Source organism: Microbacterium sp. KNMS, assembly GCF_053851835.1.
The window spans coordinates 1-113,354 of the sequence record NZ_JBSQBP010000001.1 but is presented as its reverse complement, the minus strand read 5'-3'; the positions used below and the strand labels follow the sequence as shown (position 1 = coordinate 113,354).

The window sequence follows — 113,354 nt, the reverse complement described above, 5'->3', positions numbered from 1 at the left end:
CGGGCGTCGCGGGGTCGGCGGGGTCGAGCCGGCGCAGGTACTCGCCGTAGTCCACGGCGTCGTCCCAGGGGCGACCGAGGAGCGCGGCGCGCCGCCGGAACTCCGCGAGCGACTCCTCGTCGGCCGGCGGCATGGTCCGCAGGATGCCGCGGCCCTCCCGCTGCATGATCGCGGCCGCGGCCATCCCCGTCATGAGGGAGATCTGCGCGTTCCAGTCCTCGACGGGAAGGGGCCTGCGCATCCGCAGCGTGTAGCCGTCCGGCCCGTCGACGATCTCCTCCTCGGGGGCGTTGAGACTCGCTCCGCCGCGCGCGGCCTCCTGCGCGATCCGCAGGGGGCCGACCTCTGCAAGATGCCGGAGCGTCTCCGGGGCCGAGCCGTCGTCGATCGCCCGCTGGGCCTCCTCGTACGTCCACTGGCGCCGTGATCGCACCCACGCGCGCTCGAGCGTCACGTCCTCGGGGCCGTGCGCTCCCTCGGCATCGAGCGCGAAGCGCCACACATAGGCGCGGCGGTCCTCGTCGGGCAGGAGCGACGCGGCCCCGTGCGACAGGGCCTCGGGATGGAGCCGTCGGGCGCGTAGAGGGTCTGCCCGCGGCGCCGTGCCTCCGCGTCGATCGCCCCGCCGGGGCGCACGAACGCCGCGAGGTCGGCGATCGCGTAGTGGACGACGAAGCCGTCACCCGCGCGGGCGATGTGCATCGCCTGATCGAGATCGCGCGATCCCTCGGGATCGATCGTCAGGAACGCGAGGTCGCGCAGATCCGCGCGCTCGGCGTCCGAGCCGTCGACGGCGGCATCGCTCGCGGCGACCTCCTCCGCCTCGGCGACGACCTCGGGCGGGAACGAATCGGGCAGCTCGAGGGATCGCCGCAGCTCGGCGAGCGCCTCTCCGAGCGCGCTCTGGACGGCGGACGGCGACAGGCGGGTGTGACGTGCCGGCATGCCGTCAGCCTAGGCGCGCGCCCGCCGCGCGGGAGTCAGGCGAGCACGCGCGTGAGCTTCTCGGTGTTCGACACCCGGCGGATGCCGCGGATGGCGCCGCTCGCGTCGAACTCGAACGCGATGACGTCGATCTCCGCCCCGATCGCGAGCGACAGCCCGGGCTCCCCGTTGACCTCCGTGTGCGCGACGCGGGGCCGCACGCCCGCCGCGATCGCCTTGCCGAGGATGCCCGCGAGGAAGCGGGCGATGCGACGCGGGCCGAAGACGGGGTTGAGAGCGCTGCGGACGCGTCCTCCGCCGTCCGCCCACAGGATGGCGTCGTCGGCGAGCCACGCCACCACGGCCGCGATGTCGCCGCCCTCGATGGCCTCGACGACGCGGGCGAGCGCCTCACGCGAGGGAGGGGGCGGCGACGCGGCGCGATCTCCGTCGAGCTGGAGCCGGCGCTCGCCGCGGGAGATGAGCTGACGCACGGCCGCCGGCGAGCGCTCGAGCACGCGTCCGATCTCGACCGCGCTCATGCCGAACGCCCGATGGAGCACGACGGCCGCGCGCGCCTCGGGCGAGAGCTGCTCGGCGAGGTGCAGCACCGTGAGCGAGAGCATCTCGCGATCGGCGACGACGTCCTCGGGCAGGCGGTCGACCGCGACCGGCTCGGGGAGCCACGGGCCGGGGTACTCCTCCCGCTCCGCCGCGAGCTGCCGCAGTCGGTCGATCGAGCGCCGCACGCACGTCGTGGTGAGCCATGCGGGCCACGACCGCACGGACGCGCCCCGCTCGGCGCGGACGGCCTCGAGCGCCACCTCGGAGACCACGTCCTCCGCGTGGCCGAAGTCCCCGAGCATCCGATAGGCGATGCCGACGAGGCGGTCGCGCTCCTCGCGCCAGGCGAGAGCGGCCGCCGAGCGCGACGACAGGGCCTCCACGATGCTCAGGCTACGGGGTGGGCGGCGTCCACCGGCGGCTCCATCTCGGTCGCGATCGCGATCCGGTTCCAGACGTTGATCGTCGCGATCGCCAGCACGATGGCACCGAGCTGCCCGTCGTCGAAGTGCCGCGCCGCGGCATCCCAGACCTCGTCGTCGACCCCGTCGGGCCCGAGGCGGGTGACGGCGTCGGTGAGGGCGAGCACCGCCGTCTCGCGCTCGTCGAACAGGGAGCGCGCATGACGCCACGCGGCGACCGCGTGCAGCCTGCGCTGCGGGATCCCGCGCCGGGCTCCGTCGGTCGCGTGCATGTCCACGCAGAATCCGCATCCGTTCAGGACGGATGCCCGCAGCTTGATGAGCTCGTAGAGCTCGGCGTCCACGGTCGAGCGCACATAGCCCTCGAGGCCGATCACCGCGGCATAGCCGAGCTTGTTGGTCTTCGCGATCGCGATGCGCGTCATGGGCGTCCTCCTCCGGTCGGTGTCGACGGCGGATGGCCGTCCACCCATACCGTCGGAGCGCGTGCGCGAAGTGTGACAGGGGCGCCGCCGGCGTGTCGGAGCGGCGAGGGCGCGGGCCTAGACTTGTCGCTCGTGGTCACCCGTCTGTCGCAACTCTTCGTCCGCACGCTCCGAGAAGACCCTGCCGAGGCAGAGGTCGCGAGCCACCGCCTGCTCGTCAGGGCCGGTTACATCCGCCGTCAGGCGGCCGGCATCTTCGCGTGGCTCCCGCTCGGCCTGCGGGTGAAGGCGCGGATCGAGCAGATCATCCGCGAGGAGATGACGGCGGCCGGTGCGCAGGAGGTGCACTTCCCGGCGCTCATGCCGCGTGAGCCCTATCAGGCCACGGGCCGCTGGGACGAGTACGGCGACCTCCTCTTCCGTCTGCAGGACCGCAAGGGCGGCGACTACCTCCTCGCGCCGACGCACGAGGAGGCGTTCACGCTCCTCGTCAAGGACCTCTACTCGTCGTACAAGGACCTTCCGCTCACGATCTACCAGATCCAGGACAAGTACCGCGACGAGGCTCGGCCGCGCGCCGGCCTCCTGCGCGGACGCGAGTTCACGATGAAGGACGCGTACTCGTTCGACCACACCGACGAGGGCCTCGACCGCTCGTACCAGGCGCAGCGCGACGCGTACGAGCGCATCTTCCAGCGCCTCGGACTGGAGTACGCGATCGTGCAGGCCGACGCCGGGGCGATGGGCGGGTCGCGCTCCGAGGAGTTCCTCCACCCGACGCCCGTCGGCGAGGACACCTTCGTCCGCAGCGAGGGCGGCTACGCGGCCAACGTCGAGGCGTACACGACGACGGCGCCCGAGCCCGTCCCGTTCGACGGCCTCCCCGAGCCCGTCGTCTTCGACTCGCCCGGCACCACGACCATCCAGACCCTCGTCGCGCACGCGAACGACGTGCTCGAGGGGGAGTGGACCGCGGCCGACACGCTCAAGAACGTCGTGCTCGCGCTCACCCATCTGGACGGCACGCGCGAGCTCGTCGTCGTGGGCATCCCCGGCGACCGCGACATCGACGACAAGCGCGTCGAGGTCGCCTTCGCGCCCGCCGAGGTCGAGCCAGCGACGGACGCCGACTTCGAGGCGAACCCGCTTCTCGTCCGCGGGTTCATCGGGCCCTGGAGCGCGACCGGGCCCATCCTCGGCGAGGAGTCGGCCACGGGCATCCGCTACCTCCTCGACCCCCGAGTCGTCGACGGCACGCGCTGGATCACGGGCGCGAACCAGGCCGACCGCCACGTGCACGGGCTCGTCGCCGGGCGCGACTTCACGGCCGACGGCTTCGTCGAGGCCGCGACCGTGCGCGACGGAGACCCCGCTCCGGATGGCTCGGGCCCCGTGACGCTCGCGCGCGGCATGGAGATCGGCCACGTCTTCCAGCTCGGCCGGAAGTACGCGGAGGCGCTCGGCCTCAAGGTGCTCGACGAGAACGGCAAGCTCGTGACTGTCACGATGGGCTCGTACGGCATCGGCGTCACGCGCATCCTCGCGATCATCGCCGAGCTCTCGCACGACGACCGGGGCCTCATCTGGCCCGAGTCGGTCGCGCCGTTCGACGTGCACGTCGTGGCCACGGGCAAGGGAGACGAGGCGTTCGCGCTCGCCGAGCGGCTCGTCGCCGACCTCGAGTCGGCCCGCCTCGACGTGCTCTACGATGACCGCCCGAAGGTGTCGCCGGGGGTCAAGTTCGGCGACGCCGAGCTCATCGGCGTGCCGAAGCTCGTCGTCGTCGGGCGCGGTGCGGCCGACGGGATGGTCGAGCTGTGGGACCGTCGGACGGGCGACCGCGAGGTGGTCCCGTTCGCCGACGCCGTGGCGCGCCTGACAGCCTGACGCGCCGCACGGCGTTTGGCCGCGGCCCTCCGAGGCGACATACTGACGCGCATGGAAGACCTCGAAGCGTTCATCGGCTGGTTCGGCAACGAAGTTCTCTGGACCTGGATCGTGCTGCCGATCGTGGCGCTCCTCGGCGTGTACATCACGGTGCGCTCGGGCGCGGTGCAGATCCGCATGCTGCCGGAGATGATCCGGACTCTTGCGGACAAGACCCCGCTCGACGACGACGGCCGCCCGCAGTCGGTGTCCTCGTTCCAGGCGTTCACCATCTCGGCGGCCTCGCGCGTCGGCACGGGGAACATCGCGGGCGTCGCGACCGCGATCGCGGTCGGCGGGCCCGGCGCGGTCTTCTGGATGTGGCTCATGGCGACGATCGGCGCCGCCTCCGCCTTCGCCGAGTCGACGCTCGCCCAGCTGTTCAAGGTGCGCGACAAGGACGGCTTCCGCGGCGGCCCCGCGTACTACATGGCAAAGGGACTGCGTGCCCGCTGGATGGGCGTCGCGTTCGCGGTCATCCTCATCTTCTGCTTCCCGTTCGCCTTCTCGGCTCTGCAGGCGAACACGATCGCGCTCACGATGTCGTCCGCCATCACGCAGCTCTCCGGGGCCGAGGGCACCTGGCTGCTCTGGGTCGTCGGGATCCTCACGGCGGCGCTGACGGGCGTCATCGTGTTCGGCGGCGTGCGCCGGATCGCGAGCGTGACGCAGGGGCTCGTCCCCGTCATGGCGCTCGCCTACCTGCTCCTGGGCCTCGCGGTCGTCATCGTGCACATCGACCAGCTCCCGGCGGCGTTCGCGTCGATCTTCACGCAGGCGTTCGGGTTCAACCAGATCCTCGGCGCGACGCTGGGCCAGATCATCCTCACGGGCGTCAAGCGCGGCATGTTCTCGAACGAGGCCGGCCTCGGATCGGCGCCCAACGCGGGTGCCGCCGCCGCCGTCACGCACCCCGCGAAGCAGGGCTTCGTGCAGTCGCTCGGCGTCTACTTCGACACCATGATCGTGTGCTCGATCACCGCGTTCACGGTCCTCGTCGCGGTCCCGATCGAGAAGGGCGGGATGTCCGGCATCGAGCTCACCGAGCACGCGCTGACCTCGTCGCTCGGGGGCTGGGCCACGATCGCCCTGGCGGTCGTCGTGTTCATGCTCGCGTTCAGCTCGATCATCGGGAACTACTACTACGGCGAGGCGAGCATGGAGTTCATCTCGACGAAGCCCGCGGTGCTCACGACGTTCCGGGCGCTCGTCGTGCTCGCGGTGCTCGCGGGGTCGGTCGCCGCCGCGAGCTTCGTCTGGACGCTCGCGGACGCGATCATGGGCGTCATGGCCGTGATCAACCTCGTCGCGGTCGCGCTGCTGTCGGGTCTCGTCTTCCGACTGCTCAAGGACTACTCGCAGCAGCGCCGAGCAGGTGCCGATCCGGTGTTCACGCGCGACCTCATGCCCGACGTGCAGGGCATCGAGTGCTGGGAGAACGCGGAGAGCGTGACCGGCCCGATCCGGGTGGTCGGCCGCAGGCGCTGAGGCCCGCGCCCGCGGCCCGCTCCCAGCGTGGGCGCGGCTCGATCCGGTATCGTTGCGGAGATGTCGGCGAGACGTGTGCCGATGAGAGCTGAATACGGAGGACGCTGTGGATATCGATCTCGGATTGCTGCGAACGGTCGAGCGCGAGAAGGAGATCCCGTTCGACGAACTCGTTCGGATCATCGAGCAGGCCGTCCTCACGGCATACGGCAAGCACGTCTCCCAGAGCGGCGAGATCCCCGAGGGCGCACGCGCGCACCTCGACCGCAAGACCGGCCACGTCGCGATCCTCGTCCCCGTGCGGGATGAGGAGGGCGCGGTCATCGGCGAGGAGGAGACGACTCCCGAGGACTTCGGCCGCATCGCCGCCTACGCGGCCAAGCAGGTCATCAGCCAGCGCCTGCGCGACCTGGCCGACGACGCCGTGCTCGGCGAGTTCCGCGGCAAGGAGGGCGACATCGTCGCGGGCGTCGTGCAGCAGGGGCCCAACCCGCGCATGATCCACGTCGACCTCGGCACGGTCGAGGCCATCCTGCCGCCCGAGGAGCAGGTGCCCGGCGAGGAGTACTCGCACGGATCCCGCCTGCGCGTCTACGTCACGAGCGTCGCGAAGGGCCTCAAGGGCCCGCAGATCACCGTGTCGCGCACGCACCCCGGTCTCGTCCGCAAGCTCTTCGCGCTCGAGGTCCCCGAGATCGCGAACGGGCTCGTCGAGATCACCTCGCTCGCCCGCGAGGCGGGGCACCGCACGAAGATCGCCGTGCGCGCCAACGACCCGTCGATCAACGCGAAGGGCGCCTGCATCGGCGAGCTGGGCCGCCGCGTCCGCGCCGTCACCGAGGAGCTCAGCGGGGAGAAGATCGACATCGTCGACCACGATGACGATCTCCCGAAGTTCGTCGCGAACGCGCTGTCTCCCGCCAAGGTGACGAGCAGCTTCGTGCTCGACGCGACGACGAAGGCCGTTCGCGCACTCGTGCCCGACTACCAGCTGTCGCTCGCGATCGGCAAGGAGGGGCAGAACGCCCGTCTCGCCGCCAAGCTCACGGGCGCCAAGATCGACATCCAGCCCGACAGCATCCTCGAGCAGGGCTGAGCCGGCCCGATCGAAAGGGCCGTCGCGACACGCGCGACGGCCATCCGCGATGCCGAGGTGTAGGATGGAACCCGTACGGACGTGCGTCGCCTGTCGCATGCGCGCTCCCCGAGCCGCCCTTCTCAGGGTGGTCGTCATCGATTCCGAGCTCGTCCCCGATGAGCGCGCTGTCATGCCGGGCCGGGGGGCGTGGGTCCATCCGACGCCCGAGTGCATCGGAACCGCACTCACACGCCGCGCCTTCGTACGAGCACTGCGCGTGCCGGGCCCGCTCGACACGCAGACCTTCGAGAAATGGCTGAGCAGCTATGGAAATCAAGTGAACGGCTCGAAATGAGACCCGTCCGCCTTTAGAGGTCTGCCCTGTCCGGGGCAGGCCGCCCCAGACAGGAGAATTGTGGCAAAACCACGCGTACATGAGATCGCCGCGGAGCTGGGCGTCGACAGCAAGGTCGCGCTCGCGAAGCTCAAGGAGCTCGGCGAGTTCGTGAAGAGCCCGTCGTCGACGGTCGAACCGCCCGTCGCGCGCAAGCTGCGCGCCGCGCTCGAGTCGGAGGCCGCCGCGAAGCCCGCGGACGCCCCCGCCGACGCGAAGCCCGCGGCCCGCAAGCCCGCACCCGCGCGCCCCGGCGCACCCAAGCCCGGTCCCGCGCGTCCGGCCGAGAAGCCGGCCGCCGAGGCGCCCGCTGCACCGAAGCCCGCACCCGCGAAGCCCGCTGCCAAGCCGGCTCCCGCGGCCCCGCAGGCCGAGAAGCCGGCCGCTGGCGAGGCGCCCGCCGCGCCGAAGCCCGAGGCCGCCGCTCCCGCGGCGCCCGGCGCGCCGACCCCCGGGCCCCGTCCCGGCGGCCCGCGTCCCGGCAACAACCCGTTCGCGTCGCAGCAGGGCATGGGCAAGCGCCCGGGCGGACCGCGTCCCGGCAACAACCCGTTCGCGTCGGCGCAGGGCATGGGCCAGCGCCCGACGCCCGGCAACATCCCCCGTCCGCCGAAGCCGCAGGCTCCGCGCCCGGGTGCACCGCGCCCCGGCGCGCCGCGCCCCGGTCGTCCCGGTGGCGGCGCCGGTCGTCCCGGTGCTCCGTTCCAGCAGCGTCCGGGCGGCGCGGGTCGTCCCGGCGGCCCCGGTGCCGGCGGCGGCTTCCGTCCCGGCGGCGCACCCGGCGGCGGCGGCTTCGCCGGCCGTCCCGGTCCCGGCGGCCGCGGTCGCGGCGGCACGGCCGGCGCGTTCGGCAAGGGCGGCGGCAAGTCCAAGCAGCGCAAGTCGCGTCGGGCGAAGCGTCAAGAGTTCGAGATGCGGGAGGCGCCGATCGTCGGCGGCGTCAAGGTCCCGCGCGGCGACGGCAACACCGTCATCCGGATGCGCCGCGGCGCATCGATCTCCGACTTCGCCGACAAGATCGAGTCGATCACCGGCATGAGCGTCCAGCCGGGCAACCTCGTCACGGTGCTGTTCCACCTCGGTGAGATGGCGACCGCGACCGAGTCGCTCGACGAGGCCACGTTCGAGGTGCTGGGCTCCGAGCTCGGCTACAAGATCCAGATCGTCTCGCCCGAGGACGAGGACAAGGAGCTCCTCGAGGGCTTCGGCCTCGACCTCGAGAAGGAGGAGCTCGAGGAGGACGACGCCGACCTCGAGATCCGTCCCCCGGTGGTCACGGTCATGGGTCACGTCGACCACGGAAAGACGCGACTGCTCGACGCCATCCGCAAGACGAACGTCGTCGCGGGCGAGGCCGGCGGCATCACCCAGCACATCGGCGCGTACCAGGTGTGGACCGAGCACGAGGGCTTCGAGCGCGCGATCACCTTCATCGACACCCCGGGTCACGAGGCCTTCACGGCCATGCGCGCCCGCGGTGCCGAGGTGACCGACATCGCGATCCTCGTGGTCGCGGCCGACGACGGCATCATGCCGCAGACGGTCGAGGCCCTGAACCACGCGCAGGCGGCCGGCGTGCCGATCGTCGTCGCGGTCAACAAGGTCGACAAGCCCGAGGCGAACCCGGCCAAGGTGCGCCAGCAGCTGACCGAGTACGGTCTCGTGGCTGAGGAGTACGGCGGCGACGTCATGTTCGTCGACGTCTCCGCGCGTCAGAACATCGGCATCCAGGACCTCCTGGACGCCGTCCTCCTCACGGCGGACGCGGGTCTCGACCTGCGTGCGAACCCGAACAAGGCGGCGCGCGGTGTCGCGATCGAGGCGAAGCTCGACAAGGGCCGCGGCTCGGTGGCGACCGTGCTCGTCCAGGCGGGGACGCTGCGCGTCGGCGACCCGATCGTCGCCGGCACGGCGTACGGCCGCGTCCGCGCGATGATCGACGAGAACGGCGACGCCGTCACCGAGGCCGCTCCCTCGCGGCCCGTGCAGGTGCAGGGTCTCAGCTCGGTTCCCCGGGCCGGCGACACCTTCATCGTCACGGACGACGACCGCACGGCGCGTCAGATCGCCGAGAAGCGCGAGGCCGTCGAGCGCAACGCCCAGCTGGCCAAGGCCCGCAAGCGCATGTCGCTCGAGGAGTTCACGCGTGCGCTCGAAGAGGGCAAGGTCGAGTCGCTCAACCTCATCATCAAGGGCGACGTCGCCGGTGCCGTCGAGGCGCTGGAGGAGTCGCTGCTCAAGATCGAGGTCGACGAGAGCGTCCAGCTGCGGATCATCCACCGCGGTGTCGGCGCGATCACGGAGTCCGACGTCAACCTGGCCACGATCGACAACGCGATCGTGATCGGCTTCAACGTCCGCCCCGACGCCAAGGCCCGCGAGGCCGCGGCTCGCGAGGGCGTGGACGTCCGGTTCTACTCGGTCATCTACAACGCGATCGACGATGTCGAGCAGTCGCTCAAGGGCATGCTCAAGCCGGAGTACGAGGAGGTCCAGTCGGGCGTCGCGGAGATCCGCGAGGTCTTCCGCTCCTCCAAGTTCGGCAACATCGCGGGTGTCATCGTCCGCTCCGGCACGATCACGCGCAACGCCAAGGCGCGCGTCATCCGCGAGGGCGTGGTCATCGCGGACGGCCTGGCGATCGAGTCGCTGCGCCGCTTCAAGGACGACGTCACCGAGGTCCGCACGGACTTCGAGGCGGGCATCGGCCTCGGCAAGTACAACGACATCCAGGTCGGCGACGAGATCGAGACGACCGAGATGGTCGAGAAGCCGCGCGGCTGACGCGGATCTCACCCACCGGCCCTGTCGGGCGGCTCCGGCCGCTCGGCAGGGCCGTCTCATCCAAGGAGGACAACATGGCCGGACAGGAACGTCAGGCGCGGCTCGCGGATCGCATCCGCGTCATCCTCGCCGAGCGCCTCGAGAAGGGCCTGCGCGATCCGCGGCTCGGCTTCGTGACGATCACGGACGTGCGCGTGTCGGGTGACCTGCAGCACGCGTCGGTCTTCTACACGGTGTACGGCTCCGACGAGGAGCGCGTCGCGAGCGGCGCGGCCCTCAAGGCCGCCACCGGCATGCTCCGCCGCGAGGTCGGGAAGCAGCTCAACACGCGGCTCACGCCGTCGCTGGAGTTCATCCCCGACGCGCTGCCGGAGACGGCCGACCACCTCACCGCGCTCCTGCGCGAGGCGCGCGAGCGCGACGAGGCGGTCGCCGGGCTCGCCGCTGGCGCGCAGTGGGCGGCGGGGGAGGACCCCTACGTCAAGCCGCGCGAGACGGCGGACGAAGACGACGCCTGAGCCTCACCGAGGCAGGCGCAGCAGCTCTCCGTCGGTCTCGACGAGTCCGTCGGACAGCAGCGAGAGGATGGCCCGGTCGCGCTGAGCGCGGTCGGGCCATTCCGCGATCACAGCGTCCTGCGCGGCGCCATCCGGGCCGGCCTCGCGGAGCCGGCGCAGCACGGCGCCGCGGGCCTGACGGTCGCTGCCCTCGTACCGGGCCTGCCGTCGCCGCGTGTCCGGCGTCTCGGGCCGCCCCGCCGCCAGCCACGCGCACGACAGGCGGACCGGGCACTCGTCGCATCGCGGGGCGCGCGCCGTGCACACGACCTGACCGAGCTCCATCGCCGCGGCGTTCATCGCCGCGGCCTCGGTCGGGGTCTCCGGCAGGAGCGCGGTCATCGCCTCGAGGTCGCGGCGGTGGGGAGGACCCGGCTGCGCGCGGCCGTCCACGGCGCGCGCGATGACGCGCCGGGTGTTCGTGTCGACGACGGGATGGCGGTCGCCGTACGCGAAGACCGCGACGGCCCGCGCCGTGTAGTCCCCGATGCCCGTGAGCGCGAGGAGCGCGTCCACGTCACGCGGGACGACGCCCTCGTGGCGGTCGCGGATCTCGACCGCGGCGCGGTGCAGCCAGAGTGCGCGGCGCGGATAGCCGAGGTTCGCCCACTGCCGCACCGCCTCGGCCGGAGCGTCGTCGGCGAGCGCGGTCGGCGTCGGCCAGCGCTCGAGCCATGCCTCGAGGTGCGGGATCACGCGCGCGACCGGGGTCTGCTGGAGCATGAACTCGCTCACGAGCGTGCCCCAGGCCCCGTATCCCGGGCGGCGCCACGGCAGATCGCGCGCGTGCGCGCGGAACCACGGCACGAGCCTGTCGGCGAGGTCGAGGGTGGGCATCGTCTCAGCCTATGACGCGCTCATCCGCGCTCCGTGCGCACCCGTTCAGGTGCTTCGCATCGGGGCGCGACCGAAGCGTTATCGGACGGCGTCCTAACCGTTACCGACCCCGCCGATCCGGGCACTACCGTCGAAGAGGGGCAGCTGAGAGGAGATCATCATGATGCGCATCCGAGCGGGAATCGCTCTGACCGGGGTGCTGGCGCTCGCGATGGCCGGCTGCGCTTCCGAGGGAGATCCGGCCGACACCGCGGAGCCGACGTCGCCCTCGCCGAGCGAGAGCGCGTCGCCCTCGCAGACGCCGAGCACGCCGCCGCCCACCCCCACGACGCCCGGGCAGGACGCCGAGGACCCGGCCGACCCCGCCACGTGGGAGATCGAGGACGGCGAGCTCGGCCCGATCGAGCTCGGCGACGACTTCGACGAGGTCGTGGCGTCGCTCCCCGGCGACTGGGTGAACGACGACAGCTGCGCGTGGGTCGCGTACTGGAGCGCACCCGACGGCACGTACCTCGTGTCGTTCCAGCGCGACGCCGAGGGCGCAGGCCCCGTCATCGCCGCGACCGTCGAGTCGCTGAGCGACCGGTCGGGGATCGGCCCGCGGACCGAGGACGGCCTCGGTGTGGGCGCGACGCGCGACGACGTCCTCGCGGTGCACCCCGACGCCGTCGAGGTCGACTCGCCGATCGAGGGCATCTCGTTCCTGCGGATCGACGACGACGACGCGTCGGACGGATCGGTGTTCTTCCAGTACGCGGACGGACAGGACGGCGCGACCCGGGTGGCGGTCACGACGCTCGAGACCCCTGCGTACGAGGCCTGCGCCTGACCCGTCCGCGGGGCACTCGGCAGACGCAATACGCTGGAGGGATGGCGTCACGCGTTCCCCAGGCCGGAGGCATCCTGCTCGTCGACAAACCGGGAGGCCTGACGAGTCATGACGTGGTCGCGCGCTCACGGCGCGCCTTCGGAACCCGGAGGATCGGCCACGCCGGGACGCTCGACCCGATGGCGACGGGACTCCTCCTCCTCGGGATCGAGGGGTCGACGCGCCTGCTGACGTATCTCGTGGGCCTCGACAAGACCTACACCGCGACCATCCGGCTCGGGCAGTCCACGACGACGGACGACGCCGAGGGCGACGTCATCGCATCCGTCTCGCCGGAGACCCTCGCTGCCGTCGCGGACGCCGACATCGCCCGCGGCGTCGCCGCGCTGAGCGGCCCGATCTCGCAGGTGCCGAGCGCGGTGTCCGCGATCAAGGTCGACGGACGCCGAGCGTACGACCGGGTGCGGGCGGGCGAGGAGGTCGAGCTCGCGGCGCGCGAGGTCACGATCTCGCGCTTCGAGATCGACGCCGTGCGCCGATCCGAAGGGGCGATCGATCTCGACGTCGCCGTGGACTGCTCATCGGGAACGTACATCCGTGCCCTCGCGCGGGACCTCGGCGCCGCGCTGGGGGTCGGCGGGCACCTCACCGCGCTGCGTCGCACGCACGTCGGGCCGTTCGACGTCGCAGACGCGGCCGCCGTCGACGACCAGCTCGCCGACGCGCCCCTCCTTCCGCCCGCCGACGTGGCCGCCAGGGTCCTCGGCCGCTTCGACGCGACCGTCGACGAGGCGCGAGACCTGCGCCACGGCAAGCGGCTCGCCGGCGCGGCCGCACGCGTCCCCGGCGCTCTCGCTGCCGCCATCGATCCGGATGGCGCGCTCATCGGGATCGTCGAGAAGCGCGGATCCGCCCTCAAGAGCGCCATGAACATGCCGGAGCCTCAGGGAGGCGCCGCATGATCGCGTGGTTCACGATCGCGCAGGTCGCCGTCGCGAGCCTCGCGGGCGCGCTGTGCGTCATCCTCGGACTCGCCGGACGGCGCCCGAGCGACCTCTCCGTGGGCGCCATGGCTCTCGTGCAGGTGCTCCTCGTCGTGCAGATCGTCATCGCGATCATCGCGCCGCTCGCAGGCAACCCGCCCACGGGCGACCTGCTCGAGTTCTGGACCTACCTCGTGTCGGCCGCGCTCCTTCCCGTCGCTGGCGTCGTGTGGGCCTTCATCGACCGCACCCGATGGAGCGTCGTCGTCATGGGGGTGCTCGGGCTCGCCGTTGCGGTGATGGTGTACCGCATGCACGTGATCTGGACGATCCAGGTGGCCTGACCGCGCTCTCGCGCGGCCCGCGCGCAGGTGCGCCGCCTAAAATGGAGCCGTTATGACAGAGCCAGCGCGCACCCGCCGGATGACCGGCGTGGGCATCGTCCTCGTGTTCGTGTACGGCGTGATGGCGCTGGCCGCCACCGGGCGGTCGTTCGTGCAGATCGTGCGCGCGTTCGACGAGGCGCCGGTGGCCTACACCCTGTCGGCGGCGTCCGCCGTCGTGTACATCCTCGCGACTCTCGCGCTGATGTTCTCGAAGAGCGACGCGTGGTACCGCGTCGCGTGGGTGTCGGTGATCTTCGAGCTCGCGGGCGTCATCATCGTGGGCTCCCTGAGCATCGCGCTCCCCGCCCTGTTCCAGCACCCGACTGTGTGGTCGCTCTACGGAAGCGGATACGTCTGGATCCCGCTCGTGCTGCCGTTCTTCGGCATCTGGTGGCTCGCGACGCACCGCCCCGCCCGCTCGCGGCAGGCCGCGGAGGTCGCCCGATGATGCTCTTCCGCGACGCCGGCGAGGTGCCGGAGGGGTTCGGGCCCTCGGTCGTCGCGATCGGCAAGTTCGACGGCGTGCACGCGGGGCATCGCGCGCTCATCGAGCGGATGCTCGTCGATGCCGCGGGCACGGACGCCCGCACGGTGGCCGTCACGTTCGATCGGAACCCCCTCGCGCTCATCGCGCCCGCCCGCTGCCCGCAGCCGCTCGTGAGCGTGCAGCAGAAGGTCGACCTCCTCGAGCGCACGGGCGTCGACGCGACGCTGCTCCTCGCGTTCGACGAGCAGCTCGCGGCGGAGCCCGCGGAGAGCTTCGTCGAGCGCGTGCTCGTCGGCGCCCTGCGCGCGCAGCGGGTCCTCGTGGGGAGCGACTTCCGCTTCGGGCGCGGGGGAGCGGGCGACGCCGCGCTGCTCGAGCGGATGGGGGCCGAGCACGGGTTCTCGGTCGAGATCATGCCCGACATCGCCAGCTCGGGCGACGGGCGCCGCGTGTCGTCGTCGTGGATCCGCGAGCTCCTCGACGCGGGCGACGTCGAGCGCGCCGCGAAGCTGCTCGGTCGCCGGCACGCCGTGCGCGGCGAGATCGTGCACGGGCTGAAGCGCGGGCGCGAGCTGGGCTTCCCGACGGCGAACCTCGCGCAGGACGCCGAGGGGTTCATCCCCGCCGACGGCGTGTACGCGGGATGGCTCGTCGTCCCGCGCGGAGAGCTCGGCTCGGTCGTGCGGTACCCCGCGGCGATCTCGGTCGGCACGAACCCGACCTTCGACGACGTCGCGCAGCGCCAGGTCGAGGCGTACGTGCTCGACGAGGACGACCTCGACCTCTACGGGCTGAGGGTCGAGGTGCAGTTCGCGGCGCGCATCCGAGGGATGGTCGCGTTCGAGGGCATCGAGAAGCTCATCATCCAGATGACCGACGACGTCGCGCGCGTGCGCGAGGTCCTCGCGGGCGGCTGACGCTCAGTACGAGGTGGAGTCCTCGGCGCCCGTGGCGACGCCTCCCGCGGCGCGCGCCCGCAGCTCGCCGAGGATCGTCGCGCTCGCGCTCGTCCCGAGGCGGGTCGCGCCGGCCTCGAGCATCGCGATCGCGGCGTCCAGCCCGCGGACGCCGCCGGACGCCTTCACCTGGACGGCGGAGGAGACGCTGCGGCGCATGAGCTCGACGTGCGGCACCGTGGCGCCGCCGCCGGCGAAGCCCGTCGACGTCTTGACGAACGTCGCGCCGCCGGCCTCCGTGAGCCGGCTGCCGCGCGCGATCTGCTCCTCGTCGAGGAGGCTCGTCTCCAGGATGACCTTCGTGACGAGGCCGTCTGCGGCGTCGACGACGGCGCGGATGTCCGCCTCGACCCGCTCGTCCTCGCCGCCGCGCAGGGCGCCGATGTGCACGACCATGTCGAACTCGGTGGCCCCGTCCTCGCGCGCCTGACGCAGCTCGGCGACCTTGGCGGCGGTCGACGTCGTGCCGTGCGGGAAGCCGATCACGGTGCCGACGGCGACGCCGGAGCCCTCGAGCCGGCGCACGGCGTACGCGACGTCGGACGGGCGCACGCACACGCTGAACACCTTCCACTCGGCCGCGATGTCGAGTTCGCGATCGACGTCGGCGCGCGTGAAGTCGGGCTTGAGGATCGCGTGGTCGATGGCGGCGGCGACAGCCGCCTCGGTGAGCTCGATGGCCATGCGCCCAGCCTACCTTCGCCTGCCGGGCCGCCGCCCGAGGCCGGTGCGGCGCGATTGCATCACGATCGGCGTGCGTCGTCGCCCGCGCGCCATCCGCTCGGATAGCGTCGAGAGCATGATGCGCCGTGCACTCGCCCCTGTCCTCGCAGCGGGCGTCCTCCTCTCTCTCGCAGGATGCGCGAGCAGCGTCGGCACGGGCCAGGGCGCGGAGCCCGATCCGACGCCCTCCGCGACCTCCACTCCGACGACCGCGCCGACGACATCCGTGCCCACGACCGCGCCCGGCGTGTTCACGATGCCCGCCTCGTGCGAGCAGGCGTGGTCGCGCGAGGCGCTCTCGATCCTCAGCGAGGAGGCCGGCGCGCTGAACGACCCGGGTCTCACGATGCTCTCGACCGAGGTGGTCCCCGCCCTCGAGGTGCTCGACGCCGTCGAGCCGCTGCGGTGCACGTGGGGGCTCGCGAGCGAGGTCGGCATCGCGACGACCCTCGCCGCCGTCGACGAGGCCCAGACCGAGACCATCCGCGCCGCGCTGCTCGCCGAGGGCTTCACGTGCGAGGAGCGCGAGGTCGTGACTCGCTGCGAGCTCGAGACGGAGCTGACCGGGGAGGTGCCCGGTGCGACCGGCGAGGTGCACGTGCTCGGCGGCGGCGGGTGGGCCGCGACGCACTGGCTGAACGCCGACTTCGAGCCCCAGTACACCGACGACCTCATCGCGACGCTCTGGATGTGACCGCGCCTGGTGGGATCCGGCGCGCTATGGCGTAGAATGCCCGTGAGGCTTCCGCTCATCCGTTCGACGCGACAGCGCCGGAGGAGCGGGCCGCGTCACCGGACGCCGGAGTGCGCGCGCTGTTCGGTCGCCGTCCGTCGATCCAGGCGGTCGGCGCCGCCGCAGTTCGGCAGGGCGTGACGCACGCACGACTTCGACCGGCCAGGCACCAGCGGCCGCCGGCAGCGACGCTCAGGAGGAGCATGCCGACCACGGCACCCGCGCGACAGCGCAAGAAGTCCTCGTCCGCACGACGCGACGACGAGGCCCCGATCATCCCGATCCTCGCGCGCAAGGTGCGCGAGATCGAGGCCAAGGCGCAGCGCAACAAGCTCGGCCCGACCAACCGGGTCAAGTTCCAGGTCATCGCGTTCCTCGTGCGCGAGGAGCGCGCCCGCGTCAAGGCCGACGACGCGCTCTCCGACGCCGCGCGCGCCGAGCTGCTCAAGCGGCTCGACGGCGTCGCGACCATCCTCGCGAAGACCGCGGCACGCGACACCTCCCTCATCCAGCTCCTCGAGGCCGACCACGCGACGTCGCCCGTCGCGCGCCGGATGCGCCGCGACTGGCTGCTCGAGTCGGGTGCGGAGCTGCCGCCCGAGGAGCTCGTCATCACCGACGAGAAGCCCGCGCTGCCCGCGACCGTCGTCGCGCCCGTCGTCTCCGAGCGCGCCGTGACGCCGCCGCAGATCGAGGCGCGCCGCGAGGCGAACCCCTTCCTCGCACCCGACCTCTCGCGCGTGCCCGCCGGCCCGACGCCGCGTCGACGGCTCGACGGCTGGGAGCTCATGGGGCCGCTCTACAAGGCGTTCGAGCTGGGCGCCGGCGGCGGGGCCGCAACGATGCCCCTCCCGCCCGTGCCCGAGTTCGACCGGCTCTCGCCCAAGGGGCTCGAGATCATGCCGCATCAGTCCCGGTTCCTCGAGGCGGTGCGCGCGGGTCACCGCGAGTTTCTCCTCGCCGACGAGCCCGGTCTCGGGAAGACGGCCGAGTCGGTGCTCGCGGCGTCGGTCGCCGAGGCGTACCCGCTCGTGGTGGTCGTGCCCAACGTCGTCAAGATGAACTGGGCGCGCGAGGTGGAGCGCTGGACGCCGCAGCGCCGCGCGACGGTCATCAACGGCGACGGGCAGGACGTCGACGCCTTCGCCGACGTCTTCATCGTGAACTACGAGATCCTCGACCGGCACATCGGATGGCTCGCGACGCTCGGGCTGCGGGGGATGGTCGTCGACGAGGCCCACTTCATCAAGAACCTGTCGTCGCAGCGCTCGCAGAACGTGCTCGCGCTGTCGCAGAGCATCCGCGAGTCGACGCCCGGCGGCAAGCCGCTCCTCCTCGCCCTCACCGGCACGCCGCTCATCAACGACGTCGAGGACTTCGACGCGATCTGGCGCTTCCTCGGGTGGACGAACGGCGAGAAGCCCGGCCCGGAGCTCATGGAGAAGCTCGACGCGACGGGGCTCACCCCGGCCGACAAGGCGTTCTACCCCGAGGCGCGCGAGGCCGTCATCTCGATGGGCATCGTGCGACGTCGCAAGAAGGATGTCGCGGCCGACCTGCCCGACAAGCTCATCGCCGATCTGCCCGTGCAGCTCGACGACGAGTTCGGGCGCAGCATCCGCGCCGCCGAGCGCGAGCTCGGGGAGCGTCTCGCCGCTCGCTACCGCCGGATGATCGAGGCGCGCGGCGAGCGCGGGCTCGAGGCGGGCGAGATCGACGACGACATCGTGCGCCTCGTCGCGCAGGGCGAGCTCGACGAGTCGAAGGCCGCGGGCACAAGCGGCGACAACGTGTTCGCGATGGTGCGGCGGATCGGCCAGGCGAAGGCCCTTCTCGCGGCGGACTACGCCGCGCAGCTGCAGCGCTCGGTCGGCAAGGTCGTCTTCTTCGCCAAGCACATCGACGTCATGGACCAGGCGGAGGCGCACTTCGCCGCGGCAGGCATCAAGGCGGTCTCGGTGCGCGGAGAGCAGACCGGCGCCGTGCGCCAGGCGGCGATCGACGCGTTCAACAACGATCCCGAGGTCGGCATCGCGGTCTGCTCGCTGACGGCTGCGGGCGTGGGCGTGAACATGCAGGTCTCGTCGAACGTCGTGCTCGCGGAGCTGAGCTGGACGGCCGCCGAGCAGACGCAGGCGATCGACCGCGTCCACCGCATCGGGCAGGACGAGCCGGTCACCGCGTGGCGGATCATCGCCGCGCACACGATCGACACGAAGATCGCCGAGCTCATCGACCGCAAGCAGGGTCTGGCGGGCCGCGCGCTCGACGGCGAGGCCTTCGACGAGACGTCGAGCGACTCGGTCCAGCTGGCCGCGCTCATGCACCTGCTCCGCCAGGCTCTGGGCGACGACTAGGCTTTCACCGCATGCGGCGCCCGGGAGGGGAAAGGACACCCTCCCGGATGCCCTAGCGTTGTTGTCATGAAGATCGGCGTTCTGACGAGTGGTGGCGACTGCCCCGGCCTCAATGCAGTCATCCGTGGTGCGGTGCTCAAGGGCACCGAGGCGTACGACATGGAGTTCGTCGGCATCCGCGACGGCTGGAAGGGGCTCGTGGAGGCGGACTTCTTTCCCCTCACGCGGCGCGACGTCAAGGGCCTCTCGAAGGTCGGCGGGACGATCCTCGGGACGAGCCGCACGAACCCCTACGAGGGCGACCGCGGCGGTGCCGAGAACATCGCGAAGACGCTCTACGGGCACAAGCTCGACGGCATCATCGCGATCGGCGGCGAGGGCACTCTCGCGGCTGCACAGCGCCTCAACAACGACGGGATCCCCGTCCTCGGCGTCCCCAAGACCATCGACAACGACCTGCGCGCGACCGACTACTCGTTCGGCTTCGACACGGCCGTGAACATCGCGACGGACGCGATGGACCGCCTCCGCACGACGGGCGACTCGCACCAGCGCTGCATGGTGGCTGAGGTCATGGGCCGTCACGTGGGCTGGATCGCCCTGCACTCGGGCATGGCCGCCGGCGCGCACATCATCTGCATCCCCGAGGTGCCGCTGTCGCTCGAGGAGATCACCGAGCACGTGCTCGCCGCCGCGGAGCGCGGTCGCGCCCCGCTCGTCGTGGTCGCCGAGGGCTTCAAGCTGAAGGGCCAGGACGAGGCGTACAGCGACAAGGGCCTCGACGCGTTCAACCGCCCCCGCCTCGGCGGCATCAGCGAGGTGCTGGCACCGCTCATCGAGCAGGCGACCGGGATCGAGACCCGCTCGACCGTGCTCGGCCACATCCAGCGCGGCGGCGCCCCCTCGGGCTTCGATCGCGTGCTCGCGACGCGCCTCGGGCTGCACGCCGCCGACGCGGTCGTGGATGGCGCGTGGGGCCAGATGGTCGCGATGCAGGGCACCGACATCGTGCGCGTTCCGTTCACGGAGGCGCTCGGCGAGCTGCACACCGTGCCGCTCGCCCGCTACGAGGAGGCCGCAGCCCTCTTCGGCTGATCCTCCCTCCTCCCGTGTCTCACTCTCGGCGGGAATCGCTGCCGCGTTCCCGCCGAGAATGAGACACGCGTCACGCGGGGGCACCGGGGCGCCATCCGCGTTCCCGCAGCGCGGCCGCGACGAGCCCGGCCGCAGCCGGGCTCGGTCCGGCGAGGTGATGCCGCAGGATCCGCACCATGAGCCATCCGCGTCTGCGCACGGCCTCCCAGCGGTCCGCGTCGCGCTCGAACTGCCGTGCGTCTTGCGCGTGCACGCGTCCGTCGTACTCGACGCACACCCGCCGCCGCAGGTAGGCCACGTCGAACCGCGCGACGTGCGTGCCGTCGGCGTCGTGGAGATCCCAGTTCAGCTCCGGCTCGGGTAGGCCGCCCCGCCAGATCGCGAGCCTCGTCCGCGTCTCGCCGGGGGACTCCGCTCCCGGCCGGGTGAGGGCGAGCGCCTTCGCCAGGCGGCGGCCGCGCACGTCGCCCATGATCTCGACCTCCGCCGCGAGATCCGGGAGGGTGAGCACCCCGTGGCGGCGACCGGCGAGGTGATCGGCCGCGACGACGAGCTCGTCCAGCGTCCAGAGCCCGCCGACCTGGCGCCAGGCGCGGGCGGGCGACTCCAGCGGGAGCTCGGCATCTGGGTACAGGAGAGCCTCGCGTCGCTGCAGTCGATGGCCGCGGATCCCCGCGATGCGGGGCGGATGGGATGGCCGGTGCACCGACACGTGCAACTGCGCGTTCGCCCGAGCCGGCACCGGCACTCCGATGAGGCCGAGCGCGGTGTCGTGGCTGTAGAACTCGCCGGGCTTCAGCCGCGGCGCATACTCGAGGCATCTCTCGCGGAGGCTCTCGGGGGCGAGGGCGCGCGGCGTCCGCACCCCGGGATAGGGGCGGTCGAGGTCGAGGGCCCGGAGCCGTGCGGTCGAGATGCCGCGATCGAGCGCGTCACGCACGTGGAACGGCGCAGTGGCCAAGTCGAGGGGGAGAGGCTCAGGATGACGCGACATAGCGGCAGGATGGCCCGACGGAGCCGACCGGAGCGGCGCCTGCGCGCGGATCGGCGCCGATCCGGCGCGCCCCCGCCCTGTGCACGCGGTGTCGCCGTCGTTGCGCGGGTGTCCGGGGTCGTCCGGCGCTCGCCCGGGGTCGTCCGGCGTGCCATCCCATGTCTCATCTCTTGCGGCTTTCGCCGTGCGATTCCCGCGCGAAGTGAGACACGGGGCGGGACCGGGCCGTGCATGTCTCGATTGCTGCGGTCATGGGAGCCGAATTCCCGCGCGAAGTGAGACACGGGTGCGGTAGCGGGCGGTGCATGTCTCGATTCCTGCGGTCATGGGACGCGAATTCCCGCGCGAAGTGAGACACGGGTGCGGTGCGGGCCGTGCATGTCTCGATTGCTGCGGGCATGGGACGCGAATTCCCGCGCGAAGTGAGACATGCGGCCCTCGCGTCAGGCGAGGGGGTCCTCGCGTCAGGAGACGGGCTCGTTGCGCCGCCGTCCGGGGCGGCCCCTAGGCTGGCGGCATGGAGCAGTTCGGCAGGCGTGCGCCCGCGCGGCGCACGATCGTCCACCTGAGCGACACGCACCTGCTCGCGGGCGGGCGCCTGCTCAATGGCGCGATCGACACCGACGCCAACCTCGTGCAGACCCTGGAGCGCGTCGAGCGCCTCGCGGGCGGCGTCGACGCGCTCGTCTTCACCGGCGACCTCGCCGACCTCGGCGAGCCCGAGGTCTACACCCGCCTGCGCGCCCTCGTCGACCCCGTGGCCGAGCGTCTGGGCGCTCCCGTCGTCTGGGTCGCGGGCAACCACGACGAGCGCCCCGAGCTGCGCCGCGACCTGCTCGGCCTGCCCGCGACGCAGGAGGCGGTGACCGGCGCATGGGATGTCGGCGGGCTGCGCCTCATCGCGCTCGACTCATCGGTCCCCGGATGGCACCACGGCGATCTCGACGACGGCCAGCTCGAGTGGCTCGCGGAGCAGCTCGCGACACCCGCGCCGCTCGGCACCGTCCTCGCGCTCCACCATCCGCCGCTACCCAGCCACATCCCGTTGTTCGACATCCTCGAGCTGCGCCGCCAGGATGAGCTCGCGCGCGTCCTGCGCGGGTCGGACGTCCGCGCCATCCTCGCGGGGCATCTGCACTACTCGACGAGCGGCACCTTCGCGGGCATCCCCGTGAGCGTCGCATCGGCCTCCTGCTACACGATGGACATCGCGCTCCCGGCGCAGAGCGTGAACGGGATGGACGCGGGCCAGGCGTTCCACCTCGTGCACGTCTACGACGACACGATCACCCACTCGGTCGTGCCGGTCGCGTCAGCCGACCCGGGCGACTACTTCACGCCCGCGTGGTACGCCGAGATGGCCGCGCTCACCCCGCAGGAGCGGCTCGAGCGCTTCTCACGCAAGCCGGTCTGAGGCCTCGTCGGCGATCCCCAGGACGTCGAACATCCACGCGAGCTGGAAGGCGCGCTCGCGCCACGCGTTGTAGCGGCCGCTCACGCCGCCGTGCCCTGCGGTCATCTCGCATCGCAGGAGCGCGTCCGCGTCGACCTCGCGCAGGCGCGCGACCCACTTCGCTGGCTCGACGTACAGCACGCGCGTGTCGTTGAGCGACGTCATCGCGAGGATGCGCGGGTAGCGTACGCCCTCGCGGACGTTCTCGTACGGCGTGTACGACTTCATGTACGCGTAGACCTCGGGGTCGTGCAGCGGGTCGCCCCACTCCTCCCACTCGATCACGGTGAGCGGGAGGGACGGGTCGAGGATGGTCGTGAGCGCGTCCACGAAGGGGACATCGGCGAGGATGCCCGCGAACAGCTCGGGAGCGAGATTCGCGACCGCGCCCATCAGCAGACCGCCGGCGGACCCGCCCTCGGCGACCATCCGGTCCGGCGAGGTGTACCCGCCGTCCACGAGGAAGCGCGCGACGTCGACGAAGTCGGTGAACGAGTTGCGCTTGTTCGCGAGCTTGCCGTCCTCATACCACGCGCGGCCCATCTCGCCGCCGCCACGCACGTGGGCGACGGCGAAGACGACGCCCCGGTCGAGCTCCGACAGGCGCGCGTACGAGAAGCCGGGGTCGATCGAGTGCTCGTACGAGCCGTAGCCGTACAGGTGCAGCGGGCGGGGTGCGGCGCCCGGGTCGCCGAAGGAGCGCTTCCACACGACGGAGACGGGGATGAGCGTGCCGTCGACCGCCGGCGCCCACAGTCGCTCCTGGCCGTAGTCGGCGGGGTCGTAGCCGCCGAGCACCTCGACGTGCTTGAGCTCGCGCAGCTCTCCGGTCTCGACCACGTAGTCGAACACCGTGCCGGGGGTCGTGAACGAGCCGTAGCTCAGTCGGACGACGGGCTGCGCCCACTCGGGGTTGCCTCCGGACCCCGCGTTGTACAGCGGCTCGTCGAACGCGATCTCGCGCACGGCGTGGGTCCGGTAGTCGAGGATGCCGACCCGCGGGATGCCGCCGGACCGGTACTCCACGATCGCGAAGTCGCGCAGGCAGTCGACGCTCTCGAGGCGCGTGCCGGGGGAGTGGGGGATGACGACCTCGGGCTCCGCGTCGGGGGCGTCGGCGGGCACGCGCACGAGCTCGAAGTCGAGCGCGCCGCGGTTGTGGAGCACGTAGAGCCAGTCCGCACCGTCGACGACGGCGTGGTCGACGGAGTACTCGATGCGCTCCGAGCGGCTCCAGATGGTCGTGCGGGGGACGGCTGCCGGATCCTCGGCGAGGCGGGGCAGGTCGGCGACGGGCAGCACCTGGATCTCGCTCGTCGTGTTCGACGCCGACTCGATCACGAGGTACTGCCGGCTGCGGGTGAAGCCCGCTCCGATCCAGAACGCGTCGTCGTCCTCGTGCGCGATCTCGACGTCGTGCTCGCGGGTCGGCTCGCCCACGCGGTGGAGCCAGACGCCGTCGGGGCGCCATGCATCGTCCACGGTCGAGTAGAGGATGAAGCGCCCGTCGGGGGTGAAGCGCGCCCCGCCGCCGAGCCCCTCGAGCACGTCGGGCAGGAGCTCGCCGGTCGCGATGTCCTTCACGCGGACGGTGTACCGCTCGTCGCCCTGCGTGTCGACGCCCCACAGCATGCGCGAGCCGTCGGTCGTCACACTGAACGCTCCGAGTGCGAAGTACTCGTATCCCTCCGCCTCGACGTTGCCGTCCAGCAGCACCTGCTCGCCCGGCACCTCGACGTCGACGTCGAGCTTCGGGGGAGTCCAATCGTCCTCGCTCGCGAGCGGCGCGCGGCACTGGAGGCCGTACTGCCGGCCCTCGAGCGAGCGGCCGTAGTACCACCATCCGCCCTGGCGCACGGGGACGGTCAGGTCCGTCTCGCGCACGCGGCCCTTGATCTCCTGGAAGATCGTCTCGCGCAGCGGCTCGAGGTGGGCGAGACGGGCGTCGGTGTACGCGTTCTCCGCCTCGAGGTGCGCCCTCACCTCGGCGTCGTCCTTCGCGCGCAGCCACTCGTAGCCGTCCTCGACCACGTCGCCGTGATGCGTGCGGACGACAGGGCGTCGCGGGGCGGTCGGGGCGATGGGGGGCGCGGTCTGCGCATCGGGGATCACGGGTCCACGCTAATGCGGACGAGCGCTCTCGCGGGGGAGGACATGGCACTTGTACGCGCTGTACATCGGACGCGAATGCCCTGTACGCGATGTCGAGAACCGAGAGCACCTGCCCTGAGTAGGATCGTGCACATCCCGCTCACATCGACGTGAAGACCCACGAGGAAGACGCACATGGTTCAGGACGCAACCCCCACCCGCACCGAGACCGACTCCCTGGGGTCCATGGAGATCCCCCGCGAGGCGTACTGGGGCATCCACACCGCGCGGGCGATGGAGAACTTCGACATCACGAAGCGCCCGATCTCGGTCTACCCCGAGCTCGTCGTCGCGCTGGCCATGGTGAAGCAGGCGGCTGCCCGCGCGAACGCCGAGATCGGCGTGCTCGACGCGCACCGGGCCGACCTCATCGATCGCGCCGCGCAGCTGGTGATCGACGGGCAGTTCCACGACGAGTTCCGCGTCGGCGTCATCCAGGGCGGCGCGGGGACCTCGACGAACATGAACGCGAACGAGGTCATCACCAACATCGCCCTCGAGCTCGCGGGACGCGAGCGCGGCGACTACGCGTACCTCTCGCCGATCGACCACACCAACCGCAGCCAGTCGACGAACGACGTGTACCCGACGTCGATCAAGATCGGGCTCTCGCTGTCGCTGCGCTCGCTCCTCGAGGAGCTCGACCTCCTGCGGCGGTCGTTCCTCGGCAAGGCCGTCGAGTTCCACGATGTGCTCAAGGTCGGACGCACGCAGCTGCAGGACGCCGTCCCCATGACGCTCGGGCAGGAGTTCCACGGCTTCGCGACGACGCTCGAGGCCGACTACCAGCGGCTCAACGAGAACGCCGTGCTCCTGCACGAGATCAACATGGGCGCGACGGCGATCGGCACCGGCATCACGACGCACCCCGGGTACGCGAAGGCCGTCGAGCGGCATCTCCGCGACATCACGGGGCTCGACCTCGAGACGGCGAGCGACCTCGTCGAGTCCACGAGCGACACCGGCTCGTTCATGTCGTTCTCCGCGTCGCTCAAGCGCAACGCGATCAAGCTGTCGAAGATCTGCAACGACCTGCGCCTGCTCTCCTCGGGCCCGCAGGCCGGGTTCGGCGAGATCAACCTTCCGGCGCGCCAGGCGGGATCCAGCATCATGCCCGGCAAGGTGAACCCCGTGATCCCCGAGGTCGTGAACCAGGTCGCGTTCGCGGTCGCGGGAGCGGATGTCACGGTCACGATGGCGGTCGAGGCCGGTCAGCTGCAGCTCAACGCGTTCGAGCCGGTGATCGCGCACTCGATCTTCCAGTCGATCATCTGGATGCGCCAGGCGATGCGCACGCTGCGCGTCAACTGCGTCGACGGGATCACGGCGAACCGCGCCCGACTGGGTGCGATGGTGGGCTCGAGCGTGGGCGTCATCACGGCGCTCACGCCGTTCATCGGCTACTCGGCCGCGGCGGCCCTCGCGAAGACCGCGCTGCTGACGAACCGCAATGTCGCCGACCTCGTCGTCGAGGCCGGTCTCATGGACCGCGATGAGGTCGAGAAGCAGCTCAGCCCGTCGCGCCTGTCCGGCCTCGAGCCGGTGACGTCGGTCATGCCCGTGATCGCGCCGGAGGACGTGCCGACCCAGGCGTAGCGCGCCGCATGCGAAGGCCCCCGCTCCGGAACCGGAGCGGGGGCCTTCGCATCAAGCGATCAGTCCGTCATGCGGCAGTGCGTCGTGAGCTCGCCGATGCCGTCGATCCCCACGGTCACGGTCGAGCGGTCGCGCAGGAGCACCTGCGGCGTCCGCGAGAACCCCGAGCCGCCGGGGCTGCCGGTCGAGATGAGCGTGCCCGGCAGGAGCGTGATCCCCTGCGACAGGTGCGAGATGAGCTTGGCGACCGTGCGCACCATCTGCCCGGTCGAGGCGTCCTGCATCATGTGCCCGTCCACGCGCGTCCAGATGTGCAGGTCCTGCGGGTCGGCGATCTCGTCGGCCGTGACGATGTACGGCCCGACGGGGGTGAAGCCGTCGAGCGACTTGCAGCGGCACCACTGCGCCTCGGAGTACTGGATGTTCCGCGCCGAGATGTCGTTGACGACCGTGTACCCGAACACGTAGTCGAGGGCGTCCTCCTCGGAGACGTCCTTCGCCGGGCGGCCGATCACGACGCCGAGCTCGGCCTCGTAGTCCACGGCCTCGCTCATGCGACGCGACCACGTGGTGGTCTGCCCGTGGCCCTGGAGCGAGTTGGGCCAGAACGTGAACACCGTCGGGGTGTCGTCGGTCTTGAGGTTGAGCTCGCCCGAGTGCGCGGCGTAGTTGAGTCCGACGGCGAGCATGGTCGGCGGGGTGAGCAGGGCCGGTGCGAAGTCGAGCTCCGACACCGGGGTACGCTGCCCCGCGCCCGCCGCGGCCCTGACCCGCTCCAGAAGCTCCGGTCCGCCCGCGATGAGCTGCTCGATCGTGTCGGGACCGCCCTCGACGAGCTCGGCGACCGCGACGGCGCCGTCGTCGTCGACGAGCGCGAGGGAAGGGGCGACGCCCCCGGGGAAGGTCACGTGGGCGAAGCGCATGGAATCCAGGCTATCCGCCGCCCGTGCACGATCCTGGGACGGATCTGCACAAAAGCGGAGCCATAGGCTGTGTGACATGACCTACGGCACCGGGCTCACGCCGCCGTCGCAGCAGCCGTTCTCGACGCCCTTCGACCAGCCGGAGCGCGCGCCGGGCGCGGCCATCCCGGTCGGCGGCCACACGCAGCCGCACCTTCCCCGCCTCCCCGTGCCCACGCGCCGAGGGCGCGGTGCGTGGATCTGGCTGTGGGCCGTCCTCGCGGTGCTGCTGTTCGGCCTCGCGTCGTACTTCACGAGCGCGCTCGGAACGGCCGCGTCGATCGTGGGCCTCGTGCTCGCCCTCGTGCCGTTCGCGCTCGTCGTATCGGCGATGCTGTGGGTCGACCGCTGGGAGCCCGAGCCGCGGAGCCTCGTCGTGTTCGCGCTCGCGTGGGGAGCGATCGCGTCCGTGGGCTTCGCTCTGCTCTTCGACCTGGGGGTGCAGATGACGCTCCCGCGGTCGCCCGCGCTCGACCTCCTCGGCACGGTCGTGCAGGCGCCGATCGTCGAGGAGCTCGCGAAGGGGGCGGGGCTGCTCCTCATCCTCGTCATGGGGCGCCGCGCGTTCGACGGCCCTGTGGATGGCGTGGTGTACGGCGCGCTCGTGGGGGCGGGGTTCGCATTCACCGAGAACATCCAGTACTTCGCGGTGTCAGTGATCGAGGGCGGCGCCGCGTCGCTCACCTGGACGTTCGTGCTGCGCGGGCTCCTCTCGCCCTTCGCGCACGCGATGTTCACGGCGGTCACCGGCTACGCGCTCGGGCGCGCGGTGCGCCGCGGTGCGTCGTTCGGGGCCGCGCTCGGCCCGTGGCTCGGAGGACTGCTCGGCGCGATGGCCCTGCACGCGCTCTGGAACGGCTCGGCCACGTTCACCGACCTCGAGGGCTTCCTCCACCTCTACGTCGTCCTGCAGGTGCCGCTGTTCGTCATCTTCACGCTCGTGCTGGTGCGACTCCGACGCGAGGAGGAGCGCCTCACGAAGCAGCGGCTGGGCGAGTACGCGGCGGCCGGATGGTTCACGCCGCAGGAGGTCGAGATGCTCGCGACCCCGGCCGGCCGGCGCGCGGGGATGTCGTGGGCGCGGACCCTGCGCGGCGACCGATCCGATCTCATGCGCGCGTTCATCCGGGACGCGACCGCGCTCGCCGCGACCCGCCAGCGCGCGGTGTCGGGGCGCGACCCGCACGCGGCGTCGGATGAGTGGGCGCTCCTCGCGCGGGCCGCGCACGCCCGCAGGGAGCTGCTGTCGTACTGATCGGGAATCGGCTCTTGACACGGCCGGAGCGCCCGGAGCATCCTTGAGTCAGATCCACTCAGCGCTCGGAAGTCTCGCAGGCATCGCCGCGGCCCGGGCGCTGAGTTCTGTTCCGGGTCCTCACAGCAGCCCCCGCCGCCCTGCCTCCTCAAGCGCCGACGTGCGGTCGGTCGCCCCGAGCCGCCGGTACGCGGCCTGGAGATGCGTCTTGACGGTGTTCGGGCTGAGGCCCAGGGCGGAGGCCGCCTGGGCGACCTGCTCGTGGTCGACGAGAGCGCGGACGACCGCCAGCTGCTGAGGCGAGAGCCGCTCGTAGCGGTACGAGGGCGACGGCGTGAGGACGTCGCGTGCGGCGACGAGCTCTGCCGCGGGCGGCAGCCCGGCCGCCGCTCCCAGAGCGCCGAGGTCGGTCGCGGGCACGACGGAGAGCGATGCCCGCAGCCCGTGCTCCTCGCTCAGCTCGCACGCGAGGCGGAACGACGTGACAGCCGACGCGTGGTTCCCGAGGCGCAGCAGGGCCGCCGCGCGGACGACGAGAGCCTCCGTGCGGGCGCGCGGGGCGACGCTCGACGTCTCGCGGGACGCCTCGCGCACGGCCGCGTCGAGCTCGCCGAGGCCGAGGAGCGCGACGGCCCGCCGGGTGCGCAGCACCCCCGTCGCCGGGCGGGGGAGTGCGGGGCAGGCGTCCAGTGCGAGGATCGCCGCTTCGTGGAGGCCCTGGTACGACAGCAGCGTCGCGCGGCCGATCGTGACGAACGCGGCGTTGAGGCCGCTCGCCGTCCGGGGCGCGGGGCTGTTCTCGACCTCGACCTCGAGCCGGCTCAGCATGTCGACCGGGTCGGCGGAACGGGCCCTCGCCCCGAGGATGCCGCGCAGCGACGCCGCGATGATCCCCAGCTCCTCGAACGACTCCTCATGGCCATCCAGCAGCGCGATCGCGCGCTCGACGTCGAGCGCGTCGCTCGCGCGGTAGGCCTTCGCGAGCGCGAGTCCTCCCCGGATGCGCTGCACGTCCGGGTGCCGGCGCCGCAGCGCGTCCGCGCGGGCGATGCACCGGTCGGCATGCGCCCCCTCCCCGGCGGCCGCGTTGATCCACGCGAGCTCGCCCAGCGCCTCCATCTCGGCGCGGAGCGAGCCGGTGCGCTCCGCGAGGGACGCGGCCCCGAGGAGCACGTCGATCGCGGCGGGCAGCTCGCCCGCCGCCGCGAAGGTCGCTCCCCACTGGGTCATGAGCGTCGGCAGGAACGGCTCGAGCTCGGCGCGGTCCGCATCGTCGAGACGCTGCAGCGCGTCGCGCGCATCCTCCGCGGCAGCGGCGGCCTCCGCGAACATCCCGCGCGTGCGCAGCGCGGCCGCACGGCCGGTGAGCAGCCCGACGCGGTCGCCCGCCTCGAGATGATCGAGCGCGCGCGGGTCCGCCTCGGGGAACACGGGCGGCTTCGAGGGCGACGTGAGCAGATGGTGGACGTACTGCCGCAGGCCGATCCAGCGCGGACGACGGTGCAGCTCCGCCTCCGGGAGCGCATCCGCGACCGTCCGGATGATCGCCGGCTCGAACGCGAGCAGCGCGCCGAACCCGCGCTCGACGAGCAGCATGGCATCGCGCCACCGCTCGTCGGCGAGTGCCTCGAACACGGCCGAGCGGAGCCCGTCCCTCTCCTCGTCCTCTTCCATCGTCCCTCCCCAGGGTGTCGGTCAGAGCAGGCCGTGCTCCTGCGCCGCGAGCAGCATCTGCCGGCGATCCGAGACGCCGAGCTTCGCGTAGATCCGCCGCGCGAGCGTCTTGACCGTGTTCGGGCTCACCCCGAGCACGGCGGCCGCCTGCGCGATGCTCCGGTCGCCGGCGAGGAGGTGGAGCACCGCGAGCTCCTGCTCGGTCGCGCGCACGCCGCTCAGCGGGGGCACGCTCGGACGCCGGACGGGCGCGCGCTCGAGGACGCTCATGCTCGGGCTCCCCGATGGCGCGAACGGCGCGAGTGCGGCGAAGTCGCCCGCCGGCAGGTTGGCGAGCGCGAGCGGCAGGCGATGCGTGTCGGCGAGCGTGACGGCGCGCCGGAAGGCGGCCGCCGTCTCGCCGTCGCGGCGGCGCAGGTGCACGGCCGCGATCACCGCCGCAGCCTCGACGACCCCGCGCGGCCGACCCAGCTCATGCAGCGACGCGTGCGCGTCGCGGAGGGCGCGATCGAGGTCTCCCTGCACGAGATGCGCGGATGCGCGCAGGGCGCGGATGGAGGGCAGGACGGGCACGGCCACCTCCTCGAGCAGCCGTCGGGCCTGCTCGCCGTGACCCGTGTGCAGAAGCGCGCACGCTCTCGCCGCGTCGAGCCGGCCCCGCCGGTCGTCGATGAGGTGCGCGAGCGATGCGGACTCGAGACGGGCCACATGCGCGAACGGATCCGCTGCCGGGTCCTTCGCGTCGACGAACGCCTGGAGCGTCGAGATCTCCACGGCGCGCTCGCCGCGGTCGTCCCACGCCGCCTCGAGCAGGCGGTGCGCGGCGGGGAGGTCGTTCGCGTCGTATGCCGCGATCGCGTGCGCGAGCAGGAGCGCGACGGGCGCGTGCGGCTGCATCTCGCCCGCCGGGAGGAGCAGGCGCGCCGCCGCCATCCAGTCGTCGCGCGCATCCGACCGGCCCTCCATCGCGTGCTGCCACGCGAGCTCGGATGCCGCGGCCAGCGCGATGCGCGGCGCACCGGTGGATCGGGCGGTCGAGTAGGCGCGGACGAGATGGTCGACCGCGGCGCCGCCGTCGCCGCCGAGGGCCTCGGTGAGCCCCCACGTGAGGAGGAGCTGCGGCAGGTCGTCCGCGAGTGCCCCCCTGCGGTGCGCAGAGGCGGACTCGTACGCGTCGCGGGCCGCGCGGACCAGGCGCAGGGCCTCGGCGTGGTCCTCGGCGGTCCGGGCGCCGCGTGCGGCCGACGTGAGCCGCAGCACCTCGTCGACGCGCTCGCCACCGAGGCCCACGCGCGGGGGAGCGCTCTTCGTCGGGATGGTCAGGAGGTAGGCCCGTGCACGAGGCCACCGCGGGTCGGCTTCGAGCCGCTCGACCGGCACGGTCTCGACGACCGCGCGGATCGCCGACACGTCCTCGGCGATGAGCCGCGTCCAGTTCTCCTCGACCAGGCGCAGCGCTGTATCCCAGGACCTGGTGCCGAGAGCTCGATAGATGCGCGCTGAAACGCTCGGTGCTCGCGGAGCCTCCCCGGGTACGGAAGCATCCGAACTACCCCTCACGAGCCACATTGTGCTCCTCTCGGGCCCTCCGCGGGGGTCGTGTTCTCGACGACGCTCCTGCGGACGGGTGACGAGCCGGGTGAACCCGCGGAATTCCGCGCTCCCCGTCGCCTCGTGCGGGGCGGGTGACGGGCCGGGTGAATTGCGACGGTGACAGCTCTCGGCAACCTCCCAGGTCGCGAAGTTGTCCTCAGCGGTCTCGCGACCGCTGCACCCGCGCAGCCGTGACTCGGCGGCTCTTTCCCGTGCGTGGGCGCAGGTACGGGGGCAGAAGTGCCCGGACAGGAGTGAACCATGTCCAGGATCCGGATGGTCGGACGCCCGACTTCAAGGGGCACCGTGCGCCGCCGCGTGAGGGCGCTCCTCGCGGGCGCGACCGCTCTGGTGCTCGCGTCGTTCGGCGCCTTCGTCGCCGTCCCCGCGCAGGCCGCGACCGTGGGCATCGTGAACACCTCGTTCGCGATCGACGGGGATAAGGCGGGGCCGACGGACTGGGGAGCCTTCTACGGCCCCGGCCTCACGCCGGATGGGCGCCCGACGACGGGCATCCTGGACAGCTACGACCTCGCCGAGGCCTGCGAGGGCGACGGCACGAGCGCGAGCGACCCGACGGTCAGCGGCACGAACAGCCAGAACATCAACGACGACCCCTGGGCGATGAGCCCCGGCCCGTTCCCGAACAAGAAGAGCGACCTGTGCAAGGCCGGCGCCGCGTACGAGATCGTCGACATCGACGGACAGCAGCACGTCATCCTGTACCAGTACTGGTCGCGCGCGCCCCAGGGCACGGGCGACCTGTCGATCAACTACTCCTTCCAGGGGGGACCGGCCGGGCGCGACGGAGACGTGCTCGTGCAGTTCAACGTGAACCCCAACGGATCCACCGACGCGCTCGGGATGGCGTGGGACGGCGACTCCTGGGCGCCAACCGGGTCGATCGTGTTCCAGGCCGCCCTCGGCCCGAACCCCGACTTCGGCGGAGCCATCGGCGACACGTTCGGCGAGTTCGCCATCGACCTGACGGCGGCCGGCATCCTCCCGGCTGACGGGTGCGTCACGTTCACCACCGGCGACATCGTCACCAAGACCGGCAACGCGGGGACGCAGGGCCAGCTCCAGGACTTCATGGTCGCGAGCGACCCCCTCACGATCGGCACGTGCGGCGACCTCATCGTCGAGAAGGTCGTCGACGGCGCGGTGCCCGACGGGCTCCTGTTCGACTACGTGATCGACCAGGCCGACGGCATGCCGTCGCACGGGGCGGGGGGAGCCACGGGCACGGTCGCCGATCAGGACGGCTCGACCGCGTCGGTGACGGCAGAGATCGCGGCGAACACCTCGCACACCTGGAGCGGACTCATCGCGCAGCCCGACTACCGCGTCGGGGAGCTCGTTGATGGGCTTCCCGCCGGCGTCACCGGCCTGTCCGTCGTCTGCACCTACCAGGATCCCTTCCAGGTCGGATCGCCCACCGTGGAGACCACGGTGTGGCAGGGCGGGGCGTACACGGGGCAGGACTTCGTGCTGTCGGCGGCGACGCTCGGGCTCATGACCCCGCACTGCGTCATCACGAACGAGGTGACCTCGCTGACCCTCGACAAGGTGGTCGTCAACGACGACGGCGGCACCGCGGCCGCCGCCGACTTCCCGCTCACGGCGGTGAACGGCGACACCGTGATCACCGGCGCCGACACGATCGACGGCGAGGGCAGCGACTTCACCTCGCTCGTCACCCCCGGCGCCTACACCCTGTCGGAGGAGGAGCTGCCCGGCTACACCGCGAGCGCCTGGTCGTGCGCGGGGGCGGCCCTCGTCGGCGATGTCGTGACGATCGCGCCGGGCGAATCGGCTGTCTGCACGATCGTCAACGACGACCAGCCCGCGCATCTCACGCTCGTGAAGGACGTCGTGAACGACGACGGCGGCACCGCGCTCGAGACCGACTTCACGCTCACCGCGGACGGCCCCGCGTCGATCTCGGGCACGGAGGGCTCGCCCGAGGTGACGGACGCCGAGGTGCCGGCCGGCGCGTACACGATCGGCGAGCAGCCTCTCGCCGGCTATGAGCTCACGGGGGTGTCCTGCTGGACCGACGACACGCGCCAGACGGAGATCGCGCTCGAGCAGGGTCAGCTCACGCTGGCCAACGGCGGCACGGCGCTCTGCGAGCTGACGAACGACGATCTGCCGGGCACGCTCCAGCTCGTGAAGCGCGTCGACAACGGCGACGGCGGCACGGCGGAGCCGACGGACTGGACGCTCTCGGCCGACGGGCCCACCCCGATCTCGGGCCCGGGAGGCACGGATGTCGAGGAGGTCTCGGCGGGCGAGTACACGCTCTCGGAGACCGGCGGCCCCGCGGGGTACACGCCCGGCGCATGGACCTGCTCGGGCGCGGAGGCGAACGGCGACACGGTCGTCGTCCCGAACGGCGGCGACGTCGTCTGCACGATCGTGAACGACGACGTGGCACCGCGGCTCACGCTGCGGAAGCAGGTCGTCAACGACGACGGCGGCACGGCCGCGGCGACGGAGTGGACGCTCACGGCGTCCGGCCCCGTTGAGATCTCCGGCGCCACGGAGTCGGGAGCGGTCACGGATGTCGCGGTGCCGGCGGGGTCCTACGATCTGTCCGAGGCCGGCCCCGGCGGATACGCCGCGAGCGACTGGACCTGCACGGGCGGCGGATCGCTGCAGGGGTCGACGGTCACGCTCGACCTGGCCGAGAACGTCACGTGCACGATCGTGAACGACGACATCGCGCCGACCCTGACCCTCGTGAAGGACGTCGTGAACGACGACGGCGGCACGTCGGTCGCCACGGACTGGACGCTGAGCGCCGAGGGCCCGACCCCGATCTCGGGAGCGGGCGGCGTCGGGCCGGAGACCGTCTCGGCCGGCGACTATACGCTCGCCGAGGTCGGACCCTCCGGATACGCGGCCGGCGCCTGGAGCTGCACGGAGGGCGTCCTCGAGGGCGACCAGCTCACGCTGCCCCTCGACGTCGACGCCGTCTGCACGATCGTGAACGACGACGCCCCCGCGCAGCTGACGCTCGTGAAGAGCGTGGTGAACGACGACGGCGGGACGGCGGTGGACACGGACTTCACGCTCACGGCGGATGGCCCCACTCCGATCTCGGGGACCGAGGGCTCGCCCGAGGTCACGGACGCTGAGGTGTCTGCCGGCTCGTACGCGATCGGCGAGGAGGCGTTCGCGGGCTATGAGCTGACCGGGGTGTCCTGCTGGACCGACGAGACGCGGGAGACCGAGGTCGACCTCGCGCAGGGCCAGGTGACCGTCGCGAACGGCGGCAGCGCCTACTGCGAGCTGACGAACGACGACATCGCGCCGCTGCTCACCCTCATCAAGGAGGTCGTGAACGACGACGGCGGCACGGCCGTCGACATCGACTGGACCCTCATGGCCGACGGGCCGACGCCCATCTCGGGCGTCACCGACGACCCGGCCGTCACCGAGGCGCCCGTCTCGGCGGGACAGTACGCGCTGTCGGAGTCGGGCCCGGGCGGCTACGCAGCCGGCGCCTGGAGCTGTGACGGCGGATCGCTGACGGGTGCGGACCTCGTCCTCCACGTGGGCGACGTCGCGGTCTGCACGATCGTGAACGACGACCAGCCCGGCGAGCTCACGCTCATCAAGGACGTCCGCAACGATGACGGCGGGACGCTCGACCCCGCCGAGTGGACGCTGACCGCCGAGGGGCCGGTCACCATCTCGGGTGTGACGGGAGATCCTGCCGTCACCGACGCCGTGGTCCCCGGCGGCGACTACCTCCTCAGCGAGGACGGGCCGGACGGCTACGAGCCGGGCGTCTGGGTCTGCGACGGGGGTGCGGTCACGCCCGACGGCGTGGTCACCGTCCCGAACGGCGGGGATGTCACGTGCACCATCGTCAACGACGACATCGCACCGCATCTGACGCTCGTCAAGGAGGTCGTGAACGACGACGGCGGCACCGCGCTGCCGACGGACTGGATCCTCAGCGCCGACGGCCCCGCCGACATCTCAGGGCCGACCGGCGACCCGTCGGTCACGACGGCGACGGTTCTCGCCGGCGAGTACTCGCTCGCCGAGACCGGACCCGGCGGTTACGCCGCAGGGGAGTGGAGCTGCGAGGGCGGAGCGCTCGACGGCTCGACGCTGACGCTCGACGTCGGCGAGGATGCGGTCTGCACGATCGTGAACGACGACATCGCGCCGCGTCTCACCCTCGTGAAGGAGGTCGTGAACGACGACGGCGGCGACCTCGGCGTCGAGGACTTCCCGCTGATGGCCGAGGGGCCGGACGCTCTCTCGGGAATCTCGGGCGACGATGCCGTGACCGACGCGCCCGTCACCGCCGGCGTGTACGAGCTGTCGGAGCAGACGCAGCCCGGCTACACGGCCTCGGCATGGTCGTGCGAGGGCGGAGCCCTCGACGGATCGGCGCTCGCCCTCGGCGTCGGCGACGTCGCGGTGTGCACGATCGTGAACGACGACGATCCCGTCGACCTCGCCCTCACGAAGGACGACGGGGGAGCCACCGGGGCCAACGGCGACAGCTTCGACTACACGATCACGGTGGTGAACGAGGGCGCGCGCGATGCCGACCTGGACGAGCCGGTGACGGTCGTGGACGAGCTGCCCGAGGGCATGCGCTTCGTGTCCGGCCCTGCCGAGTGCTCGGCCGACGGCCGCGTCGTGACCTGCGAGATCGATCCCGCCCTGCTCGGCGCGGGCGAGTCGGTGCAGCTCGTGCTCACGGTCGCGTTCGAGGCCGACGCGCCCGCCGGCGAGTACGAGAACGTCGCGTGGGTGACGACCGAGGACGACCCGGCTCCTGAGGAGCCGGAGTGCCCCAGCCCGTCGAACAACGTCGACTGCGAGCCGACGCCGCTGCAGCACCCCACCCTCACCCTCGTCAAGGTCGTCCACAACGACGACGGCGGCGACGCCGAGGTGTCGGACTTCGTCCTCCGGGCCGAGGGGCCCGTGGCGATCGAGGGCACGACCGGCGAGGAGGCCGTGACGAGGGCGGAGGTCCCCGCGGGCGCCTACTCCCTGTCGGAGAGCGGGCCCGGCGGCTACGAGGCGGGCATGTGGTCGTGCGTGGGCGGCGCGCTCGAGGACGACGTCGTGACCATCGTCGGGATCGTCGACGTCGTGTGCACGATCGTCAACGCCGATCACCCCGTCGACCTCCTCCTGACGAAGGACGACGGCGGCGTCACGGCGGAGGCCGGGCAGGAGTTCGACTACACCATCACGGTGGCGAACATCGGCTCGCGCGACGCCGACGCCGACGAACCGGTCACGGTGACCGATCGCCTCCCCGATGGGATGGTCTTCGTCTCCGGGCCCGACGGGTGCTCCGCCGACGGCCAGACCGTGACCTGCGCGGTCGACCCCGCCCTGCTCGGGGCAGGGGAGAGCGTCGAGCTCGTGCTCACGGTGCGGTTCGCGGATGACGCACCCGCAGGCGAGTACGAGAACATCGCCTGGGTCACGACCGAGGACGATCCCGCGCCCGAGCAGCCGGTCTGCCCCGAGCCCGTCGGAGCCGTGGCCGCGATGCCCGGCAACAACGTCGACTGCGAGCCGACACCGCTCGTGGCGGGCGCGCTCGAGGCCGAGAAGTCGGTCTGGGAGCAGGATGGCGGCGACTGGGTCGAGTCGGACGGCCGGGTCGAGTTCGGCGACACCGTGCAGTACCGCATCACGCTGACGGCATCGGGCGATGCCCCGAGCCGCGACGTGGTCGTCGTCGACGCGCTGCAGGACGGGCTCGAGAGCGCCGCGGAGGCGACGTGCTCGGTCCCCTGCGACGCGGCATACGATGCGGAGTCCGCCACGCACCGCGTCGAGATCGCGGCGATCGACCCCGGTGCCGTCGTCACGGTGACGTTCGAGGCCGCCATCCCGTCGGCGCCCCCGCTGGCGCCGGGCGAGCGGGTCGAGACGTCCTTCGACAACGTCGCGACCTTCGCCACGCGCAACCAGCCGGAGGCGCCGACCAACGAGGTCACCGTGACCGCCCGCGACGAGGAGGCACCGGCCGCCCCGCCGAAGCCCGAGAAGCCGAAGCCCGAGCCGAAGCCCAAGCCCCGCCCGCTCGCCCCGACCGGCGGAGAGCTCGGATGGGCCGGTCTGGCCGTCGGCGGCGGCCTCCTCCTCGCCGGCTGGGCTCTCGTGTCCCGCGCCCGCAGGGAGAGCGTGCGCTGACACGGGCCGCGGGCCGATGCAGCCGAGTCCCCCTCCGCGCTGCATCGGCCCTTCGCGGCGTCCCCGGGGCGATGATCGCGCACGCCGGGAGCGGATCTCGGCCAGAGCGGGCAAGATGGAGGCATGAGCGCAGAACGCACCAAGCCCGAATTCGACGCGCCCGAGGGCCCCGCTCCCTCCGAGCTCGCCATCCGCGACATCATCGTCGGCGACGGCGCAGAGGCGAAGGCGGGCGACACCGTCACCGTCCACTACGCCGGTGTCGAGTACGAGACCGGCGACGAGTTCGACTCGTCGTGGAACCGCGGCGAGAGCATCCAGTTCCCGCTGCGCGGTCTCATCCAGGGGTGGCAGGACGGCATCCCCGGCATGAAGGTCGGCGGACGCCGCGAGCTCGTGATCCCCCCGCACCTCGCCTACGGTCCCGCGGGCTCGGGGCACTTCCTGAGCGGCAAGACCCTCATCTTCATCATCGACCTCATCGACGTCGCCTGACGCGATCCGATCCGGGAGCGCCCTGCGGAGGAATCCGCAGGGCGCTCCGCGCGTTCAGGCGACGCTCACGCGATGTTCAGCGCCTCGGGTGGAATATATTCAGGTGAATGCGTATTGTTCCTCTGTGACGCCGCTCGGAGCGGCCCGACCATCTGAGGAGCATCCATGACCATCGACATCCCCGGCTACCGTCCCGGCACCTACAACCTCGACCCCGCGCACAGCGAGGTCGGCTTCGAGGTGCGCCACATGATGATCTCGAAGGTGCGCGGCGCCTTCACGGTCAAGTCGGCCACGATCGTCCTCCCTGAGAACGTGCTCGAGGCGTCCGTCACCGCGAGCGCCGACGCCGCGTCGCTCGACACGAACGACGAGGGCCGCGATCAGCACCTCCGCTCGGCGGACTTCTTCGACGTCGAGAACCACCCGGCGCTCACGTTCGCGAGCACGGGCGTGCGTCACGAGAACGGCGAGTTCTACGTCGACGGCGACCTCACGATCAAGGGCGTCACCCGCCCGGTCACCTTCGAGCTCGAGCTCGGCGGGTTCGGCACGGACCCGTGGGGCAACTACAAGGCCGGCGCGACGGCCAAGGCCACGATCAACCGCGAGGACTTCGGCCTCACCTGGAACGCCGCGCTCGAGACCGGCGGCGTCCTCGTCGGCAAGGACGTCAAGATCACCCTCGACCTCCAGGGCGCGCTCGCGGCCTGACGTCGTACGCAGCAGGAGGGCCGGCCCCGCGGGGTCGGCCCTCCTGCTGTGTCAGAGCTCGGGAGCCTCGGCGTCGTAGGCCCGGAATCGGGGGTGCGCGCGGACGATCGCGGTCGTGATCGCGACGACGAGCAACCCGCCGAGCAGCGGCGGGAGCCACGCGCTCCCTGCCTCGCCGAGCCACCCCGAGGCGGCGGTCGCGAGACCGCCCGCATATAGTGCGCCGATGCGCGGGCCGCCCGTCACCACGACGATGAACACCCCCTGCAGGCGCCCGCGGATGGCATCGGGCACAGCCGACTGCAGCATCGTCTGCCGGTAGATCGAGCTGACGTTGTCGGCAGCGCCGGTGCACGCGAGACAGAGCATCGCGATCGCGATGAGCGGCACGTTCGGGCTGCTCGGCCCGACGTCGCCGGGGCCGAGCCATCCGGCCGCGGCCGCCGCGAGCACGAGGCCGAACACCGCGGTCACGACGCCGAACACCTGGATCGCGCGCGTGATCCCCAGGCCGTGGAAGCGGTACGCCGAGATGCGCCCGGAGAAGAGGCTCGACGCGAACGCGCCGACCGCATTCGCCGCGACGAGCAGGCCCGTCGTGATCTCGCCGCCGCCGAGGACGAGCGCGCCGATCGCGGGGAACAGCGCGAGGGGGTTCCCGAAGGTCATCGCGACGATGTCGAGGAGGAACTGGATCCGGATGTTCGGGGCGCGACGCAGGAAGCGCCATCCGTCTGCGAGGGAGGCGAGCCCCGGGCGCGCCGTCGCGCCCTCGGGGCGCAGGCGGGGGAGCGTCCACAGGCCGAGGAACAGCGACAGCATGAGGACGACGTCGAGCGTGTAGGTCAGGGGGTAGCCGAAGAGCGCGACGAGGACGCCGCCGAGCGCCGGCCCCACCATGACCATGATCCCCACGGTGATGCCGTTGAGCGCGGCGGCGGCGGGGATCAGCTCAGCGCCGACGAGGCGCGGCGTGATCGCCATCTTCGTCGCCGACACGATCGAGTTCGCGGCCGAGTTCACGATCGAGAGCGCGTAGAGCCATCCCGCGTCGATGTGCCCGGTCCACGCGAGCACCGCGAGAAGGGCCGTCGTGAGCCACGTGGCCGTGGCCGCCGTGAGGGCGACCGTCCGCCGGTCGAACCAGTCGGCGAGCATGCCTCCGTAGAGGCCCGCCACGATCATCGGCGCGAGGCCTGCGACCGCGATCATCGACACGGCGAACGTCGACCCGGTCAGCTCGTACATGTGCAGCATGACCGCGGTGATCGTGAGCTGCCCGCCGAGCCCGCCCAGCGTGGATCCGACCCACAGGCGCGCGAACGCGGGGCTCTGCGTCAGGGGACGCAGGTCGAGGAGCACGCGCGAGGACATCGGGGAGAGGCTATCCGCTCTTCCGTGCCCCGCGGATGGGGTAGACTCTGGTGGTTGCCGTTCGATCGGCCGCGGATGAAGAGAGCTCGCGCATCAGGCGACGGGCGCCGCGCAACGAGGAGAGAGGGGATCGAATCTATGGCTCTGGAAGCAGACGTCAAGAAGGCGATCATCGAAGAGTACGCGACGCACCCCGGTGACACCGGATCCCCCGAGGTGCAGGTCGCGCTGCTGACGCAGCGCATCAAGGACCTCACCGAGCACCTCAAGGAGCACAAGCACGACCACCACTCGCGTCGTGGCCTGTTCCTGCTCGTCGGTCAGCGCCGCCGCCTGCTCGGCTACCTCCAGGACATCGACATCGCACGCTACCGTGCGCTGATCGAGCGTCTCGGTCTGCGCCGATAAGGCAGAGCGCGACCAGCGTTCAATCGTCTTCTCGAAGGCCCGTCCCCGGTGGGACGGGCCTTCGCTCTACCCTGGGTCGTGCGCGGCGGATCAGGGCTTCGGCCGGCGTGAGCCGGTCGGGTCGTTCCGTCGGCCGGGGAGCAGGGCAGGGTCCTGGAAGAGCCAGCGGGCGCGCGGCTCGACGAGCGGCCCCGTCAGCCAGCGCACCGGCCGGGTCGAGAGGAGCACCGTGACCGCGACGGAGAGGATGGCGACCGTCGGCAGCCAGATCCAGGTCGGCTCGAGATCGCGCAGCACGCCGGACTCGCGGAACGGGTACAGCACGAACGAGTGGAGCAGGTAGACGTACATCGTGTACTGCCCGAGGCGCGTCCAGGGGGTCTGCCGACGGGGGATGAGCACGAAGAACGCCGCCGAGAGGACGAGCCCGATCGCGAGCGTCGCGAGGCGCATGGCGCCCGCCCACCAGACGCTGTGCGAGAGCAGATCGACGTACGCGTCGTCGTAGAAGAACCAGTAGCGCAGCTCCATCTCGCGCCATGTCTCGATTCCGGTCCAGGCGAGCCATCCGTCGATCGCGAACAGGGCGAGCGCGCCCGCGTACGCCCACCAGGGGCGGTGGCGCAGGAGGCCGAGCCGCTCGACGATGTCGTGCTCGCGCAGCCACCATCCGAGCACGAAGAAGGGCAGGAAGCCGAGGGTGCGCGACAGCGAGAAGGTGCTGTCGACGTTCGGCAGGTATCCGACGCCCACCGAGATGAGCACCGACCACAGGAGCGGCCAGCGCAGCAGGGCGAGGTAGGGCAGCACGAGCCGGAAGATGCCGAGCGCGAGCAGGAACCACAGGGTCCACGACGGCTTGGTGAGGTTGGGGTCGACCTGGCCCTCGACGAGCCACTTCGTGAACCACCACAGGGCCTCGAAGACGAGGTACGGCAGGAGCACGTCGGTGATGAGGCGCACCATCTGCCGACGAGACGGCGGGTCGGACTTCGAGAAGTAGCCCGAGATGATCGCGAACGCCGGCATGTGGAAGGCGTAGAACGCGAGGTAGAACGCGTAGGCGACGTCCGAGTCGTAGATGAGGCGCTGGATCGCGTGGCCGAGCACGACGAGCACGATGCACGCGAAGCGCGCGTTGTCCCAGAACGGCACGCGCCGCTTCTGCCGGATGGTCCCCGTCGACGCCGTGACCGGCGGCACTGCCTCGCTCGTCATCGCGCTCTACGCTACCGATGCGCGAGGCCCCCTCGAGGATCCGCGCCGCGGGGAATAGATTCGCTCGGGAGCCGTTGAACCAGGTATATTCACTTGCATGCAATCGGCGGGCGGGAATCCGCGCGCGGAATCGGAGGATCTGGTGAGCGACACGACCTCGTGGAGCGGGATGCAGTTCGGGCTCATGTCCGTGAGCGACATCACGCGCGACCCCACGACCGGATACACGCCGAGCGAGGCCGAGCGCATCCGCGACGTCATCGCGATCGCGAAGCACGCCGAGGAGGCGGGGCTCGACGTGTTCGCACTGGGCGAGCACCACAACCCGCCGTTCTTCTCGTCGTCGCCGACGACCACGCTCGCGTACATCGCGGCGCAGACCGAGCGGCTCATCGTCTCGACCTCGACGACGCTGATCACGACGAACGACCCGGTGCGCATCGCCGAGGACTACGCGATGCTCCAGCACGTCTCGGGCGGTCGCATGGACCTCATGATGGGGCGCGGCAACACGGGCCCCGTCTACCCGTGGTTCGGCAAGGACATCCGCCAGGGGCTCCAGCTCGCGATCGAGAACTACAACCTCCTGCACCGCCTCTGGACCGAGGACGTCGTCGACTGGGAGGGCGCGTTCCGCACGCCGCTGCAGGGCTTCACGTCCACACCGCGTCCGCTCGACGACGTCAAGCCATTCGTGTGGCACGGCTCGATCCGCACGCCCGAGATCGCCGAGCAGGCGGCCTACTACGGCGACGGCTTCTTCGCGAACAACATCTTCTGGCCCAAGGAGCACTACCAGCGCCTCATCTCGCTGTACCGCCAGCGCTATGCGCACTACGGTCACGGCGCGCCCGAGCAGGCGATCGTGGGGCTCGGCGGCCAGGTGTTCATCGCGAGGAACTCGCAGGACGCCGTCCGGCAGTTCCGGCCGTACTTCGACTCGGCGCCGGTGTACGGCAACGGGCCGTCGATGGAGGACTTCACCGAGATGACGCCGCTCACGGTCGGCTCTCCGCAGCAGGTCATCGACCGCTACGCGGCGATGCGCGACACGTTCGGCGACTACCAGCGCCAGCTGTTCCTGACCGACCACGCCGGGCTCCCGCTCAAGACCGTGCTCGAGCAGATCGACTTCCTCGGCGAGGACGTCGTGCCCGTGCTCCGGAAGGAGCTCGCGCAGAACCGTCCGGCGAACGTGCCCGACGCCCCGACGCACGCCGCGCGGGTGAAGGCCCGGTACGGCGACGCCGAGCCGCGCCAGCCGCGCCCCAACCCGAACCGCGGCGACAACGTCACGGGCGGTTCGCCGTATCAGGACACCGACACGGCGTCGAAGCCCGGAGCGGCCTTCGGCGCGGCAGCCCGGAAGGGAGCGTGACCGCCATGAGCGCCACCCGCATCGTCGTCCTCTCGGCCGGCATCTCGGAGCCGTCCTCCACGCGGCTCCTCGCGGACCGGCTCACGCGGGCCGTGATCGACGATCTCGGCTCGCGCGGCGTGGAGACCGACGTCTCCGTCGTCGAGCTGCGCGACCTTGCGCACGACATCATGAACGCGATGCTCACCGGCTTCCCGCCGAAGGGCCTCGCGGAGGTGATGGAGCGGGTCGCGGCGGCCGACGCCCTCATCGCGGTGACGCCGATCTTCTCGACCTCGTACTCGGGTCTCTTCAAGTCGTTCATCGACGTGCTCGACCGCGAGGCGATCGAGGGCACCCCGGTCCTGCTGGGCGCGACGGCCGGCACGCCGCGGCACTCGCTCGCGATCGACTACGCCATCCGACCGCTGTTCACGTATCTGCACGCCGAGCCGGTCTCGACCGGGGTGTTCGCCGCCGCCGACGACTGGGGCCAGGGCGCCGACAGCGTGGCGCCGCTCCAGAAGCGCGTCGACCGCGCCGCGCGCGAGCTCGCCGATGCGGTCGCCGGCCGCACCGCGGTCGAGAGGGTCGATCCCTTCTCGCCCGAGAGCTACCTCGGCGAGGGCGGATCGTTCGAGAGCCTTCTCGAGGGCCTCGGGCGCTGACGAGCGGGGCCGGCCGCGCGCCGGCCCCTTTCAGCGCCCGGTCGCGCCGCGCGGCGCGAAGCGGGCGATGAGCGCGTCGGTGATCCAGCCGAGGACGAGCGCGACCGCGATCGACACGAGCACGGCGACGACGGGCCCACCGGGCACGATCGCGCCGACGGCGGCGCCGACGAGGGCCTGGTAGGCCGCCCATGCGGTCGCGGCGCCCGCCGCCACCGGCAGGTAGCGCACGGCGGGGATGCGCGTCGCTCCTGCGGTGAGGTTCACCGCGAGCCGCGCGAACGGGATGAACCGGACCGTGAAGATCGCGGCCGCCACGTGCGAGCGCAGACGCGTCTGGGCCCACGCGAAGACGCGCTGGAAGCGCGGGTGCCGCATGACGCGCCAGCGCTGGGGGTGGAACGCGCGCCCGAGCGCGTAGCAGGCGGCGTCGCCCGCGAACGCGGCCGCCGCCGCAACGAGGATCACGCCCCACAGCGGCGGCCCCGACGGCGTGAACGACACCGAGGCGAGCACCGTCACGGCGATCTCGCCCGGGACGACCACGAGGAAAGCGTCGGCGAGCACGAGCCCGAACAGCGCCGCGAGCGCCCACGGGTTCGCGGCGAGAGCGGAGACGAACTCGTCGATCATCCCGGCAGTCTGCTCCGTCGGGGTGAACGCCGCGCGAACATCAGGGAAGCGGCGGACTCGACAGCTCGCTGCCATCGCCGGTCTGGGCAAGGCGCCCCGCGAGCTCGACGAGTGCGTCGTGCTTCGCGACGAGGCCGTCGCCCGCGGTCCGCCCGCGCATGCGCCGCCAGACCCACGGCAGCGCGTGGCGGCGCAGCCATCCGCTCGCGGGCGGCGCGTCGGCGTGCAGCGCGTCGTCGAGGTCGCCGAGTGCTCCCGCGTCGGGGATGCCGAGCACCTCGGCCGCACGGTACGCGAGGAGCCGGTGGCCTCGCGACCCGAGGTGCACGCGGTCCTCGGCGTACATCGACAGGTCTCCGAGCTCCGGAAGGGCCTCCACGTCGAGCAGGATGGCCCCGGTCTCGGCTGCGATCCGCCGGATCTCGTGCGCGAAGGCCGCGAAGCGGCGCGCGAAGATCATCGCGGCGCGGCGACCGGGGAGGAACGGGGTGACGAGGAGCACGTCGGCTCCCGTCGCGCGGATGTCGCGGACCACCCGCTCGAGATCGCGCGCGAGGGCGACGGGGTCGGCCCCGTGCCCGACGAGGTCGTTCGCGCCCATGAGGATGGACACGAGGTCGGGGCGCATCGCGATCGCGCGGGGGCCCTGCTCGCTCACCAGGTCGCGCACCCGCCGACTGCGCACGGCGAGGTTCGCGTAGCGGAACGGCGTGTCCGCGCCGCTGCGGTGGGCGAGCAGGGAGGCGAGTCGGTCGGCCCATCCCCGGTACTCGCCCTCGCGCATGCGCGACGTGTCGCACAGGCCCTCGGTGAGCGAGTCGCCCAGGGCGACGAAGCTCGACCAGCGCCGCGTCGCGGGCGCCGACGTCGGCGGCAGCGGCCGGGTGGCACCGCGGGCGAGGAGCGCGTCGTCGAAGCGCCGCAGCCGCGCGGCCTCGGCGTAGTGGCTCACGAGCTGCTCCGTGAGCGCGCTCCAGGTGCGCGCGCGGACGCTCTCGAGCGCCGCCTGGCCGAACGACCGTCGCTTGGCGTCGTCGCCGAGGAGGTCCGCGACACGGGCCCGCAGGTCGTCCAGGTCGCCGGGCCGGTAGAGCCAGCCGTCGACGCTGCTGCGGACGAGGTCGAGCGGCCCGCCGCGCCCCGTTGCGACGACGGGCACGCCGCTCGCGAGGGCCTCCTGCACCGTCTGGCAGAAGGTCTCGCTCTCGCCGGGGTGCACGAAGACGTCGAAGCTCGCGAGCGCCTCCGCGAGCTCGTCTCCGCCGAGGAAGCCCGTGAACACCGCCTCCGGCAGCCGCGCTTCGAGCCGTGCACGCTCGGGGCCGTCGCCCACGATCACGAGCCGCGCTCCGGGCAGGTTCGAGAGCACGTGCAGGTCCTCGACCTGCTTCTCCGCCGCGAGACGGCCCACGTAGCCGATGATGCGCTCGCCGGGGGCGATCCGTGCCCGCCAGGACTCGGAGCGTCGAGCCGGGGAGAACCGGTCGGCGTCGACGCCGCGGCCCCATCGCCAGATCCGGTCCACGCCGAGCTGCTCGAGCTGCGCCTGAGCGGCCGAGGACGGCGCGAGCGTGAGCGTCGAGCGCCGGTGCAGCCGGGCGACGTGATTGGCGGCGGCGGCGGCCGCGCCGGCGACGCCGTAGCGCTCGGTGTAGGAGACGACATCGGTCTGGTAGATCGCGACGACCGGGATCCGCAGGGCGTCCGCGGCGACGAGCGCCTGCCATCCGAGCACGAACGGGGACGCGAGGTGCACGACGTCGGGCCGGAACTCCTCGAGGAGGCGGCGGATCCGCCAGGTCGGCGCGAGGGCGACCCGCACGTCGGGGTACGAGGGGAGGGGCATCGACGCGACGAGCGCGGTGCGCGAGCCCAGCGAGTCGGCCTTCTGCCCGGCCGCGCGCGGAGCGATGACGAGGGTCTCGTGGCCCTGCTCCTCGAGATGGCGCACGACCTGCAGAACGGAGTTCGTGACCCCGTTCATGTGGGGGAGGAAGGATTCCGCGAAGAGTGCGACTCTCACGTGTCCAGGGTCCCGGGCGCGGGACGCGCGCGGGGCCGACTTCTCTCGACCTTCGCCGGCTGTTCACCTGAGCCGGGCGGCCGTTCAGCGCGGCGTCACCGATGCCTCCGACTCCGGTGCGTCGACGAGGATCAGGGCGAGGTAGGCCCGGAGGCCGGCCGTCACGTCGACGTCGGGGTCGAGCAGCCACTGCGTCTGCAGCCCGTCCCAGATCGCGATGAGCCCGGTCGCCGCGATCGACGGCTCGATCCCCGGGCGGAGTCGGCCCTCCTCGGCGAGCGCACGCAGCTCGTCGGCGTACTGGTCTCGCAGCGACGCGAACCGGCGGGCGAAGTGCTCGCGCGCGGGGTGGCCCTCGGTGACGGACTCGCCGCACAGCACGGTGTAGAGCTCGGGGAGCCCGTGGTGCCGCGCGTTGAGGTCGGCCTGCGCGAGGACGTCGTCCGGGAAGGACAGCCCGGCCGGCGGCTTGTCCACCGCGTCCCGCTGGTCGAGGACCGCGAGGAGGAGATCGCGCTTCCGGGGGAAGTAGTGGAGCAGGCTCGTCTGCGACACGCCGATGCGGTCGGCGATGTCCTGGAGCGACCCGGCGAGATAGCCCTTGGCGGCGAAGACCTCGAGCGCGGCGTCCACGATCGCGCGCCGTCGCTCGGCCGATCGCGCATACGGGCCGCGCTTGCGCGGAACATCCTCGTCCATGTCGGAATGCTAGACCGGCGCCACGAATTTCGAGTACGTACTCGAATCCTGTGGTAGCTTCGTCGCCACGCGGGCGCACGGCTCGCACGGACCACGCCGACGTGGCCGCTTTCACAGAGACGTGGAGGTCAGATGGGCGCGATCACGCGCAGACAGCTGCTGGGTGCAGGGCTCGGCGCGGTGGCGGCGGGCATGCTCGCCGGCTGCTCGACACCGGGGACGACCTCGGTCAACGCCGAGCCGACCATCCCGCCGGCGACGGGCAAGAGGATCACCCTCACCTACTGGGCCTGGCTCAAGGACCTGCAGAAGGTCGCCGACGTCTGGAACGCGCAGAACCCGGATGTCCAGGTCGAGGCCGTCTGGATCCCCGGCGGCAACGCGGGCGGATACCAGAAGATCTACTCCGCCCTCGCGGCGGGTGGCGGGCCGGACATCGCCCAGGTCGAGATGCGCTCGATCCCCGAGTTCATGCTCGTGAACGGCCTCGTCGACCTGTCGCGCTACGGGGCCGCCGACCACGCGGCGAAGTTCGACCCGACCCTGTGGGGTCAGGTCAGCTTCGACGGCGGCGTGTACGCCATCCCGCAGGACTCCGGTCCCATGGCCTGGTACTACCAGCACCCCATCCTCGAGCAGATCGGATCGCCGCCGCCCACGACCTGGTCCGAGTGGCGCGAGCTGGCGGTCGAGGCGCGCGCTGCGGGCGCGTACCTCGACACCTTCCCGATCGGCGACGCATCCGTGTTCGCGATGTACGCCACGCAGGCGGGCGCGTCGTGGCTGCGGGTGGGGGAGGACGGCTGGGAGATCGACATGACCGACGACGCGACCCTCGAGGTCGCGGACTTCTGGGACCGCGTCGTCGATGACGAGCTCGTCACGACCGCCTACGGCAACTTCACGCCCGCGTGGTTCGCGGCCGCCGCCGACGGCGGGATCGCCGCGGTCACCGGGGCGAGCTGGGCCGACGCGCTCATCCAGGGCGTCGCCGGAGGCGAGGGCAGATGGCGCGTGGCGCCCATGCCGGTCTGGCCGGACATGGGGTACGGGTCGAGCTACCAGGGCGGATCGACGGCTGCCGTGCTCGCGAACAGCCGCCACCCCAAGGAGGCGATGGACTTCGCCGTCTGGATGACGACCTCGCCCGAGGGCATCGACGCGATGATCGAGCACAGCGGGATCGGATGGTCGCCGGCAGCCGACTACATCGGATCGCAGCGGCAGCGGCCATCCGACTTCTTCAGCGGCCAGAACTACAACGAGGAGGTGTTCGTGCCCGCCTCGAAGGCGCAGAACCCGGACTGGGTCTGGTGGCCGATCACGCAGCAGTCCTTCAACATCCTCTCCGACGGCTTCCGGCGGAAGGCGTCCGGTCAGAGCCTCGTCGAATCGGTCCGGCAGGCGGAGGAGCAGATCACGCGGGTCTTCCGGAACAAGGGCCTGCGCATCCGGAAGGCGACATCATGAGCGAGACGCGCACGATCGTCACGGGCGACGCCCGGGTGCGCCGGCGCCCCGGCGTGCGTCAGGCCGCCGTCAGCCGGGCGCCGTGGATCCTCCTCGCGCCGTTCCTGGCGCTCTTCGTCCTCACCTTCATCCTCCCGATCCTCGTCGCGATCGGGTCGAGCTTCACGCGCGTCCAGCGCGGCGGGCTGTTCGGCGAGGAGGGCGTGACGAGCTCGTTCGCGTGGTTCGAGAACTACGCGCTCGCGCTCGCCGACGGCAACTTCATCGCCTCCATCGGGCGGATGCTCCTGTTCGGCGTGGTCCAGGTGCCCGTCATGATCGTCGCGGCCACCCTCCTCGCGCTCCTGCTCGAGTCGGCCTCGGCGATGTGGCCGGGCTTCTTCCGCGCGGTGTACTTCATGCCCTACGGCATCCCGGGCGTCATCGCGACCATCCTCTGGTCGTTCCTCTACGTGCCCGGGCTGAGCCCGGTCGTGGACGTGGCGTCCTGGATGGGCATCGAGATCGACTTCCTCGGAGCGGGATCCGTGCTGTGGTCGATCGCGAACATCGTGACGTGGACGTACGTCGGCTACAACATGCTCATCATCGTCGCCCAGCTCAAGGCCATCCCGGGAGAGCTGTACGAGGCGGCGCGCATCGACGGCGCCTCCGCGTTCCGCGTCGCGACGAGCATCCAGCTGCCCCTCATCGCGCCGGCCCTCGTCCTGACGACCGTGTTCAGCATCATCGGGACGCTGCAGCTGTTCGCCGAGGCGGAGGTCCTGAAGACCGTCGCGCCGGCGATCGACACGCAGTACACGCCGAACCTGTCGGCGTACACGACGGCCTTCGCCTACAACGACTACAACGTCGCCGCGGCGCAGGCCGTGCTCATCGCCCTCGCGGCGTTCGTGCTGTCCTTCCTCTTCCTCCGCGTCACGAACAGGAGCGGCCGATGACCCTCACCCAGCCGCGCACGGATCCCGTGCGCACGCAGACGCTCGCCGCGGTCAACCCGACGGGTTCGTCGGCCGCCCATCGCCGGTCGCGGGCCTCGAAGATCATCGTGACGGGCATCCTCGTCGTCGCCGCCCTGTACTTCCTCATCCCCGTCTACTGGGTGGTCGTCGCGGCCACGAAGTCCACGGAGGACCTCTTCTCGACCTTCGGCTTCTGGTTCGGGTCGGACGTCCACCTCCTCGAGAACCTCGGCCAGGTCCTCGCGTACGACGGCGGCATCTTCGTGCGGTGGTTCCTCAACTCGATCCTCTACGCGGGAGTCGGCGCCGTCCTGGCGACCTACTTCGCCGCGGCGGGCGGCTACGCGCTCGCGAAGTACCGCTTCCGCGGGCGCGACCTCGTCTTCGGCACCATCCTCGGGGGCGTTCTCGTGCCGGCCACCGCCACGGCGCTGCCGCTCTTCCTCCTGTTCAGCCAGCTGGGGCTCGCGAACACCTACTGGAGCGTGCTGATCCCGTCGCTCGTGTCGCCGTTCGGGCTGTTCCTCTGCCGCATCTACGCCGATGCGACGGTCGACGACTCGCTCATGGAGGCCGCGCGGCTCGACGGCGCGGGGGAGCTGCGGATCTTCCACACGGTCGGGCTGCGGATCCTGACGCCCGCGCTCGTCACGGTCTTCCTCTTCCAGCTCGTGGGCATCTGGAACAACTACTTCCTGCCCCTCGTGATGCTCGCCGACCAGAGCCTGTATCCGATCACCCTCGGCCTCAACAACTGGCGCGCGCAGGTGGATCGCCTGCCCGAGTTCTACGAGCTGACGACCGGGGGAGTGCTGCTCTCGGTCATCCCGCTCGCGATCGCGATGATCGTGCTGCAGCGCTTCTGGCGCGGCGGCCTCACCGAGGGCGCGGTGAAGTAGGAGTCGCAGGGGTGCGTCCACGGCCCGCGCTGGTAGGGTGGCCGTGGACGCGCCCGTGCGCGTCCGCACAACTGAACACGACATGGAGCAGGCTGGCAGGAAGCTGGTCCCCTGAAGTGGTCTCCCGGGTGCCGCGCATCCGGTGGATTTCTCCTGGTGGCCAGCGCAGGCGAGCGTGAAGCTTCGGTTCTGGCCGTGCGGCCTATATCTGCCTGTTCCTGCTCCTTCGCATGACTCGTCCGTCACATGGACCGGCGAGGTTAAACAAAGAAGGAGAGACCTCTTGGAAGGTCCTGAAATCACCGCCGCCGAGGCCGTTCTCGACAACGGCCGCTTCGGCACCCGCACCATCCGGTTCGAGACCGGCCGTCTCGCGCAGCAGGCGCAGGGCGCCGTGGCCGCGTACCTCGACGAGGAGACGATGCTCCTCTCGGCCACGAGCGCGTCGAAGAGCCCCCGCGAGGGCTTCGACTTCTTCCCGCTGACGGTCGACGTCGAGGAGCGCTCGTACGCCGCGGGCAAGATCCCCGGCTCGTTCTTCCGCCGCGAGGGCCGCCCCTCGACCGAGGCCATCCTCGTGTGCCGCCTCATCGACCGTCCGCTGCGCCCGTCGTTCGTCGACGGCCTGCGCAACGAGATCCAGATCGTCGTCACGGTGCTCTCCATCGCGCCGGGCGAGTTCTACGACGCGCTCGCGATCAACGCGGCGTCGGCGTCGACCCAGATCTCCGGCCTGCCGTTCTCGGGCCCGATCGCCGGCGTGCGCCTCGCGCTCATCCCCGGCCAGGCGGGCAACGACGACCAGTGGGTCGCGTTCCCGAACGCCGAGCTCCTCGAGTCCGCCGTGTTCGACCTCGTCGTCGCCGGTCGCGTCGTCACGGGAGCCGACGGCTCCGAGGATGTCGCGATCATGATGGTCGAGGCCGAGGCGACCGAGGCGAGCTGGAACCTCATCAAGGCCGGCGCCACGAAGCCCAGCGAGGAGATCGTCGCGCAGGGTCTCGAGGCCGCCAAGCCCTTCATCAAGCAGCTCGTCGCGGCGCAGGCCGAGATGGCCGCGAAGTCGTCGAAGGAGCCGCTCGAGTTCCCCGTGTTCCCGGCCTACAGCCAGGAGACGTACGACTTCGTCGCCGCCGAGGCGCACGCGGACCTCGAGAAGGTCTACGTCATCGCCGACAAGCAGCAGCGCCAGGCCGCGGATGACGAGGTCAAGGCCCGCGTCAAGGCCGCCCTCATCGAGAAGGTGGAGGCGGGCGAGCTGCCCGCGGCCGCTCCGCTCGAGTTCGGCGCCGCCTACAAGTCCGTCACGAAGAAGATCGTGCGCGGCCGCATCCTCACGGAGGGCGTCCGCATGGACGGCCGCGGCCTCGCCGACATCCGCCCGCTCGACGCCGAGGTGCAGGTCATCCCGCGCGTCCACGGCTCGGCCATCTTCCAGCGCGGCGAGACGCAGATCCTGGGTGTCACGACGCTCAACATGCTCAAGATGGAGCAGCAGATCGACTCGCTGTCGCCCACGACGAGCAAGCGCTACATGCACCACTACAACTTCCCGCCCTACTCGACCGGCGAGACCGGCCGCGTGGGCAGCCCGAAGCGGCGTGAGATCGGCCACGGCTTCCTGGCCGAGCGCGCGCTCGCTCCCGTGCTGCCCAGCCGCGAGGAGTTCCCGTACGCCATCCGCCAGGTGTCCGAGGCGCTCGGGTCGAACGGCTCGACCTCGATGGGCTCCGTGTGCGCATCGACCCTGTCGCTGCTCAACGCGGGTGTGCCGCTGCGCGCCCCCGTCGCCGGTATCGCGATGGGCCTCGTCTCCGACGAGGTCGACGGCCAGACGCGGTACGCCGCGCTGACCGACATCCTCGGCGCGGAGGACGCCCTCGGCGACATGGACTTCAAGGTGGCCGGCACGAGCGAGTTCGTCACGGCGATCCAGCTCGACACGAAGCTCGACGGCATCCCCTCCGAGGTGCTCGCCGGCGCGCTCACGCAGGCGAAGGACGCGCGTCTGCGCATCCTCGAGGTCCTGAACGCGGCGATCGACGCTCCGGACGAGATGGCGCCGACCGCGCCGCGCGTCATCAGCGTGCAGATCCCGGTCGACAAGATCGGCGAGCTCATCGGCCCCAAGGGCAAGACGATCAACTCGATCCAGGACGACACCGGCGCCCAGATCTCGATCGAGGACGACGGCACCGTCTACATCGGCGCGACCGACGGCCCCTCGGCCGAGGCGGCGCGGGCCGCGGTCAACGCGATCGCGAACCCGACGAACCCCGAGATCGGCGACCAGTTCCTCGGCACGGCCGTGAACATCGCCAAGTTCGGCGTGTTCGTCTCGCTCCTGCCGGGCAAGGACGGCCTGCTGCACGTCACCGAGCTGCGCAAGCTCAACGGCGGCAAGCGCGTCGAGAACATCGAGGACGTCGTGAGCGTGGGTCAGAAGATCCTCGTCCGCATCTCGAAGATCGACGACCGCGGCAAGCTCTCGCTCGAGATCGTCGACGAGGCCGGCGAGGGCGCGTCCGACGCGCCCGAGGCCCCGGCCGAGGCTCCCGCCGAGGCCTGATCGGCTCACGGAACGGCCCGGTCGCACACGGTGCGGCCGGGCCGTTCCGCGTCCGTGATGAAACAGTTACGACCCGCGGCGCGGCGCGCGCCGCGGGTTCCGGTTCAATGGAGGCACGGGAGGACCGCGGTTCGTCGCACCCTCCGTGAGGGAGCGACATGGATGCAGCGTCACCGCCGGAGCGGCGCGACGGCGCGGCCATCCGCACATCCGATGCGTCCGCGGACGTGCCGACTCAGCCCATCCGGCTCCCCGGTCATCCGTCGGCGCCCGTCCCCGAGCTCGGCCCGGGGATCGGCGCGGGCCTGCGCTCGCCGATCGGGACGTCGGGCGTCGAGGTGTTCCCGCTCATGCTCGGCGGGGCCGAGTTCGGGTGGAACCTCGACCGCGCGGCGGGATTCGCTGTGCTCGACCGCTACGCCGAGCTCGGCGGCAACGCCCTGCACACCTCCGACCGCTTCGGCGCGGGGCGCAGCGAGTTCATCCTCGGCCAGTGGGTCGCGTCGCGCGGCGTGCGCGACGACATCGTCCTCGCGGTGCGCGTCGGCGGCCATCCCGACAACCCGGGCCTCGGCTCGGTCAACCTCGTCCGCGCCGTGGAGTCGTCGCTCGAGCGCCTCGGAACCGATCGCATCGACATCCTCTACCTCGATGCGGCGAGCTACCCGCTGACGTCCCTCGAAGACGCGCTCGCGACGGCCGAGTGGCTCGTCGAGGCGGGCAAGGCGCGCGCGGTCGGGGCCTACGGGTTCACCGCGGACCAGCTCGTCGAGGCGCGGATCCTGTCGTCGGCCGGGTACCCGCGGATCGAGGCGCTCGACGTGCCGTACAACCTCATGCGCCGCGGGGAGTACGAGGGCGACCTGCGGCTCGTGTCCGACGCCCAGGGCCTCGCCGTGACGCCGTCGCACGCCCTCGAGCACGGGTTCCTCTCCGGACTGCATCGCTCGCGTCAGACGATCGGCCAGGGCACGAGGTCGGAGCAGCTGTCGAAGCTCCTCAACCGCCGAGGAGCGCGGGCGCTCAAGGCGCTCGACGCCGTCGCCGCGGAGCTGCAGCTCCCGCACGCGGCGGTCGCCGTCGCGTGGCTCCTCGCGCAGCGGAGCGTCGTCGCCCCGATCGTCAACGCCTTCACGCCGGCGCACGTCGACGAGCTCGTGCAGGGGGTGGGCGTGCAGCTCGGACGCGGGCATCGCGCCGACCTCGCGAAGGCCGCGGACTGACCATTATTCCGCCGATGGCGTAACCGCACGGCGCGTCCGCCGAGGCGTGACCTAGGCTGGAGGACGCCCGCCCTGCGGGCTCCAGGTGCGGACGATGAGGGGGTTCGGATGACGCACTACATCTACCTCGTCCGCCACGGAGAGCACCAGCACGCCGAGCACGGGCTCGAGGACGGGCCGCTCTCCGCGCGCGGAGAGCGCCAGGCGGCGCTGCTCGCCGACCGGCTCTCGGGCGTGCCGTTCGACAACGTGTGGCACTCGCCCCTCGCACGCGCCGCGGAGACCGCGCGCATCGTCGCCGAGCGGATGCCCGCGATCGATCCGCAGCCGCACGCGCTCCTGTTCGACTGCGTCCCGACGGGCATGACCGACGAGACGCCGAGCGTGTTCGAGCCCTTCTTCGGCGGGATCACCGAGGAGGAGGTCGAGGCGGGCAGGGCCCAGATGGCCGACGCGATGAACGAGTTCCTCGTGCGCAAGAACGGCGACGTCCACGAGCTGCTCATCACGCACAACTTCGTGATCGCGTGGTTCGTGCGCGAGGTGCTCGGCGCCCCCGACTGGCGCTGGATGACGCTGAACCAGGCGAACTGCGGGCTCACGATCATCTCGCAGAAGCAGGGCCGCCCGTGGACGCTCATCGCCCACAACGACCTCGCGCACCTGCCGTTCGAGCTGCGCACCGGACTGCCGGAGACCCCGCCGGTCTGAGCCGCGCCGGACGGGTGTCGTGCCGGGCCGCCGTGCCGGGCCATCCCGGGATGTGCCAAGCCGGCCGGGCCGTACCTGGATGTGACGTGCCGGGATTCGGATCGTCGGGGCGGAGGTGCGCGTGTCGTCCTCAGTGAGCGACACACGCCCCACGGATCCGATTCCGCGCACACGCACGGCGACAGACGGCCGTGCATTCGGGCCCCGGGGCGCTGGCTGTCACGCCCTCCGGCGGAGGGCGCCGACGATCGCGCGCTCCACGCGCGGCCAGTCGTGGATGACGAGCGCGTAGTCGAACCGGAGGGTTCGGTAGCCGAGCGCGGCAGCATTCGCGTCTCGGACGAGGTCGCGGTGCCGGTGGCTCTCCCCGTCGTGGTTCTCGCGCCCGTCCACTTCGAGGATGATCCGGTCGCCGACGACGAAGTCGACGCGTCCGACCGTGCGGATGCGCACCTGGCAGCGGAGCACGATGCCCATGCGGAGCAGTCGGATCCTGAGGAGCGACTCGAGCCCGCTCTCCGAGTCCGATCGCGCTGCGTCGACGAGTCGCCGCTGCCGCGCATCCAGACGTGCGCGCACCGCGAGACGGTCGCGTCGAGACAGCAGCCCCCGGTGCCACGCGGATTCGAACGCGGCGAAGAACGCCTCATCGCCCTGGCAGCGCGCGAGCTGGACGAGAGCGCGGACGATGTCGACGCGCCCGAAGCCCGTCGCGCCTTCATCCCAGTGAGGGATGCACGCGCACCCCGCGTGCTCGCGCTGGCGCCCGTGCGGTCCCATCGCGACGTGAATCGCGTCGGCGTCGAGAACCCACACGCCGAGCTGGGCGAGTGCCGACGCGCAGCAGAGTGAGCCGCCGTGCCGCGCCGCCGCGACGATGTCCGCGCTCACGTCCGGAGTCGCATAGACCCCGGGGCGCACCTTCCAGATCGATCCGGTCACAAGCGCACGCCGGATGTCGCGCGCAGACGCGCCCGCCATCCGCGGCGTCGATGCGCGGGCCACTCCGTGACGGGCATCGATGCGAGCCGCGATCTCCGTCGGATACATCACGCCAGCCTCGTCGGGCCGCGGGCCCTGCCCCCGGCACAGCGCGCCTGCTCGTGCCGGTGCGCGCGTGTCGTCCGCCTGTGCACGAGGCGTCGGCGCGAGACGCCCCGGGTGCGGGTCCGCTGCGGGGGACGGATGGGCGAGGGCGGGGCGGCGTGTGCGGGGTGTCGGGATTCGGATGGCTGGGGCGGGTGCGCGCGTGTCGGTCTCAGGAGACGACTTCAGCACCACGGGTCCGATTCGGGGAACGGCGCCCGGAGGGCGGGGCGGCGTGTGCGGGGTGTCGGGATTCGGATGGCTGGGGCGGGTGTGCGCGCGTCGGTCTCAGGAGACGACTTCAGCACCACGGGTCCGATTCGGGGGACAGGTGTCGCGACGGGTGTCGCGCCGGGACCGCTGGCGTGCCGGGCCGCGCCGTGCCGCGAGGGCGCCCCGAGCACGCCGCACTCCGGCGGACGTCCTGGCCGGCCCGCCTAGGATGGTGGCATGACGACACGCGTGGCACTGGTCGGCGGCAGCGGCAAGCTCGGCAGCATCATCCGCGAGGTCGTCGACGGAATGGACGGGTTCGAGGTCGTCGCGGTGCTCGGATCGAGCAGCGACCTCGCCGAGCTCGACGGCGCGGATCTCGTCATCGACGCCTCCACTCCGGCCGTGAGCATCGACGTCGTGCGCGCGGCGATCGAGCGCGGCGCCCAGGTTCTCGTCGGCACGAGCGGATGGTCCGCGGAGCGCGTCGCGCTCGTGCGCCCGCTCGTCGAGGCGGCCGGGACCGGCGCCGTCTTCATCCCGAACTTCTCGCTCGGATCCGTGCTCGGCACGGCGCTCGCCGCGGCCGCCGCGCGGTTCTTCCCGTCGGTCGAGATCGTCGAGACGCATCGCGACACGAAGATCGACTCCCCGTCGGGCACGGCGGTCCGCACGGCCGAGCTCATCGCGGCGGCCCGCGAGACGCCCGTCGACGCGCCGTTCGTCGACCAGCGCGCACGTGGGCAGCAGGTCGCGAGCGTGCCCGTGCACTCGCTGCGCCGCCCCGGGGTGGTCGCCCGACAGGAGACGATCCTCTCCGGGCCCGGAGAGTCGCTCTCCCTCGTGCACGACACGATCGACCCGGCCGCCGCGTACGCGCCGGGCATCCGCATCGCCGTCGAGGCCGCGACCGGCGTGCGCGGCGTCGTTGTGGGCCTGGAGAACTTCATCGACATCGGCATCGGCACGCCGCGCCCCGCAGCGGCCGAGCCCGTCGACGACGGTGCGACGGTCGCGGGCCAGGCCGCGCGGGCCACGGGCGCATGAGACTGCGCGTCGGCGTCGCCGTCATGACGGCGCTCCTGCTGCTCTACATCCTCGTCGTGGGGCAGAAGGCCGTGTCGGCCCTGTCCATCGGCATCTCGACCGGCGAGCCGATCCTCGCCGTCATGGGCGGCGCGATGATCGTGCTTCCGCTCATCGCGCTGTGGGGGCTCGGTCGCGAGCTCCTGTTCGGATGGCGCGCCGAGCGCCTCGCACGCCGTCTCGAGAGCGAGGGCGGGCTGCCGACCGAGGAGGTCAGCACGTCGCCGAGCGGGCGCCCGGCGCGGTCGGATGGCGAGGCGCTCTTCCCGACGTACCGCGCCGAGGTCGAGGCCGACGAGACCGACTGGCGCGCGTGGTACCGGCTGAGTCTCGCATACGCCGCTGCGGGCGATACGAAGCGCGCGCGGTCCGCGGTGCGCGAGGCCATCCGCCGCGAACGGGCCGCGCAGAGCCCCGTCTAGCACCCGGCGCGGACGCCCGCTGCGGCCGTTCAGCGCTCGGGCACGACCGCGGCGATCGCGTCCTCGAGCGCGGGGTGGGCGAACGAGAAGCCGGTGGACTGCAGCGCTCGCGGCACGATGTCGGCGTCGACGAGGAGCATGTCGTCGGCGAAGTCGCGCCCGAGCGCGGCGCGGAGAGCCCATGCGGGCGCCGGCAGGGCGAAAGGGCGCCGCAGCCGACGTGCGAGCGCCCGCCCGAAGTCGTTCGCGGTCGTCGCGACCGGGGCAGCCAGGTTGACCGGCCCGGTCAGCCGGTGCTCGAGGACGTGGCGGATGGCCGCGATCGCGTCCTCGAAGGAGATCCAGGCCCACACCTGGCGCCCCGAGCCGAGCGGGCCGGCGAGACCCGCTCGCGTCAGGGGGATGAGCGGACGCAGGACGCCGTCGGGATGCACGACCGGCGCGGTGCGGAGGAGCGCGACGCGGGGCCCGGCGCCGTGCGCGGCCTGCTCCCACGCGCCGCAGAGGTCGGCGAGGAATCCGCTCCCACGAGGTGCGTCCTCGGTGACGGGGCCATCGGATGAGGACCCGTACCAGCCCGCGGCGCTCGCCGAGACGAGGAGGGGCTGCTCGTCGAGCTGGGAGATCGCGCGGGCGAGGACGCGCGTGGGCGTGAGCCGCGAGGAGTGCAGGCGCCGCCGGTACGCGGGAGTCCAGGGGATGCGCCCCACGCTCGCGCCGCAGAGGTTCACGACGGCGTCGGCGCCGCGGAGGACAGCGGGATCGAGATGCGGAGCGTCGAGCCAGCGCGTCTCGTCCGCGGCGCTCGGGGCGCGGCGGACGAGACGCGTCACCTCCACGCCCGCCGCGCGGAGGTCGTCGACGACGCCCTGGCCGAGGAGGCCCGACGAGCCGGCGACGATGACGCGCGTGAGCGAGGAGGCGGTCATCCTGGGTTACGCGAGCGTCGCCTCGAGCGAGATCTCGATGCCGGCGAGCGCCTGCGAGACGGGGCAGCCCGCCTTGGCCTCCTCGGCGATCTGCTGGAAGCGCTCGGCGTCGATGCCGGGGACGACGGCGTTGACGTTGAGGTGGCTCCCCGTGATGCCGGTGCCGGGCTTGAAGGTGACCGACGCGGTCGTGTCGATCTTCTCCGGCGGGGTGCCGTTCTCGGCGAGCGCGTTCGAGAGCGCCATGCTGAAGCACGACGAGTGCGCTGCCGCGATGAGCTCCTCAGGGGTGGTCGTCGTGTCGGAGCCCTCGCTGCGGGCCTTCCAGTTCACGGGGAACGTCCCGACGCCGGTCGAGAACGAGACGGTGCCGGAGCCCTCGAAGAGGGATCCCTGCCACGAGGTGCTGGCTTCGCTGGTGACGGTCATTGTCGTTCCTCCTGATCGGGGGCGGATGGTCCGCGGCCAGCCTAACGGCGCGGCCCGACACGGGGAACGCCTTGCGCCGGCGCCCCTCATGTCATATTCCGCCACCTCGGGTCCGTCGGCACGGCGACGGATCTACCGTGGTTCCGATGACCCCCGCCGCCGCTCTCGCCGCTCTCGTCGCGATCGTCCTCGTCGCGACGGCCCTCGGCGTGCTCCTGCGGCGACGCGAGGGCCGCGCTCGGGCGGTCCGGGCGGATGCCGTCGCCCCGACGGCGCTCGGGCTCGCCCCCGGCGCCTTCGGAGAGCGCGCGACGCTCGTGCAGTTCAGCACCGAGCTGTGCGCCCGGTGCCCCGCGGTGCGGCGGCTGCTCTCCGACGTGGCGGGGGAGAGGGATGGCGTCGCGCACGTCGACGTCGACGTCACGCACCGCGTCGAGATCGCTCGGCGCTTCCACGTGCTCCAGACGCCCACGACCCTCGTCCTCGACGCGCGCGGCGTCCCGCGCGCCCGCATCGCCGGAGCTCCGACCCGCGACACGGTGATGGCCGAGCTCGACGCCATCGAAGGGAAGACCCATGCCTGACGCACCCGCAGGGATCGATCCGCGCGGCCCCCGCTTCGCCGCCGCCATCACGAGCGCGCTGCTGCTCGTCGCGGCGTTCCTCGCCTTCACGGGGCTCTCGACGCGCACGGCGGCGTCGTTCGGCTGGTTCGCCTACCAGCCCGCGACCGGTGCGGTCTTCACGCCGGGGATCGGCGCCGCCTCCGTCTTCGAGCGCGCGGCGGATCCTGGCTTCCTCGCGGTGCTCGTCGTCGCGCTGCTCTTCCTCTGGAGCGTCGTCTCGCCGCGCACCGCGCCGTGGGGCGTGCTCTTCCGCCGCGTGGTCCGCCCTCGACTCGCGCCTCCTGCGGAGCTCGAGGACCCGCGCCCGCCGCGCTTCGCGCAGGGCGTCGGCCTGTTCGTCACGGGGCTCGGCCTCGTCCTGCATCTCGCGGCCGTGCCCTGGGCGCTGCCGATCGCGGCGGCCGCGGCGTTCGTCGCCGCATTCCTCAACGCGGCATTCGGCTTCTGCCTCGGCTGCCGGATCTACCTCCTCCTGCAGCGCGCGGGCATCGTCGGACGCGAGCGCGCCGCCTGAGCCGGCGCGCGCCATCCCGACTAGCCTTGACGTCATGAGCGGCGCCATCCCCACCCCGTACGAGGATCTCCTTCGCGACGTGCTCGCGAACGGCACGCACAAGGACGACCGCACGGGCACCGGGACGACGAGCGTGTTCGGGCGGCAGATCCGATACGACCTCAGCGCGGGCTTCCCGCTCATCACGACGAAGCGCGTGCACTTCAAGTCGGTCGCCTACGAGCTGCTGTGGTTCCTGCGCGGCGACTCGAACGTGCGGTGGCTCCAGGAGCACGGCGTGTCGATCTGGGACGAGTGGGCTGACGAGGACGGCGAGCTCGGCCCCGTCTACGGCGTGCAGTGGCGCTCGTGGCCGACTCCGAGCGGCGAGAGCATCGACCAGATCGCGAAGGTCGTGGCGCAGCTGAAGGCGAACCCCGACAGCCGTCGGCACATCGTGACGGCGTGGAACCCGGCCGAGGTCGACGACATGGCGCTGCCGCCGTGCCACGCCCTCTTCCAGTTCTACGTCGCGGACGGCCGCCTCAGCTGCCAGCTCTACCAGCGCAGCGCCGACCTCTTCCTCGGCGTGCCCTTCAACATCGCGTCGTACGCGCTCCTCACGCTCATGGTCGCCCAGCAGACCGGGCTCGAGCCGGGCGACTTCGTGTGGACCGGCGGCGACTGCCACATCTACGACAACCATCGGGAGCAGGTCGTCGAGCAGCTCTCGCGCGAGCCCTACCCGTACCCCGCGCTGCGATTCGCCCGGAAGCCGGAGTCGCTGTTCGACTACGCGTACGACGACTTCGTCGTGGAGGAGTACCGCCACCATCCCGCGATCCGCGCGGCCGTGGCGGTCTGAGCCGTGACCATCCGCTCGATCTGGGCGCAGTCGCGCACCCGCGCGATCGGGTCCGACGGGGGCATGCTGTGGCAGCTGCCCGAGGACATGGCCTTCTTCAAGCGCGCCACGACGGGAACGCCGGTCGTGATGGGGCGGAAGACGTGGCTGTCGTTCCCCGAGCGCTTCCGCCCGCTTCCCGACCGGCCCAACATCGTCGTCACGCGCGACGAGGGCTTCGCGGCGGAGGGCGCGCAGGTCGTGCACTCGCTCGAGGACGCCCTCGAGGCCGCGGGGCGGATCGACGACGAGGTCTGGGTGATCGGCGGCGCGCAGATCTACGCGCAGGCCATGGACGTCGTCGACGAGCTGTGGGTCACCGAGGTCGACGTCGACGCGGATGGCGACGCCTACGCGCCCGAGATCGGCGAGGAGTGGCGGGTCGTCCGGTCGGAGCCCGATGGCGCCGCGGAGTGGCTCACGAGCCGGACGGGCACCCGCTACCGCTTCGTCGTGTACCGGCGCCGCTGAGCCCCCGCTGCGGGGGCCCAGCGGCTCGGCTCACGCGCCCAGCTGGAGGCTGACCGTGGCGTACGAGTGCGGCGGGAGCTCGACCTCGAGGCCGCGCGCGTGCGTGCGGACGCCGTCGAAGTCGACCGGCGCGACGTTCTCCGGCTGACCGGGCACGTTGTGCGCGGCCGTGCTCTCGGCCGTGAGCAGGCGGGCCGACCAGCCCTCGACCGCCCTGCCGCGCAGGTCGAGGACGACCGTGCGCGGCTGGTCGGCGTCGAGGTTCGACAGGGACACGAGCGCCGCGCCGTCCTTGGTCGACGCCGACGCCGAGATCATCGGCAGGTCGCGCCCGTCGACCGCGCGGGTCTCGCCGTCGACGACATGCGCCTCGAGCGCCTGCGCGTCGTGGTGGCCGACGTTCATCGCGAACACGTGGAACGTGGGGGTCTTCACGAGCGCTCCGGTGTCGGGGTCGGTGAGGAGCATCGCCTGCAGCACGTTGACGGTCTGCGCGATGTTCGCCATGACCAGACGGTCGGCGTGGCGGTGGAACGCGTCGAAGTGCACGCTCGCGACGAGCGCGTCGCGCAGGGTGTTCTGCTGGTAGAGGAACCCGGGGTTCGTGCCGGGCTCGACATCCCACCACGTGCCCCACTCGTCGAGGACGAGGCCCACGCGCCGGCGCGGATCGTGCCGGTCCATCACGGTGCTGTGCCGCGTGAGGAGCTGCTCGATGTGGAAGGCGCGGGAGAGCGCGAGGTACCACTCGTCCTCGTCGAACTCGGTCGCCGAGCCCTTGCTCTGCCACGAGCCCGACATCGTGTAGTAGTGCAGCGAGACCGCCTGATAGGGCGAGGATCCCTGGCCGTCGCAGCCGAGGCATCCGAGCGCCTTCATGAGGGTCTCGGTCCACTCGAGGTCGTCGGCGTTCGCGCCCGCCGCGATCCGGTACACCGTGTTGCCGCCGTGGTCGCGCACGTACGTCGCGTACTGGCGGGCGAGGTCCGCATACGCCTCGGCGCGCATGTTGCCGCCGCAGCCCCAGGCCTCGTTGCCGATGCCGAAGAACGGCACCTTCCAGGGCTCGTCGCGGCCGTTCTCGCGGCGCAGCGCGGCCATGGGGGAGTCGTCGGCCCGTGTGAGGTACTCGATCCACTCGCTCATCTCGCGCACGGTGCCCGAGCCGACGTTGCCGTTCACGTAGGCGTCGGCGCCGAGCATCTCGCAGAGCTGCATGAACTCGTGCGTTCCGAAGGAGTTGTCCTCGACGACGTCGCCCCAGTGGGAGTTGACCATGCGCGGGCGGCTCTCGCGCGGGCCGATGCCGTCGCGCCAGTGGTAGTCGTCGGCGAAGCAGCCGCCCGGCCAGCGCAGGTTCGGGATCGCGAGCTCGCGGAGCGCCTCGACGACGTCGAGGCGGATGCCGCCCTCGTTCGGGATGTCGGAGTCCTCGCCGACGAAGAAGCCGCCGTAGATGCACCGCCCCAGGTGCTCGGCGAAGTGCCCGTAGAGGTGGCGGCTGATCGTGGGGCCGGGGAGGTCGAGGTCGATGACGACGCGGGTGGAGGACATGGGAGCCTTTCCGGGTGAGAGAAGTGATGTAACGATACATCCGGACGGGCTCCGGGGGAAGAGCGGATTCGCATAGGGTCGATCCGAGCGGCGCGAGCGCGAAGGAGGCGGCCATGGCGACGATGAGCGACGTGGCGCGCGCGGCCGGGGTGTCGGTCATGACGGTGTCGAACGTGCTCAACGACCGCGGGCGGGTGAGCGCCGAGACACGGCTGCGGGTGCTCGAGAAGGTGCGGGAGATCGGGTACGAGATCGACCTCACGGCACGGCGCCTGCGCGCGGGACGCACCGACACGGTCGCGCTCATCGTGCCGCGCTTCGACCACGCGTACTTCGGCGACCTCGCGGCCGCGTTCGCCGAGGCGTTCGCCCTTCGGGGGCGCCACCTCGTCGTCGAGCAGAGCGGTGCGAGCGTCGAGGGCGAGCTGTCCGCGCTGTCGCTCGCGCGCCTGCGCATGTACGACGGCGTGATCCTGAGCCCTGTGGGGCTCGGCGCGCCCGACCTCGACCGCATCGCCATCCCCACGCCCATCGTCATGCTCGGCGAGCAGCAGGTGCCCGAGCGCTTCGACCACGTCACCATGGCGAACGCCGAGGGCGCGCGGATGGCGGTCGCCCACCTCATCGGGAGCGGCGCGCGGCGCGTCGCGATCGTCGGCGGTGCGCGCGCGTCGCGCGGCGTGACGATGTCGAGCCAGCGCACGGACGGCTGGCGCGCGGCGCACGCGGACGCGGGGCTCGCCGCGGATCCCGAGCTCGTCTTGGAGGTGCGCGAGCCGGCCGTCGACGGCGCGCGCGACGCCATCGCGCGCGCGGTGCGGGACGGCCTCGGCGTCGACGCCGTCTTCGCGGTCACCGACCAGATCGCCTTCGGCGTGCTCGCGGGGCTCGCCGACGCGGGCGTCGCGGTGCCGGGGGACGTGCAGGTGATCGGGTTCGACGACGTCGGGATCAGCCGCCACGTCGCCGGCGGGCTGTCGACGGTCGATCCCGGCTCCCGCTGGATCGTCGAGCAGGCGGTCGAGACGCTCGAGGCGCGGATGGCGCGCGCGGACTTCGCGCCGCGGCACCTCGTGAGCCCCGCGCGCCTCGTGCTGAGGGCCTCGACGAAGGCGGCGCCGTCGTCGAGGCGATAGCCTTGATGCCATGACGCACACGGGCAATCCCTTCGGACAGGTTCTCGTCGCGCTCGTCACGCCGATGACGGCGGACGGCGAAGTGGACTGGCCCGGCGTCGAGAAGCACATCGACGCGTGCATCGCCCAGGGCGCCGACGGGATCGTCGTCACGGGCACGACGGGGGAGACGTCGACCCTGACCGACGCCGAGAAGCTGCGCCTCGTCGAGGTCGGCAAGGACGTCTCGGCCGGGCGCGCGAAGATCATCACGGGCGGCGGCTCGAACGAGACCGCGCACGCGATCGACCTCTACCAGAAGAGCGAGAAGGCCGGCGCCGACGGCATCATGATCGTCACGCCGTACTACAACAAGCCGACGCAGGCGGGTGTCCTCACGCACTTCCGGCTCATCGCCGACTCGACCGACCTCCCCGTGATCCTCTACGACATCCCCGGGCGCACGGGCATCCCGATCCGCTACGAGACGATCCTGCGCCTCGCGAAGCACCCGAACATCCTCGCGGTCAAGGACGCCAAGGGCGATCTCAGCGAGGTGAGCCGCGTGCTCAACCAGACCGACCTCATGTACTTCTCGGGTGACGACGCCAACGTGCTCCCCGAGCTCGCGATCGGCGCCACGGGCCTCATCGGCGTGACCGCCAACGTGGCCTCGGGCCCGTACCGCACGATCGTCGACGCGGTGAACCGCGGCGACCTCGCCACGGCGACCGACCAGCACAAGCGCCTCGAGCCGCTCGTGCGCGCGCTCATGACGCACGTGCCCGGCACGGTCGCGACGAAGTACGTGCTGCACGGCCTCGGCCGGATCTCGAGCCCGCGCGTGCGCCTGCCGCTCGTCGGTCCCGAGGAATGGGAGGCCGCGCTCATCGAGGACGAGCTCGCGCTCGTCAAGGACGTCGACGGGGTCGACTTCTCGAACTTCCGCCCCGACCGCAACGCGGCCGCGGGCGGCGCGCTGCCGAAGGTGCCCGGCACCACCCGCTGATCTCCCGCGGCGGCACCGGTCGTCGCGACAACACCGAATACGACGAACCGGATGCCGCAGGGCATCCCGGAAGGCGGACGATGTCCACACAGGTTCTCGAGCCCGCAGATCTCACCCCGGGGACCCTTCGGGTGACGCCCCTGGGCGGTCTCGGCGAGGTCGGCCGCAACATGACCACGTACGAGATCGACGGCGAGATCCTCATCATCGACTGCGGCGTGCTCTTCCCCGAGGAGCACCAGCCGGGCGTCGACCTGATCCTGCCCGACATGGAGCCGCTGCGCGGACGTCTCGACGACGTCGTGGGCGTGGTGCTCACCCACGGGCACGAGGACCACATCGGCGCCGTCCCGTACCTCCTCAAGCAGCGCCCCGACATCCCGATCATCGGCTCCGCGCTCACGCTCGCGCTCACCGCAGCGAAGCTCAAGGAGCACCGGATCACCCCCGTCGCGCACGTCGTGAAGGAGGGCGAGACGTGGGAGGCCGGGCCGTTCGAGCTCGAGTTCGTCGCGGTGAACCACTCGATCCCGGACGCGCTCGCGGTCGCCGTGCGCACGGACGCCGGCCTCGTGCTCCACACGGGCGACTTCAAGATGGACCAGCTGCCGCTCGACGGCCGCATCACCGATCTGCGCGCCTTCGCGCGGCTCGGCGAGGAGGGCGTCGATCTCTTCCTGCCCGACTCGACCAATGCCGACGTGCCCGGCTTCACGCCGACCGAGCGCTCGATCGGGCCCGTGCTCGACCAGGTCATCTCGAAGACGCCGGGGCGCGTCATCGTCGCGAGCTTCTCGAGCCACGTGCACCGCGTGCAGCAGGTGCTCGACGCGGCGGCCGCGAACGGGCGGCGCGTCGCGCTGCTCGGCCGCAGCATGGTGCGCAACATGACGATCGCGGCCGACCTGGGGTACCTCAACGTGCCCGACGGCGTGCTCATCGACTACAAGAAGGCACGCGATGTGCCCGACCACCAGATCGTCTACATGTCGACGGGGTCGCAGGGCGAGCCGATGGCCGTGCTGAGCCGCATGGCGAACCTCGACCACGAGATCGAGCCGGGGGAGGGCGACACCGTCATCCTCGCCTCGAGCCTCATCCCGGGCAACGAGAACGCCGTCTACCGCGTCATCGACGGGCTCACGAAGCTCGGCGCCAACGTCGTGCACAAGGCCAACGCGAAGGTGCACGTGTCGGGCCACGCCGCGGCCGGCGAGCTCATCTACTGCTACAACATCCTCAAGCCCCGCAACGTGCTGCCCGTCCACGGCGAGTACCGGCACCTGATGGCGAACGCCCGGCTCGCGCAGGACACGGGCATCGACGCCGAGCGCACCATCATCGGCTCGAACGGCACGGTCGTCGACCTCAATGACGGCGAGGCGCGCGTCGTGGGCCAGCTCGACCTGGGCTTCGTCTACGTGGACGGCTCGAGCGTGGGCGCCATCACCGATGCCGACCTCAAGGACCGCCGGACGCTCGGCGAGGAGGGCTTCGTGTCGGTGATCGTCGTGGTCGACTCGCAGACCGGCAGGATCATCACGGGCCCCGAGATCCACGCGCGAGGCATCGCGGAGGAGGACCGGGTCTTCGACAAGGTCAAGCCGAAGATCGTCGCCGCCCTCGAGGAGGCCGCCCAGAAGGGCGTGCGCGACAACCACGCGCTCTCGCAGACGGTGCGTCGGACGATCGGCCGCTGGGTGAACCAGTCGCTGCGCCGCCGGCCGATGATCGTGCCGCTCGTCATCGAGGCCTGAGGGCGCGAGCGCCGTCGTGGACGCCGGATCGGCGCGGGATTCCGCGCCGATCCGCGTCGTTCCGGCCGGATGTCGGCCCGGCGACGTACCGTGGAGCAATGCCACGTACGTCCGCCGCGTCGAAGAACCCGGGAACCAGAAGCACCCGCGGGGCCTCGAAGGATGAGGCCGTGGCCGCTCCGCGCCCGCGCAAGAAGGCCGATCCGGCTCCCAAGCGCTATGTCGACGAGGCCGAGCGGCAGCCCCTGCTCGTCCGGGGATGGAACGGCCTCGCGCGCGCGGTGGGCGGCCTCTTCCGCGCGTTCGGGCCCGAGGTCCTCGAGAAGGACCAGCGCCGCGACGGCTTCCCGCTCCTGCTCGTGCTGCTCGCGATCGCGGGGGCCGTCAACGAGTGGTTCTTCATCGGCAACGAGATCGCCGTTCAGATCAGCGCCTACTCGTTCGGCCTGCTGATCGGCCGTGCGGCCTTCATCTTCCCGATCCTCCTGCTCCTGCTGGCCGGCTGGTTCTTCCGCCATCCGTCGTCGGTGAACGACAACGGGCGCGTGGGGATCGGCTTCGGCATGCTCACCGTGACGATCGCGGGCTTCCTGCACGTGGCAGGCGGGCGCCCCAAGCCGGTCGAGGGCGTGCTCGCCCTGAGCGAGGCGGGCGGCGTCTTCGGGTGGCTCGTCGCCGAGGCCATGGCCTTCCTCATCACGGACGTCGGCGCATACGTCGTGCTGTCCCTGCTCGCCGTGCTCAGCGTGCTCATCCTCACCAAGACGCCGCCGAACCGCATCGGCCAGCGGCTCGGCGACCTCTACCTGTGGATGTTCGACGCCGAGCGCACCGCGCCGGAGAGCCGCGAGAAGCCCGCCAAGGGCGCGACGGCCCCGACGAAGGTGCTCGAGGGCGACGAGGCCGACGAGGGCAAGGACGCGGGCGTGCCGTGGTGGCGGCGGAACAAGTCCGGCCGCGAGGAGGACCCCGAGGTCGTCTCGGAGCCGCAGGACCTCACCGAGCTGCTCACCGACCAGACCGATCGCGGCTACGACCAGGCGATCGTGACGTCTGCGCCGGCGGCCGACGACATCCGCACGGACGACCCGGACGACGCGGTGACGGAGGTGCTCACCTCCTCGGTGCTCGCCGGGCTGCGCGGCGACGGCGCCGAGCGGCGCACGGGCCTCGTCGGCGACGGGGACGACCTCGACGACGAGACCGACGACCTGCCGGGATTCACCGGCTTCGGGACCGACGGCCCCGGCGGCCGCGGGCCGCAGCCGCCCTCCCAGCCGTACGTGCTGCCGTCGCCGACGGCACTCGCGTCGGGCCCTCCGGCCGTCGCGCGCTCCGAGGCCAACGACCGCGTGGTCGCCCAGATCACGAGCGTCTTCGAGCAGTTCAAGGTCGACGCGCAGGTCACCGGGTTCTCGCGCGGCCCGACCGTGACGCAGTACGAGATCGAGCTCGGACCCGGCGTCAAGGTCGAGAAGATCACCCAGCTCTCGAACAACATCGCCTACGCCGTCGCGTCGAACGACGTGCGCATCCTCGCCCCGATCCCGGGCAAGAGCGCGATCGGCGTGGAGATCCCGAACGCCGACCGCGAGACGGTCGCGCTCGGCGACGTGCTCCGCTCTGCCGCGGCCCAGAAGTCGACGCATCCGCTCACGATCGGCGTCGGCAAGGACGTCGGCGGCGGCTTCGTCGTGGCGAACCTCGCGAAGATGCCCCACCTCCTGGTCGCGGGTTCGACGGGCTCCGGAAAGTCGAGCTTCGTGAACTCGATGATCACGAGCCTCCTCATGCGCGCCAAGCCGAGCGAGGTGCGCATGGTCCTGATCGACCCGAAGCGGGTCGAGCTCACGAACTACGCGGGCGTGCCGCACCTCATCACCCCGATCATCACGAACGCGAAGAAGGCCGCAGAGGCTCTCCAGTGGGTCGTGAAGGAGATGGACATGCGGTACGACGACCTCGCGTCGTTCGGATTCCGCCACATCGACGACTTCAACCGCGCGGTCGTCGCGGGCGAGGTCGACGTGCCGGCCGGCAGCGAGCGCGTGCTGAAGCCGTACCCCTACCTCCTCGTCGTCGTCGACGAGCTCGCCGACCTGATGATGGTGGCTCCCCGCGACGTCGAGGACTCGATCGTCCGCATCACGCAGCTCGCACGCGCGTCCGGCATCCATCTCGTCCTCGCCACGCAGCGGCCGTCGGTCGACGTCGTCACCGGCCTCATCAAGGCCAATGTGCCCTCGCGCCTCGCGTTCGCCGTGACGAGCGTCACCGACAGCCGCGTCATCCTCGACCAGCCGGGCGCCGACAAGCTCATCGGCCAGGGCGACGCCCTGTTCTCGCCCATGGGCTCGTCGAAGGCGCTCCGTGTGCAGGGCGCGTGGGTGACCGAGGAGGAGATCGAGAAGGTCGTCGCGCACGTCACGGGGCAGGCGCGGCCCGAGTACCGCGCGGATGTCGCGGAGGCGCTCGAGCCGAAGAAGAAGGAGGTCGACGAGGACATCGGAGACGACCTCGAGCTGCTCCTCGCCGCGGCCGAGCTCATCGTCACGAGCCAGTTCGGCTCGACGTCGATGCTCCAGCGCAAGCTGCGCGTGGGCTTCGCGAAGGCCGGCCGCCTCATGGACCTGCTCGAGTCGCGAGAGATCGTCGGACCCTCCGAGGGCTCGAAGGCCCGCGACGTGCTCGTCACGCCCGAGCAGCTGCCCGGCGTGCTCGCGAAGCTGCGCGGCGAGGAGCCGCCCGCTGCCGCTCCGGCGGCTCCCTCGCCCGAGGCGCCCTCGGCGCCCGACGCCGACGACCGCTATGCCGACGACCCCATCGAGGCGCAGTTCGCCGGCCGCGAGGTCGTCGACGAGAGCGAGTCCGAGGACGCCTGGGGTCTGACCGGGCGCGACGAGCCGCGCTACTGACGCCCGCGCCTGACAGACTGAGGCCATGAGCATCCCCCGCCAGCTCCCCAACGCGATCACGGTCGTGCGCATCCCGCTCGCGATCGTGTTCTTCGTGCTCCTGCTCGTCGGGGGCCATCTCGGCGAGGGAAGCCTTCCCCTGCGGTGGACGGCGGCCATCCTCTTCATCGTCGCGATCTCGACCGACTGGGTCGACGGCTACCTCGCGCGCCGCTACGACATCGTGAGCGACTTCGGCAAGCTCTGGGATCCGATCGCCGACAAGCTGCTCACGGGCGCGGCCTTCGTCGGGCTCGCGATCCTCGGCGAGATGGCGTGGTGGATGGTCGTCATCATCCTCGTCCGGGAGTGGGGGATCACGATCCACCGCTTCGTGGTCGTCCGGCAGCACGTCGTGGCCGCCGCCTGGATGGGCAAGGTCAAGACCGCGTTCCAGGGCGTGGCGCTCGGGTGGGCGCTCCTGCCGTTCTGGCTTCTCATCGGCGAGCCGGCGTTCGCGGTCATCACCCTCATCCTCATGTGGATCGTCGTCGTGCTCACCGTGGCGAGCGGCGTCGACTACGTGCTCGCCCAGATCCGCGGAGCGCGGGCGGACGCCGGTGAGTGACGTGAAGCGCGAGACGTTCGCGGTCGCGAACGAGCTCCTGCGCCGGCTGTCGGCGCGCAACTGGAGCATCGCGACCGCGGAGTCGCTCACGGGGGGCCTGCTGTCGTCGGCGATCATCGAGGTGCCCGGCTCGTCGCAGCGGATGCGCGGCGGCGTGGTGGCCTACGACGCGGCGATCAAGCACAGCGTGCTGGGCGTCGACGCGGCCCTCCTCGATGAGCACGGCGCCGTGCACCCGGACGTCGCGCGCGAGATGGCGACCGGAGCGCGGCGCACGCTCGCGCTGGCCGACGAGGACACCATGGTGGGGCTGTCGACGACAGGGATCGCCGGCCCGGCGTCGCCGGACGGGCAGCCGGTCGGGACCGTGCACGTCGCGGTCGCCACGCCCGAGCGGGTCGTCGTGTCCTCGCACCTGTTCGACGGCGACCGGGCGGAGATCCGGGCGAGCGCCGTGCTCGCGGCCCTCGATCTCGCGGTCGCAGAGATCTGAGGGCGGGCACTGGGCGGATTCTCGGCGTGAGCGGCGCCCCGCCCCGTGTCAAGCGGGATTAAATTGGTCTCATCGGTGTTGTACTCTGATGCATCCGTCGGATGGTGGAGTGAGGAGGGGATAGTCATGATCCTGGTTCGTCAAGAGATCGGCGACGTTCTGCGCGGCTTCCGCCAGCAGAAGGGCCAGACCCTCCGTCAGGTCGCGAGCAAGGCGAGCGTCGCGCTCGGATACCTGAGCGAGGTCGAGCGGGGCCAGAAGGAGGCCTCGAGCGAGATCCTCGCCTCGGTCGCCGAGGCGCTCGACGTGCCCATCTCCACGATCTACCGGACGGTGGGCGATCGCATCGCGGTGCTCGAGGGACTCGACGTGCAGGCGTTCCCCGACGTCGTGCCCGACGACCTCATCGCCGAGGTCGAGCCCGAGCTGTCCTTCCGCTGACCGCGCATGCGCCGCAGCGAGTTCCTGCGCGCCGTCGACGCCGAGTTCGGCGGTCGCGCGGCCTCGCTCGTGCACGATCTGGTGCTCACGGGCATCGGGCGCACCGCCCAGGAGGCGCTCGAGGCCGGCGTGCCTCCGCGCGACATCTGGGAGGCGCTGTGCATCGAGACGGACGTCCCTCCCGCACGCCGGCACGGAGTCGGCCGGCTCGAACCGCGACGCTGAGCCCGCGCCCGCCGTTCGATTCTCGGATCGCGTTCATCGGCGTGTCATCGAAGGTGCGTTCGAAGAGAGCGTAGTCTCGTGCACAACGTGGTTCCGGGACGATATCCCTCCACAGATGCGGCGGTCCGGCGGCGATGTCGGTGGTCCTCCGTAGCGTGGGAGTCGGCATCAGCGCCACGCGCCTTGTCGCAGTCCTCGGCCATCCGGTCGGAGCGCGACAGCCTACAGGCGGCGGTTCACGAGTGGAGAAGGAACAGGAAATGCCCGCACCAGCAGACCGCGAGAAGGCCCTCGAGTCGGCCCTCGCACAGATCGACAAGCAGTTCGGCAAGGGCTCTGTCATGCGACTGGGCAGCGACGAGCGCGCGCCCGTCGAGGTCATCCCCACGGGGTCGATCGCGCTCGATGTCGCGCTCGGCGTGGGCGGGATCCCGCGTGGCCGCATCATCGAGATCTACGGCCCCGAATCCTCGGGAAAGACGACGCTCACGCTCCACGCGATCGCCAACGTGCAGCGCGCGGGCGGCATCGCCGCGTTCATCGACGCCGAGCACGCGCTCGACCCCGAGTACGCGCAGAAGCTCGGCGTCGACATCGACCAGCTCCTCGTGTCGCAGCCCGACACCGGAGAGCAGGCGCTCGAGATCGCCGACATGCTCATCCGATCGGGCGCGATCGACCTCGTCGTCATCGACTCGGTCGCCGCGCTCGTTCCGCGCGCCGAGATCGAGGGCGAGATGGGCGACTCGCACGTCGGCCTCCAGGCCCGCCTCATGTCGCAGGCGCTCCGCAAGCTCACGGGCGGTCTGAACCAGACGAAGACCACGGCGATCTTCATCAACCAGCTGCGCGAGAAGATCGGCGTGTTCTTCGGGTCTCCCGAGACCACCGCGGGAGGAAAGGCGCTCAAGTTCTACGCGTCCGTCCGCATGGACATCCGCCGCATCGAGACCCTCAAGGACGGCGCCGAGGCGGTCGGCAACCGCACGCGCGTCAAGGTCGTCAAGAACAAGATGGCTCCGCCGTTCAAGCAGGCCGAGTTCGACATCCTCTACGGCGTCGGCATCTCGCGCGAGGGCAGCCTCATCGACTTCGGCGTCGAGCACGGGATCGTGAAGAAGTCCGGCTCCTGGTACACCTACGACGGCGACCAGCTCGGGCAGGGCAAGGAGAACGCGCGCAACTTCCTCATCCAGAACACCGACATCGCACTCGAGATCGAGAACAAGATCAAGGACAAGCTCGGAATCGGCCAGCGCGGCGTCGCGGCCTCGGCAGAGTCCGCGCCCGCGGCGGTCGAGCCGGTCCGCCGCACGGCGTGAGGCGCGCATGAGCGACGTGGCCGACGGGGGCGAGGGCGACCTCGCCCCCGTGATCCCGCTCTTCGGTGGGAGGGGGCCGGTGGCACCCTCCCACCCCACGCGCCGCACGCGCCCATCCGATGACGCCGACCGCGGGGCGGCCGGCGTCGCCGATCCCGCGAGGTCGGCGCATCCGGCTGGGAGGGCGAGCCGGCACGCGGCGGACGGCGCCATCCCCGGCGACGTCATCCCGAACGGCGTCGAGTCGACGAGCGGCGACGGCGCGGATGACGCCCGAGCGTCCGACGAGGCGTCCGGCGAACGCTGGCACACGACCTGGCGCGATCTCGGGGCCGGCGAGCGGCGCATCGCTCCCGTCCCGGCCGTCACGACGACCGTGCGCGACGGTGTGCGGTTCGTGGAGGTCGCGCCTGCCGTCGACCCCGCTGGTTCCGACGACGAGCGGGGGCCATCGGAGGTCGCCGACGCTGCGGAGGCTCGGCTGCTGAAGGCGCTGCGGTCGCGCTCGCTCTCCGTGAGCGAGGCGCGCATGCGGCTGCGGAAGGACGAGGTCGACGCGGGCCTGGTCGACGAGATCATCGACCGGCTGGAGAGGCTCGGCGCACTCGATGACGCCGCCCTCGCGGAGCAGCTCGTCCACGCCGGCACGACGCGCAAGAACCAGGGGCGCCGCGCGATCGCGCAGGCGCTGTCGTCCCGCGGCATCCCGCGCGACGTGATCGACGCCGCGCTCGACGACCTGCCCGACGACGACGAGGAGCGCGCGCTCGAGTTCGCGCGCGGGAAGGCGCGGAGCCTCGTGCGCTATGACGACGACACCGCTCTCCGGCGGCTCGTCGGCCAGCTCGCGCGGCGGGGGTTCGGCGGCTCGCTCGCGATGACCGCGGCGCGTCGCGCACTCGACGAGGCACGCGGCGGCGGTCACAGCGTGCGGTTCCGCTGAGCGATCCCTCGGCGCGCCCGCGGGGAGCGGAACGTAGAATGTCCTGGTCATGACTACGCCATCCAGCGCCCCCACGCTCATCGAGCCCTCGCCCACAGCCTTCGACGCACAGGGACGCGCTCGCTCGTACGAGGTCCGCACCTTCGGGTGCCAGATGAACGTGCACGACTCCGAGCGCCTCTCCGGCTCGCTCGAGAGCGCCGGCTACGTCAAGGCGGCGCCCGGCGAGGAGGCCGATCTCGTCGTCATCAACACGTGCGCGGTCCGCGAGAACGCGTCGGGCAAGCTCTACGGCACGCTCGGTCATCTCAAGTCCCGCAAGGACGCCCACGCGGGCATGCAGATTGCGGTCGGCGGCTGCCTCGCCCAGATGGACAAGGAAGCCGTTCTCGAGCGCGCGCCATGGGTGGACGTCGTCTTCGGAACCCACAACATGGGCTCGCTGCCTGAGCTCCTCGAGCGGTCGCGCCACAACGGCGAGGCCGAGGTCGAGATCCTCGAGTCCCTCGAGGTGTTCCCGTCGACCCTCCCGACCAAGCGCGACTCGACCTACTCGGGATGGGTCTCGATCTCCGTCGGGTGCAACAACACCTGCACGTTCTGCATCGTGCCCAGCCTGCGCGGCAAGGAGAAGGACCGTCGGCCCGGTGACATCCTCAGCGAGATCCGCCTGCTCGTCGACGACGGCGCGATCGAGGTCACCCTGCTCGGCCAGAACGTGAACACGTACGGCGTCGAGTTCGGCGATCGCGAGGCATTCGGGAAGCTGCTCCGCGCCGCCGGCGAGATCGAGGGCCTCGAGCGCATCCGCTTCACGAGCCCGCACCCTGCGGCCTTCACCGACGACGTCATCGCGGCGATGGCCGAGACTCCCGCGGTCATGCCGCAGCTGCACATGCCGCTGCAGTCGGGCAGCGACAGCATCCTCAAGGCGATGCGCCGGTCCTACCGCAGCGCCAAGTTCCTCGGGATCCTCGATCGTGTCCGCGAGCGCATCCCGCACGCCGCGATCTCGACCGACATCATCGTCGGCTTCCCGGGTGAGACGGACGCCGACTTCGAGGACACGCTGCGCGTCGTCGAGCAGGCGCGGTTCGCGAACGCGTTCACGTTCCAGTACTCGATCCGCGAGGGCACGCCGGCGGCGACCATGCCGAACCAGGTTCCGAAGGAGGTCGTGCAGGAGCGCTACGACCGCCTCATCGCCCTTCAGGAGCGCATCTCGCTCGAGGAGAACCACAAGCAGCTCGGCCGGTCGGTCGAGGTGCTCGTGTCGACCGGCGAGGGGAAGAAGGACGCCGCGACCCACCGCCTCACGGGCCGCGCGGAGGACAACCGGCTCGTGCACTTCGAGCTGCCGGAAGGTTCGGAGCGCCCGCGCCCCGGCGACGTCGTGACCGTCGAGATCACGCACGCTGCGCCCTTCCACCTCCTCGCGGACAGCCCCGATGGTGCGCCGCTGCGCATCCGGCGCACGCGCGCGGGCGACGCATGGGATCGCTCGCAGGCGGAGTCGTGCGCGGTGCCCGCGGCACCCGGCGCGAGCGCCTCGGGCGCCGTGCGGCTCGGCCTGCCCACCATCCGCGTCGGCGTGTGACGCTCGCGGATTCCCCGCGGCTCTGGGCCGTCGTCGGAGCGACGGGAACGGGCAAGAGCGACCTCTCGCTCGAGATCGCCGAGGCCGTCGCCGCGGCGGGTCGGCACGCCGAGATCGTGAACGCCGACGCCATGCAGCTCTACCGCGGCATGGACATCGGCACGGCCAAGCTCCCCGTGGCCGAGCGCCGCGGCATCCCGCATCACCTCCTCGACGTCCTGGAGGTGACCGAGGAGGCCGCCGTCGCGCGCTACCAGGTCGACGCGCGCGCGGCGATCGACGCCGCGCTCGCCCGCGGGCACGACGCGATCCTCGTCGGCGGATCGGGGCTCTACGTCTCGAGCGTGCTCTTCGACTTCCGCTTCCCGCCGCGCGACCCGGCTCTGCGCGCGCGCCTCGAGGCCGAGCTCGAGACCTCGGGGCCCGGCGCGCTCTACGCGCGTCTGCAGCACGAGGACCCGCAGACCGCCGCACGCGTCGACCCGCGCAACGGCCGCCGCATCGTGCGCGCCCTCGAGGTCCTCGCGCAGGGCGCGTCCACGCACGGCGCCGCTCTCCCGGAGGCGCCCGAGCTGTGGCGTCCTGCGACGATCCTCGGTCTCCACCTCGAGCGGGCGGCTCTCGTCGAGCGCCTCGACCGGCGCGTCGAGCGGATGTGGGACGAGGGTCTCGTGGGGGAGGTCGAGCACCTCCGCACGCAGGGGCTCGAGCAGGGGGCGACCGCGCGGCGCGCGATCGGCTACGCCCAGGCGCTCGCGCAGCTGGACGGCACCCTCTCCGAGGAGGAGGCGATCGCCGAGACGCAGGCGCTCACGCGCCGCTACGCACGACGGCAGGTCTCGTGGTTCCGGCGGTACCCCGAGGTGCGCTGGTTCGACGCGGGCGCTGTCCCGCTCGTCGACGCCCTGCGCTGAGCCCGCCCGACGTCCCCGTGCCCCGGCCGCCGCCATCCCGCGGCCATAGACTGGGGGGATGACGGAGATCCAGTTCACCAAGGGACACGGCACGGGCAACGACTTCGTCATCGTCGCCGACCCGGAAGGCGAGCTGGACCTCACCGACGACCAGATCGCGGCGCTGTGCGACCGGCGCTTCGGCATCGGCGCGGACGGCCTGCTGCGCGTGGTGCGCTCGGCGGCGCTCCCGGAAGGCGCCGCGTCGCTCGCGGAGGAACCGGCCGCCGAGTGGTTCATGGACTACCGCAACGCCGACGGCTCGAAGGCCGAGATGTGCGGCAACGGCACGCGCGTGTTCGCGCGCTATCTGCTCGACGCCGGCCTCGCCGACCTGCCGGCGGGCTCGACGCTGCCGATCGGCACTCGTGCGGGCGTCAAGGACATCACACGCAGCGAGACGGGCTTCCAGGTCGACCTCGGGCGATGGCGCGCCGAGCCGGGCGACCCGCTCGTGCGCGCGCGGGGCCTCAGCGTCGCACGGCCGGGCCTCGGCATCGACGTCGGCAACCCGCACGTCGTGGTGGCGCTCGCCTCCGAGGAGGAGCTCGCCGGCCTGGATCTCACGGTGCAGCCGATCATCGACCCGGTGCCGCCCCACGGAGCGAACATCGAGTTCGTCGTCCCGCAGGGCGTGAAGGACGGCATCGGACGCATCCGCATGCGCGTGTTCGAGCGCGGCGTGGGGGAGACCCTCTCCTGCGGAACGGGGACGGCGGCCGCGGCCCTCGCGGTCCGCGACTGGGCGGGCGCCGACGCCCCTGACTTCTGGCGGGTCGACGTGCCCGGCGGAACGCTCGGGGTGCGGATGTTCCCGACCGAGGAGGGCGAGCACGTCGCGCTCTCGGGACCGGCGACCCTCGTGTTCTCGGGCACCGTCGCGCTCGCCTGATCAGGCGAAGGCGAGCGTCGTCGCGAGCGCCGCCATGATCACCGCGATCGCTCCGTCGAGGACGCGCCACGAGCGCGGGGAGCGCAGCCAGCGCGCCGCGACGCGCGCCATCGCCGTGAGGAAGGCGAACCAGACGGCGCTTCCCAGCACCGCGCCGAGGCCGAAGAGCCAACGGGCGTCGCCGTAGCTCGCGGAGATCGAGCCCAGCAGCAGCACGGTGTCGAGATACGTGTGCGGGTTGAGCCACGTGATCGCGAGGCACGCGAGGACGGCCGGCAGGAGCGCCGTGGTCGCCGTGCGCGGACGGACGATCGTCGCCGTGCTCGTGCGCGGTCCCGCCGAGGACTCCGGTTCGCGGTCGACGCCCGGCTCCTCGGCGACCGCGAGCGTCTCGCCCGTCGGCCGGAGGGCGCGCCACCCCGCCGCGAGAGCGTATCCCGCGAGGAACACGACGCCCGCCCACTTGACGGCGTCGAAGAGCCAGGGCAGGTGCTCCACGACCACGCCGAATCCGGCGACGCCCGCCGCGACGAGCGCGACGTCGCTGAGGAAGCAGGTCACCGCGAGTGCGACCGCGTGCTGGCGGCGGATGCCCATCTTGAGGAGGAAGACGTTCTGCGCACCGGGCGCCACGATGAGCGAGAGGCAGAGGCCGAAGCCGGCGAGCAGGGCGCTGAACATGCTCTCGACGCTACGCGCCCGCCGCGAGAAGCGAAAAGCGGATCTAACGATTCTGACGCTCGTTAAGCTCTGCTTATGCAGATCTCGCCCGAACTCGCCGGCACTGTCTCCGCGATCGTCGATGAGGGGAGCCTCGAGGGCGCCGCTCGCGCGCTGCGGATCACTCCGTCGGCGGTCAGCCAGCGGCTGCGGTCGCTCGAGGCGCAGCTCGGGCGCGTGCTCATCGTCCGCTCCAAGCCCGCCCGCGCCACGGAGGCGGGCGCGGTCGTCGTGCGCCTCGCGCGGCAGTACGGGCTGCTTGCGCACGATGCGAGCGTCGCGCTCGGGCTCGAGGGGCCCGGACGGATGAGCGTGCCGATCGCGGTGAACGCCGACTCGCTCGCGACGTGGCTGCTGCCGGGGCTGGAGCCGGTGACCCGCACGCACGACGTCGCCTTCGAGCTGCGCCGCGAGGACGAGGACCGCACGGCCGCGCTGCTCGAGGCCGGAACCGTCATGGCGGCGGTCACGTCGCAGCGCGAGCCGATCGCGGGGTGCACGGTCACCGCCCTGGGCGACACGATCTACGACGCCGTCGCGACGCCGGGCTACGTCGCTCGGTGGCTCCCCGACGGCGTCACAGCGAGCGCACTCGCGGGCGCGCCGTTGATCGACTTCGACCGCGCCGACGACGTGCAGTCGGCCTGGCTGCGCGAGCGCGGCGTCGACCCGTCGCGGCCGCCCCGCCACTACGTCCCGGCATCCGAGGACTACGCCGCCGCCGTGCGGCTGGGCTTCGGATGGGGGATGCTCCCTCCGCTGCAGGCGAAGCCGGGCATCGAGACGGGACTGCTCGTGAAGCTGGGCGAGCCGCGGCTGCGCGTCCCGCTCTACTGGCAGCAGTGGAACCTGCGGTCGCCGCTGCTCACGGCCATCCGCGAGGCGGTCGTCACGGCCGCGCGCGCCGCGCTGCCGCCCGAGCGCGGCTAGGCGATCTCGACGGCTCCGGTCGCCGGGCTGCCGTGTCGGCGCACCTTGAGCACGCGGAAGCCCTTGGCCGTCGCGTGGCGGTGGACGCTGAAGCGGTCGTCGAGAGCGGCGTCGAGCCAGCGGTGCAGGGAGTCGGAGCCCAGGTTGCGCTGCACGACGAGGTAGGCATCGCTGCGCTCGGCGAGTCGGGGGAGCCACGTCTCCATGAGCTCGTGCAGCACGGCCTTGCCGACCCGGATGGGCGGGTTCGACCAGATCGTGCGGAACGAGATCCCGTCGGGAACATCCTCGGGCAGCACGGCGTTGACATTGTCGAGGCCGAGCTCATCGGCATTGCGACGGACGAGATCGAGCGCGCGCTCGTTGACGTCGACCGCCCAGATCCGAGCGCGCGGAGAGAGCATGGCCAGCGACAGGGAGATCGGGCCCCAGCCGGCGCCGAGGTCGAGGAAGTCGCCGCCGGCGGGAGGCTCAGGGGTGTTCGACAGCAGCACGCGGGTGCCGCTGTCGACGTGATCCGGGCTGAAGACCCCGCCCGCGGTCGTCACCTCGACGTCGCGGTCGGCGAGGGACACGCGGATGCGACGGAGCTGCTCGGGGGCGGAGGGATGCGCGCTGAAGTAGTGGTCCCCCATGATCCTCGAGATTACCGGAGGCATCCGGGTCGCACGCAACACCCTCGTTCCCGCAACCGCCTGTCCCGCGATCCCCGCGCGCGGTATCCTGTAGGGCTCATCGCACCCGGACGCACGCCGACCCGGGCCCGCGGAGCGCACACCACCACGAAAGGCACCCTTTGACCGACACCTTCCATCCCGACGTGCAGACCGATCCGACGACGGACCCGGTCGATCGCGTGCTCTCGCACGCGGAGGCGCGCTCGGGCGTCCGCATCTTCGGAGCAGCGCAGGCGCTGCAGGATGCGGGAACCGTGGCCGGGTCGACGACCGACGGCGACCAGTGGGACCTCGAGGCGCGCCACGCACTCCGACGCGTCGCCGGTCTGTCCACCGAGCTCGAGGACGTCACGGAGGTCGAGTACCGCCAGCTGCGTCTCGAGAACGTCGTCCTCGTGGGCGTGTACGCGCAGGGCTCGCTCGTCGACGCGGAGAACTCCCTGCGGGAGCTCGCCGCGCTCGCCGAGACGGCGGGCTCGACCGTGCTCGACGGCGTCCTGCAGCGCCGCCCGCATCCCGACCCCGCGACCTACATCGGGCGCGGCAAGGCGGAGGAGCTCAAGGACATCGTGATGTCCGCCGGCGCCGACACCGTGATCGCCGACGCCGAGCTCGCCCCGAGCCAGCGGCGTGCGCTCGAGGACGTCATCAAGGTCAAGGTGATCGACCGGACCGCCGTCATCCTCGACATCTTCGCCCAGCACGCGAAGACCCGAGAGGGCAAGGCCCAGGTCGAGCTCGCCCAGCTCGAGTACCTCCTGCCGCGTCTGCGCGGCTGGGGCGAGTCGATGAGCCGACAGGCGGGCGGACAGGTCGGCGCGGGCGGAGCGGGCATGGGCTCGCGCGGACCGGGTGAGACGAAGATCGAGCTCGATCGCCGCCGCATCCGCACCCGCATGGCGCAGCTGCGCAAGCAGATCAGGGATTTCGCGCCCGCGCGCGACGCCAAGCGCTCCGAGCGCAAGCGGCACACCGTCCCGTCGGTCGCGATCGCCGGGTACACGAACGCGGGCAAGTCGTCGCTTCTGAACCGCCTCACGAGCGCGGGGGTGCTCGTCGAGAACGCGCTCTTCGCGACGCTCGACGCGACCGTGCGGCGCACCGAGACATCCGACGGGCGCGTGTTCACGTTCGCCGACACGGTCGGGTTCGTGCGCAACCTGCCGCATCAGCTCGTCGAGGCGTTCCGCTCGACGCTCGAGGAGGTCGCCGACGCCGACGTCATCGTGCACGTCGTCGACGCGCACCACCCGGATCCGGCCGGCCAGATCGCGACCGTCCGCGATGTGATGGCGGATGTCGGCGCGCGCGACATCCGCGAGATCATCGTGTTCAACAAGGCCGATCTCATCGATGAGGACGCGCGCCTCGTGCTGCGCGGTCTCGAGCCCGACGCCGTGTTCGTCTCGTCCCGCACGGGCGAGGGCATCGAGGAGCTCCGCGCCGTCGTGGAGGCGGCGCTTCCCGTTCCCGCCGTGGAGGTGCGAGCCCTCGTTCCCTACGACCGCGGCGATCTCATCTCGGCCATCCACGAGACCGGCCTCTTCCTCGAGCAGGAGCATGAGTCCGGGGGCACGCGGGTCCATGCGCGCGTGTCGCCGCGTCTCGCCGCCGAGCTCGAGCGCTTCTCGAGCGCGGGGTGAGGGCGGGGTCCGTCTCGCTCAGCCGAGCGCGGCGGACCCCAGCCACACGAGGGCGGTGATCGCGAGCGCCTGCGCCCAGCTCACCATGCTCCCGACGAGGAAGTACTCCGCCTGCGTGCCGCGCTCGCGGTCGCGGGAGATCTCGGGGAAGCGCACGATGCCCTTGGCCGCGATGAGCGCGGCGACGACCGGGTAGGCGTGCGCGAGCAGGAGGCCGCCGACGACGATCCGCTCGAGCGGTCCGATGAGGCGTCCGCCGCGGAGCGTGTGCACGTCCTGAGGGTCGGGCGCCGCGGTGTCGCGCTCGCCCCGCTGGCCGAAGAGGCGCCGCCGCCGCGACGGGGCGACGTCGCCGTCCGCGGGGACGTCCTCCGTGCGCAGCGCCGTGCGGACGACCCGGTTCGCCGACTCGAGCAGGAACAGGGCGCCGCCGGCCCCGAGGAGGACGATCGACAGGGGAAGGCCCTCGCCCTGCCCCCACTCGACGCGGATGGCGACCGCGGGCGGCGGGACGACGATCGCCGTCAGGGCGATGCCGCCCAGGAGCACGACCGGGAGGAAGCCGAGCGGAGAGTCGTCGGCGCGCATGGTCGCGAGCCAGCCGAGCGCGGCGACGACCGGGCCCAGCGCCAGGACGAGCGACGCGAGCGGATCGGCGCCGAGCGCCGCGCCGGCGAGCGCGCAGACGACGAGCACGGCAGACACGCCCGCCGTGCGCAGTCGCGCGCCCTGCGCTGCCGCGCGGATGAGGTCGGCGCCGCCGATCGCGGCGAGCACGAGCGCTGTCAGTTCCATCGCGTCAGACCGTACCCCGCGGGTCGGACAGGCCCTCGATCTCGAGGGGCGGCACGCCGGGCGTCTCGAACCCGAGGACGGCGCCGAGGAACGCGACCTCGGCCTCGAACGAGCGGATGATCGCCTCGCGTCCGCGGAACCCGTGCGCCTCGCCCTCGAACAGGAGGTAGGCGTGCGGGACCCCGTTCGCCGCGAGCGCGTCGCGCAGCGCCTCGGCCTGCGAGGGCGGCACGACCGGGTCGTCCGCGCCCTGGAGGATGAGGAGGGGCGTGCGGAGCGCTTCGGGGCGAGACAGCGGCGATCGCCTCGCGTACAGCTCCTCCGCCTCGGGGAGCGGGCCGACGAGGCCGTCGATGTAGCGCGCCTCGAAATCGTGCGTCTCGGCGACGAGCATCCGCAGGTCGGCGACGCCGTAGCGGCTGATCCCGGCCGAGAACACGTCGGTGTCGGCGATCGCGCACAGCACGGTCCATCCGCCCGCGGATCCTCCGCGCACCGCGAGGCGCGCGGGGTCGGCGATGCCGGCTTCGGCGATGCCGCGCGCGGCGGCCGCGACGTCCTCGACGTCGACCACGCCCCATCCGCCCTTGAGGCGCTCGCGGTACGCGCGCCCGTAGCCGGTCGATCCGCCGTAGTTGACATCGAGCACGCCGATGCCCCGGCTCGTGAAGTACGCGACCGCGAGGGAGAGGTCGCCCGAGACGTGCGCGGTCGGGCCCCCGTGCACGAGCACGAGATACGGCGGCAGGTCGCCCTCGGGGCCCGTCGCGAGCGGGTTCGTCGGCGGATACGCGAAGGCGTGCACATCCCCGCGCGGCCCGGGGAACGACAGCGGCAGAGCCTCGGGCATCCACGCCGGGTCGAGGTCGGTCTCCCCGCCGCGCACCGGCGCGAAGGTCCGCGCGTCGACGTCGAGGAGCCAGATGCCGCCCGGCGTCCGCGGGCCGGCGCCCGACAGCAGCAGGCGCGCGCCGTCGACGTCCTTGACGAGCATCTGCCCGAGCGGCGTCTCGAGCTCCGTCACCGCCCGCGTTCCGGGATCGACGAGCACGAGCCGGTCGCGTCCGTTCGTCTGCACCGCGGCGATCCGACCGTCCTCGAGCCGCGCGTACCAGCAGGTCCCGAGATTCCAGAGCGGCCCGCCCGTGTCGGCGTCGGCAGGCAGGAGCGGCTCCACGACGGCGCCTCCGGCCGCGTCGAGCCGGGCGCGGCGGAGGTTCCATCGGGCAGGGCCGCCGGGCGCGGCAGGAGGGTCCGCGACGAAGAGGAGCTCATCGTCCGCCGCCCATTCGGGCTGCAGCGCCGACACATCCTGCCCGTCCGCGACGCCGCGCCCGCCGGCGAGTGTTGTCCAGCGGCGCACGCGCCCATCCGATTCGATGCGCCCGACGCGCAGCTCCGCGGCATCCCACGGCATGTCCGGATGGTCCCACGCGATCCACGCGAGCCGGCCAGCGCGCGGTGCGGGGTAGGCGACGAAGTCGCTCCCTGCGACGACGCTCACGATCGCGGACGCGTCCTCCGCCGCGCTGCCGTCGAGCGGGATGACGACGATGTCGCGACGGGGAGCCCCCGTGGCGCCCTGCGTCTCGCGGACCGCCCACAGTCGGCCCTCCGCGAGGACGAGGTCGCCGAACGCCATGCCGGTGCCAGCGGGCGTGAGCGGGATGGGCTCCGCATCGGCCGTGCGCAGGTACACGCGCTGATCCGACTGCTCGACGAAGAGGAGTGCGCCGTCGTCGGCCGCGGTCCACGCGCCGCCTCCGTACTCGTGGACGCGAGACCGCGCGCTCCAGGGCGCGGGAAGAACGCTCGCGCCGTCGCTCGCCCGCAGCACCGCTGTGCGCCCCCGCTCGGCCGCGACGCCCTCGGCCCACCACACGTCGCCCCCGACGAACCGCGCGTCGCCGAGGCGCGGGGAGTTCCCCGCGATGTCGGACGCCGCGATGGGCGACGGCCACGAGCCGAACGGGAGCGTCTGCGTCATGTCCTCCACGGTAACCGGCGACGTTCCGACACGGAGCGTCACAGATGCTCCCGCGCCCGCGCGCGGGCGACTACGGTCGGGAGAGGAGAGGCCGGATGCGGCGGCAGGGGATCGCCGCGGCGACCGGAGAGCACGGAGGAGGGACATGGCGACGTCGGCCACGCCGTTCTCGTTCGAGCTGTACCCGCCGCGCACGCCCGCGCGCACCGCGGCTCTCGAGGAGACCATCCGCCGCCTGGCCGCCGCGGGACCGGACTTCCTCTCCGTCACGTACGGCGCGGGCGGCTCCACGGGCGGTGCGTCGCTGCGCGTGCTGCGGTGGATCCGCGAGAACACGGACGTCGAGCCGCTCGCTCACCTCACGTGCGTCGGCAACGACTACGCGACGGCGAGCGCCCTCATCCGCGAGTTCCTCGACGCGGGCATCCTCAGCTTCCTCGCCATCCGCGGCGACCCGCCCGCCGGGAAGGACGAGGACGACGCGTTCCTGGGCGACCTGCGCACCTCGGCCGAGCTGGTCCAGCTCATCCACCGCGTGCAGGCCGAGCGCGCTCCCTACGGCGAGACGACGATCCCGGGCGTTCCCGAGGCGGTGCGGGTGGACCGCGCCCCGCGTGCGCGCACGCTCGTCGCGGCCTTCCCCAACGGGCATCCGCGCTCGCGCCATCCGCTCGAGCACCTCGATGCGCTCCTCGCGAAGCAGGCGGCCGGCGCAGAGGCGGCGATCACCCAGCTCTTCTTCCATGCCGACGACTACCTGCGCTTCGTCGATCGCGCCCGGGCCGCGGGCGTGACCATCCCGATCCTCCCCGGCATCATGCCCGTGACCTCTCCCGCCAAGCTCGCGCGCATGCTCGAGCTCACGGGCGAGCCCCTGCCGTCGGAGCTGTCGATCGCGCTCGAGGTCGAGCCGACCCCCGAGGGCCGCAGGGAGATCGGCATCGCCTACGCGGCGGACCTCGCGCGCGAGGTGCTCGCCGGCGGGGCCCCCGGCATCCACCTCTACGCCTTCAACGAGCACGAGACGGTGCTCGCGGTGCTGCGCGAAGCCGGGGTCGCGCTGCGCGAGACCGCGGCTTCCTGACCGCCGGTTCGCTCCCGGCACACGAGGAGGGCGGGAGCCGACCGGCTCCCGCCCTCCTCGTGTGCGCCGTCAGACCGCGCGCAGGATAGCGACGACCTTGCCGAGGACCACAGCGTCGTCGGCGAGGATCGGCTCGAACGCCGAGTTGCGCGGGAGGAGCCAGGTGTGGCCGTCGCGCTGACGGAACGTCTTGACGGTCGCCTCGCCGTCGACCATGGCCGCGACGATGTCGCCGTTCTCCGCCGTGCCCTGCGACCGGATGACGACCCAGTCGCCGTCGCAGATCGCCGCGTCGATCATCGACTCGCCGCTGACCTTGAGCATGAAGAGCTCGCCCTTGCCGACGAGCTGTCGGGGGAGGGGGAAGATCTCCTCGACCTGCTGCTCGGCCGTGATCGGGACGCCGGCGGCGATGCGGCCGACCAGCGGCACGAGAGCGGCGTCGCCGACCGCGGGGCCCGAGTCGGCCGGGTTCTCGGCCGCCGAGCCCGGGAGATCGATGAGCACCTCCATCGCGCGGGTCTTGCCGGGGTCGCGGCGCAGGTAGCCGCTCAGCTCGAGCTGCCCGAGCTGATGCGTCACGCTCGAGAGCGACTTCAGTCCGACCGCGTCGCCGATCTCGCGCATGCTCGGCGGGTAGCCGTTGTGCTGGATGGAGCGCTGGATGACCTCGAGGATGGCCAGCTGCTTGTCGCTCAGGTTCTTGCGCCGCCGCGTGCGCGGCTTCTCCTCGCGCGTGCCCGCATCCGTCATGTCGTGCTCCTTCGCTGCCCCGCTCGAATGTCGGAGGTGCGTGATGTGGTGGTCCCGTCAGGACGACGCTAGCGGATCTCGACGGGATTCCGGGAGATTTGTTCGAGCGTGTCTCGCAGAAGTCGCGAAACCTGTTCGAAGAGAGTTCTTGACACCGCGACCACATCGAAGATAGGTTCGGAACATCACTTCGGGTCCGTCTCTCCCGGCCGAGCAGGCGGACTCGAAGTGATCTACAGGAAGGAACCGCCATGCGCACGACCAGCTCCGCTCCGGCACGCTCGACCCGCCTCCGACTCACGGTGCGCGGCCGCCGGGTCCTCGCCGCGCTCGCCGCGGCTCCGCTCGTCGCGGCGATCGGATTCGGGGTGCTCAGCGGCGGCGCGGCCCTCGCCTCGCGCGAGGACAGTGCGCCTGTCGGCACCTTCGACACCGTCACGGTCATGGCGGGCGACACCCTGTGGGACATCGCGCAGGCGGTCGCCCCCGAGGCGGACCCGCGCGACGTCGTCGACGAGATCCTGCACCTCAACCAGCTCCCGGGGAGCGACATCGCCGCGGGGCAGGAGATCGCCATCCCCGCCGCCTACTCGACGGGCGAGTGAGTCCGTCGCGCGCTCTAGCATGGACGGGTGACCGTCTCTCTCGATGACCTCCCCCTGCGCGACGACCTCCGCGGACAGCAGCCCTACGGCGCTCCGCAGGCGCCGCTGCCTGTCGCGCTGAACGTCAACGAGAACACGCACCCGATCCCCGACGAGGTCGCCGACGACATCGCGGACTCGGTGGCCCTCGCGCTGCGGGATGTGAACCGCTACCCGGATCGCGAGTTCACGGCGCTCCGCGAGGGGTTCGCGGAGTACCTCGGGCACGGGCTCGAGCCCGAGCAGATCTGGGCCGCGAACGGCTCGAACGAAGTGCTGCAGCACCTCCTCCAGGCGTTCGCCGGACCGGGGCGGACGGCGTTCGGCTTCGCCCCCACCTACTCGATGTACACGCTGCTGACGCGCGGCGTCGGCGCGACGTTCGTGTCGGGGGAGCGGGGGGCGAACTTCTCCCTCACGCCCGCGAGCGCGGCCGCGCAGGTCGCGGAGGCCCGGCCCGACGTCGTGTTCCTGTGCGCACCGAACAACCCGACAGGGACGCCGCTCGAGAACGACGTCGTGGAGGCCGTCTACGACGCGACCGACGGCATCGTCATCGTCGACGAGGCGTACCGCGAGTTCGCACCCCGCGACGTGCCGTCGGCGCTCCAGCTGCTGCCCGGGCGGCCCCGGCTCGTCGTCTCGCGCACCATGAGCAAGGCGTTCGCCTTCGCGGGCGCGCGCGTCGGCTACCTCGCCGCGGACCCCGCGGTCGTCGACGCCCTCCGCCTCGTCCGCCTCCCGTACCACCTCAGCGCGCTCACCCAGGCGGCGGCCTCCGCGGCCCTGCGTCACGCCGACACGATGCTCGCGATGGTCGACGAGATCGTCGAGCAGCGCGACCGGATCTCGGCCACGCTCGAGGCGCTCGGCTACACCGTGTACCCGACGTGGTCGAACTTCGTCCTGTTCGGCGGCGTGGAGGATCCGCACGCGACCTGGCAGGCGCTCTACGACCGCGGCGTGCTCATCCGCGACATCGGGATCCCCGGACACCTCCGGGTGACAGCGGGGACCGAGGACGAGACGAGCGCCTTCCTCGACGCGCTCGCCGAGATCGGCCGCTGAGCGCGCGAGGAGCCCGGTCGGGTCGCGCCGGTAGAATCGGAGCATGACCCGTACCGCGCGCCGCACCCGTTCCACGAGCGAGTCGAGCATCGAGCTCGAGCTCGACCTCGACGGAACGGGCAGGAGCAGCATCGACACGAGCGTGCCGTTCTTCGACCACATGCTCACGGCGTTCGCGAAGCACTCGCTCACCGATCTGACCGTGAAGGCGACCGGCGACACCCACATCGACGCGCACCACACGGTCGAGGACACGGCGATCGTGCTCGGGCAGGCCATCCGCGAGGCGCTGGGCGACAAGGCGGGGATCTCGCGCTACGGCGACGCCCTCGTCCCGCTCGACGAGGCGCTGGCACAGGCCGTCGTCGACATCTCGGGGCGTCCCTACCTCGTGCACACGGGGGAGCCGGCGGGCTTCGAGCAGCACCTCATCGGCGGCCACTTCACGGGCTCGCTCGTGCGCCACACGTTCGAGGCCCTCGCGTTCAACGCGGGCCTGACCGTGCACGTCCGCGTGCTGAACGGCCGCGACCCGCACCACATCGCCGAAGCCGAGTACAAGGCCTTCGCGCGCGCGTTCCGTCAGGCCAAGGCCCTCGATCCGCTCGTCGAGGGCATCCCCTCGACCAAGGGCGCGCTGTGAGCGGCGAGCGACCGACCGTCGCGGTGCTCGACTACGGCTCGGGCAACGTCCACTCCGCCGTCAAGGCGCTCGAGGCCGCGGGCGCCGACGTCGAGCTGACGCGCGACCGCGAGGCGGTGCTCGCGGCCGACGGGCTGCTCGTGCCCGGCGTCGGCGCGTTCCAGGCGGTCATGGAGCAGCTGAACGCGATCCGCGGCGGCGAGCTCATCGAGCGCCGCCTCGCGGGAGGGCGCCCCGTCCTCGGGATCTGCGTCGGCATGCAGGTGCTCTTCGCCCGCGGCATCGAGCGCGGGGTCGAGACCGAGGGCCTCGCGGAGTGGCCGGGGACCGTGACCGAGCTCGACGCTCCGGTCGTGCCGCACATGGGGTGGAACACCGTCGAGGCGGGGGAGCGCTCGCGCCTCTTCCAGGGGCTCGAGTCCGAGCGGTTCTACTTCGTGCACTCCTACGCCGCGCAGCAGTGGGAGCTCGAGGTGGACCCGCCGTTCCCGCAGCCCGTCCTGACGTGGGCGACGCATGGCGGCCGGTTCCTCGCCGCGGTCGAGAACGGACCGCTCAGCGCGACGCAGTTCCACCCCGAGAAGTCGGGCGAGGCGGGCATCCGACTGCTCCGCAACTGGGTCGACGGGCTGCGCCGCGCAGGCTGAGCCGCGTCGACTTGGAGTCGGGGGCGGCACGGGTCTAGTCTCTTGACTCGTGCGTCGGCAGGAGATGCCTGCGAGCACGAGGTGACATGAACGATTTCGCATCCACTCCCGCTCTCACCCTCCTCCCTGCTGTCGACGTCGCGGACGGCAAGGCCGTCCGCCTGACGCAGGGCGAGGCCGGTTCGGAGACGAGCTACGGCGACCCCATCGAGGCCGCGGAGAACTGGAAGAGCCAGGGGGCGGACTGGATCCACCTCGTCGACCTCGACGCCGCGTTCGGCCGCGGCAGCAACGCCGGCATCCTGCGCAAGGTGATCAAGCACATGCGCGGCGTCAACGTCGAGCTGTCCGGCGGCATCCGGGACGACGCCTCGCTCGAGGCTGCGCTCGAGAGCGGCGCCCAGCGCATCAACCTCGGCACGGCGGCCCTCGAGAACCCCGAGTGGACGGCCTCCGTGATCAGCCGCTACGGCGAGGCGATCGCGGTCGGCCTCGACGTCCGCGGGACGACGCTGGCCGCGCGCGGCTGGACCCAGGACGGCGGCGACCTCTGGGAGGTGCTCGACCGCCTCGAGGAGGCCGGCTGCAGCCGCTACGTCGTCACGGACGTCACCAAGGACGGCACGCTGCGCGGCCCCAACATCGAGCTGCTCCGCGAGATGGCGCAGCGCACGCCCAAGCCGATCGTCGCCTCGGGTGGCGTGTCGAGCCTCGACGACATCGTCGCGCTGCGTGAGCTCGTGCCGCTCGGCGTCGAAGGGGCGATCGTGGGCAAGGCGCTCTACGCCGGTGCGTTCACGCTCGCCGAGGCACTGGATGTCGCGGGGTACTGACAACTCCGCCGACTCCGCCGGCGTCCCCTGGGAGGGCCGCCGGTTCCAGCCGAACCCGGCGGCAGGCGACGACGGCTCAGCCGATCCCGCCCTGTGGGAGGCGCTGACGTCGTTCCGTGCCGGGTCCGGCTCTCAGCGCGCGGTCGTCGACGCCCTGCGGACGGCGCGCGTGCTCGTGCCGCTCGTCGCGGAGAAGGGCGACGAGGGCGTCGGGCCGAACGGCCTCACGGTCGACAAGACCCAGGAGCTCTCGATCGTGACGGTGGCCGCGCCAGACGGGCGCAAGGTGCTTCCGCTCTTCTCCTGCGTCGACACCATGTCCGCGTGGGACCCGAAGGCGCGGCCGATCCCGGTTGCGGGCACGCGCGCTGCGCTCTCGGCGGCGGGCGAGGACACCGACCTCATCGTGCTCGACCCGACGAGCCCGACCGAGTTCGTCGTGCGCCGCCCTGCCGTGTGGGCGATCGCGCAGGATCAGGGGTGGGAGCCCGCCCCGGCCAATCCCGACGTCTTCCTCGGGCTGCAGGACAGCGTGGCGGGGGAGCTCGCCGTCGTCGATGTCGGCGTGGAGGCGGGGGATCCGGGCGCGCGGCTCGCCGGCCCGGAGCTCATCGTGCGCCTGAAGCTCATCGCGGGCCTCGACCGGTCCGAGCTCGACGCCGTCCTCCAGCGTCTCGCGCGCCGCTGGGCCGCCGACGACCGGATCGCCGTGCTCGTCGACTCGCTCCAGGTCAAACTCGACGCCGCCTGAGACGTGGGGCCGCCGCGTCGGGCGTCAGACGACCGGCCCCGTCCACTTCTCGCCCGGCCCCTTGCCGGGGGCGTCGGGGATCGTCGACAGCTCGCGGAAGCGCAGCTGAAGCGAGCGCAGGCCATCCCGGATCGGCCGCGCGTGCATGTCGCTGATCTCGGGCGCCGCGGCCGTGACGAGTCCCGCGAGGGCGTTGATGAGCTTGCGCGCCTCGTCGAGATCGACGAGGTCGTCGGCGTCCGGCGAGTCGGCGAGACCGAGCTTGACGGCGGCGGCGCTCATGAGGTGCACGCAGCCGGAGGCGATGACCTCGACGGCCGCGACGTCGGCGATGTCGCGGACGGCGTCTGTCGCCGCCGACGCCTGCTCCTGCTCCTCCCATCGCGCATGGCGCTCGGGGTCGAAGGGGGAGTTGTCCGCGGGAATGGCGCTCATGGTCCGCTCTCTGTTAGACTTTTGCGGGCTCCGGAGTGCTCTCCGGACGAAAGAGGATTCAGTTCCCACCCGCGCTTGCCGTTCCAGGCTACCGGGTCATGCACACTCCGCTCGCGTCTGCGCGAGTCGATCAGGGTGTCGAGCCGATGCGTGTCGTCGTGCTCGGGTGGATGCTGAAGACTCTCCCGCCCGCAGCCGCGACCCTCGCAGCTGCGGAGGCTCGAATCTCGCACCCAAGGAGTTCCGCATCAGCGATCCCCGCACCAACGAGCGCATCCGCGTGCCAGAGGTCCGACTCGTCGGCCCGGCAGGCGAGCAGATCGGCGTCGTCCGTATCGAGGTGGCTCTGCGCCTGGCGCAGGAGGCAGACCTCGACCTCGTCGAGGTGGCCCCCAACTCTCGTCCTCCCGTGGTCAAGATCATGGACTACGGGAAGTTCAAGTACGAGGCCGCCCAGAAGGCCAAGGAAGCACGCCGCAACCAGGCGAACACGGTCCTCAAGGAGGTCCGCTTCCGCCTGAAGATCGACCAGCACGACTACGACACCAAGCGCAAGCGTGCCGAGGGCTTCCTGCAGGCCGGCGACAAGGTCAAGGCGATGATCCTCTTCCGCGGACGCGAGCAGTCGCGTCCCGATCAGGGCGTGCGCCTGCTGCAGAAGTTCGCCGAGGACGTCTCGGAGTTCGGCTCCGTGGAGTCGCGCCCGACGATCGACGGCCGCAACATGGTGATGGTGATCGCTCCGCACAAGAACAAGTCGGAGGCGAAGGCCGAGCAGAACGCCGCCCGCGCAGCCAACAAGCAGGCGCAGCGCGAGGCCAAGGCCGCTCCCGCCGGGGAGTAGTCCCGAGAACTTCCCGCCGCGGCGGGTTGCACACAACGTCGCCCCGTGGGGCGCAGACGTAAGGAAAAGAAGAAGATGCCGAAGCAGAAGACCCACTCGGGCAGCAAGAAGCGCTTCAAGATCACCGGCAGCGGCAAGATCAAGAAGCAGCAGGCGAACATGCGTCACAACCTCGAGCACAAGTCGAGCCGCCGCACCCGCCGCCTGAACCAGGACCAGGTCATCTCTGGCAACGACCTCAAGGTCGTCAAGAAGCTCCTCGGTCGCTGACCGCGACGCACGTTCGTTAGGAAGTATGAAGAATGGCTAGAGTCAAGCGCGCAGTCAATGCGCAGAAGAAGCGTCGCGTCATCCTCGAGCGCGCCTCGGGCTACCGCGGACAGCGTTCGCGTCTGTACCGGAAGGCGAAGGAGCAGGTCACCCACTCGCTCGTCTACGCGTACCGTGACCGCCGCCAGCGCAAGGGCGACTTCCGTCGCCTGTGGATCCAGCGCATCAACGCTGCGAGCCGCGCCAACGGCCTCACCTACAACCGCCTCATCCAGGGCCTCGGCCTCGCGGGTGTCGAGGTGGACCGCCGCATGCTGGCCGAGCTCGCCGTGAACGAGCCCGCCACGTTCGCCGCGCTCGTCGACGTCGCCAAGAAGGCGCTGCCGGGCGACGTGAACGCGCCGAAGTCGGCTGCGTGATCTGACACGATCTCCGCAAGAGGGCGCCCCGTGAGGGGCGCCCTCTTGTCATGTCCCTAGACTTGACATGTGCTGGAGAATCCCCGGTCGCCGCGTGTGCGGGCCGTAGCGAAGCTGGCGAGGCGCGTCGCGCGCAAGGAGACGGGGCTGTTCCTCCTGGAGGGGCCGCAGGCCGTGCGCGAGGCGGTGACCTACCGCCCCGACGTGATCGTCGAGCTCTTCGCGACGCCGACGGCGCTCGAGAAGCACGCCGACCTCCGTGCTCAGCTGATCGACGAGGGCGTCGACATCGAGTTCGTCACCGAGCCCGTCCTCGAGTCGATGGCCGACACGGTCACGCCGCAGGGGTTCGTCGCGGTGGCGAAGCAGAACCCCACGGCGCTGAAGGACGTGTTCGCGGCAGAGCCGCGCCTCATCGCGATCTGCGAGGAGGTGCGCGATCCGGGCAACCTGGGCACGATCATCCGGGCGGCCGATGCCGCGGGCGCGGACGCCGTGATCCTCACGGGCCGCACGGTCGACCCGTACAACCCCAAGGTCGTCCGCTCGACCACCGGGTCGCTCTTCCACGTGCCGGTCGCGGTCGGCGCGGAGCTCGAGGACGTCATCACGCGCGCGAAGGGCGCGGGACTCGCTGTCCTCGCGGCCGACGTGAAGGGCGACGACCTCCTCGCGGCGCGGGAGAGCGGCGCGCTCGCTCGCCCGATGGGATGGCTGTTCGGGAACGAGGCGCGCGGGCTCGCCGACGAGGCGCTCGCCCTCGCCGACGGCGCGCTGCGCCTCCCCATCTACGGGAACGCCGAGTCGCTCAACCTCGCGACCGCCGCGAGCGTGTGCCTCTACGAGACCGCGTTCGCGCAGCGCGCGGCCGGCTGAGCCGCCGTCGACCCGTTACAACTCGGTAAAGGCTCCCGCGTCGGTGTTCAGCCGATGCTCAGAGTGCGCCTAGGGTGGGCCCATGGCTGAGCCCCTCGTCGTCATCAAGGACGTGCAGAAGCACTACGGAGATTTCCACGCCCTGAAGGACATCGACCTCACCGTCGACAAGGGCGAGGTCGTCGTCGTCATCGGGCCTTCCGGCTCGGGCAAGTCGACGCTGTGCCGCACGATCAACCGCCTCGAGACCATCACGAGCGGCACGATCACGATCGACGGCAAGGAGCTGCCCAAGGAGGGCAAGGCGCTCGCGAATCTCCGCGCCGAGGTCGGCATGGTGTTCCAGTCGTTCAACCTCTTCTCGCACCTCACGATCCTCGAGAACGTGACGCTCGGCCCGATCCGGGTCCGCGGCATGAAGAAGGCCGACGCCGAGAAGGAGGCCAGGGCGCTGCTCGACCGCGTCGGCGTGGGCCAGCAGGCGTCGAAGCTCCCCGCCCAGCTCTCGGGCGGCCAGCAGCAGCGCGTCGCGATCGCACGCGCTCTCGCGATGCATCCGAAGGTCATGCTCTTCGACGAGCCGACGAGCGCGCTCGACCCCGAGATGATCAACGAGGTGCTCGACGTCATGGTCGGTCTCGCACGCGAGGGCATGACGATGATCGTCGTCACGCACGAGATGGGATTCGCGCGCAAGGCCGCGAATCGCGTCGTGTTCATGGCGGATGGGCAGATCGTCGAGCAGGCGACGCCCGAGGAGTTCTTCACGAATCCCCGGTCGGACCGTGCCAAGGACTTCCTGTCGAAGCTCATCACCCAGTGACGTACCGGGGTCGCGCGGCCACGCGCACGCGACTCGATCTGATCCACGAGAGAGGAAATCACATGCGAAAGTTCCGGAACATCGCGGGCGTCGGCATCGCGGCCGTCGCGCTGCTGGCCCTCGCCGGCTGCAACAGCGGGTCGCCCACGGGTGATGGCGGCACCGGCGGAGACGCGGGTGGCGACGGCGGCGACGAGGCGCTCTGGGAGGTCGCGAGCGACGTCCAGCTCGAGGGCAGCCCGACCTTCGACCGCATGACGGAGGCCGGCGAGGTCGTCATCGGCGTCAAGAACGACCAGCCGGGGCTCGGCTACGAGGACCCGGTGAGCGGCGAGCGCACGGGCTTCGACGTCGACATCGCACGCTGGATCGCCGCGTCGCTCGGGTTCAGCGAGGACCAGATCGACTTCCAGACGATCCCCTCGGCGAACCGCGAGCAGGAGATCATCAACGGCAACATCGACTACTACGTCGGCACCTACTCGATGACCGACGCGCGCGACGAGCTCATCGACTTCGCGGGGCCGTACTTCATCACCGGCCAGGGCCTGCTCGTGGCAGCCGACGACGACTCGATCAACGGACCCGACGACCTCGTCGACAAGGTCACCTGCTCGGTCACGGGCTCGACGCCGCTGCAGCGCATCCGCGAGGAGTACGGCGGCGAGGTCGTCGAGCGCGGCACCTACTCGGAGTGCGTCGAGAACCTGCTCCAGGGCCAGGTCGACGCGATCACGACCGACGAGGCGATCCTCGCGGGCTACGTCCAGGAGCGCCCCGACGAGCTGAAGCTCGCCGGCGAGCCCTTCAGCGAGGAGCGCTACGGCGTCGGCATCGCCGACGGCGACACGGCGCTCCAGGAGCACATCAACACCCTCTTCACCGAGGGCAACGACGTGTGGACCGCCCTGTACGAGCAGTACCTCGAGCCGGCCGGCGTCGTCGCCGAGCAGCCCGAGGTCGACTGATCCCGCGCGGGCCGGGGGCGGCGTCCCCGGCCCGCACCCTCGACGCTGATCGTCTGGAAGGAGAACCGTGGGCGTCATCACCGACAACCTCGACCTGTGGGGCGAGGCGCTGCTCGGCACCCTCAAGCTCTTCTTCGGCGGCGGGCTGCTCGCGCTCGTCCTCGGCATCATCGTCGGGGCCATGCGCGTATCGCCCGTGCCCATCGCCCGGGCGGTCGGCACGCTGTACGTGAACACGATCCGCAACACGCCGCTCACCCTCGTGTTCTTCGGGTTCTCGTTCGCGCTGCCGCCCCTGCTCGGGGTGCGGATGGACTACACGCTGCTCGGCATCTGCGCCCTCGGGATCTACACGGCGACCTACGTGGCCGAGACCATCCGCTCGGGCATCAACACGGTGCCCGTGGGGCAGGCCGAGGCGGCCCGTGCGATCGGCCTGAGCTTCGGGCAGGTCATGACGCTGGTCGTGATGCCGCAGGCGTTCCGCTCGGTGATCCCGCCCATGATGAGCGTGTTCATCGCGCTCCTCAAGAACACGACGGTGGCCGCCGGCTTCTCCGTGCTCAACCTCGGGTCGCTGCGCGACTGGATGAGCGAGCGCGGCGAGAACCAGCTCGTCGTGATCATCTGGGTGATGGTGGTGTTCGTCGCGCTCGTCATGCTGCTGTCGTGGCTGCAGCGGGCGCTCGAGAAGCGTTGGACGGTGTCGCGATGAGCGGAAGCGTTCTCTACGACGTCCCCGGGCCGCGCGCGATCGTCCGGAACCGGATCATCGGCGCCCTCACGATCGTGCTCGTCGCGGCCGTGATCGGATGGCTCGTGTGGCGGCTCGCGGCGACGGGCCAGTTCACGGCGTCCAAGTGGGAGGCATTCACCTACACCGCGGTGTGGGCGCAGATCGCAGCGGCCACGGGACGGACGCTCGCCGCGTTCGGCCTCGCGGCGGTCGGCGCGCTCATCCTCGGCTTCCTCCTCGCGATCGGCCGCCTGTCGGACCACGCCTGGATCCGCTGGCCCATCGCCACCGTGACTGAGTTCCTGCGCGCGGTCCCCGTGCTCGTCATGATGTTCCTCCTCTACTACGGGCTGCCGGTCGTGGGCATCCGGATGGAGAACTACTGGGTCGTCGTCATCTCGCTCATCGCGTACAACGGCTCCGTGCTCGCGGAGGTCATCCGGGCCGGCGTCCTCGCCCTGCCGAAGGGGCAGAGCGAGGCGGGGTACGCGATCGGACTCGGCAAGTCGGGCGTGATGCGCCTCATTCTGCTGCCGCAGGCGATCCGCGCGATGATGCCGGTGATCATCGCCCAGCTCGTCGTCACCCTCAAGGACACGGCCCTCGGCTTCATCATCACGTACGAGGAGCTGCTGTTCTTCGCGCGGTTCATCGGCTCGCGAGCACCGCTCGACTCGCCGATCGTCCCGGCGACGATCATCGTCGCGGCCATCTACATCGGCCTCTGCCTCATCCTCTCGGGCATCGCGAGGTACACCGAGAAGCGGATGAGCAGCTCGCCCAAGGTCCGCGGCGGCGCGCCCGATCCGCGTCAGCACGAGGACGCGACGGTCACGTCGGTCATCGCGCAGCAGGGCGCTGACCCCTTCGGCGAGGGCACGAGCGGCCGCTCGGCCTGAGCACGGCGCCTGTCGGCCGGCGTCGCGTCGGGCACGCGGCCCGCTTCTGGAATACTGGCCGCGTGCCTCTCCCCACATCGCGCTCCGACCGGAGCCCTCTGCGTCGCGTCGCGCTCGGAATCGCGGCCGCCCTCGCGATCGCCCTGCTTCCCGCCGCCGGCTCTGTCGCCGCTCCCGTCGCCGATCCGCGTTCCGCGGCGCTCTCGGCGGCCGCCGAGACGGATGTCGCCGACATCCCGACGCCCGAGGACGGCGACTACCTCGGATCGCCCACGGAGGACGAGGCGGACCCGGGAGAGTACTCCGCGCAGGACGACGCGGTCGACGCGGCGACGCTCGCCGGCTTCAACGCGGGCAACCTCATCAGCGACGCGAAGATGTACACGTCGGGCACGATGTCGGCCGCGCAGATCCAGTCTTTCCTCAACGGCAAGGTGCCGAACTGCCATCAGGACTACACGTGCCTCAAGGAGTTCGCGCAGCGGACGACGACGAAGCAGGCGAACGCGTACTGCGCCGGGACATATCAGGGAGCATCGCGCGAGTCGGCGGCGACCATCATCTCCAAGGTCTCCCGCGCGTGCGGCGTGAGCGAGAAGGTGCTCCTCGTCATGCTCCAGAAGGAGCAGGGCCTCGTCACGCACACCTGGCCGAGCGACTGGCGCTACGACATCGCGATGGGCTACGCCTGCCCTGACGGCGCGGCGTGCGACGAGCGGCACTTCGGCTTCCAGAACCAGGTGTACATGGCGGCGTACCAGCTGCAGCGGTACGCCAAGGACCCGTACTTCAACTGGTACCCCGTCGGGAAGACCTCGCAGGTGCGCTGGCACCCGAATGCGAGCTGCGGATCCGGCCCGGTCCAGATCGCCAACAAGGCGACCGCCGCGCTGTACTACTACACGCCGTATCAGCCGAACGCGGCGTCGCTCGCGGCAGGCTACGGAGCCTCGTCCGACCCCTGTGCGTCGTACGGCAACCGGAACTTCTACAACTACTACACCGACTGGTTCGGGCCCACGGGCGGCGGGTCGGGCGGCAAGGCCGACCCCCGCGACAGCGTCGCGGTGTACCGCTTCTGGAGCCAGAAGTTCGACAACGCGCACTTCTACACCGTGAACCGGTCCGAGGCGCAGACGCTCCACCGGACCGATCGGAACTGGACGTACGAGGGCACCGACTTCCGCGTGTGGCCGGTGTCCAACGGAAGCTGCCGCGCCGGAACGGTCGCCGTCCACCGCTTCTGGTCGTCGTCGTTCGCATCGCACTTCTACACGACCAACGCTCAGGAGGCGCAGAAGGTCCGCACCACCGACCGGAACTGGACGTACGAGGGCATCGGGTTCTGCACCGCCGCCTCCGCCAACCGCGACACGGTGCCGGTGCACCGCTTCTGGAGCGCGAAGTTCCGCAAGCACTTCTACACCGCGAACGCCGCGGAGGCGCGGCAGCTGCGCGAGGGCGACCGGAACTGGACCTACGAGGGCGTGGCGATGTACGCGCCGTCGTGGGGCCCGCAGCCGCCCGCGCTCTGAGCGCGACGGAGCACGGCGACCGGATGCGCCGTGCTCCGCGGGGCTCAGTCCAGGATCGCCTCGGCCTCGACCTCGACGAGGACGTCCGGCTCGAACAGGCAGTCCACCCCGATGGCCGACAGCGGCGGCAGCGGCTGCGGGATCCCGAGCTCATCGGCGACCCGCTCGATGCCCTCCATGAATGCCGGATAGGACTCCGGGGTCCACCGCGTCACGAAGAAGCGCAGGCGCACGACGTCACCGAAGGCGGCACCGGCGCCGGCGAGACCTCGCGCGGTGTTGCGGAGGGCATGGGCGAGCTGCCCGGCCAGGTCGCCCGGCGCCACGGCGCGGCCGGCCTCGTCACGCGCGATCTGGCCGGCGACATGGACGAGACGCGACCCGGTGCTCACCGAGACGTGGTGGTAGGGCACCGGCTGGAACATCCCCTCCGGAGTCAGCAGTTCTACAGTCACGACACGATTCCTTTCCGTTCAGGGATCTCCTGTGTACTCACCGCCGAGAAGGCACTTCAACGAGACGAGGTTTCATGCCGGATACCGACCCGCTCCGACTCGCCGAAGAGCACCGCGATCTCCTCGACCAGCTCCTCGACAAGTGGTCGCTGCGGATTCTCGACACGCTCTGCGAGCGACCGCGGCGCTTCAGCGAGCTGCGCCAGGCGATCCCCGCGATCACCCAGAAGTCGCTCACGACTGCTCTGCGCCGCATGGAGCGCAACGGCATGGTCGACCGTGTCGTGCTGAGCACGCGGCCGGTCGCGGTGGAGTACCGCATCAGCGCCCTGGGCAGAACGCTGCAGGACCTCATCGACGCGCTCTACCGCTGGACCACCGCGGCGCTGCCTGCGGTCGAGGCCGCTCGAGCGGCCTTCGACAGCGTGGAGGACGAGGAGCTCGCGGCGCGGATGCGCCGATCGCCGGGCACACCCCGCGCCCTCGCCCGCGCGCTGAGCGCGGCGGAGCACGGCGACCGGCCGACTAGACTCGACTCTCGTGTCTGATGCTCCCGAGATCACGCCCGAAGGGGTCGAAGCAGCCGTCGCGGCCGCGCTCGCCGCGATCGCCGCGGCCCCCGACACCGCGGCCCTGAAAGCCGCCCGCGCAGCGCATGCGGGGGAGGGGTCGCCCCTGGCCGCCTTCAACGCGCAGATGCGCAGCGTGCCGAAGGAGCAGAAGGCCGAGTTCGGCAAGCTCGTCGGGCAGGCACGCGGACGAGTGACGCAGGCCCTGGCCGCGCGCGAGGAGGAGCTCGCGCAGGCCGAGCTGGCCGCCCGGCTCGAGGCGGAGCGGGTCGACATCACGGCCGTCGCGAGCCGCACGCGCACCGGCGCGCGCCATCCGCTCTCGCTCCTGCAGGAGCAGATCGGCGACATCTTCGTCGGCATGGGATGGGAGATCGCGGAGGGACCCGAGCTCGAGCACGAGTGGTTCAACTTCGACGCCCTGAACTTCGACGAGGACCACCCCGCGCGCCAGATGCAGGACACGTTCTTCGTGGACCCGGTCGAGCGCCATCTCGTCATGCGCACGCACACGAGCCCCGTCCAGGTGCGCTCGATGCTCGAGCGGGACCTGCCGGTCTACGTCATCTGCCCCGGCCGCGTGTACCGCACCGACGAGTTCGACGCGACGCATCTGCCTGTCTTCACGCAGTTCGAGGGCCTGGTCGTCGACAAGGGCATCACGATGGCCCACCTCAAGGGCACCCTCGACCACGTCGCACGGCAGCTGTTCGGCGCGGAGGCGAAGACCCGCCTGCGCACCAACTACTTCCCGTTCACCGAGCCGTCGGCCGAGCTCGACCTCTGGCACCCGACCTTCAAGGGCGGCGCGCGCTGGATCGAGTGGGGCGGCTGCGGCATGATCAACCCCAACGTGCTCCGCGCGGCGGGGATCGATCCGGAGGTCTACAGCGGGTTCGCGTTCGGCATGGGCATCGAGCGCACGCTCATGTTCCGCAGCGACGTGAAGGACATGCGCGACATGGCAGAGGGCGATGTGCGCTTCAGCGAGCAGTTCGGGATGGTGGTGTGATGCGCGTCCCGCTTTCGTGGCTGCGTGAGTACGTCGATCTTCCGCAGGAGGCGACCCCCGAGGACGTCCTCGCTGCGCTCGTGCGCGTCGGGTTCGAGGAGGAGGATGTCGTCCGCTTCGACCTGACCGGCCCGATCGTCGTGGGCCGGGTGCTCTCCTTCGAGGAGGAGCCGCAGAAGAACGGCAAGACGATCCGCTGGTGCCAGGTCGACGTCGGAGAGGAGGAGCCGCGCGGCATCGTCTGCGGCGCGAGCAACTTCTTCCCCGGCGACAAGATCGTCGCGACGCTGCCCGGCGCCGTCCTGCCCGGACCCTTCCCGATCGCGGCCCGCAAGACCTACGGTCACCTGTCGGATGGCATGATCGCCTCCGCGCGCGAGCTCGGCCTGGGCGACGAGCACAACGGCATCCTCCGTCTCGTCGAGCTCGGCCTCGACCCGGAGGTCGGCGCCGACGCGATCGCCCTCCTCGGCCTCGATGACGCGGCGGTCGACGTCAACGTCACGCCCGACCGCGGCTACGCGCTGTCGATCCGAGGCATCGCACGCGAGTACGCGCACGCCACCGGCGCGGCGTTCCGCGACCCCGCCGAGCTCGCCGACGTCGCGTCGGGCGAGGGCTTCCCGGTGTCGGTCGTCGACACGCGGCCCATCCGGGGGCGCGTGGGCGCGACGGAGTTCGTCACGCGGGTCGTCCGCGACGTCGACACATCGAAGCCGACGCCGCCGTGGATGATCGCGCGGCTGTCGCTCGCAGGTGTGCGCTCGCTCGGCATCCTCGTGGACATCACCAACTACGTCATGCTCGAGCTCGGCAACCCGATCCACGGCTACGACCTCGACAAGCTCACGGGCGGCATCACGGTCCGCCGAGCGGAGCCGGGCGAGAAGCTCGAGACGCTCGACGGCCAGGTGCGCACGCTCGACCCGGAGGACCTCCTCATCGCCGATGAGTCGGGCCCGATCGGCCTCGCCGGCGTGATGGGCGGCGCGACGACCGAGATGGGCGACGACACCAGGAACGTCCTCATCGAGGCCGCGACGTTCGACGCGGTCTCGATCGCGCGCACGGCGCGCCGGCACAAGCTGTCGAGCGATGCGTCGCGTCGGTTCGAGCGCGGGGTCGACCCGGCCATCCCGTACGCGGCGGCGCAGCGCGCGGTCGACCTCATGGTCGAGCTCGCAGGCGGAACGGCGGACGAGCTGGGCAGCGCGCTGTACGCCGAGCAGGTGTCCGAGGGGATCGAGCTCCCCGCGGCCTTCGTGCCCGGCATCGTGGGCGTCGACTACACGGACGACGAGATCGTGGGCGCCCTCGAGATGATCGGCGCCCAGGTGGCCGCCGTCGATGGCGGATGGCAGGTCATCCCGCCGTCCTGGCGTCCGGATCTCACCGACAAGTGGACGCTCGCGGAGGAGGTCGCGCGCATCCACGGGCTCGACCGCATCCCGTCGATCCTCCCGACTCCGCCGTCGGGACGCGGCTACACGCCCCTGCAGCAGGGGCGCCGCCGCGTCGCGAATGCGCTCGCGGCCGCGGGCTTCGTGGAGACTCCCGCCTTCCCGTTCACGACGCAGGAGCAGAACGACCTGCACGGGTCCGCATCGGGAGAGCGCCTGCCGAGCGTCCGGCTCGCGAACGCGCTCGACGGCCAGGCCCCGTACCTGCGCCGATCGCTCATCCCGGGCCTGCTGCAGACCGCGCACCGGAACCTCGCGCGCGGTCTGACCGATCTGGCGCTCTTCGAGGTCGGCACCGTCTTCCTCCCCGAGCCCGGCATGACCTACGGGACCGACACCATCCCGCCGCTCGCCGTGCGACCGGATGCGACCACGCTCGCCGCGATCGACGCCTCCATCCCGGAGCAGCCGCGCCGGATCGCGTTCCTGCTCGCGGGCAGCATCGCGCCGAAGCAGCCGGGTCGTGCGGCCGAGGCCGCCGGACTCGAGGTCGCCCTCGACGCGGTCCGGCTGATCGCCGCGGCCGCGGGCGTCGAGATCGACGTCGTCCAGGGCGAGCGCGCGGCGCTGCACCCGGGCCGCACCGGCCTGCTCTCCGTGCGCGGCGACGTCGTGGGCTACGCGGGCGAGCTGCTCCCGCAGGTCGCCGACGAGGCCGACCTCGTCGGGCGGGTCACCGTCGGCGAGATCGACCTCGACGCCGTGCTCGATCGCGCGGGCGATCGCGTCGTCGCCGAGTCGCTGTCGACGTTCCCCGCCGCGACGCAGGACGTCTCGCTCATCGTCCCGGCCGATCTGCCGGCGGCCTCGCTCCGCGCCGCGCTCGCCGAGGGGGCCGGCTCCCTGCTCGAGTCGCTGCGCCTCGTGGACGACTACCGCGGTCAGGGTGTTCCCGAGGGGTCGAAGAGCCTCACGTTCGCGCTGCGCTTCCGCGCACCGGACCGCACGCTCACCGCCGCCGAGGCATCCGACGCGAAGCTCGCCGGAGTGGCCGTCGCGAGCGAGCGCTTCGGCGCGCAGCTGCGCGACTGAGACGGCGCGTGCACGGCGAGACCCCGCTCCTGGCGGGGTCTCGCCGCATCCGGGATGCCGCGGCGCGCCGATGCTGCGGTCTGCACGCGGGCGCGGATGGCCCGGGCCGCGAGACGCGCGCGTGCGCGTGCGGGGCCTCACGCGCCGGTCGGGCGGTTCCGCGTTCATCGCCAGACCAGCCGCGGAACGCGGCGAACGCCCGGCCGGTTGCCTCAGAACGAGGCGGATGTCCGACGAGGTTCCCGCAGAACGCGGCGAACTCTGCCCCGATCGCCGCGAAACGCGGCAAGGATCGCGTCGTTCGCGGCCGGGGACTGGCCGTTCGACCCCGCGTGGCGCGACTGGCGCCCCGATCCCTCATGGACGACGCCCACGCTCGCCGACCTGCCTGACTGACGAGCCGACCATCCGCTCCGTGGTACTGTCGTCGGCATGACCTCGCCCGCGACCTCGCGCACGCTCGCTCCGAGCGCGCTCGTCGCGCCCCGACGTCGCAGCGGCCGCCGAATCTAGGCGACACCGCGAGACACTGCGCCTGCGCGCGGTCCGTCGGCCGGTGTCGCCGTCTCCGGCCCCCGCCCACGGACAATAAGGTAGAAGTCATGTCGTATTCGGTCGCCGTCTCCGGCGCTTCGGGCTACGCCGGCGGAGAGCTCCTCCGTCTGCTCGCCGAACATCCGGACGTCGAGATCCGCACGGTCACCGCGCACTCGAACGCCGGCCAGCCGCTCATCCAGCATCAGCCGCACCTCCGCTCGCTCGCGCACCTCACCCTCCAGGACACGACGCCGGAGATCCTCGCGGGTCACGATGTCGTCTTCCTCGCGCTCCCGCACGGCCAGTCCGGCCAGTACACCGACGCGCTCGGCGACGCCGCGCTCGTCATCGACTGCGGTGCCGATCACCGTCTCGTCGACGAGGGGGACTGGGACGCGTTCTACGGCGGTGCCTTCCACGAGCCCTGGGCGTACGGCGTCCCCGAGCTTCCGGTCGGCGGCGCGAAGCAGCGCGAGCGTCTCGTCGGGGCCACCCGGGTCGCGGCGCCCGGGTGCAACGCGTCGACCGTGAGCCTCAGCCTCGCGCCCGGCGTCGCCGCGGGCGTCATCGACCCGTCCGACATCGTGAGCGTCCTGGCGGTCGGTCCCTCGGGCGCGGGCAAGAGCCTCAAGACGCATCTTCTCGGCGCTGAGCTCCTCGGAACGGCGAACCCGTACGCGGTGGGGGGAACGCACCGCCACATCCCCGAGATCCGGCAGGCGCTCCGTGCCGCGGGCGCGATCGGCGACATCCGCATCTCCTTCACCCCCGTGATCGTGCCGATGGCCCGCGGCATCCTCGCGACCTCGACCGCGCGCATCGCGGACGGCGCGACCGACGCGCAGATCCGCGACGCGTGGGAGCAGGCGTACGCGGGCGAGACCTTCGTGCAGCTCCTGCCCGAAGGACAGGTGCCGCGCACGGCCGACGTCCTCGGCGCGAACACGGCCCTCATCGGCCTCGCGATCGACCGCGCGGCCGGCCGGGTCGTCGTCGTGACCGCCGTCGACAACCTCGCAAAGGGGACGGCGGGCGCCGCGATCCAGTCCATGAACATCGCGCTCGGCCTGCCGGAGGGCCGCGCTCTCACCGTGAACGGAGTGGCGCCGTGAGCGTGACCGCACCCGCAGGATTCGAGGCGGCCGGAGTCGCCGCAGGGCTCAAGTCGACGGGCAAGCCCGACGTCGCGGTCGTCGTCAACCGCGGGCCGCTCAAGGCCGGCGCCGCCGTGTTCACCTCGAACCGGGCGAAGGCGAACCCGATCCTGTGGTCGCAGGAGGCGATCAAGGGCGGCGTGATCGAGGCGGTCGTGCTGAACTCGGGCGGCGCCAACTGCTTCACGGGCGCGTTCGGCTTCCAGACGACGCACCAGACCGCGGAGCGCGCGGCGGAGCTCCTCGGCGTCGGAGCCGTCGGCATCCAGGTCTGCTCGACCGGCCTCATCGGCACGGGCGACGAGGTGTTCCGCGCGAAGGTGCTCGACGGCACCGCGAAGGCGATCGCCTCCCTCAGCGCCGACGGCGGAGACGACGCGGCACGCGCGATCATGACGACCGACACGGTTCCCAAGACCGCGGTGCATCGCGGCGGCGGATGGTCGATCGGAGGGATGGCGAAGGGCGCGGGGATGCTCGCTCCCGGGCTCGCGACGATGCTCGTCGTGCTCACGACCGACGCCGTGCTCGACGCGGCGGCCGCCGACGCGCACCTCCGCTCCGCGACGAACGTCAGCTTCGACCGGCTCGACTCCGACGGATGCATGTCGACGAACGACCAGGTCACGCTCCTCGTGAGCGGGGCCTCGGGCGTGACCCCCGACCCGGACGAGTTCGCGAGCGCGCTCGCCGCGGTCTGCTCCGACCTCGCGCGGCAGCTGCAGGCTGACGCCGAGGGCGCCAGCCATGCGATCGCGATCGAGGTCGTCGGGGCCGCGAGCGAGCAGGACGCGGTCGAGGTGGGTCGCTCGGTCGCGCGCAACAACCTCTTCAAGGCCGCCATCTTCGGCAACGACCCGAACTGGGGCCGCGTGCTGGCGGCGATCGGCACGACCTCCGCGGAGTTCGACCCCTACCAGGTCGACGTCTCGATGAACGGCGTCCGCGTGTGCAGCGCGGGCGGCCCGGACCGCCCCCGCGAGGAGGTCGATCTCGCACCGCGCGACACGCACGTGCTCATCGACCTGCACGCGGGAGAGGCGACCGCGACCATCCTCACGAACGACCTCACGCACGACTACGTCCACGAGAACAGCGCGTACTCCTCATGACACCGATCGACCTGCAGGACACCAGCCCCGAGGAAGCCGAGTTCAAGGCGGCCACCCTCATCGAGTCGCTTCCGTGGCTCAAGGAGTACCGCGATCAGATCGTCGTCGTGAAGTACGGCGGCAATGCGATGATCTCGGAGGAGCTCCAGGACGCGTTCGCGGCCGACATCGCGTATCTCCGCTACGTGGGCATCAAGCCCGTCGTCGTGCACGGCGGCGGGCCGCAGATCTCGAGCATGCTCGACCGCCTCGCGATCCCGAGCGAGTTCAAGGGCGGCTACCGCGTCACGAGCACCGAGGCGATCTCGGTCGTCCGGATGGTGCTCACCGGCCAGATCAACCCCCAGCTCGTCGCCAAGATCAACTCGCACGGCCCGTTCGCGGTGGGCGTCTCGGGCGAGGACGCCGGGCTCTTCGGCGGCCGGCGCCGCGGCGTCGTCATCGACGGGGTCGAGGAGAGCCTCGGCCGGGTGGGCGACGTCGTCCGCGTCGACCCGACTCCCGTGATCGACCAGCTCGAGGCCGACCGCATTCCGGTCGTCGCGGGTGTCGCGCCCGACCTCGACCACCCCGGTCACACGCTCAACATCAACGCGGATGCCGCGGCATCCGCGCTCGCGGTGGCGCTCGGCGCGCGGAAGCTCGTGGTCCTCACCGATGTGCCCGGCTTGTACGCCGACTGGCCGAACCGCGACTCGCTCGTGTCGCACATCAAGGCCGACGAGCTGCGCGAGATGCTGCCGAAGCTCGAGTCGGGCATGATCCCGAAGATGCAGGCATGCCTCGACGCGGTCGACGGCGGAGTGCCGACGGCCGCCATCATCGACGGGCGCGTGCCGCACTCGGTGCTCGTCGAGCTCTTCACCAGCAAGGGAATCGGAACGGAGGTGGTGGTCGGATGAGCACCTGGCAGGACGACGCATCGCGGGATCTCATGAGCCTGGGCGGGCGCCTCGCGCTCCTCACCCGGGGTGAGGGCTCGCATGTCTGGGACGCGGACGACCGCCGCTACCTCGACTTCCTGGGCGGGATCGCCGTCAACTGCCTCGGCCACGCGCACCCCGTGTTCGTGGAGGCCGTGTCGAAGCAGGCGGCGACGCTCGCGCACATCTCGAACTACTTCGCGAGCCCCGCGCAGCTCGAGCTCGCCGCCCGCCTGAAGCGTCTGGCCGGCACCGGCGACGACGGACGGGTGTTCCTCTCGAACTCGGGCACCGAGGCGAACGAGATGGCGATCAAGCTCGCCCGCCTGCATGGCGGGAAGACCGGCAAGTCGACCATCCTCGTGCTCAACGGCGCGTTCCACGGCCGCACCATGGGGGCGCTCTCGATCACACCCAAGGCCGCGTACCGCGAGCCGTTCGAGCCCGTCCTGCCGGGCGTGCGCTCGATCGATGCCACGCTCGAGGCGCTCGAGGCGGCTTTCGACGACTCGATCGCGGCGCTCTTCGTCGAGCCGATCCAGGGCGAGGCCGGCGTCGTCCCGATGCCCGATGGCTTCCTCGCGAGGGCTCGCGAGCTCGCGACCGAGCGCGGCGCGCTCCTCGTCCTCGACGAGGTACAGACCGGCTCGGGCCGCACGGGGGAGTGGTTCGCCTTCCAGCGCGAGGGGATCGTCCCCGATGCCGTGACGCTCGCGAAGAGCATCGGCGCGGGATTCCCCCTCGGCGCCCTCATCACCTTCGGCGCAGCGAGCGACCTGTTCTATCCCGGCACCCACAACTCGACGTTCGGCGGCAACCCGCTCGCCAGCGCGGTCGCGAACGCCGTGCTCGGCTACATCGAGAGCGAAGGGCTGCTCGAGAACGTGACCGCGCGCGGCGCTCAGCTGCGCACGGCCGTCGCCGAGCTCCCGCTCGTCTCGGGCGCGCGCGGCGAGGGCCTCCTCATCGGCATCACGCTGACCGCGCCGGTTGCGGCGGAGGTGCGCGCGGCCGCCCATGAGCGCGGCCTCATCGTCAACGCCCCCGATGCGGACGTCATCCGCATCGCTCCCGCCTACACGATCGGCGATGCGGAGATCGAGGAGTTCCTCACCCTGTTCGGCGAGGCTCTCTCGGCCGTCGCCGCGACCATCCCGACCCCGACGGAGACCCACGCATGACCCGCCACTTCCTGCGCGACGACGACATCACGCCGGCCGAGCAGGCCGAGATCCTCGAGCTCGCGGCCGAGCTCAAGAAGGACCGCTGGGCCGACAAGTCCCTGGCCGGCCCGAAGACCGTGGCGGTCATCTTCGACAAGTCGTCGACTCGCACGCGCGTCTCGTTCGCCGTCGGCATCGCCGACCTCGGCGGCACGCCGCTCATCATCTCGACCGCGAACAGCCAGCTCGGCGGCAAGGAGACGCCCGCCGACACGGCGCGCGTGCTGGAGCGCCAGGTCGCCGCGATCGTGTGGCGCACCTACGCGCAGCAGGGCCTCGAGGAGATGGCGAAGGGCACGCGGGTGCCCGTCGTCAACGCTCTCAGCGACGACTTCCATCCGTGCCAGCTGCTGGCCGACCTGCTCACCGTGCGCGAGCACAAGGGCGAGCTGCGCGGGCTCACGCTGTCGTTCTTCGGAGACGGCCGCAGCAACATGGCGCACTCGTACGCGCTGGCGGGCGTGATGGCCGGCATGCACGTGCGGATCGCATCGCCCATCGACTACGCGCCCCGCGAGGACATCGTGATGGACGCCGACCGCATCGGCATCGAGACCGGCGGCTCGCTCACCCTCTTCACCGATCCGCTCGAGGCGGCCGCCGGTGCCGACGTCGTCGTGACCGACACCTGGGTCTCGATGGGCAAGGAGGAGGAGAAGCTCGCCCGCCTGCGCGACCTCGGCGCGTACAAGGTGACGCCCGAGCTCATGGGGCTCGCCGACGACAAGGCGATCTTCATCCACTGCCTCCCCGCCGATCGCGGCTACGAGGTCGACGCCGAGGTCATCGACGGCCCGCAGAGCGTCATCTGGGACGAGGCGGAGAACCGCCTGCACGCGCAGAAGGCCCTCCTCGTTTGGCTGCTGCGCCAGGCGGACTGACCGGCTGGATCCGGACCCGTCTGGCTCGGCTGGACGGGTCCGGTCGCGCGCCCGGCATCGACCTCGCGCGCGGCCTCGCGGTGATCGGCATGTTCGCCGCCCACCTGCTCGACACGTCGCCCTTCGCCTGGGCCGACCCCGCGACCTGGATCGACGTCGTCAACGGCCGCTCGTCCATCCTCTTCGCGACGCTCGCCGGCGTCTCGCTCGCGCTCGTCACGGGCGGGTCGACCCCGGTCGACGGCGAGCGGATGGCGGTCGCGCGCGGCCGGATCGTCGTGCGGGCGATCGCGATCTGGGTGATCGGCCTGCTCCTGGTCGCACTCGACACGCCCGTGCTCGTGATCCTGCCGGCATACGGCATCCTGTTCCTCCTCGCGCTCCCGGTGCTGCGGATGCGCCCCGCGTTGCTGCTCGCGATCGCCGTCGCGGTCGCGCTGATCGCGCCGTTCGCGGTGTGGGCCATCGACGGATGGGCAGGGTGGGAATCGCTCTCCGGCGAGCTCATCGCGCAGCTGACCGGATGGCACTATCCGTTCGCGCTCTGGTTCGCCTTCGTCGCGGCGGGGCTCGCCATCGGACGCCTCCGCCTCGGTCGGCCGCGGACGGCGTTCGCGCTCGTCCTCGGCGGCGCGGCCGCGGCCGTCATCGGGTACGGGGTGCTGGGCCGCTGGAGGTCGCTCGCCGAACCCGAGAGCGTGTGGGCGCACGTGCTCGATGACGCGGCGCACTCGAGCGGAGTCGCCGAGGCGGTCGGATCCGGCGGGTTCGCCGTCGCGGTCATCGGCGTATGCCTCCTCGCGTGCCGGACACCGCTCCGCTGGCTCGCGTGGCCCCTGCGGGCGATGGGCTCGATGCCGCTCACGGCATACGCGGCGCAGCTCGTCGCGTGGGCGCTGCTGCAGCCCGAGCCCACCGTGCTGCAGTTCGGGTCGGATCTCGTGGCGTTCCGTGCGACCGAGCCGTTCTGGCCCCTGACCGTCGCGACGATCGTCGGCTGCAGCCTGTGGTCGCTGCTCGTCGGGCGCGGCCCGCTCGAGGCCGGCATCGCCTGGCTCGCCCGCACGATCGTGCCCACGTCCCGTCGAGGTGTCTCACTACCGGCTGGATAGGTACGGGCTTTCCCGCGGCGGGCGAGACATGGACGGTGGTCGGAGCGGGTCCTGGCGCTTCAGTACGCTGGACGGGTGAGCACAGGCGAGACGCGTGGGACGAACGAGGGAGCCCTCTGGGGCGGACGCTTCGCAGGGGGGCCGAGCCCCGAGCTGCAGGCGCTGAGCCGATCGACGCACTTCGACTGGCAGCTCGCGCTCTACGACATCCGCGGATCGCACGCGCACGCAGCGGCCCTCGAAGCCGCCGGCTACCTCACCGCCGACGAGGCGGCGCGCATGCACGCCGGGCTCGACGCTCTCGCCGAGGGCGTGCGAAGTGGTCGTCTGCGTCCGCGCGATGCGGATGAGGATGTGCACGGCGCCCTCGAGACGGCGCTCCTCGAGGAGGTGGGCGCCGAGCTCGGCGGCCGACTGCGCGCTGGCCGGAGCCGCAACGACCAGATCGCGACGCTCATCCGCCTGTTCCTCATCGATCACGCGGGTGTGATCGCGCGCGAGCTCGTCCAGCTCATCGACGCGCTCGTGGCGCAGGCCGACGCACACCCGTCGGCCATCCTGCCGGGCCGCACGCACCTCCAGCACGCCCAGCCCGTGCTCCTCGCGCATCACCTCCAGGCACACGGATGGCCGCTCGTGCGCGACCTCGAGCGGCTCCGCGACTGGCGCGCCCGCGCGGGCGTGTCGCCGTACGGGGGAGGGGCGCTCGCCGGGTCGACCCTCGGTCTCGATCCCGCGCTCGTCGCCCGCGAACTCGGCCTCGATCGGCCGGCCGAGAACTCCATGGACGGCACGGCCGCGCGCGACGTCGTCGCCGAGTTCGCCTACATCGCGGCGCAGATCGGCATCGACCTGTCGCGCATGGCCGAGGAGATCATCCTCTGGAACACCCGCGAGTTCGGCTTCGTGACGCTCGACGACGGGTACTCGACGGGCTCGAGCATCATGCCGCAGAAGAAGAACCCCGACATCGCCGAGCTCGCGCGCGGCAAGTCGGGACGCCTGATCGGCAATCTCTCCGGCCTGCTCGCGACGCTCAAGGCGCTGCCCCTCGCGTACAACCGTGATCTGCAGGAGGACAAGGAGCCGGTGTTCGACTCCGTCGCGACTCTCGAGGTGCTTCTTCCCGCCTTCACAGGGATGGTCGCCACACTGCGCTTCGACACCGAGCGGATGGCCTCGCTCGCGCCCCAGGGATTCTCGCTCGCGACGGATGTCGCCGAGTGGCTCGTCACGCAGCGGGTCCCGTTCCGCGACGCCCATGAGATCTCGGGCGCGCTCGTGCGCGCCTGCGAGGAGCGGGGGATCGGCCTGGAGGACGCGACGGACGAGCTCCTCGCCGCGGTGTCCGAGCACCTCACGCCCGCCGTGCGGGAGGTGCTGTCGATCGAGGGATCGGTTGCATCGCGCGCCGGCGTCGGCGGCACCGCTCCCGAGCGGGTGGCCGAGCAGCGCGCGGAGCTCGTCGCACGGACGCAGGCCGTCGCGCACGCGCTCGGCTTGTGAGGACGGGCCCCGGGAAGCCCTAGGCTGGAGCGCATGACTGTACCCGCAACCTCCGTTGCCGTGCAGGCGAACGATCCCTCTTTCGAGACCATCTGGGATGAGCTCGTCTGGCGCGGCCTCGTGCACGTGTCGACCGACCAGGACGCTCTTCGCGAGCTGCTCGCGGGTGAGTCGATCGTGTATTACTGCGGGTTCGACCCGACCGCGCCGAGCCTTCACCTCGGGCATCTTGTGCAGCTTCTCACGATGCGTCGCATGCAGCTCGCCGGCCACCGGCCGCTCGGTCTCGTGGGCGGGGCGACCGGCCTCATCGGGGACCCCCGCCCGACCGCCGAGCGCGTCATGCAGACGAAGGAGACGGTCGCCGAGTGGGTCGCGCAGCTGCGCGCCCAGATCGAGCGGTTCCTCAGCTTCGACGGCGAAAACGCCGCTCGGATGGTGAACAACCTCGACTGGACGGCGCCGATGTCGGCGATCGACTTCCTCCGCGACATCGGCAAGCACTACCGCGTCGGCACGATGATCAAGAAGGACGCGGTGACCGCGCGCCTGAACTCCGAAGCCGGCATCAGCTACACGGAGTTCAGCTACCAGATCCTCCAGGGGATGGACTTCCTCGAGCTCTACCGCCGCTACGACTGCGTTCTGCAGACGGGCGGCAGCGACCAGTGGGGCAATCTCACGAGCGGCACGGACCTCATCCACCGCGTCGAGGGACGGTCGGTCCACGCCTTCGGCACCCCGCTGATCACGAACAGCGACGGCACGAAGTTCGGCAAGAGCGAGGGCAACGCGATCTGGCTCGATCCGGAGATGTGCAGTCCGTACGCGTTCTACCAGTTCTGGCTCAACACCCATGACGCCGACGTGGTCGAGCGCCTGAAGGTCTTCACGTTCCTCACGCGGGCCGAGATCGAGGAGTACGCAGCTCTCGTGGAGAGCGAGCCGTTCCGCCGTGCGGCGCAGAAGAGGCTCGCGCTCGAGGTGACGACCGCCGTGCACGGGGCAGAGGCGACCGCTGCGGCCATCGACGCGTCGGAGGCTCTGTTCGGAAAGGGAGATCTCGGTGCTCTCGACGCGGGCACCCTCGCCTCCGCGCTCCGTGAACTGCCCCACGCGACGCTGGCCGCGGGCACGCCCGTCACCCAGGCGCTCGTGGAGACGGGGCTCGTTTCGTCGGTATCGGAGGCGCGTCGCGCGATCTCACAGGGCGGCGTCTCCGTGGACGGCGCGAAGGTCGACTCCGATGAGGCGACGGTGAACGGAACGCTCCCGGGCGGCGTCTCGGTGCTGCGGCGCGGCAAGAAGGCGCTCGCCGGCGTCTTCATCGACGCCTGACATCCAGCGTTCCGCCGAAGGGCGCGTCTCCGTGAGGAGGCGCGCCCTTCGGCGCAACAGGGACCGGATTGCCGTGCTTCCGGGTTGCGACACGCCCGGGTGGTGGGTGGGTTTGCTGGGGGTGGGGGTTCGGCGTAATGTATTCCCTTGTCGCCGCCAAGCGGTGAGGTTGAGCCGGAAGGTTCCCCGCCCCAGGTCTGCGACGTACAACACAATCCCTGGTTCTGGTGAGGCTGTGGTCTTGCTGGTGCTGGGGGTGGATGGTTGCCCCGGAGGGCCGCGGCGGGAGTCGTGGGGCTGGGTGCGTCTGATCCTTGAGAACTCAACAGCGTGCACTTGT

The 113,354-nt window shown here is 71.6% G+C and carries 102 protein-coding genes and 1 pseudogene (1 of these 103 running past the window's edge); 77 read left to right on the top strand and 26 right to left on the bottom strand.

Annotated features, from left to right (window positions below):
• The 3 genes and pseudogenes from ACWXWW_RS00515 to ACWXWW_RS00505 all read right to left on the bottom strand — a co-directional run.
• Nucleotides 1-945: pseudogene (locus tag ACWXWW_RS00515) on the bottom strand (RNB domain-containing ribonuclease) (its annotated part extends 95 nt beyond the left edge of the window); the annotation flags it as partial.
• Nucleotides 946-980: 35 nt separating this feature from the next.
• On the bottom strand, nt 981-1,871 hold the full coding sequence (locus tag ACWXWW_RS00510) for a sigma-70 family RNA polymerase sigma factor (RefSeq protein ID WP_455968176.1): 891 nt from the start codon (nt 1,869-1,871) through the stop codon (nt 981-983).
• Nucleotides 1,872-1,876: 5 nt separating this feature from the next.
• Nucleotides 1,877-2,335 (bottom strand): carboxymuconolactone decarboxylase family protein, encoded by a 459-nt coding sequence (locus ACWXWW_RS00505; protein ID WP_455968175.1) that lies wholly within the window; start codon nt 2,333-2,335, stop codon nt 1,877-1,879.
• 132 nt (nt 2,336-2,467) lie between these two features.
• Between ACWXWW_RS00505 and ACWXWW_RS00500 the strand changes: the two genes are divergently transcribed.
• The 6 genes from ACWXWW_RS00500 to rbfA all read left to right on the top strand — a co-directional run bounded on the left by ACWXWW_RS00500 (nt 2,468) and on the right by rbfA (nt 10,523).
• Complete coding sequence (locus tag ACWXWW_RS00500) at nt 2,468-4,222, top strand: proline--tRNA ligase (RefSeq protein ID WP_282978091.1); 1,755 nt, start codon at nt 2,468-2,470, stop codon at nt 4,220-4,222.
• A 51-nt stretch (nt 4,223-4,273) separates the two neighbouring features.
• Nucleotides 4,274-5,749 (top strand): alanine/glycine:cation symporter family protein, encoded by a 1,476-nt coding sequence (locus tag ACWXWW_RS00495; protein ID WP_455968174.1) that lies wholly within the window; start codon nt 4,274-4,276, stop codon nt 5,747-5,749.
• 106 nt (nt 5,750-5,855) lie between these two features.
• Entirely contained in the window at nt 5,856-6,845 is a 990-nt protein-coding gene (nusA, locus tag ACWXWW_RS00490; protein ID WP_271172201.1) for a transcription termination factor NusA, read from the top strand.
• Nucleotides 6,846-6,894: 49 nt separating this feature from the next.
• On the top strand, nt 6,895-7,182 hold the full coding sequence (locus tag ACWXWW_RS00485) for a YlxR family protein (protein ID WP_309299957.1): 288 nt from the start codon (nt 6,895-6,897) through the stop codon (nt 7,180-7,182).
• Between the two features lie 60 nt (nt 7,183-7,242).
• The gene (infB, locus tag ACWXWW_RS00480; protein WP_455968173.1) at nt 7,243-10,005 is read left to right on the top strand and encodes a translation initiation factor IF-2; all 2,763 of its coding nucleotides are present in this window, start codon (nt 7,243-7,245) and stop codon (nt 10,003-10,005) included.
• A 74-nt stretch (nt 10,006-10,079) separates the two neighbouring features.
• Complete coding sequence (gene rbfA, locus ACWXWW_RS00475; RefSeq protein ID WP_271174195.1) at nt 10,080-10,523, top strand: 30S ribosome-binding factor RbfA; 444 nt, start codon at nt 10,080-10,082, stop codon at nt 10,521-10,523.
• A 3-nt stretch (nt 10,524-10,526) separates the two neighbouring features.
• Here the strand turns inward: rbfA and ACWXWW_RS00470 are convergent, their stop codons facing one another.
• Nucleotides 10,527-11,399, bottom strand: a complete 873-nt coding sequence (locus tag ACWXWW_RS00470) for an A/G-specific adenine glycosylase (RefSeq protein ID WP_455968172.1) — start codon at nt 11,397-11,399, stop codon at nt 10,527-10,529.
• 160 nt (nt 11,400-11,559) lie between these two features.
• Here ACWXWW_RS00470 and ACWXWW_RS00465 point away from each other — a divergent pair, with 160 nt between their 5' ends.
• From ACWXWW_RS00465 to ACWXWW_RS00445, 5 genes are read left to right on the top strand one after another with little or no spacing between them, the layout of a single operon-like run.
• Nucleotides 11,560-12,228 (top strand): hypothetical protein, encoded by a 669-nt coding sequence (locus ACWXWW_RS00465; RefSeq protein WP_455968170.1) that lies wholly within the window; start codon nt 11,560-11,562, stop codon nt 12,226-12,228.
• Between the two features lie 41 nt (nt 12,229-12,269).
• On the top strand, nt 12,270-13,190 hold the full coding sequence (truB, locus tag ACWXWW_RS00460; RefSeq protein WP_455968169.1) for a tRNA pseudouridine(55) synthase TruB: 921 nt from the start codon (nt 12,270-12,272) through the stop codon (nt 13,188-13,190).
• Nucleotides 13,187-13,555, top strand: a complete 369-nt coding sequence (locus ACWXWW_RS00455) for a hypothetical protein (RefSeq protein ID WP_271174199.1) — start codon at nt 13,187-13,189, stop codon at nt 13,553-13,555. The genes truB and ACWXWW_RS00455 overlap by 4 nt, the downstream gene beginning before the upstream one ends.
• A 52-nt stretch (nt 13,556-13,607) precedes the next feature.
• Nucleotides 13,608-14,045, top strand: coding sequence for a hypothetical protein (locus ACWXWW_RS00450; protein WP_324011991.1), 438 nt, complete (start codon nt 13,608-13,610; stop codon nt 14,043-14,045).
• Nucleotides 14,042-15,001, top strand: coding sequence for a bifunctional riboflavin kinase/FAD synthetase (locus ACWXWW_RS00445; protein ID WP_271174201.1), 960 nt, complete (start codon nt 14,042-14,044; stop codon nt 14,999-15,001). The genes ACWXWW_RS00450 and ACWXWW_RS00445 overlap by 4 nt, the downstream gene beginning before the upstream one ends.
• 3 nt (nt 15,002-15,004) lie before the next feature.
• Here ACWXWW_RS00445 and deoC read toward each other — a convergent pair whose 3' ends face one another.
• Nucleotides 15,005-15,724: a deoxyribose-phosphate aldolase gene (deoC, locus tag ACWXWW_RS00440; protein ID WP_455968168.1), complete on the bottom strand. Its 720-nt coding sequence runs from the start codon at nt 15,722-15,724 to the stop codon at nt 15,005-15,007.
• Between the two features lie 115 nt (nt 15,725-15,839).
• On the opposite strand from deoC, the gene ACWXWW_RS00435 reads away from it, so the two are divergent.
• From ACWXWW_RS00435 to ACWXWW_RS00425, 3 genes are all read left to right on the top strand, one after another.
• Nucleotides 15,840-16,457 carry a hypothetical protein gene (locus tag ACWXWW_RS00435; protein WP_324011984.1) on the top strand — a complete coding sequence of 206 codons (618 nt, stop codon included), beginning with the start codon at nt 15,840-15,842 and terminating at the stop codon, nt 16,455-16,457.
• A gap of 242 nt (nt 16,458-16,699) precedes the next feature.
• Nucleotides 16,700-18,853 carry a DEAD/DEAH box helicase gene (locus tag ACWXWW_RS00430; protein WP_455968167.1) on the top strand — a complete coding sequence of 718 codons (2,154 nt, stop codon included), beginning with the start codon at nt 16,700-16,702 and terminating at the stop codon, nt 18,851-18,853.
• A gap of 66 nt (nt 18,854-18,919) precedes the next feature.
• Nucleotides 18,920-19,948, top strand: coding sequence for an ATP-dependent 6-phosphofructokinase (locus tag ACWXWW_RS00425; RefSeq protein ID WP_271174205.1), 1,029 nt, complete (start codon nt 18,920-18,922; stop codon nt 19,946-19,948).
• A gap of 70 nt (nt 19,949-20,018) precedes the next feature.
• Here ACWXWW_RS00425 and ACWXWW_RS00420 read toward each other — a convergent pair whose 3' ends face one another.
• Nucleotides 20,019-20,909 carry a hypothetical protein gene (locus tag ACWXWW_RS00420; RefSeq protein ID WP_455968165.1) on the bottom strand — a complete coding sequence of 297 codons (891 nt, stop codon included), beginning with the start codon at nt 20,907-20,909 and terminating at the stop codon, nt 20,019-20,021.
• Nucleotides 20,910-21,459: 550 nt separating this feature from the next.
• On the opposite strand from ACWXWW_RS00420, the gene ACWXWW_RS00415 reads away from it, so the two are divergent.
• Nucleotides 21,460-22,356 carry a phosphodiesterase gene (locus ACWXWW_RS00415; RefSeq protein ID WP_455968164.1) on the top strand — a complete coding sequence of 299 codons (897 nt, stop codon included), beginning with the start codon at nt 21,460-21,462 and terminating at the stop codon, nt 22,354-22,356.
• Here ACWXWW_RS00415 and ACWXWW_RS00410 read toward each other — a convergent pair.
• Nucleotides 22,339-24,507 carry a S9 family peptidase gene (locus tag ACWXWW_RS00410; protein WP_455968162.1) on the bottom strand — a complete coding sequence of 723 codons (2,169 nt, stop codon included), beginning with the start codon at nt 24,505-24,507 and terminating at the stop codon, nt 22,339-22,341. The two genes, ACWXWW_RS00415 and ACWXWW_RS00410, sit on opposite strands and share 18 nt — an antisense overlap.
• A 174-nt stretch (nt 24,508-24,681) precedes the next feature.
• Between ACWXWW_RS00410 and ACWXWW_RS00405 the strand changes: the two genes are divergently transcribed.
• Nucleotides 24,682-26,142, top strand: coding sequence for an aspartate ammonia-lyase (locus ACWXWW_RS00405; protein WP_271174209.1), 1,461 nt, complete (start codon nt 24,682-24,684; stop codon nt 26,140-26,142).
• Between the two features lie 59 nt (nt 26,143-26,201).
• Here ACWXWW_RS00405 and ACWXWW_RS00400 read toward each other — a convergent pair whose 3' ends face one another.
• Nucleotides 26,202-27,065, bottom strand: coding sequence for a fumarylacetoacetate hydrolase family protein (locus ACWXWW_RS00400; protein WP_282979982.1), 864 nt, complete (start codon nt 27,063-27,065; stop codon nt 26,202-26,204).
• 76 nt (nt 27,066-27,141) lie between these two features.
• On the opposite strand from ACWXWW_RS00400, the gene ACWXWW_RS00395 reads away from it, so the two are divergent.
• Entirely contained in the window at nt 27,142-28,359 is a 1,218-nt protein-coding gene (locus ACWXWW_RS00395) for a PrsW family intramembrane metalloprotease (protein ID WP_455968160.1), read from the top strand.
• Between the two features lie 120 nt (nt 28,360-28,479).
• On the opposite strand, the gene ACWXWW_RS00390 is transcribed toward ACWXWW_RS00395, so the two are convergent.
• The gene (locus ACWXWW_RS00390; RefSeq protein ID WP_455968159.1) at nt 28,480-30,033 is read right to left on the bottom strand and encodes a LuxR C-terminal-related transcriptional regulator; all 1,554 of its coding nucleotides are present in this window, start codon (nt 30,031-30,033) and stop codon (nt 28,480-28,482) included.
• A gap of 21 nt (nt 30,034-30,054) precedes the next feature.
• Nucleotides 30,055-31,443 (bottom strand): response regulator transcription factor, encoded by a 1,389-nt coding sequence (locus tag ACWXWW_RS00385; protein ID WP_455968158.1) that lies wholly within the window; start codon nt 31,441-31,443, stop codon nt 30,055-30,057.
• Between the two features lie 444 nt (nt 31,444-31,887).
• Here ACWXWW_RS00385 and ACWXWW_RS00380 point away from each other — a divergent pair, with 444 nt between their 5' ends.
• The 3 genes from ACWXWW_RS00380 to ACWXWW_RS00370 all read left to right on the top strand — a co-directional run bounded on the left by ACWXWW_RS00380 (nt 31,888) and on the right by ACWXWW_RS00370 (nt 39,024).
• Nucleotides 31,888-37,815, top strand: a complete 5,928-nt coding sequence (locus ACWXWW_RS00380) for a hypothetical protein (protein ID WP_455968156.1) — start codon at nt 31,888-31,890, stop codon at nt 37,813-37,815.
• 123 nt (nt 37,816-37,938) lie between these two features.
• Nucleotides 37,939-38,310 (top strand): FKBP-type peptidyl-prolyl cis-trans isomerase, encoded by a 372-nt coding sequence (locus ACWXWW_RS00375; protein WP_271174214.1) that lies wholly within the window; start codon nt 37,939-37,941, stop codon nt 38,308-38,310.
• Nucleotides 38,311-38,475: 165 nt separating this feature from the next.
• Nucleotides 38,476-39,024, top strand: coding sequence for a YceI family protein (locus ACWXWW_RS00370; protein WP_271174215.1), 549 nt, complete (start codon nt 38,476-38,478; stop codon nt 39,022-39,024).
• A gap of 51 nt (nt 39,025-39,075) precedes the next feature.
• On the opposite strand, the gene ACWXWW_RS00365 is transcribed toward ACWXWW_RS00370, so the two are convergent.
• Nucleotides 39,076-40,398: an MFS transporter gene (locus ACWXWW_RS00365; RefSeq protein ID WP_455968154.1), complete on the bottom strand. Its 1,323-nt coding sequence runs from the start codon at nt 40,396-40,398 to the stop codon at nt 39,076-39,078.
• A gap of 138 nt (nt 40,399-40,536) precedes the next feature.
• Between ACWXWW_RS00365 and rpsO the strand changes: the two genes are divergently transcribed.
• Nucleotides 40,537-40,806: a 30S ribosomal protein S15 gene (gene rpsO / locus ACWXWW_RS00360; RefSeq protein ID WP_271174217.1), complete on the top strand. Its 270-nt coding sequence runs from the start codon at nt 40,537-40,539 to the stop codon at nt 40,804-40,806.
• A gap of 90 nt (nt 40,807-40,896) precedes the next feature.
• Here the strand turns inward: rpsO and ACWXWW_RS00355 are convergent, their stop codons facing one another.
• A complete protein-coding gene (locus ACWXWW_RS00355; protein WP_271174218.1) occupies nt 40,897-42,024 on the bottom strand; it encodes an acyltransferase family protein in 1,128 nt (375 codons plus the stop codon).
• Between the two features lie 169 nt (nt 42,025-42,193).
• Between ACWXWW_RS00355 and ACWXWW_RS00350 the strand changes: the two genes are divergently transcribed.
• Together ACWXWW_RS00350 and ACWXWW_RS00345 are read left to right on the top strand one after the other, a co-directional pair.
• Nucleotides 42,194-43,402, top strand: a complete 1,209-nt coding sequence (locus tag ACWXWW_RS00350) for an LLM class flavin-dependent oxidoreductase (protein WP_271174287.1) — start codon at nt 42,194-42,196, stop codon at nt 43,400-43,402.
• Between the two features lie 5 nt (nt 43,403-43,407).
• Nucleotides 43,408-44,049 carry an FMN reductase gene (locus ACWXWW_RS00345; protein WP_455968153.1) on the top strand — a complete coding sequence of 214 codons (642 nt, stop codon included), beginning with the start codon at nt 43,408-43,410 and terminating at the stop codon, nt 44,047-44,049.
• A 30-nt stretch (nt 44,050-44,079) separates the two neighbouring features.
• On the opposite strand, the gene ACWXWW_RS00340 is transcribed toward ACWXWW_RS00345, so the two are convergent.
• The 3 genes from ACWXWW_RS00340 to ACWXWW_RS00330 form a co-directional block, all read right to left on the bottom strand.
• Nucleotides 44,080-44,682: a DedA family protein gene (locus ACWXWW_RS00340; protein ID WP_271174220.1), complete on the bottom strand. Its 603-nt coding sequence runs from the start codon at nt 44,680-44,682 to the stop codon at nt 44,080-44,082.
• A gap of 40 nt (nt 44,683-44,722) precedes the next feature.
• Nucleotides 44,723-46,705, bottom strand: a complete 1,983-nt coding sequence (locus ACWXWW_RS00335; RefSeq protein WP_455968152.1) for a glycosyltransferase — start codon at nt 46,703-46,705, stop codon at nt 44,723-44,725.
• Between the two features lie 84 nt (nt 46,706-46,789).
• Nucleotides 46,790-47,404 (bottom strand): TetR/AcrR family transcriptional regulator, encoded by a 615-nt coding sequence (locus ACWXWW_RS00330; protein ID WP_455968151.1) that lies wholly within the window; start codon nt 47,402-47,404, stop codon nt 46,790-46,792.
• A gap of 132 nt (nt 47,405-47,536) precedes the next feature.
• On the opposite strand from ACWXWW_RS00330, the gene ACWXWW_RS00325 reads away from it, so the two are divergent.
• From ACWXWW_RS00325 to ACWXWW_RS00300, 6 genes are all read left to right on the top strand, one after another.
• Nucleotides 47,537-48,874 (top strand): ABC transporter substrate-binding protein, encoded by a 1,338-nt coding sequence (locus ACWXWW_RS00325; protein ID WP_455968149.1) that lies wholly within the window; start codon nt 47,537-47,539, stop codon nt 48,872-48,874.
• A complete protein-coding gene (locus ACWXWW_RS00320) occupies nt 48,871-49,815 on the top strand; it encodes a carbohydrate ABC transporter permease (RefSeq protein ID WP_455968148.1) in 945 nt (314 codons plus the stop codon). Before ACWXWW_RS00325 ends, ACWXWW_RS00320 begins: the two co-directional genes overlap by 4 nt.
• Nucleotides 49,812-50,735: a carbohydrate ABC transporter permease gene (locus ACWXWW_RS00315; RefSeq protein WP_282979993.1), complete on the top strand. Its 924-nt coding sequence runs from the start codon at nt 49,812-49,814 to the stop codon at nt 50,733-50,735. Before ACWXWW_RS00320 ends, ACWXWW_RS00315 begins: the two co-directional genes overlap by 4 nt.
• A 283-nt stretch (nt 50,736-51,018) precedes the next feature.
• Entirely contained in the window at nt 51,019-53,304 is a 2,286-nt protein-coding gene (locus ACWXWW_RS00310) for a polyribonucleotide nucleotidyltransferase (RefSeq protein ID WP_455968147.1), read from the top strand.
• A gap of 158 nt (nt 53,305-53,462) precedes the next feature.
• Nucleotides 53,463-54,527, top strand: coding sequence for an aldo/keto reductase (locus tag ACWXWW_RS00305; protein ID WP_282979994.1), 1,065 nt, complete (start codon nt 53,463-53,465; stop codon nt 54,525-54,527).
• A 108-nt stretch (nt 54,528-54,635) separates the two neighbouring features.
• Complete coding sequence (locus tag ACWXWW_RS00300; protein WP_282979995.1) at nt 54,636-55,238, top strand: histidine phosphatase family protein; 603 nt, start codon at nt 54,636-54,638, stop codon at nt 55,236-55,238.
• 219 nt (nt 55,239-55,457) lie between these two features.
• Here ACWXWW_RS00300 and ACWXWW_RS00295 read toward each other — a convergent pair whose 3' ends face one another.
• The gene (locus tag ACWXWW_RS00295; protein ID WP_455968304.1) at nt 55,458-56,288 is read right to left on the bottom strand and encodes an endonuclease domain-containing protein; all 831 of its coding nucleotides are present in this window, start codon (nt 56,286-56,288) and stop codon (nt 55,458-55,460) included.
• Between the two features lie 486 nt (nt 56,289-56,774).
• Between ACWXWW_RS00295 and dapB the strand changes: the two genes are divergently transcribed.
• Together dapB and ACWXWW_RS00285 are read left to right on the top strand one after the other, a co-directional pair.
• Complete coding sequence (gene dapB / locus ACWXWW_RS00290; protein WP_271174230.1) at nt 56,775-57,584, top strand: 4-hydroxy-tetrahydrodipicolinate reductase; 810 nt, start codon at nt 56,775-56,777, stop codon at nt 57,582-57,584.
• Nucleotides 57,581-58,045, top strand: a complete 465-nt coding sequence (locus ACWXWW_RS00285) for a hypothetical protein (RefSeq protein WP_271174231.1) — start codon at nt 57,581-57,583, stop codon at nt 58,043-58,045. Before dapB ends, ACWXWW_RS00285 begins: the two co-directional genes overlap by 4 nt.
• A 29-nt stretch (nt 58,046-58,074) precedes the next feature.
• Here ACWXWW_RS00285 and ACWXWW_RS00280 read toward each other — a convergent pair whose 3' ends face one another.
• Entirely contained in the window at nt 58,075-58,974 is a 900-nt protein-coding gene (locus ACWXWW_RS00280) for a TIGR01777 family oxidoreductase (RefSeq protein WP_455968144.1), read from the bottom strand.
• Between the two features lie 6 nt (nt 58,975-58,980).
• Nucleotides 58,981-59,403, bottom strand: coding sequence for an OsmC family protein (locus tag ACWXWW_RS00275; protein ID WP_271174233.1), 423 nt, complete (start codon nt 59,401-59,403; stop codon nt 58,981-58,983).
• 146 nt (nt 59,404-59,549) lie between these two features.
• Here ACWXWW_RS00275 and ACWXWW_RS00270 point away from each other — a divergent pair, with 146 nt between their 5' ends.
• From ACWXWW_RS00270 to ACWXWW_RS00255, 4 genes are read left to right on the top strand one after another with little or no spacing between them, the layout of a single operon-like run.
• The gene (locus ACWXWW_RS00270; protein ID WP_271174234.1) at nt 59,550-59,987 is read left to right on the top strand and encodes a TlpA family protein disulfide reductase; all 438 of its coding nucleotides are present in this window, start codon (nt 59,550-59,552) and stop codon (nt 59,985-59,987) included.
• Entirely contained in the window at nt 59,980-60,543 is a 564-nt protein-coding gene (locus ACWXWW_RS00265) for a DUF4395 domain-containing protein (protein ID WP_455968142.1), read from the top strand. The genes ACWXWW_RS00270 and ACWXWW_RS00265 overlap by 8 nt, the downstream gene beginning before the upstream one ends.
• A gap of 34 nt (nt 60,544-60,577) precedes the next feature.
• Nucleotides 60,578-61,387: a thymidylate synthase gene (locus tag ACWXWW_RS00260; protein ID WP_324011956.1), complete on the top strand. Its 810-nt coding sequence runs from the start codon at nt 60,578-60,580 to the stop codon at nt 61,385-61,387.
• Between the two features lie 3 nt (nt 61,388-61,390).
• The gene (locus ACWXWW_RS00255) at nt 61,391-61,897 is read left to right on the top strand and encodes a dihydrofolate reductase (RefSeq protein ID WP_455968141.1); all 507 of its coding nucleotides are present in this window, start codon (nt 61,391-61,393) and stop codon (nt 61,895-61,897) included.
• A gap of 30 nt (nt 61,898-61,927) precedes the next feature.
• Here ACWXWW_RS00255 and ACWXWW_RS00250 read toward each other — a convergent pair whose 3' ends face one another.
• On the bottom strand, nt 61,928-63,451 hold the full coding sequence (locus tag ACWXWW_RS00250) for an alpha-N-arabinofuranosidase (protein WP_455968140.1): 1,524 nt from the start codon (nt 63,449-63,451) through the stop codon (nt 61,928-61,930).
• A 113-nt stretch (nt 63,452-63,564) separates the two neighbouring features.
• On the opposite strand from ACWXWW_RS00250, the gene ACWXWW_RS00245 reads away from it, so the two are divergent.
• The 13 genes from ACWXWW_RS00245 to dapF all read left to right on the top strand — a co-directional run bounded on the left by ACWXWW_RS00245 (nt 63,565) and on the right by dapF (nt 77,720).
• Entirely contained in the window at nt 63,565-64,587 is a 1,023-nt protein-coding gene (locus ACWXWW_RS00245) for a LacI family DNA-binding transcriptional regulator (RefSeq protein ID WP_455968139.1), read from the top strand.
• Between the two features lie 10 nt (nt 64,588-64,597).
• The gene (gene dapA, locus ACWXWW_RS00240; protein ID WP_282980002.1) at nt 64,598-65,575 is read left to right on the top strand and encodes a 4-hydroxy-tetrahydrodipicolinate synthase; all 978 of its coding nucleotides are present in this window, start codon (nt 64,598-64,600) and stop codon (nt 65,573-65,575) included.
• Between the two features lie 80 nt (nt 65,576-65,655).
• Nucleotides 65,656-67,332 (top strand): ribonuclease J, encoded by a 1,677-nt coding sequence (locus ACWXWW_RS00235; RefSeq protein WP_455968137.1) that lies wholly within the window; start codon nt 65,656-65,658, stop codon nt 67,330-67,332.
• A 98-nt stretch (nt 67,333-67,430) separates the two neighbouring features.
• Nucleotides 67,431-70,247, top strand: coding sequence for a DNA translocase FtsK (locus ACWXWW_RS00230; RefSeq protein WP_282980005.1), 2,817 nt, complete (start codon nt 67,431-67,433; stop codon nt 70,245-70,247).
• Nucleotides 70,248-70,272: 25 nt separating this feature from the next.
• Nucleotides 70,273-70,854 carry a CDP-diacylglycerol--glycerol-3-phosphate 3-phosphatidyltransferase gene (gene pgsA / locus ACWXWW_RS00225; RefSeq protein WP_455968136.1) on the top strand — a complete coding sequence of 194 codons (582 nt, stop codon included), beginning with the start codon at nt 70,273-70,275 and terminating at the stop codon, nt 70,852-70,854.
• Nucleotides 70,847-71,347: a CinA family protein gene (locus tag ACWXWW_RS00220; protein ID WP_455968134.1), complete on the top strand. Its 501-nt coding sequence runs from the start codon at nt 70,847-70,849 to the stop codon at nt 71,345-71,347. Before pgsA ends, ACWXWW_RS00220 begins: the two co-directional genes overlap by 8 nt.
• Nucleotides 71,348-71,473: 126 nt before the next feature.
• Nucleotides 71,474-71,788 carry a helix-turn-helix domain-containing protein gene (locus ACWXWW_RS00215; RefSeq protein WP_271174244.1) on the top strand — a complete coding sequence of 105 codons (315 nt, stop codon included), beginning with the start codon at nt 71,474-71,476 and terminating at the stop codon, nt 71,786-71,788.
• Nucleotides 71,789-71,794: 6 nt separating this feature from the next.
• Nucleotides 71,795-72,013, top strand: coding sequence for a DUF3046 domain-containing protein (locus ACWXWW_RS00210; protein WP_282980008.1), 219 nt, complete (start codon nt 71,795-71,797; stop codon nt 72,011-72,013).
• A 260-nt stretch (nt 72,014-72,273) separates the two neighbouring features.
• Complete coding sequence (gene recA, locus ACWXWW_RS00205; RefSeq protein WP_271174246.1) at nt 72,274-73,335, top strand: recombinase RecA; 1,062 nt, start codon at nt 72,274-72,276, stop codon at nt 73,333-73,335.
• A gap of 7 nt (nt 73,336-73,342) precedes the next feature.
• Entirely contained in the window at nt 73,343-74,278 is a 936-nt protein-coding gene (locus ACWXWW_RS00200) for a regulatory protein RecX (protein WP_455968131.1), read from the top strand.
• A 49-nt stretch (nt 74,279-74,327) separates the two neighbouring features.
• A complete protein-coding gene (miaB, locus tag ACWXWW_RS00195) occupies nt 74,328-75,875 on the top strand; it encodes a tRNA (N6-isopentenyl adenosine(37)-C2)-methylthiotransferase MiaB (protein ID WP_455968129.1) in 1,548 nt (515 codons plus the stop codon).
• A complete protein-coding gene (gene miaA / locus ACWXWW_RS00190; protein WP_455968128.1) occupies nt 75,872-76,789 on the top strand; it encodes a tRNA (adenosine(37)-N6)-dimethylallyltransferase MiaA in 918 nt (305 codons plus the stop codon). Before miaB ends, miaA begins: the two co-directional genes overlap by 4 nt.
• A gap of 58 nt (nt 76,790-76,847) precedes the next feature.
• A complete protein-coding gene (dapF, locus tag ACWXWW_RS00185) occupies nt 76,848-77,720 on the top strand; it encodes a diaminopimelate epimerase (protein ID WP_282980016.1) in 873 nt (290 codons plus the stop codon).
• Here the strand turns inward: dapF and ACWXWW_RS00180 are convergent, their stop codons facing one another.
• The gene (locus ACWXWW_RS00180) at nt 77,721-78,401 is read right to left on the bottom strand and encodes a LysE/ArgO family amino acid transporter (RefSeq protein WP_421075980.1); all 681 of its coding nucleotides are present in this window, start codon (nt 78,399-78,401) and stop codon (nt 77,721-77,723) included.
• 75 nt (nt 78,402-78,476) lie between these two features.
• On the opposite strand from ACWXWW_RS00180, the gene ACWXWW_RS00175 reads away from it, so the two are divergent.
• The gene (locus ACWXWW_RS00175) at nt 78,477-79,370 is read left to right on the top strand and encodes a LysR family transcriptional regulator ArgP (RefSeq protein WP_271174252.1); all 894 of its coding nucleotides are present in this window, start codon (nt 78,477-78,479) and stop codon (nt 79,368-79,370) included.
• Here the strand turns inward: ACWXWW_RS00175 and ACWXWW_RS00170 are convergent.
• A complete protein-coding gene (locus ACWXWW_RS00170) occupies nt 79,367-80,005 on the bottom strand; it encodes a class I SAM-dependent methyltransferase (protein WP_271174253.1) in 639 nt (212 codons plus the stop codon). The two genes, ACWXWW_RS00175 and ACWXWW_RS00170, sit on opposite strands and share 4 nt — an antisense overlap.
• A gap of 161 nt (nt 80,006-80,166) precedes the next feature.
• Here ACWXWW_RS00170 and hflX point away from each other — a divergent pair, with 161 nt between their 5' ends.
• Entirely contained in the window at nt 80,167-81,690 is a 1,524-nt protein-coding gene (gene hflX, locus ACWXWW_RS00165) for a GTPase HflX (RefSeq protein ID WP_455968126.1), read from the top strand.
• An 18-nt stretch (nt 81,691-81,708) separates the two neighbouring features.
• Here hflX and ACWXWW_RS00160 read toward each other — a convergent pair whose 3' ends face one another.
• Together ACWXWW_RS00160 and ACWXWW_RS00155 are read right to left on the bottom strand one after the other, a co-directional pair.
• The gene (locus tag ACWXWW_RS00160; RefSeq protein WP_455968125.1) at nt 81,709-82,485 is read right to left on the bottom strand and encodes a hypothetical protein; all 777 of its coding nucleotides are present in this window, start codon (nt 82,483-82,485) and stop codon (nt 81,709-81,711) included.
• A gap of 4 nt (nt 82,486-82,489) precedes the next feature.
• Nucleotides 82,490-84,472, bottom strand: coding sequence for an alpha/beta hydrolase family protein (locus ACWXWW_RS00155; protein ID WP_455968123.1), 1,983 nt, complete (start codon nt 84,470-84,472; stop codon nt 82,490-82,492).
• Between the two features lie 145 nt (nt 84,473-84,617).
• On the opposite strand from ACWXWW_RS00155, the gene ACWXWW_RS00150 reads away from it, so the two are divergent.
• Nucleotides 84,618-85,556, top strand: coding sequence for a methylenetetrahydrofolate reductase (locus ACWXWW_RS00150; protein WP_324011941.1), 939 nt, complete (start codon nt 84,618-84,620; stop codon nt 85,554-85,556).
• 69 nt (nt 85,557-85,625) lie between these two features.
• On the opposite strand, the gene lexA is transcribed toward ACWXWW_RS00150, so the two are convergent.
• A complete protein-coding gene (gene lexA / locus ACWXWW_RS00145) occupies nt 85,626-86,309 on the bottom strand; it encodes a transcriptional repressor LexA (RefSeq protein WP_271174258.1) in 684 nt (227 codons plus the stop codon).
• Between the two features lie 251 nt (nt 86,310-86,560).
• Between lexA and ACWXWW_RS00140 the strand changes: the two genes are divergently transcribed.
• From ACWXWW_RS00140 to ACWXWW_RS00115, 6 genes are all read left to right on the top strand, one after another.
• Nucleotides 86,561-86,914 (top strand): LysM peptidoglycan-binding domain-containing protein, encoded by a 354-nt coding sequence (locus ACWXWW_RS00140; RefSeq protein ID WP_455968122.1) that lies wholly within the window; start codon nt 86,561-86,563, stop codon nt 86,912-86,914.
• A gap of 27 nt (nt 86,915-86,941) precedes the next feature.
• The gene (locus ACWXWW_RS00135) at nt 86,942-88,021 is read left to right on the top strand and encodes a histidinol-phosphate transaminase (RefSeq protein ID WP_455968121.1); all 1,080 of its coding nucleotides are present in this window, start codon (nt 86,942-86,944) and stop codon (nt 88,019-88,021) included.
• A 43-nt stretch (nt 88,022-88,064) separates the two neighbouring features.
• On the top strand, nt 88,065-88,664 hold the full coding sequence (hisB, locus tag ACWXWW_RS00130) for an imidazoleglycerol-phosphate dehydratase HisB (RefSeq protein ID WP_271174261.1): 600 nt from the start codon (nt 88,065-88,067) through the stop codon (nt 88,662-88,664).
• On the top strand, nt 88,661-89,311 hold the full coding sequence (hisH, locus tag ACWXWW_RS00125; RefSeq protein WP_455968120.1) for an imidazole glycerol phosphate synthase subunit HisH: 651 nt from the start codon (nt 88,661-88,663) through the stop codon (nt 89,309-89,311). The genes hisB and hisH overlap by 4 nt, the downstream gene beginning before the upstream one ends.
• An 86-nt stretch (nt 89,312-89,397) precedes the next feature.
• The gene (priA, locus tag ACWXWW_RS00120) at nt 89,398-90,144 is read left to right on the top strand and encodes a bifunctional 1-(5-phosphoribosyl)-5-((5-phosphoribosylamino)methylideneamino)imidazole-4-carboxamide isomerase/phosphoribosylanthranilate isomerase PriA (RefSeq protein WP_271174263.1); all 747 of its coding nucleotides are present in this window, start codon (nt 89,398-89,400) and stop codon (nt 90,142-90,144) included.
• Nucleotides 90,128-90,895 (top strand): SseB family protein, encoded by a 768-nt coding sequence (locus ACWXWW_RS00115; protein ID WP_455968119.1) that lies wholly within the window; start codon nt 90,128-90,130, stop codon nt 90,893-90,895. The genes priA and ACWXWW_RS00115 overlap by 17 nt, the downstream gene beginning before the upstream one ends.
• A 24-nt stretch (nt 90,896-90,919) precedes the next feature.
• Here ACWXWW_RS00115 and ACWXWW_RS00110 read toward each other — a convergent pair whose 3' ends face one another.
• Nucleotides 90,920-91,330, bottom strand: a complete 411-nt coding sequence (locus ACWXWW_RS00110; RefSeq protein ID WP_271174265.1) for a DUF1844 domain-containing protein — start codon at nt 91,328-91,330, stop codon at nt 90,920-90,922.
• 247 nt (nt 91,331-91,577) lie between these two features.
• On the opposite strand from ACWXWW_RS00110, the gene infC reads away from it, so the two are divergent.
• The 9 genes from infC to ACWXWW_RS00065 all read left to right on the top strand — a co-directional run bounded on the left by infC (nt 91,578) and on the right by ACWXWW_RS00065 (nt 98,700).
• Complete coding sequence (gene infC / locus ACWXWW_RS00105; protein WP_310090211.1) at nt 91,578-92,174, top strand: translation initiation factor IF-3; 597 nt, start codon at nt 91,578-91,580, stop codon at nt 92,172-92,174.
• A 75-nt stretch (nt 92,175-92,249) separates the two neighbouring features.
• Nucleotides 92,250-92,444, top strand: coding sequence for a 50S ribosomal protein L35 (gene rpmI / locus ACWXWW_RS00100; protein WP_259606271.1), 195 nt, complete (start codon nt 92,250-92,252; stop codon nt 92,442-92,444).
• Nucleotides 92,445-92,476: 32 nt separating this feature from the next.
• Nucleotides 92,477-92,863, top strand: coding sequence for a 50S ribosomal protein L20 (gene rplT / locus ACWXWW_RS00095; protein WP_271174267.1), 387 nt, complete (start codon nt 92,477-92,479; stop codon nt 92,861-92,863).
• Nucleotides 92,864-92,932: 69 nt separating this feature from the next.
• Complete coding sequence (locus tag ACWXWW_RS00090) at nt 92,933-93,739, top strand: TrmH family RNA methyltransferase (protein ID WP_455968118.1); 807 nt, start codon at nt 92,933-92,935, stop codon at nt 93,737-93,739.
• An 82-nt stretch (nt 93,740-93,821) separates the two neighbouring features.
• Nucleotides 93,822-94,562: an amino acid ABC transporter ATP-binding protein gene (locus ACWXWW_RS00085; protein WP_271174269.1), complete on the top strand. Its 741-nt coding sequence runs from the start codon at nt 93,822-93,824 to the stop codon at nt 94,560-94,562.
• A 62-nt stretch (nt 94,563-94,624) separates the two neighbouring features.
• Nucleotides 94,625-95,530, top strand: coding sequence for a glutamate ABC transporter substrate-binding protein (locus tag ACWXWW_RS00080; protein ID WP_271174270.1), 906 nt, complete (start codon nt 94,625-94,627; stop codon nt 95,528-95,530).
• A 67-nt stretch (nt 95,531-95,597) separates the two neighbouring features.
• A complete protein-coding gene (locus tag ACWXWW_RS00075) occupies nt 95,598-96,245 on the top strand; it encodes an amino acid ABC transporter permease (RefSeq protein WP_271174271.1) in 648 nt (215 codons plus the stop codon).
• On the top strand, nt 96,242-97,165 hold the full coding sequence (locus tag ACWXWW_RS00070) for an amino acid ABC transporter permease (RefSeq protein ID WP_271174272.1): 924 nt from the start codon (nt 96,242-96,244) through the stop codon (nt 97,163-97,165). Before ACWXWW_RS00075 ends, ACWXWW_RS00070 begins: the two co-directional genes overlap by 4 nt.
• Before the next feature lie 62 nt (nt 97,166-97,227).
• On the top strand, nt 97,228-98,700 hold the full coding sequence (locus tag ACWXWW_RS00065; RefSeq protein ID WP_455968117.1) for a hypothetical protein: 1,473 nt from the start codon (nt 97,228-97,230) through the stop codon (nt 98,698-98,700).
• A 44-nt stretch (nt 98,701-98,744) separates the two neighbouring features.
• On the opposite strand, the gene ACWXWW_RS00060 is transcribed toward ACWXWW_RS00065, so the two are convergent.
• Nucleotides 98,745-99,155, bottom strand: a complete 411-nt coding sequence (locus ACWXWW_RS00060; RefSeq protein WP_455968116.1) for a RidA family protein — start codon at nt 99,153-99,155, stop codon at nt 98,745-98,747.
• A gap of 74 nt (nt 99,156-99,229) precedes the next feature.
• On the opposite strand from ACWXWW_RS00060, the gene ACWXWW_RS00055 reads away from it, so the two are divergent.
• The 11 genes from ACWXWW_RS00055 to tyrS all read left to right on the top strand — a co-directional run bounded on the left by ACWXWW_RS00055 (nt 99,230) and on the right by tyrS (nt 113,014).
• A complete protein-coding gene (locus ACWXWW_RS00055) occupies nt 99,230-99,703 on the top strand; it encodes a winged helix-turn-helix transcriptional regulator (protein ID WP_455968114.1) in 474 nt (157 codons plus the stop codon).
• Nucleotides 99,696-100,736, top strand: coding sequence for a phenylalanine--tRNA ligase subunit alpha (pheS, locus tag ACWXWW_RS00050; RefSeq protein ID WP_271174276.1), 1,041 nt, complete (start codon nt 99,696-99,698; stop codon nt 100,734-100,736). The genes ACWXWW_RS00055 and pheS overlap by 8 nt, the downstream gene beginning before the upstream one ends.
• Entirely contained in the window at nt 100,736-103,228 is a 2,493-nt protein-coding gene (pheT, locus tag ACWXWW_RS00045; protein WP_455968113.1) for a phenylalanine--tRNA ligase subunit beta, read from the top strand. The genes pheS and pheT overlap by 1 nt, the downstream gene beginning before the upstream one ends.
• Nucleotides 103,229-103,830: 602 nt before the next feature.
• Entirely contained in the window at nt 103,831-104,877 is a 1,047-nt protein-coding gene (gene argC / locus ACWXWW_RS00040) for an N-acetyl-gamma-glutamyl-phosphate reductase (RefSeq protein ID WP_455968112.1), read from the top strand.
• On the top strand, nt 104,874-106,031 hold the full coding sequence (gene argJ, locus ACWXWW_RS00035; protein WP_324011915.1) for a bifunctional glutamate N-acetyltransferase/amino-acid acetyltransferase ArgJ: 1,158 nt from the start codon (nt 104,874-104,876) through the stop codon (nt 106,029-106,031). The genes argC and argJ overlap by 4 nt, the downstream gene beginning before the upstream one ends.
• Nucleotides 106,028-106,933 (top strand): acetylglutamate kinase, encoded by a 906-nt coding sequence (gene argB / locus ACWXWW_RS00030; RefSeq protein WP_271174281.1) that lies wholly within the window; start codon nt 106,028-106,030, stop codon nt 106,931-106,933. The genes argJ and argB overlap by 4 nt, the downstream gene beginning before the upstream one ends.
• Nucleotides 106,930-108,135, top strand: coding sequence for an acetylornithine transaminase (locus ACWXWW_RS00025; protein WP_455968111.1), 1,206 nt, complete (start codon nt 106,930-106,932; stop codon nt 108,133-108,135). Before argB ends, ACWXWW_RS00025 begins: the two co-directional genes overlap by 4 nt.
• Complete coding sequence (argF, locus tag ACWXWW_RS00020; protein ID WP_271174283.1) at nt 108,132-109,058, top strand: ornithine carbamoyltransferase; 927 nt, start codon at nt 108,132-108,134, stop codon at nt 109,056-109,058. Before ACWXWW_RS00025 ends, argF begins: the two co-directional genes overlap by 4 nt.
• Entirely contained in the window at nt 109,034-110,170 is a 1,137-nt protein-coding gene (locus tag ACWXWW_RS00015) for a heparan-alpha-glucosaminide N-acetyltransferase domain-containing protein (RefSeq protein ID WP_455968109.1), read from the top strand. The genes argF and ACWXWW_RS00015 overlap by 25 nt, the downstream gene beginning before the upstream one ends.
• Nucleotides 110,171-110,245: 75 nt before the next feature.
• A complete protein-coding gene (argH, locus tag ACWXWW_RS00010; protein ID WP_282980049.1) occupies nt 110,246-111,676 on the top strand; it encodes an argininosuccinate lyase in 1,431 nt (476 codons plus the stop codon).
• 33 nt (nt 111,677-111,709) lie between these two features.
• Entirely contained in the window at nt 111,710-113,014 is a 1,305-nt protein-coding gene (gene tyrS, locus ACWXWW_RS00005; protein WP_282980050.1) for a tyrosine--tRNA ligase, read from the top strand.
• Nucleotides 113,015-113,354: the final 340 nt, after the last annotated feature.

Coding starts and splice junctions, on each gene's coding strand:
- ACWXWW_RS00505 (WP_455968175.1), bottom strand. CDS start 2,335: ATGACGCGCATCGCGATCGCGAAGACCAACAAGCTCGGCTATGCCGCG.
- ACWXWW_RS00495 (WP_455968174.1), top strand. CDS start 4,274: ATGGAAGACCTCGAAGCGTTCATCGGCTGGTTCGGCAACGAAGTTCTC.
- ACWXWW_RS00485 (WP_309299957.1), top strand. CDS start 6,895: ATGCCGAGGTGTAGGATGGAACCCGTACGGACGTGCGTCGCCTGTCGC.
- rbfA (WP_271174195.1), top strand. CDS start 10,080: ATGGCCGGACAGGAACGTCAGGCGCGGCTCGCGGATCGCATCCGCGTC.
- ACWXWW_RS00470 (WP_455968172.1), bottom strand. CDS start 11,399: ATGCCCACCCTCGACCTCGCCGACAGGCTCGTGCCGTGGTTCCGCGCG.
- ACWXWW_RS00465 (WP_455968170.1), top strand. CDS start 11,560: ATGATGCGCATCCGAGCGGGAATCGCTCTGACCGGGGTGCTGGCGCTC.
- truB (WP_455968169.1), top strand. CDS start 12,270: ATGGCGTCACGCGTTCCCCAGGCCGGAGGCATCCTGCTCGTCGACAAA.
- ACWXWW_RS00455 (WP_271174199.1), top strand. CDS start 13,187: ATGATCGCGTGGTTCACGATCGCGCAGGTCGCCGTCGCGAGCCTCGCG.
- ACWXWW_RS00450 (WP_324011991.1), top strand. CDS start 13,608: ATGACAGAGCCAGCGCGCACCCGCCGGATGACCGGCGTGGGCATCGTC.
- ACWXWW_RS00445 (WP_271174201.1), top strand. CDS start 14,042: ATGATGCTCTTCCGCGACGCCGGCGAGGTGCCGGAGGGGTTCGGGCCC.
- deoC (WP_455968168.1), bottom strand. CDS start 15,724: ATGGCCATCGAGCTCACCGAGGCGGCTGTCGCCGCCGCCATCGACCAC.
- ACWXWW_RS00435 (WP_324011984.1), top strand. CDS start 15,840: ATGATGCGCCGTGCACTCGCCCCTGTCCTCGCAGCGGGCGTCCTCCTC.
- ACWXWW_RS00430 (WP_455968167.1), top strand. CDS start 16,700: ATGCCGACCACGGCACCCGCGCGACAGCGCAAGAAGTCCTCGTCCGCA.
- ACWXWW_RS00425 (WP_271174205.1), top strand. CDS start 18,920: ATGAAGATCGGCGTTCTGACGAGTGGTGGCGACTGCCCCGGCCTCAAT.
- ACWXWW_RS00415 (WP_455968164.1), top strand. CDS start 21,460: ATGGAGCAGTTCGGCAGGCGTGCGCCCGCGCGGCGCACGATCGTCCAC.
- ACWXWW_RS00405 (WP_271174209.1), top strand. CDS start 24,682: ATGGTTCAGGACGCAACCCCCACCCGCACCGAGACCGACTCCCTGGGG.
- ACWXWW_RS00400 (WP_282979982.1), bottom strand. CDS start 27,065: ATGCGCTTCGCCCACGTGACCTTCCCCGGGGGCGTCGCCCCTTCCCTC.
- ACWXWW_RS00395 (WP_455968160.1), top strand. CDS start 27,142: ATGACCTACGGCACCGGGCTCACGCCGCCGTCGCAGCAGCCGTTCTCG.
- ACWXWW_RS00390 (WP_455968159.1), bottom strand. CDS start 30,033: ATGGAAGAGGACGAGGAGAGGGACGGGCTCCGCTCGGCCGTGTTCGAG.
- ACWXWW_RS00380 (WP_455968156.1), top strand. CDS start 31,888: ATGTCCAGGATCCGGATGGTCGGACGCCCGACTTCAAGGGGCACCGTG.
- ACWXWW_RS00375 (WP_271174214.1), top strand. CDS start 37,939: ATGAGCGCAGAACGCACCAAGCCCGAATTCGACGCGCCCGAGGGCCCC.
- ACWXWW_RS00370 (WP_271174215.1), top strand. CDS start 38,476: ATGACCATCGACATCCCCGGCTACCGTCCCGGCACCTACAACCTCGAC.
- ACWXWW_RS00365 (WP_455968154.1), bottom strand. CDS start 40,398: ATGTCCTCGCGCGTGCTCCTCGACCTGCGTCCCCTGACGCAGAGCCCC.
- rpsO (WP_271174217.1), top strand. CDS start 40,537: ATGGCTCTGGAAGCAGACGTCAAGAAGGCGATCATCGAAGAGTACGCG.
- ACWXWW_RS00355 (WP_271174218.1), bottom strand. CDS start 42,024: ATGACGAGCGAGGCAGTGCCGCCGGTCACGGCGTCGACGGGGACCATC.
- ACWXWW_RS00350 (WP_271174287.1), top strand. CDS start 42,194: ATGCAGTTCGGGCTCATGTCCGTGAGCGACATCACGCGCGACCCCACG.
- ACWXWW_RS00345 (WP_455968153.1), top strand. CDS start 43,408: ATGAGCGCCACCCGCATCGTCGTCCTCTCGGCCGGCATCTCGGAGCCG.
- ACWXWW_RS00340 (WP_271174220.1), bottom strand. CDS start 44,682: ATGATCGACGAGTTCGTCTCCGCTCTCGCCGCGAACCCGTGGGCGCTC.
- ACWXWW_RS00330 (WP_455968151.1), bottom strand. CDS start 47,404: ATGGACGAGGATGTTCCGCGCAAGCGCGGCCCGTATGCGCGATCGGCC.
- ACWXWW_RS00325 (WP_455968149.1), top strand. CDS start 47,537: ATGGGCGCGATCACGCGCAGACAGCTGCTGGGTGCAGGGCTCGGCGCG.
- ACWXWW_RS00320 (WP_455968148.1), top strand. CDS start 48,871: ATGAGCGAGACGCGCACGATCGTCACGGGCGACGCCCGGGTGCGCCGG.
- ACWXWW_RS00315 (WP_282979993.1), top strand. CDS start 49,812: ATGACCCTCACCCAGCCGCGCACGGATCCCGTGCGCACGCAGACGCTC.
- ACWXWW_RS00305 (WP_282979994.1), top strand. CDS start 53,463: ATGGATGCAGCGTCACCGCCGGAGCGGCGCGACGGCGCGGCCATCCGC.
- ACWXWW_RS00300 (WP_282979995.1), top strand. CDS start 54,636: ATGACGCACTACATCTACCTCGTCCGCCACGGAGAGCACCAGCACGCC.
- ACWXWW_RS00295 (WP_455968304.1), bottom strand. CDS start 56,288: ATGTATCCGACGGAGATCGCGGCTCGCATCGATGCCCGTCACGGAGTG.
- dapB (WP_271174230.1), top strand. CDS start 56,775: ATGACGACACGCGTGGCACTGGTCGGCGGCAGCGGCAAGCTCGGCAGC.
- ACWXWW_RS00285 (WP_271174231.1), top strand. CDS start 57,581: ATGAGACTGCGCGTCGGCGTCGCCGTCATGACGGCGCTCCTGCTGCTC.
- ACWXWW_RS00280 (WP_455968144.1), bottom strand. CDS start 58,974: ATGACCGCCTCCTCGCTCACGCGCGTCATCGTCGCCGGCTCGTCGGGC.
- ACWXWW_RS00275 (WP_271174233.1), bottom strand. CDS start 59,403: ATGACCGTCACCAGCGAAGCCAGCACCTCGTGGCAGGGATCCCTCTTC.
- ACWXWW_RS00270 (WP_271174234.1), top strand. CDS start 59,550: ATGACCCCCGCCGCCGCTCTCGCCGCTCTCGTCGCGATCGTCCTCGTC.
- ACWXWW_RS00265 (WP_455968142.1), top strand. CDS start 59,980: ATGCCTGACGCACCCGCAGGGATCGATCCGCGCGGCCCCCGCTTCGCC.
- ACWXWW_RS00260 (WP_324011956.1), top strand. CDS start 60,578: ATGAGCGGCGCCATCCCCACCCCGTACGAGGATCTCCTTCGCGACGTG.
- ACWXWW_RS00250 (WP_455968140.1), bottom strand. CDS start 63,451: ATGTCCTCCACCCGCGTCGTCATCGACCTCGACCTCCCCGGCCCCACG.
- ACWXWW_RS00245 (WP_455968139.1), top strand. CDS start 63,565: ATGGCGACGATGAGCGACGTGGCGCGCGCGGCCGGGGTGTCGGTCATG.
- dapA (WP_282980002.1), top strand. CDS start 64,598: ATGACGCACACGGGCAATCCCTTCGGACAGGTTCTCGTCGCGCTCGTC.
- ACWXWW_RS00235 (WP_455968137.1), top strand. CDS start 65,656: ATGTCCACACAGGTTCTCGAGCCCGCAGATCTCACCCCGGGGACCCTT.
- ACWXWW_RS00230 (WP_282980005.1), top strand. CDS start 67,431: ATGCCACGTACGTCCGCCGCGTCGAAGAACCCGGGAACCAGAAGCACC.
- pgsA (WP_455968136.1), top strand. CDS start 70,273: ATGAGCATCCCCCGCCAGCTCCCCAACGCGATCACGGTCGTGCGCATC.
- ACWXWW_RS00215 (WP_271174244.1), top strand. CDS start 71,474: ATGATCCTGGTTCGTCAAGAGATCGGCGACGTTCTGCGCGGCTTCCGC.
- ACWXWW_RS00210 (WP_282980008.1), top strand. CDS start 71,795: ATGCGCCGCAGCGAGTTCCTGCGCGCCGTCGACGCCGAGTTCGGCGGT.
- recA (WP_271174246.1), top strand. CDS start 72,274: ATGCCCGCACCAGCAGACCGCGAGAAGGCCCTCGAGTCGGCCCTCGCA.
- ACWXWW_RS00200 (WP_455968131.1), top strand. CDS start 73,343: ATGAGCGACGTGGCCGACGGGGGCGAGGGCGACCTCGCCCCCGTGATC.
- miaB (WP_455968129.1), top strand. CDS start 74,328: ATGACTACGCCATCCAGCGCCCCCACGCTCATCGAGCCCTCGCCCACA.
- dapF (WP_282980016.1), top strand. CDS start 76,848: ATGACGGAGATCCAGTTCACCAAGGGACACGGCACGGGCAACGACTTC.
- ACWXWW_RS00180 (WP_421075980.1), bottom strand. CDS start 78,401: ATGTTCAGCGCCCTGCTCGCCGGCTTCGGCCTCTGCCTCTCGCTCATC.
- ACWXWW_RS00175 (WP_271174252.1), top strand. CDS start 78,477: ATGCAGATCTCGCCCGAACTCGCCGGCACTGTCTCCGCGATCGTCGAT.
- ACWXWW_RS00170 (WP_271174253.1), bottom strand. CDS start 80,005: ATGGGGGACCACTACTTCAGCGCGCATCCCTCCGCCCCCGAGCAGCTC.
- ACWXWW_RS00160 (WP_455968125.1), bottom strand. CDS start 82,485: ATGGAACTGACAGCGCTCGTGCTCGCCGCGATCGGCGGCGCCGACCTC.
- ACWXWW_RS00155 (WP_455968123.1), bottom strand. CDS start 84,472: ATGACGCAGACGCTCCCGTTCGGCTCGTGGCCGTCGCCCATCGCGGCG.
- ACWXWW_RS00150 (WP_324011941.1), top strand. CDS start 84,618: ATGGCGACGTCGGCCACGCCGTTCTCGTTCGAGCTGTACCCGCCGCGC.
- lexA (WP_271174258.1), bottom strand. CDS start 86,309: ATGACGGATGCGGGCACGCGCGAGGAGAAGCCGCGCACGCGGCGGCGC.
- ACWXWW_RS00140 (WP_455968122.1), top strand. CDS start 86,561: ATGCGCACGACCAGCTCCGCTCCGGCACGCTCGACCCGCCTCCGACTC.
- hisB (WP_271174261.1), top strand. CDS start 88,065: ATGACCCGTACCGCGCGCCGCACCCGTTCCACGAGCGAGTCGAGCATC.
- priA (WP_271174263.1), top strand. CDS start 89,398: ATGAACGATTTCGCATCCACTCCCGCTCTCACCCTCCTCCCTGCTGTC.
- ACWXWW_RS00115 (WP_455968119.1), top strand. CDS start 90,128: ATGTCGCGGGGTACTGACAACTCCGCCGACTCCGCCGGCGTCCCCTGG.
- ACWXWW_RS00110 (WP_271174265.1), bottom strand. CDS start 91,330: ATGAGCGCCATTCCCGCGGACAACTCCCCCTTCGACCCCGAGCGCCAT.
- rpmI (WP_259606271.1), top strand. CDS start 92,250: ATGCCGAAGCAGAAGACCCACTCGGGCAGCAAGAAGCGCTTCAAGATC.
- rplT (WP_271174267.1), top strand. CDS start 92,477: ATGGCTAGAGTCAAGCGCGCAGTCAATGCGCAGAAGAAGCGTCGCGTC.
- ACWXWW_RS00085 (WP_271174269.1), top strand. CDS start 93,822: ATGGCTGAGCCCCTCGTCGTCATCAAGGACGTGCAGAAGCACTACGGA.
- ACWXWW_RS00080 (WP_271174270.1), top strand. CDS start 94,625: ATGCGAAAGTTCCGGAACATCGCGGGCGTCGGCATCGCGGCCGTCGCG.
- ACWXWW_RS00070 (WP_271174272.1), top strand. CDS start 96,242: ATGAGCGGAAGCGTTCTCTACGACGTCCCCGGGCCGCGCGCGATCGTC.
- ACWXWW_RS00055 (WP_455968114.1), top strand. CDS start 99,230: ATGCCGGATACCGACCCGCTCCGACTCGCCGAAGAGCACCGCGATCTC.
- pheT (WP_455968113.1), top strand. CDS start 100,736: ATGCGCGTCCCGCTTTCGTGGCTGCGTGAGTACGTCGATCTTCCGCAG.
- argC (WP_455968112.1), top strand. CDS start 103,831: ATGTCGTATTCGGTCGCCGTCTCCGGCGCTTCGGGCTACGCCGGCGGA.
- argB (WP_271174281.1), top strand. CDS start 106,028: ATGACACCGATCGACCTGCAGGACACCAGCCCCGAGGAAGCCGAGTTC.
- ACWXWW_RS00025 (WP_455968111.1), top strand. CDS start 106,930: ATGAGCACCTGGCAGGACGACGCATCGCGGGATCTCATGAGCCTGGGC.
- argF (WP_271174283.1), top strand. CDS start 108,132: ATGACCCGCCACTTCCTGCGCGACGACGACATCACGCCGGCCGAGCAG.
- tyrS (WP_282980050.1), top strand. CDS start 111,710: ATGACTGTACCCGCAACCTCCGTTGCCGTGCAGGCGAACGATCCCTCT.